The following is a 93,555-nucleotide window of genomic DNA, read 5'->3' on the forward strand; positions in this document are numbered from 1 at the left end:
ATTCCGGTGATGGACGCTGAAAAGTAAGGAGGCGCACCATCACTTTTTTGTTCTACCTAAATGGGCTCGTACATATGTTTATAATAGAGGTCAGTGAAAAAACGAGGGGATCCGGCCGTGAGCAAAGTATTTTTCGAACAGCTTCACATTGATGAAGTAACAAAACAAATGCTGCTTGGAGTGATTGAAAAGAAGCAAAAATGGGAACGTTTGAAGAAACGTGTCCTGTCTTTGCAGATTGTCACTTTAGGTGGATTTGCGGTATTTTTCGTATATGTTTTATTTTATCTGATTTTTCCCAGCGGTACATTGACTGCGTTTATTAAGATGTTTTTAGGAAAAACGGTGCATTTGTATATATTATTATTGTTGTTTACATTGTATTGGGCCATTTTATATTACAAAAAAAAGTGCGATAAAGCAGAAGAAGAATTTCATTCGCTCCGCTGTGAAATCATTCAAAAAAGCGCCGATTTATGGAAAGAAGAGCAACAATGGAAAGAGCGCCATAAATTGTTTGAAATCATGAAAAAGGAGTACGACATTAATTTGTATTTTGAAAATAGCTGAATGGTACTCCATTCAGCTATCTTTCGATTAGAAAAATTTCTTGCGGTCACGCTCTTCTTTTAAAATTTCGACTGCTTCGCGAAAACGCTGGGCATGAATGATTTCACGTTCACGTAAAAAGCGAAGCCCATCGTTTAAATCTGGATCATCGCTCATATTAATAATCCATTGATAAGTTGCCCGCGCTTTTTCTTCGGCAGCGATATCTTCATATAAATCGGTAATTGGGTCTCCTTTCGCTTGAATGTATGTCGCCGTAAATGGAACTCCAGCGGCATTATGATAAAATAAAGCGCGGTCATGATCGACATAGTGTGCGTCAAGACCTGCTTCTTTCAGCTGTTCCAGGGTGGCGTCTTTTGTTAATTTGTATACCATTGTCGCAATCATTTCCAAATGAGCTAATTCTTCGGTTCCAATATCTGTGAGCAAACCGACTACTTTATCAGGGATGGAGTAGCGTTGATTTAAATAACGAAGCGCGGCGGCGAGTTCTCCATCCGCACCTCCATACTGTTCAATTAAATATTTCGCCAATTTTGGGTTGCATGTGCTGACACGAACAGGATATTGCAATTTTTTTTCATAAATCCACATCGTCATTTCCTCCCTTTACAGCGAGTTGTTTTTGCTATACTTGCCAAGGCCAAGGAGAATCATTCCAATTCCACGGATAGTTGGAATAGCTGTTTCCATATTGCTGAAGTGGACCATAACAGGATTCAAACTGTTTTTTCAATTGTTTTCGTTTTTGCGCAAGCTGGTTAAATTGCTGGATGGCTTGGTAGTCAGTAGGATGGGTGTCGAGGTATAACGTTAAGTCGACGAGGGCAAAATCAACCGCTTGGAGTTGTTCTAAAAGTTCGTAGTATTCTTTTGGCAACTGTTTCATTGGTAATCACCTTTAGTTTTCATTTCATAAGGACCATAATATGGATCATAAAAAATTTTCCAAAGGGTTCCTTTTTTTAACGCTTCATGCAATGGGAATTGTGGCAAGTTTGGCGGCTGAAATCCGACATATTGATTTGGAGCGGTGACATAGGTTTTGACGCGAATTGGCGGGCAAGGGTCAAATGGGCTTACATAAGGTTCGTATTGCTTTCGTGTTGTAAACATAAGAAACCTCCTTTTTGGGCAGAACTTCAGTCTATATTTATGACCATTGCGTTTTGTTCATGACTTCCTTTTTCGGTGAATACATGTAAGAAAAAAGGGAGGAAACAGATTGTGTTTTATTTGTTGTATATTGCTGTCGGATTTTTATGTGGGTATCTTATGATTCATTGGATGCCGCCAGTGACTCCGTTTGATTTTACTTATTTTATCACTGAACTTATTTTTAATCCTTTGCGGACGTTTTTGGCAATGATTTGTTTTTTTATTGGTTTTTTAGCCAATGCAGTAGTGATACGCACCGTCATTGAAGGAATGATTTTATGCTTGCAGCGAAAGCAGGTGCGTTGGAAGGAATGGTTTATTTGCTGCGGGGGGATGGGAAGCTTTTATTGGCTATTTCAATGGGAAACGAGGCTCGCTGCTTTATTTTTTATTTTCTCTTTGATTTATGGTATGATATCGGTGGATTTGGATCGTTCTCGTCAATATAATCGAAACTTATAGGAGGAGTTATATTGATTTGGATCATTTTTTTTGCTTTTTTTTGTATATTGGCTTATATGTGGTGGGAAGCGCATCGAAACCGCGTTGTTTACATCGAATTGACCTTTCCCCAGTTTCCAAGTAGTTTTCGGGCGTTTTCCATTTTTTTTATTTCTGACCTTCATCGGCGGGTATTGGCAAAAAGAATTGTGGAGGAGATAAAAGGAAAAGCGGATATTGTTTTAGTTGGCGGGGACCTTACGGAAAAAGGGGTGCCCGTCGCGCGTGTCAAGGAAAATATTCGCCGTTTAAAAATGATTGGACCGGTTTATTTTATTTGGGGGAATAATGATTATGAAACGGAATATGATTTGCACTCGCTTTTAGTGGAGGAAGGAGTGCATATATTGGAAAATAGCGCTGTTATGTTGCAATCCCCGAATGGGGAGAAGCTTGCTCTCATTGGAGTGGAGGATATGAGCAAACGGCGCGCAAGATTGGACCAAGCGCTTCAAGGGGTGGATGAGGATGCATTCCGCATCCTTGCTTCGCATAATCCGAAAATCGTCGGGCGCCTTCGTCCCGAACATCATATTTCGCTTGTGATCAGCGGTCATACGCATGGAGGGCAAATTCGTTTCTTTTCGTTTGGGCTCTATGAAAAAGGCGGTTTAAAAAATGTGAATGGAACAGCCGTTTATGTCAGCAACGGGTATGGGACGACAGCCGTTCCGCTTCGCTTGGGAGCCCCTGCGGAAACGAATTTGATCATCATTCGTTCACGGAAAGAAGATAAAGAAAAAATGCTTGTCTAAATGACTATAAACGATGTAAACTCATTAATAATAACAAACGAACCATTTATGAATTATTTCATACAATAAACATAAGAGATGGCTGTGTAGGTAAGGAGGGGTGTTGATGCGTCTTGAACGCTTAACCCACAATAAAATCAAAATTTTCCTCACGTTTGATGATTTGATGGATCGCGGTTTAACCAAAGAGGATTTATGGAAAGATACGTTTAAAGTTCATCAATTGTTTCGCGATATGATTGAGGAGGCAAGCGAGGAGCTCGGCTTTGAAGTAAACGGGTCAATCGCAGTGGAAGTATACTCTTTACCGGCACAGGGAATGGTTGTTATCGTAACAAGTGAGGGCGAATATGACGACATGGAGGAAGAATTTGCTGACGATTATATTGAAATGCAAGTAACGCTCGATGAGAGCGATGACATATTTTATGAATTTCAGACGTTTGAAGATGTCATTCAGCTCGCTCATCGTCTTTACTCGATCGGTTGTCTAGACGGAACCCTCTACTCCTACCAAAACCGTTTTTACTTGCATGTCGCTGAGGAACCGCCGATCCCAATCGATAACTTTGTTGCTTTATTAGCGGAATTTGCCAGCCCTTCAACGATAACGATACATCGTGTGCAAGAATATGGTAAGAAGCTAATTGAACATCGAGCCATTGAACAACTTGTTCGTTATTTTCCAGTGCGTTAATGCTTTGTCAGACCCCGTCGTATGGACAAGGGGTCTGGCTTTTTATTTTTTCCATATGTTAGATGACAAGGAAAATAAATATATAGTAAGGAAAAAACAGCTTATTGACATAAAAACGATGTAAATGGTTGTAAATAGTCGTAAATCGCTTGGCATTTTATTTTTTTTTCTTTGCATAAATAAAAAGAAAGTGTATACTATGACATGAAAGGTGACAATATCAAATATTATAGCGAATTTATAGGAGGTTTACGTATGGTAGCCGACAAGCATACCAACGAAGAAAATCTGGAAGAAAAATCAGAAAAATATGATGTATTAACAGCAACACAAACTGTTATACATAGAGCATTGGAAAAATTAGGGTATCCAGAAGAAGTATATGAGTTGCTCAAAGAGCCGATTCGCATGCTGACAGTGAGAATTCCTGTGCGCATGGATGACGGTACTGTAAAAATTTTTACCGGCTACCGTGCCCAGCATAATGATGCCGTTGGTCCAACTAAGGGGGGCGTTCGCTTTCATCCGAACGTAACAGAACGTGAAGTGAAAGCGCTGTCTATTTGGATGAGCCTAAAATGTGGCATTGTCGATTTGCCGTATGGCGGTGGAAAAGGCGGAATTGTATGTGATCCGCGTACGATGTCATTCCGTGAATTAGAACGATTAAGCCGTGGTTATGTTCGCGCGATTAGCCAAATCGTTGGTCCGACAAAAGATATTCCTGCACCAGATGTCTTTACGAACTCGCAAATTATGGCATGGATGATGGACGAATATAGCCGCATCGACGAATTTAACTCTCCTGGATTTATTACAGGAAAACCTTTAGTGCTAGGCGGGTCGCACGGGCGCGAAACCGCGACGGCAAAAGGGGTTACGATTTGTATTCGCGAAGCGGCGAAAAAACGCGGTATCGATTTGAAAGGAGCACGCGTGGTCATTCAAGGTTTTGGAAACGCGGGAAGCTATTTAGCAAAATTTATGCATGATGCTGGTGCGAAAGTCATTGGCATTTCCGATGTATATGGAGCTCTTTACGATCCAAATGGTTTAGATATCGATTATTTGCTTGAGCGCCGCGACAGCTTTGGTACGGTAACGAAATTGTTTAAAAATACAATTACAAATAAAGAATTGTTAGAGCTTGATTGCGATATTTTAGTTCCAGCGGCAATTGAAAATCAAATTACGAAAGAAAATGCACCAAATATTAAAGCAAGCATTGTCGTGGAGGCGGCAAACGGTCCAACGACGCTAGAGGCGACGGAAATTTTAACAGAACGCGGCATTTTGCTTGTTCCAGACGTATTAGCTAGTGCCGGCGGTGTAACGGTATCCTATTTTGAATGGGTGCAAAATAACCAAGGATATTATTGGACAGAAGAAGAAGTCGAAGAACGATTAGAAAAAGTGATGGTAAAAGCGTTTAATAACGTATATGAAATGGCGCAAACCCGCCGCGTAGATATGCGATTGGCTGCTTATATGGTTGGCGTTCGAAAAATGGCGGAAGCGTGCCGTTTCCGCGGATGGGTATAAAGAGCAAGCAAAACATATTTGCAACATGCCAAAAAATCCCCTATCATATGATAGGGGATTTTCTGATGTTTAAGGAGTGAACCGGATGAAAGAAGAAAAAATCATTATTGTTGGCGGTGGTCCTTGTGGGCTTGCTGCGGCGATCGCTTTGCAAGATGTCGGTTATCGCCCGTTAGTAATAGAGAAAGGAAATATCGTTAATTCCATTTATCATTTTCCGATTCATCAAACGTTTTTTAGTACGAGTGAGCGTCTTGAAATTGGTGGGGTTCCGTTTATTACGGAAAATCGGAAGCCAAAGCGAAATCAAGCACTCGCTTATTATCGCGAAGTAGTCACGAGAAAACAAGTGCGTGTACAAACGTTTGAAAAAGTCGAGCAAGTGGAAAAACAAGAAGATGGAACATTTCTTGTCCAAACGACAAAAGGACAATATCGCGCTCAATATGTTATTATTGCTACCGGATATTATGATAACCCAAATTATATGAACATACCGGGAGAAGATTTACCGAAAGTAACGCATTATTTTAAAGAAGCGCACCCGTATTACAACACTGATTGTGTTGTCATTGGCGGAAAAAACTCTAGCGTGGACGCAGCGCTAGAACTTGTCAAGGCGGGAGCACGTGTCACAGTACTGTACCGGGGAAGCGGATACTCGCCAAGCATCAAACCTTGGATTTTGCCGGAATTTGATTCTCTCGTCCGCAAAGGAATTATTAAAATGGAGTTTAACGCTCATGTAAAAGAGATTACGGAGGATGCCGTCATTTACGAAGTAGGAGGCGAAATCAAAAAAATTAAAAACGATTTTGTATTTGCGATGACAGGATATCATCCTGATCATGAATTTTTGAAAAAGATGGGGGTCGGGGTCGATCCAGAAACGGGCCGGCCGCTTTATGATCCTGAAACAATGGAAACGAATGTGCGCGGCATTTTTATCGCAGGTGTCATTGCGGCAGGAAATGATGCCAATGAAATTTTTATTGAAAACGGTCGCTTTCACGGTGGGCAAATTGCTGCTTGTATCGCAAAACGGGAAAAGGAGAAAGAGCAATAACAGAAGGAGGCTGGAAAAAAACAGCCTCTTTTTTATCATTCCATAAACATTTCTTGTAGTTTCTGCGGATCGTTTAGACAGTCTATTTTTTTATTTATCGACAACCATTATTTTGTGTTGTAATTCATTTATGCTATTATGTTTCTAAAGAGGTGACATTAATGAAAAAAGTGGCGTTAATTACTACAGGCGGGACAATAGCAAGCAAAAAGACAGAAGAAGGAAAATATGTTTCGGGGGAAATGACGGGAGAAGAATTAGCACAAATTTGCAATTTACCTGATGATATTAAAATTGAAATACATTCTTTATTCCAACTGCCGAGCATGCATATTACATTTGAGCATTTATTAACCTTAAAAAACAAAATCGAAGAAATTTATCAAGATAAAACAATTGATGGCATTGTTGTTACACATGGAACAGACACACTCGAAGAAACCGCATATTTTTTAGATTTAACGATTTCAGATGATCGCCAGATCGTTTTAACAGGCTCACAACGCTCTCCAGAACAACAGGGAAGTGATGCTTATACAAATATTCGCCATGCCGTTTATACGGCTTGCAATGACGATTTAAGAGGTGTAGGAACAGTTGTAGTATTTAATGAACGCATATTTGTAGCTAGACATGTGAAAAAAGTACATGCTTCTAATTTACAAGGCTTTGATGTTTTTGGATATGGGTATTTAGGGATTATCGATAATGATAAAGTATACATATATCAAAAGCCAATTAGAAGGGAAACATACAAAATAAAAAATGAAATACCTGAAGTGGATATAATTAAGTGTTATTTGAATGCTGACGATAAATTTATAAAAGCAGCTATAAATTCCAATGTGAAAGGGATTGTTTTGGAAGGTGTAGGGAGAGGACAAGTATCACCCAAAATGATGGATGCAATAAAAGAAGCTGTATCGAAAGAAATAAAAGTTGTAATTACAACAAGTGCAGAAGAAGGGGAAGTATATACGACTTATGATTATTTAGGCAGCGCTTATGATCTTGTTAAAAATGGAGTTATTTTAGGGAAAGATTTAGACAGTAAAAAGGCGAGAATAAAATTAGCCGTATTGCTTGCAGCTAATGAAGATAATTTAGAAGGGAAATTTAGTATATAAAAATGGGTACAAGGACAGTGTAATTAACACACTGTCCTCTTTATTAAATAGGGAATATCTGGATGAGTTGAGCCGCATCACATTATCCTATATACACTTTATACTCAAATATTCTCTATAAAATCGAACTTTTAATTTATTCATAAAATTATTATCGAATCTCTAGTTTTATGCTTGTCTAATTTTATCTAGCACCACGGGTTAAATATATTTGATAAATCACACGTATGTGTTTTTGCCACGCTTTTAATTGTGTGGATTTCGTCATTGAGTACGATCCCCCCTTTTCCGCGCACTGCTTCGCTTCCGGCTACTTTGACAGATGAAATTAAGTTATATAACCCGTCTGCGTCGATTTCATTGTTTGAATGCATCGCTCCTGTCACAACAATTGGTACGTCCGTCTGTACAGTTAAGTCTAAAAAGTATGCTGTTTCTTCTAGTGTGTCTGTTCCATGTTTAACTTGTTCATTGGCAATTTTTTCTTCAATTTTATTACGTAATTGCAGTATTTCTTGCGGTGTGATATGGGGCCGGCGGCAAGTGAAACAACTCTTCCACGTAGATATCACCAAGACTTGCTAATGACGGTGTGGCATCATAAAGCGGATGTTTTTCATCAGGATGAACAGCGCCCGTTTCTTCATCTTCTTTCATCGAAATAGTACCACCTGTATGAATAATCAGGATTTTTTCATCTGCTATGATGAAATATCGGAAGGTCATTTTCAAATGCCGCTTTCTCATGTTACCATAAAGAAAACGGATGGAAACGGGGATTTGTATGTTAACGTTAATTTCGTCTGGCATTGCCCCAGGTGTTGCGTTGCTTAGCTATTTTTATTTAAAAGATGAATACGAAACCGAACCGCTATCCATTGTGCTGAGAACATTTGTTATTGGGGCGCTTCTTGTGTTTCCTATTATGTTTATTCAATATGTGTTTCATGTGGAAGGAATCGCAACGCCAAAGATAGCTCGCGCCTTTTTTTTGTCGGGATTATTGGAAGAGTTTGTGAAGTGGTTTATCGTCTATTTTTTTATTTATGACCACCGCGAGTTTGATGAGCCGTACGATGGCATCGTATACAGCGCAAGTGTGTCGCTCGGTTTTGCGACGATGGAAAATATTTTGTATTTATTGGCAAACGGTGTAGAGTTTGCCGTAGCAAGGGCGCTTTTACCTGTCTCAAGCCATGCTTTATTTGCGGTCATCATGGGGTTTTATTTTGGAAAAGCAAAATTTACTATAAAGAAGCGGCGCTACTTGTTTCTTTCTTTTTTTCTGCCATTTCTATTGCATGGAACGTATGATTACATTTTGTTATCACAGGAAAAATGGAGTTATTACATGGTTCCGTTCATGCTGTTATTATGGTGGTCAGCTCTTCGAAAAGTAAAACATGCGAAAGGATTACATGATTACGATAGGATCCCTTCAGCAAAAAGCCAAGCATAATACGCTTGGCTTTTTGCTTTTTTTGCATAAAAAGGCAAATTCGAAAGAAAATAGGGATAAAACAACAGAAAGAATACGGGAGGGTTCGCGTATGATGAGGAAGATACAATGGTACTTATGGTTTGCCGTATTGGCTGCTTGTTTGTTTTTCTGCGGAAAACCAGTCGAAGAAGTAAAGGCGTTTTCGAATCAAGTGATTCAGCGTGGGGCGGTTGGAGATGATGTCATCGAATTACAAGCACGATTGCAGTATATCGGATTTTACAAAGGAAAAATTGATGGAGTTTTTGGCTGGAGTACATATTGGGCAGTACGCAACTTTCAATATAAATACGGGCTTCCAGTCGACGGGCTTGTTGGTGAGAGCACAAAAGCAAAACTAGTAAAGGTATCGAAATATCATGAGCAATTTGTGAAGGAGCAAATTCGCAAAGGCAATTCGTTTACCCATTACGGTGGCACGCCGTTAAGCCAGCAAGTAAAGAAAAAGAATAGGGGTAGCAGCGGAAACAGATGGGTAAAAGCGACAGCATCCAATGTGCCAAACGGTTTTTCGCAAAACGATATTCAATTGATGGCAAATGCTGTATATGGAGAAGCGCGTGGAGAACCTTATATCGGCCAAGTCGCCGTGGCAGCCGTCATTTTAAATCGTCTAGAGCATCCTTCGTTTCCAGATACGGTGGCGGGAGTAATTTTTCAGCCTGGGGCATTTACTGCGGTAGCGGATGGCCAAATTTGGCTGACGCCGAATGAAACGGCAAAAAAAGCGGTGCTAGATGCGATTAACGGTTGGGATCCTACCGGTGGAGCCATTTATTATTTCAATCCGTCAACAGCAACGAGTGCATGGATTTGGAATCGGCCGCAAATTAAGCGGATCGGCAAACATATTTTCTGTAAATAATGCAGGAGGTGAACAAAAATGATACGAAATTTATTAATCGCGATACTGTCACTTGGGATTGTCGGGACAGCGTATTGGGGATATCGAGAACACCAAGAAAAAAATGCGATATTAATTCATGCTGAAAATAATTATCAGCGTGCTTTTCACGACTTAACCTATCAAATAGACTTATTGCATGATAAAATTGGCACAACGCTAGCCATGAATTCCCAAACATCACTTTCTCCGGCTTTGGCTGAAGTATGGCGAATCGCCTCAGAAGCCCATACGAGTGTTGGACAATTGCCGCTTTCCTTACTTCCATTTAACAAAACGCAAGAGTTTCTTGCCAAAATTGGGGAGTTCAGTTATCGGACAGCGATTCGCGATTTAGAAAAAGAACCGCTTACGAATGAAGAATATCGCACGTTACAATTCCTATATAAAAATGCGGCAAATATTCAACAAGAACTTCGCAATGTTCAACATTTAGTTTTAAAAAACAACTTGCGTTGGATGGATGTGGAATTAGCGCTTGCTACAAACGACAGCCCTGACGATAACATTATTATTGATGGGTTTAAATCAGTCGAAAAAAATGTAGATACTTTCTCGAGATCATCAGAATTTAGCCCGACATTTATTGGGTTGAAGAATAAAGAAAAAGGTTTTGTCCGTGCGAAAGGAAAACCAATTTCAAAAACAGAAGCGAAACAAATTGCTCGTTCTTTTCTTGGGTTAAAAGGAACAGAAAACATAAAAGTGACAACAAGTGGAAAAGGAGCAGATGAGCGCTTTTACAGTTTGACGATCCGCGATCCAAAAAAGAAAAGCAGTATTTATATGGACATTACAGAAAAAGGCGGTTATCCGATTTGGGTAATCGATAGCCGTCCAATAAAAAAACAGGCGATTAGTTTGCATGAAGCGGCAAATAGAGGGATGAAATTTTTGCAGAAGCACAAGTTTAAGAATTTAGAGCTATATGATAGTTCCCAATATGATAACGTAGCTGTATTAACATTTGTGACAAATGAAAACGGAATTCGCATTTATCCGGAAGCAATTAAAATGAAAGTAGCTCTTGATGATGGAACGATTGTCGGCTTTTCTGCGCGTGATTACTTATCTTCTTCCGTTAAACGCCCACTGTCAAAACCAAAATTGACAGCAGAACAAGCGAGGAAAAAAGTAAATCCAAATTTAAAAGTAATGGAACAGCGCCAAGCAATAATTGTAAACGATATGAACGAGCAAGTGCTCTGCTATGAATTTTTAGGAACACTTGGAGAAGACACATATCAAATTTTTATTAATGCAAACACAGGAATGGAGGAAAAAGTCGAAAAGCTGCAAAGCGTCGAACAAAACTATAGTTAAAGGATATGTTTGTATGGGTGCAAATCCTATCTGTCTCTTTACTAAAGGAAAAGCTTGATGCAAGCTTTTCCTTTTTGTTTTAATAAACATGAGAAGAAAATGAGAGGGAGAGACGATGTTAAAAATAGGGGATACGATAATGTTAGAACCAGCAGGCGGGGAAGAGGAAAAATATAAAAGCAAAGTGGCAGAAATAAGTGACGGTTATATACATATTAACTATCCAATTAATGTAAAAACAGAAAAAACCGTGTTTTTATTAAATGGAATGCAATTTAAAGCAAGTTTTGTTGGGCCGGATCATTGTCTTTATTTATTTGAAACAGAAGTAATTGGAAAAGTGCGGCAGCCGGTGCCAATGGTTGTTCTTTCCTATCCAGGAGTAGATAAGTTAGTGCGCATCCAGCGTCGCCGATATGTAAGAGTGGAAGCGAATACCGATGTGGCGATTCATCCTCTCCATCAAGAATTTATGCCGTTTACAACGATGACCACTGATATTAGCGCCGGCGGAGCAGCGGTCGTATTGCCAGAGCATAAGCAAAAGCAGCTGCTTCCTGGAATGGTGGTAGAGGCATGGTTTGTACTTGCTATGAAATCAGGAGAATATCATTATTTAAAAGTGAAAGCGAAAATCGTTCGTATATTTCAAGCGGAAAACAGTGATATATATAAAGCATCCTTGCAATTTTTGGATGTATCTCCGCAAGATCGCGTACGATTGATTCGATATAGTTTTGAACAGCAGTTAGAGATAAGAAAAAGAGAGGAGAATATCGCGAATAAATGGCGAAAAAGCGTGGAATAATGGCTATATAAAAAACGGAAAGCGGGCTGTTGGTTCCAATGAAACGAGCGGAATCTATTTTACTAAAGCTTGTTATCATTCAGTTTGTTTTTTTAATCATTGCTCAATGGCTCATTTTATATACTCCGCTTAGCCCTTATTTAGAAAAAATTTATGAATATGAAGGCGTTAGCAGACAAGAAAAGACAAAAACAATCGAAACAATCGTCGACCGCTAGCGGTCTATATGGTAAAATGACATCGAAGCACGCAGGAGTTTCCTGCTTTTTTCTTTGATAAAAAATATGTAGATAACGGGTAGGAGGAATAAGCAGTTTGTTAAACATCTATAAAAATATATGAAATCATGTAAATATCTCCTGTTATTGAACGTGGAGAGGCGGATGTTCTCCATCTTTTCCATCATCTCCTGTCTGATGATAAAAAATCTTCCCCCTTCCTCACGTAAAGAGGAGATGAAAAAGATTTAGCGAATATATGTTCCTAAGGATCCAAACAAGGGGGAAGGCAAGGGGATGAAAACGGTTCGGGAGATGAAAATCGTTTCTCATGATGAAACACAACTTTACTCATTAGACGAGTTGATGCGCGTCTTTGGTTCCGCGAAGCTCTATGAAGAAGAGGTATATGGCAGGGAACTTGCCTATGATGAACCGATTCAAGCGGAACGAATCGCTGGGATTGACATCAACATTGACCGCATCGCCGTAAGCATCGTTTCGAAACAAGGAAACTTTCTTAAATCAAAAGTATTTTACTGTCATGAACTTGAATATGTGCGGACGAATAAGCGAAACAACCTCGTTGGAGAAACTGTACGAGATGTGTATGACTGGCTGCTTGAAGAGAATGTTGGGACAGTGGTCATTGAAAACATCCAACTAAGACAGCGGCACGATACGGACAAACGATTCAATCGCCTCACCCATAATTTTAAAAAGAAAAAGCTGACAGAAACGATCATTCGTCGGGGCTTAAGGCTTGGGTTTCACATCAAAAAAGTGAATCTGGCGTACACCAGCGCCATTGGACGGTTCAAGTATATGAAAAAGTATGGGTTATCCGTTCATGAAAGCGCCGCTTTGGTGATTGGCAGGCGGGGATTGGGCATCAGGAACGATTGCCAAAAGAACTCATTGACATCATAAAAACGAAAATGAAACGCCATTTGATTGCGGTGTTAGGGTCGATGGAAGAATCCTACAAGCAATCGAAAAGCGGCAAGAAACAACGCCAATATATCGCAATGATGTTATGCAAAATCGAGAATTTCAAACAAGAACATGAATGGTCATTATGGAACATCTTGCACAAATGTTGTTGGCTGAACCAGTACCAAATTCAACTAAAGGAGGTGTAAACCTGGTTGCTAAAATCATTGTCGTGTACTGACCAATGGAAGGAATGGTGCACGACAGATGCCGTCGCTAACAGCGATCCACGGGTTGTCTTTCACAGCAGGTGAATGACAAGGGGATTCCCTTCCTGATGGAACTCAGGTGTTTCCTGAGCGGCAAGCAGTTTTACTGGTTCCATCGCGATGAATCGATTTTTATAGATTTTAGTAACCAGGAATTATGAGCAAAAAAATCAGCATTGCCATTGATGGACCAGCTGCAGCGGGGAAAAGCACTGTTGCGAAAATTATAGCGAAACGGCTTTCTTATATTTATATTGATACTGGCGCGATGTATCGGGCGCTAACGTACTTGGCGCTGCAACAAAAAGTTGCGCTTGATGACGAACAAGCATTAATTTCTTTATTAAAAAATACATATATTGAATTAAAGTCATCTGAACAAGGACAGCTTGTATTTGTCAATGGAGAAGACGTTACAAACATTATTCGCAGTGAAGAAGTAACCAATGCAGTATCGCTAGTCGCAAAACATCCGTTAGTGCGGGAAGAAATGGTGGAGCGCCAACGCGCTCTCGCAAAAAATGGCGGTGTCGTAATGGATGGCCGCGATATTGGCACATACGTTCTTCCGAATGCAGAAGTAAAAATCTTTTTGAAAGCATCTGTGGAAGAAAGAGCAAAGCGTCGTCATGCGGAAAACATTGCTAGAGGATTTCCATCGGACTTAGAAACGTTGAAAAAGGAAATTGCACGCCGTGATCAAATCGATTCGGAGCGTGAAGTAGCACCGCTTAAGAAAGCGGAAGATGCGATAGAAATTGATACTACGTCACTGTCGATTGAAGAAGTGGTGGATCGCATTATGGAAATTGTAAACGAAAGGATTGGGTGACGGTGGATTTTTATTCGTTTGCCAAGGGAGTTGTGAAAAGCATTTTAACCCCTCTTTACCGCATTAAGGTAATAGGGGCGGAGAAGTTTCCGAAAGAAGGAGGCGTACTTCTTTGCGCAAACCATATTAGCAATCTCGATCCGCCAATCCTTGGAATTACTGCTCCAAGACCGATTCATTTTATGGCGAAAGAAGAATTGTTTCGTGTTCCGATCTTAAAAAACTTAATTACGACTTTGCATGCGTTTCCGGTAAAAAGGGGAATGAGTGATCGCCAAGCATTGCGAACCGGCTTAGAAGTGTTAAAACAAGGGCATGTGTTAGGCATTTTCCCAGAGGGAACGCGAAGCAAAGATGGAAAATTAAAAAAAGGGCTGCCTGGCGTCGGTTTTTTTGCGCTTCGAACAAGTGCCGCTGTTGTTCCATGCGCCATTATTGGTTCATATCGTCCGTTTGTGCCGCTTAAGGTTGTTTACGGATCACCGATTGATATGACGCCACTAAGAGAGAAAAAAGCATCACCGGAAGAAGCGACAGCTTATATTATGCAACATATCCAGGCGTTATTAGATCAGTATCGATAAACATTCAGTTACATGTCTATTGAGAAAATATGGTATACTAAATAGAAAAACGGTCCTATTGTACATCATAGCGGATCATGGCTTAGACTCATATGGCGATGATGTGGGGGCTGCTTCCTTTGAAGAAGCATGGACCGTCAGTTGATTAAGGAGGGTTTAACATGGCAGAGGATATGAATTTAGAAGTGAATGTATATAAGGTAGGTGATATCGTTCGAGGCAAAGTGGTAAAACTAGAAGATAAACAAGTGCTTGTCGATATTGAAGGAAGCAAACAAAGCGGGATTATTCCAATTAGTGAATTATCTAGTTTGCATATTGAAAAAACAAGTGATGCTGTCTCTGTCGGCGATGAAGTGACGGCGAAAGTCAAAAAAGTAGAAGAAGGCGAAAATGAAGAGGATGGATTGTTAATTTTATCAAAAAAAGCGGTAGACGCGGACCGCGCTTGGGAAGAGTTAGAAAGAAAATTTTCTAGCGGAGAAACGTTTGATGTCGTCGTAAAAGACATCGTCAAAGGCGGGCTTGTTGCTGATGTAGGAGTGCGTGGATTTATACCTGCTTCTCTTGTAGAACCTCACTATGTTGAAGATTTTTCTGATTATAAAGGGAAGACGCTTGCGGTAAAAGTGGTGGAGCTTAACCGTGAAAAAAACCGCGTCATTTTATCACATCGTGCTGTTGTGGAAGAAGAGCAAGAACGCAAGAGCAAGGAGGCGCTTAGCCGTTTAGAGCCGGGACAAGTGCTTGAGGGAACCGTACGACGCGTCACCGACTTTGGCGTGTTTGTTGACGTTGGCGGCTTTGATGGTCTTGTACATATTTCGCAACTTTCCCATACACGTGTCGCCCATCCGTCCGAAGTCGTAAAAGAGGGAGAAACCGTAAAAGTAAAAGTGCTTGCGGTTGACGAAGAAAATGGCCGCGTCTCTCTTTCGATCAAAGAAGCAATGCCGGGTCCTTGGGAAGGGATTGCTGAAAAAGTCGCCCCTGGCGATATTGTCACTGGCAGGGTAAAACGGCTTGTGCCGTTTGGCGCGTTCGTTGAAATTTTCCCAGGCGTCGAAGGTCTTGTCCACATTTCACAAATCTCTAATAAGCGCATCGGCACCCCTCATGAAGTGCTAAAAGAAGGCGAAGAAGTAAAAGCGAAAGTGCTTGATGTAAACGAAGCGGAGCGCCGCATTTCGTTAAGTATGCGCGAGCTGATCGAAGAAGAAACAGCATCCGAAGAAGATTATAGCCAATATACAAAGCCATCCAATGAAGTAAGAGGCTTTCAAATTGGCGAAGTCCTCGGGGAACAGCTGAAAAAATTAAAATAACGAGGATGAGGCAATGAGCAGAGCAAAGCGGAAAATCGAACATATTCAGCATGCGCTCTCTACTGCCGATCAAGGTGCAAGCGGATTTGATGACATTACGTTTGTTCATCAAAGTTTACCTGATGTACGCATGAACGATATTCACTTGCATACTGCTTTAGGCGAACTTTCGTTAAGTTCGCCTTTCTTTATCAATGCGATGACCGGCGGCGGAGGAAAACAAACGTTTGAAATTAATAAAGGATTAGCGGAGGCGGCAAAACATTGCCGAATAGCGATGGCCGTTGGTTCGCAAACATCGGCGCTAAGAGACAATAAACAGCGAGGAACGTTTGAGATTGTACGAAAAGTAAATAAAAACGGCATTATTTTTGCGAACATTGGCAGTGAAGCGACGGTGGATGATGCGAAGCGTGCTGTAGATATGATTGAGGCGGACGGTCTGCAAATTCATTTAAATGTGGTGCAAGAACTTGTGATGCCGGAAGGAGATCGTGATTTTACGGGAGTACTGCTTCGCATCGAACAAATTGTTCAAGCCGTTCAAGTCCCTGTTATCGTAAAAGAAGTAGGATTTGGCATGAGCAAGGAAACTGCTTCGCGCTTAGAAGAAGTAGGCGTGAAAATCGTCGATGTTGGAGGCTTGGGCGGTACCAATTTTGCCCGTATTGAAAATAAACGACGTTCTAACATAATAACGTATTTTAATGATTGGGGGATTCCAACGGCGGCATCAATCGTAGAGGTAGCGCAAACCTCTCCTTCCTTAGTCGTGATCGGCAGCGGCGGTGTCCGTACAGCGTTGGATGCTGCGAAAGCGATCGCCCTAGGAGCATCCGCGGTTGGAATGGCGGGACCATTGTTGCGAACGCTTGTTGAACAAGGAGTGGAAGCGTTAGTCGCCTATATCGAGGAGCTTCATCATGATTTAACGTTGATTATGGGAGCGCTGGGAGCAAAGACGATCGATAAGCTGCAGCGTGTGCCGCTTGTCATTCGCGGCGATACGCATCATTGGTTAACGGAAAGAGGTTTTGACACGAAAGTGTATAGTTGTCGATAAATTCACCCTTCATCCCGATGACCAAAATCACGGGACGAAGGGGTTTTTCATTACTCCCTCTGATGTAAAGTGGGGAGATGAATCGCGGTGTTTTTTTATCCTTTAAATCGAACATATATTCTATAAAAAGATCAACAAAATCTATGCTCCATGGACAAAAAAGTTCTTTCGCACGCCAAAAGCTGGTCTCGCTTGGCTATACACCTGCAACCGTGAGTTGGAATAAGTGCCTCCGGCTAGCGAAGGAATGCTTTTTTCATGTTTTAAATAACTTTATTGTCAAAAAAGGGGTTATCGTATTTTAAAAATGGAAAAAATAAAAGTTGAGAACGCCTGCTTGTTAGAAAGAAGGGGAATTGGATGTTTTTTTTTAAAGAAAGGAAGAAAAGAAAACAAATCATAAAGAAACAAGAACAAGACCAAAAACAACAGAACCAAAATCAGCAACAACAGGACTTTCTTTCTACCAACTTAAATAAAAATCTGCAAAAACTGCAAAATATCTATCAAAATTGTATGGATGTCGTTTTTCGCCCATTTCAAATTGGTGGAAAAACAAAGGCTGCCCTTATTTATATCGACGGTTTAGCTGACATCGAAGAAATCGATGCGGGCGTGCTCACCCCTTTGATGAAAGAAAATAATGCCAAGGAGAATACCGATCAGTTCATTCATGTCAATCATATACTAGAACAAAAATTGACCGTTTCTAAGGTAAAGAGAGTACAAACGATAACAGAGTGCATTGAACAGATCTCTGGTGGAAATCCGGTCTTGCTTATCGATCAACAAAGCGAAGGATTCGCTTTAGGTTTGGCAAATTGGGAAAAACGTTCCATCGAAGAACCGGTGGGGGAATCCGTGGTAAGGGGACCGCGGGAGGGCTTCACCGAATCATTAGGGACTAATCTTGCTTTGTTGCGCAGAAAAATAAGAAGTCCGCAGCTAAAAATGAAATCAATGAAAATTGGCAAGTACACCCAGACCGAAGTAGTCATCTCTTATATTGAAGGAATTGCCGAGCAAGACTTAGTCCAAGAAGTAGAGGCACGGCTTAACCGTATCAAGTTAGACGGCATTTTGGAAACGAGCTATATTGAAGAGTTAATTGAGGACAATCCTTACTCCCCGTTTCCTCAAGTCTTGAATACCGAACGGCCTGATGTTGTAGCGGCAAACCTGCTTGAAGGGCGAGTAGCGATTCTTCAAGACGGCACTCCTTTCGTTTTGATTGTGCCGGTTTCTTTTTATTCCTTTCTGCAATCAAGTGAAGATTACTACGAACGATCCTTAATCAGCACGGCAACCCGCTGGCTGCGTTACATATTTCTTTTGATATCTCTTTTACTGCCGTCGTTGTATGTGGCGATCCTTACCTTTCATCAAGAAATGCTTCCTACTACACTTTTGGTAACCATCGCTGCTTCTCGGGAGAGGATTCCCTTTCCGGCACTGGTCGAAGCGTTGCTCATGGAGATTGTATTTGAGGCCCTGCGTGAAGCGGGGTTGAGGCTTCCTAAACAAGCGGGTTCTGCAGTTAGTATCGTTGGTGCGCTGGTGATTGGGCAAGCTGCGGTTCAAGCAGGCCTCGTTTCTGCTCCACTGATCATGGTAGTTGCTTTGACAGGGATTGCTTCTTTTACCATCCCGCGCTTTACGGCTGGAATGGCATTAAGGATGCTGCGCTTTCCCATGATCTTTTTGGCAGGGACGTTAGGGCTTCTCGGGATTATGCTTGGGCTGCTTATGATTGTTACTCATATGGTGACGCTTCGTTCTTTCGGCGTTCCCTACTTATCTCCGATGGCTCCAATACAAGGGGGCGAAATGAAAGACGTGCTGCTGCGCGCGCCTTGGTGGAAGTTCAATACACGCCCTCATTTAACGGGAAAGGATAATAACATTGAGCGGCAAAGTCCGGATCAGAAACCGAATCCTGATTACGGAGATGACGAGACGAGTAAAGGGAAAGGAGGATCATGATATGATCGAAAAAGGAAAAATATCTGCGGCGCAAATGGCGATGATGATGTATCCTACCATTATCGCCACCGCCATTCTTTTAGTTCCCGCGATCACCGCCCGGCACGCAAATCAGGATATGTGGCTCTCTCCTCTTTGGGCTTCTCTCGTTGGTTTTTTGACGGTCCATATTGCCGTTCGGCTGCATCAGCTCTATCCACAGAAAACCATTATCGAGTACAGCGGGGATATTCTCGGCAAATTTTTAGGGAAAGCGGTTGGGTTGATCTTTTTATTGTTCTATTTGCATATAACTGGAATTATTATCCGAGAGTATGGTGAATTTGTTGTAGGCAACTTTCTTATGCATACTCCATTAGTTTTTGTAATGGGAAGTATGATCCTAGTGTGCTCCTTTGCCGTCCGCGGCGGTGTGGAAGTGGTAGGCAGGCTTGCGGAATTGTCCGTACCTGTTGTGGTGATGTTTATATTGATCATTATTATCCTTTTGATTCCGGATATGGAAGCAAAGAATATGTTTCCAATTATGGAAAAGGGAATAATGCCCTCGCTCATGGGTGCGCTGGTCCCGCAAGGCTGGTTCAGTGAGTTTCTTCTCATCGCTTTTCTTCTTCCTTATGTAGCCGATCAAAATAAAGGAAAGAAATGGGGCATGATCTCGGTCACTGCGGTCATGTTGACTTTATCTTTCATCAACATTGCCATCCTTTTCGTTCTAGGAGGAATCACCGACCATTTTGCTTATCCCGTAGCGAGCGCCGTCCGTTACATTAGCATCGCGGATTTTCTTGAACACCTTGAAGCCGTCATAACGGCTCTTTGGGTAGTGGGTGTATTTTTGAAAATTTCTGTTTTTTATTATGCTTTGGTGTTGGGAACGGCGCAATGGTTGAATTTGTCGGATTATCGCCCGATCGTTTTTCCCATGGGATTTTTCATACTGTTATTTGCCGTCTGGTCGGCGCCGAATTTAATGGAATTGACCCGCTTTCTAGGAGGTTCTTCCTTGTTTTACCGGTTTACGATTCAAACGGGACTTCCTCTCCTTCTCCTATTTATCGCAAAATGGCGCAAAAGAACCAATAACCAAAAATTAACAGGATAGCAATGAAACAAGGGGAGAAAGGAGATAAACAAAAATGGGCATCTTGCAAAAAGCAGCAAAACTTCTTTTCGTTTGTGTTCATCTTATTTTGCTAAGCGGCTGTTGGGACAGGAAGGAAGTCAACGATTTAGCGCTAATCGTAGGATTAGGGATTGATCAAACAAAAGATGGGAAAATCATGCTTACAGCGGAACTAATCGTCCCGAAAGCAGTCGGTGGAGGAGGTCAGATGATAGGTGGCGGCGATGGCGGTGGCGGGGCCGAAACGATAGTAAGATCGGGAACGGGCACCACCGTGGCTGATGCGATCTCAAACCTGCAAGAGAAGCTTCCTCGACGTATTTTCTGGGGACACACGGAGGTGATTGTGTTCGGGGAGAAAGCAGCAAAAGCAGGGATTCGCCAGCATCTCGACTTTCTGGGCCGCAATCCAGAAGCTCGCCTTCGTGCCAATGTATTCGTGAGTAAAGGAACCGCGAAAAGTGTGCTTGAATTGTCCCCCCTAATAGAGCAAAGCTCAGCAGAGGTGCTGCGGGAATTGTCAGAATCGCAGCTTTTACTGCGAGTAACGGCAAAAGACGCTCTGCAAATGCTAAGCGGCGATGCCGGCGCAGCGGCTCTTCCCATGGTGAAGATTTTGCCCCCGGAAAAAGGGAAACAAGAGTTGCAGACCATTGCGTTTATCCAACGTACCGCTATTTTTAAGAAGGATAAAATGGTCGGGGATATTAATGATAAATTGACTCGAGGGGTGCTTTGGCTCAGAAATGAGGTCAAACAGGCGGATGTCACGGTTACGCCAAAAGGGGAAAAGGGGAAGATCACGTCCACGCTGATAAGAGCGCATACGGAACTCATTCCTAAATATGAGAAAGGCAAATGGAAGATGATCGTAAAGGCGACCGCAGAAGATGATATCATATTAAACGGAACGAAATGGAACTTAATGAATCCTAAGTATACGAAAATGATCGAAAAAGAATTGGCAAAGGAGACGGATAAGCGCATTAGAGACACATTGAAAAAAGTACAAAAAGAGATGAAGGCCGATATTTTTGGCTTTGCAGAGGTTTTCCATCGAAAATATCCAAGAGAATGGAACCGGGTGAAGGATCGTTGGGAGGAAATTTTCCCTGACGTTGAAGTGGTTGTGAAGACAAAGGCATACGTCCGTAGACCAGGCATAGGCACCACTCCGCAAGGATTGCCTGAACATGAGGTGAAACAATAATGAAGATTGTTTTTATACTGGGCACTCTTGTTTTGGTTGCCCTCATCTTTCTATACGAATGGCCGCGAATCAACCGAACGCAGAAAAAAGAAAAAGTCGTTTTTGTTGTACTTTTAAGTCTAGGAACGATTCTTGCGATAGTGTTAATATGGAATCCCGATCTTCCAGGGCCGACGCAGATGGTCGACTATATTTATAAACCACTCGGGCGAATGATGGAAAAATAAAAGTTCTTGATGTTCTGCTTTTTCAATTTGAAAGCTGACTCCATTTGTAATCATGGAGTCAGCTTTTTTGATGCTATCCTTTTTAATCTTTCTGCACTTGTCGCAGATAAATGCGGTGCGTCTACTTTTTAGTGTTGATTTCGTTCTCTAGCTGCTTCTGGGTCTTCGAGTCTTGTTGCGCCTTTGTGTTCGATAGATTGATCACGGTCCGATTCGACGCGGTGTGATTGTTTTAGCTTTTTTTCTTGCCGGTCTTTACCCACTTTGTTTTCTCTCCTTTCTTTTTCTATGTCATTCTTTACTATAACTATTTTTTATTTTCCTTATGCGCGAATGAATGTTCATAAAAGATGAAATAATGAACATAATAAGGGGGTGGAAGGTATGGAAGGTATTTATTTTTACTCCTTTTTTTGGATAATATGGATGATCGCAACTTTTTTTATGAAAAAAACACGCCAACGGACGATGTTGGCCGCGATCGCATTGATTACCATTATCCTCTCATCTGTTTCGCTGTATATAGGCAGTTTTTGTGTAACGCTTTCTTTTTTATTTCTTTTTTTCTTATCCTGTTATTTCGCGGCAAAGCAAACTCGTCGGAAGCTTCTATATTTAGTGATCGCCGCATTGACGATTGCCTTTGCCTATACATCTTTCCAATTGCTCGTTCTTTTTGACCCAGTATGGATATGGATGGATCGTACATGGATGCTTGCAGGGATGATATTCATAATATGTTTTCTATTTTACGAAAATATTCAATCACGCTTAGTATGCTTGATCATTGGAAGCTGCCAAGGAGAAATATTGTACTCCATCATTTCCAAAAGAGTAGCGTTTTCATATATCATTGGTTCTTTTTCTTTTTTAGACACAATATCCATTAGTGCGTTTTGCTTGCTTATTTGGACGCTATTCGAGCAGATTGCAGTGTATGTCGATGGGAAAAAACAAATAAGGGGGACAAGACAGCCATGAATGAATATACTTTTCCCATTCTATATGGAGTTGTGGTTGGAGTGCTGACACGGTTATATTTATTACGGACAGACTATCGTCAATATCCGACATATTTGCACGGAAAAACCATTCACATCGCTCTTGGTGTGATTGCTGCTGGCCTCGGCACCATTGCTGTTCCGGCCATTATGGAAAAAGAATTTACAGCCATCACTTTTTTAGCGCTTGCTGCGTCGCAGTTTCGTGAAGTACGCAATATGGAACGCAATACATTGAACGAACTTGACCAATACGAACTTGTGCCGCGAGGAAAGACATATATTGAAGGAATTGCCATTGTTTTTGAAGGGCGCAACTATTTAGTTATTTTTACTTCTTTCTTTTCCACACTTGCGTATTTAATATGGAATGTTTGGGCAGCAATGGTTGTCAGTGTGATTTGTTTGTTCATTGCGCACCGGTTAATGACAGGGAATCGCTTAAAAGATATTGCAGACGTGGAATATATAAAGCCGCATTTTGAAGGAGCGGGATTATATGTTGATAACATTTACATTATGAATATCGGGCTGCAAGCACGCCGCGAAGAGATTTTGCGATATGGGATGGGGTTTATTTTAACGCCGAAAAATTTTAATGCGCGCACAACGATTGCAAACCTGGGACAACGGCAGGCGATTTTGCATGACGTATCTTCCGCGCTTGGAGTATATCGCGATTCAGGGACGCCGGCGCTTGTGCCCCTAGCCAAACGGGATTTAAATGATGGGCGTGTGGGTATTTTTATTTTGCCGCAGGTAAATGATATCGAAAAGGCAAAAAAGATTATTGAGAATGCACCGATATTAGAAAATGCTATTCGTATGCCAAAAAAACGGCAGTTCATTCGAAGGGGAGAATAGAAGAATATGACACATGAGAAAATGATCCTAGCTGTCATTACAACGAATGCGCAAAAAGTTGCGGGAGGGGCTCCGATTTTTACATGTGAAACAAAAGAAGAAATGGAGAGGATCGCCGCCAATTTAGAAGCGATTCTTGATGGGATTGCTCATGAGCTGGCAGAAGAATTATTCATCATTGTCAAGCATTAGATTATTGTTGGCGAATGGTGTTTTTGATAAAATAAAACAGCTGTACCCTTCCTTGAAGGGTGCTTTTTTACAGTCGCGATACGTAAAGAAAGGGTGATAGCATGACCAATCCAGTCGTAGCAATTGTTGGACGTCCGAATGTTGGAAAATCAACGATTTTTAACCGAATCGTTGGTGAGCGTATTTCCATTGTGGAGGATGTACCTGGGGTGACTCGCGACAGAATTTACAGCAGCGCGGAATGGTTAAATCATAAATTTTACTTAATTGATACAGGCGGGATCGATATTGGCGATGAGCCGCTTTTAGTGCAAATTCGCCAACAAGCGGAAATCGCAATCGATGAAGCAGACGTTATTATTTTTATGGTAAACGGCCGTGATGGAGTGACAGCGGCTGATGAGGAAGTAGCGAAAATTTTACACCGTTCTAACAAACCTGTTGTCCTTGCGGTGAATAAAATTGATAATCCAGAAATGCGCGATCTCATTTACGATTTTTATGCACTTGGGTTTGGCGATCCATATCCGATTTCCGGTTCGCACGGAACGGGGCTCGGTGATTTATTGGATGCAGTAGCACGTCATTTTCCAAAACGCGGTCAAGAAGAATATGAAGAAGATGTAATTAAGTTTTGTTTAATCGGGCGGCCGAACGTTGGCAAATCATCCCTTGTTAATGCCATTTTAGGAGAAGAGCGCGTCATTGTCAGCGATATTGCCGGCACGACACGGGATGCTGTCGATACGACGTTTGTGAGGGAAGGACAAGAATATGTTATTATTGACACAGCAGGAATGAGAAAAAGAGGAAAAATTTATGAAAGCACCGAAAAATATAGTGTATTGCGCGCGTTAAAAGCGATTGAGCGCTCTGATGTCGTTCTCGTTGTTTTGAACGCCGAAGAGGGGATTATCGAACAAGATAAAAAAATTGCTGGATATGCCCATGAAGCGGGGCGAGGTGTAATCATTGTTGTAAACAAATGGGATGCGATTGAAAAAGATGACAAAACATTGATCGAATTTGAGCGGAAAATTCGCGATCATTTTCCGTTTCTTGATTATGCGCCAATCATCTTTGTTTCTGCAAAAACAAAACAACGCTTACATAAATTATTGCCGCTCGTTCGCATGGTGAGTGAAAATCATGCGATGCGCGTGCAAACAAATGTGTTGAATGAAGTGATTATGGATGCAGTAGCAATGAATCCGACACCAACGCATAACGGACGGCGTTTAAAAATTTATTACATGACGCAAGTGGCTGTAAAACCGCCAACGTTTGTTGTTTTTGTCAACGACCCGGAATTGATGCATTTCTCCTATGAACGTTTTTTAGAAAACCGCATCCGCGATGCGTTTGGCTTCGAAGGCACACCAATAAAAATCATCGCCAGACCAAGGAAATAAGAAAAGCGAAGGGCGCCTGCTCATCGGCGAAACGCGCTGGAGGACCCGCGAGGAGGCTGTCGCCGCCGCAGCGGGGCCGAAGCGACGCGAGCCGATGGCGCCCGGAGCTAGACAATAAGAAAAGCGAAGGCGGCGCGAATAGCTCCCGAAGCGAAATGTTCTCCGCCCGCGGAAGTGCTTGCACTTCAAGGGCGGAGGTTATTTCGCACAAGGGAGCTAGCCGCCGAAGCTAGACAATAAGAAAAGCGAAGGCGCCGCGTTCAGCCTTCGAAGCCAAATGTTCTTCGCCTGCAGGGGGTGCTTGTCACCCCGAGGGCGAAGGTTATTTGGCAGAAGAAGGCTAGGCGCCGAAGCTAGACAATAAGAAAAGCGAAGGCGCCGAAGCTAGACAGTAAGAAAAGCGAAGGGTGCCTGCTTATAGGCGACACCGAAAAGCGGAGGCGGCAAGCAATTTTATAAAAGGAAGTGAGAAACGGTGGAGCAAATTACAGTGCTAGGAGCAGGAAGCTGGGGGACAGCGCTTTCCATTGTTTTAGCAGATAACAAATATCTCGTTCGTCTTTGGGGGCACCGTTCGGAGCAGATTGAGGAAATAAACACAAAACGGACGAATGAAAAATATTTGCCAGGGATTCAGCTGCCTGAAGGAATTGTTGGTTATGATGATCTTTGTCGGGCGCTAGATCATATTCAAACGGTTGTGTTAGCTGTACCGACAAAAGCAATACGAGAAGTATTACGAAAAGTGGGCAATTGTATCCATGAACCAATCACCATTGTAGCAGTGAGTAAAGGAATTGAACCAGACACACATAAGCGTGTTTCTGAAATCATTGAGGAAGAAATGGGAGAGCTTTTGCAAGATGTTGTCGTCTTATCTGGTCCGAGCCATGCCGAGGAAGTAAGCTTGCGCCATCCGACGACCGTAACCGTTTCTTCGAAAAACATGAAAGCGGCGGAGCGCATTCAAGATTTGTTTATGAACCACCAATACTTTCGCGTTTACACCAATCCGGATTTAATTGGGGTTGAACTCGGTGGAGCGTTGAAAAATATTATCGCTTTAGCTGCCGGTATTACGGATGGATTAGGATATGGGGATAATGCAAAAGCGGCCCTTATTACAAGAGGTCTTGCAGAAATTGCCCGCTTAGGCTGCGCGCTTGGTGCCAATCCGCTAACCTTTGCCGGATTAACAGGCGTCGGCGACTTAATTGTCACATGTACAAGTGTTCATTCACGAAATTGGCGCGCTGGTCATATGTTGGGAAAAGGAAAAAAGCTGGATGAAGTGCTTGAAAGCATGGGAATGGTTGTAGAAGGGGTAAGAACAACGAAAGCGGCTTATCAGCTTGCCAAAAAACTCGGAGTAAAAATGCCAATCACGGAAGTGCTTTATGAAGTACTGTTCGACGGAAAAGATCCAAAAGATGCGGTGGATTCGTTAATGTCGCGCGGGAAAACGCAAGAGATGGACGATTTAATGAATATTCTTACGGAATCGCAACAGTAAAAATAAAGAAAATAGGCGTTCGATGATACAAGTTGTTTGTACTTCGCATACAATACTACGAACAACTATAGACTTGAGCTTCCGGAACAAGGGTATTATTGTTAAACTGAAGTAAAGAAAGCCCCGCTTTACTTCAGTTTTTTTTTTTTGCGCCGTGTATTAGGTGATATGCTATAATAAGTGTCGAAAAAAGGAGGAAAAACGATGTCACCGGCGTTGGCGAAAATGTGGATTGCCATTACCTCAATGGTATTCATGTTTATTTCGGTATTTTCAATTTATATTAGCCGTTATAAAGCAAAAAACAAGATTATTCGATTTATTTTGGCATTTATCGCTTATGTTCTTATGATTTTAGCAGGAATTATTATTATTTTTGTCGTATTTAGCGGGCCTACACCAGAATAGACACGGTTAAAGGATGGATTGTAAATGAAATGGATTGTTCGTTGCATGGCATTGTGCTTGATGTTATTCTCTCTCTCAGGCTGTCTGTATCCAGAAGAACGGTTAAAACAAAATCAAATTCCGTACGAAGACCAAGTGGCTGCGGTGCAATCGGCAGTTAATCAATACCGTGAGTCAACGGGAGGGCTTTTGCCGATAAAAACGCGCGATATGAAAACTCCGATTTATCAAAAGTATCCTATTGATTTTAATAAATTAATACCACGTTATATGCAGGAACCACCAGGAAACGCCTATGAAAGCGGCGGGATTTTTCAATACGTCATTGTAGATGCCGAAAACAATCCAACCGTTAAGTTGCTTGACTTGCGCTCAGCCGAACAAATTCGCGAACTGAAATTGCGTTTGAAAATGTATCAAGATCAACATAAATATCCTCCGTTTAAGAAAATGATCGCAAAAGGGGTATTTACACTTGATTATAAAAAACTCGGTTATAAAGAGCCGCCGCATGCTGTCAGTCCATTTTCGGGAAACAATTTGCCATTTGTCATTGACTATAATGGAGAAATTTATATCGATTATCGCATTGATTTATATAATGCGTTAAGAAAAGAAAAACACCATTATCGGCCAGGTGATGATATTCGCGATATATTAGTGAAACATTCGTTGTTTGTGCCGGCTTACTCCCTTCCATATACGATTGATCCCAAAACAAATGAACCAATTTTTTTAACGAATTAAGTCATGAACCCTTCTCTAGGAAAATACATTCTAGAGAAGGGATTTTTTATATTTTAGTCATAAATGAATAGGACAACATCATATTCATATAGTGTCCTACAATACTAGCAAATTCGGTTGTTAACTATAACGACCCAAAGACTGGAGGGGAGTCATTTGGAAAAAGTCGATATTTTCAAAGATATCGCCGAGCGAACTGGTGGCGATATTTATTTAGGAGTAGTCGGAGCGGTCCGGACCGGTAAATCTACTTTTATAAAAAGATTTATGGAACTTGTCGTCATCCCTAACATTAAAAACGAAGCAGATAAAGCGCGTACGCAAGATGAACTGCCGCAAAGCGCCGCTGGAAAAACGATTATGACGACGGAGCCAAAATTTGTACCGAACCAAGCTGTTACCGTAAAAGTCGATGAGGGATTAGAAGTAAATATTCGCCTCGTTGATTGTGTAGGATATGCTGTTCCAGGCGCAAAAGGCTATGAAGATGAAAACGGCCCGCGTATGATTCATACACCATGGTACGAGGAGCCGATTCCGTTTCATGAAGCGGCAGAAATCGGCACACGAAAAGTGATTCAAGAACATTCTACGATCGGTGTGGTCATTACGACCGACGGCACAATCGGCGAGATTCCGCGCCAAGATTATGTGGAAGCAGAAGAGCGCGTCATTAATGAGCTGAAGGAAGTCGGTAAGCCGTTTATTATGATTATTAATACCGTTCGCCCTCATCATCCTGATACAGAAGTTCTTCGTCGCGAGCTTGCGGAAAAATACGATATTCCAGTGTTAGCAATGAGCGTAGAAGGCATGCGAGAAGCGGACGTTTATAACGTGCTTCGTGAAGCATTATATGAGTTTCCGGTATTAGAAGTGAATGTGAACTTACCGAGCTGGGTCATGGTGCTCCGCGAAGATCATTGGCTTCGCGAAAGCTATCAAGAAGCTGTGCGCGATACGGTAAAAGACATTAAACGGCTGCGCGATGTCGACAGAGTTGTGCAGCAATTCAGCGAATATGATTTTATTGAAAGAGCCAGCCTTGCCGGCATTGAAATGGGGCAAGGAATTGCGGAAATTGACTTATATGCACCAGATGAACTGTATGATCAAATTTTAAAAGAAGTCGTTGGTGTAGAAATTCGCGGAAGGGATCATCTATTACAGCTCATGCAAGATTTTGCCCATGCAAAAGCCGAATATGATCAAATTGCTGATGCACTGAAAATGGTTAAACAAACCGGTTACGGTGTTGCAGCGCCGGCGCTTTCCGATATGAGCCTAGAAGAGCCGGAGATTATTCGCCAAGGATCTCGCTTCGGTGTTCGGCTAAAAGCGGTAGCTCCGTCCATTCATATGATTAAAGTGGACGTCGAATCGGAATTTGCGCCAATTATCGGTACGGAAAAACAAAGCGAAGAACTTGTCCGTTATTTAATGCAAGATTTCGAAGATGATCCTCTCTCCATTTGGAATTCGGACATATTTGGCCGTTCGCTTAGCTCGATCGTCCGCGAAGGCATTCAAGCAAAACTTGCCCTGATGCCGGAAAATGCGCGCTACAAGTTAAAAGAAACGCTAGAGCGTATTATTAACGAAGGCTCTGGCGGTTTAATCGCAATTATTTTATAAAAAAAAGGCTCCATGTTTGGAGTCTTTTTTTACTGCCCGCATTACTATGTGAGAAAATGATAGAAACCCTTGAAAACAAGGATTTTATCTTGATAACGTATAGGACATATGATAATCTTTTATCAGAAAAAGTTGCTTTCTTTGGTGAAATGTGCCTAAATTTTATTGATTTGCTGAAAATGTGTTGAATTATAGCGATAAATTGTTTAATATTAGGCATGTCACCGAAATTTATACGTATAGAAATATGAGAAAATGTGAAGAAATGGAATTAGTGGGAAATTTTTTTACAACTCTCTTGGGAGGAGGTGAATGGTATGAATAAAACGGATTTAATCAACGCAGTTGCTGAAACTAGCGGTCTTTCCAAAAAGGACGCAACAAAAGCAGTAGATGCTGTATTTGAATCTATTACGGAAGCGTTAAGAAAAGGTGATAAAGTTCAATTAATTGGATTTGGGAACTTTGAAGTGCGCGAGCGTGCAGCTCGTAAAGGACGCAATCCGCAAACAGGAGAAGAAATGGAAATTCCTGCGAGCAAAGTTCCTGCTTTCAAACCAGGTAAAGCTCTTAAAGATGCTGTAAAGTAAGCTTACATAATAGAGCAATCAAGAGCTTTTAAGGAAGGGTAGCAATATGCTTCCCTTCTTTTTTGCTTTTTTTTCGTTATATATGCTAGAATCGGATTACATTCAGCTTTTATGATGCAGGAGGATGTTGTTTGTATGCCACACGTGAATTATGAACAAATTGAATATGCAGTTCGGCTGATTTTAGAGGCGATTGGGGAAGATCCGAATCGTGAAGGATTGGTCGATACGCCAAAACGAGTTGCGAAGATGTATGCCGAAGTATTTGCGGGATTGCATGAAGATCCAAAGCAGCATTTTCAAACTGTGTTTAATGAAGACCATGAGGAGTTAGTGCTAGTCAAAGATATACCGTTTTACTCTATGTGCGAGCATCATTTAGTTCCGTTTTTTGGAGTCGCTCATGTCGCATATATTCCTCGCGGCGGAAAAGTCACAGGGTTAAGCAAGCTGGCACGAGCGGTGGAAACAGTAGCTCGCCGCCCGCAATTGCAGGAACGCATTACAGCGACAGTGGCTGATTCGATTATGGAAACACTCGATCCATATGGAGTAATGGTAGTGGTCGAAGCAGAACATATGTGCATGACGATGCGCGGCGTGAAAAAACCAGGAGCAAAAACAGTGACAACGGCGGTGAGAGGAGTATTTGAAACGGACCAAGTCGCCCGTGCAGAAGTGCTTTCGCTCATAAAAGGATAAAATATACGAATAACTAAAAAGGAGGAGAGAGTTATGAATATAAACAGCGACTATATCGTTATTAAAGCACTCGAGGATGGTGTGAACGTCATCGGGCTAACAAGAGGAGCGGATACACGTTTTCACCATTCGGAAAAGCTCGATAAAGGCGAAGTGTTGATCGCTCAATTCACTGAACATACATCAGCCATTAAAGTAAGAGGAAAAGCGTATATTCAAACGAGACATGGAGAAATTGAGTCAGAAGGAAAAAAGTAATTTAACGATTTTCTATTGAAACTAGAGCGTTTACAGAAAAATTATGTTATAATTACTCCGTTATATTGTATGCAAATTTTTGGGGGCAAGGGTGATTATATTGAAAAACATCATGATAAAAATCGCATTGTTAAAAGAGCAAATTGAACGATTTCTTCACCATTCTTATTTGCTTCAGCATATACCGTCAAGACAAATCGACGAAGATCGCATTTTGCTATCATTATCCATGTTAGAAGATGCGCAAATTTCCCCAGAGAAAGCTGACCATTATATTATTCCAATGATGCTTGTCCAAATCGCCCTTGATACCCATGACGAAGTAACAAATTCTGTTTCCAACCATGAAGACGATGATTTGAAAACAAGACAACTAGTGGTCCTTGCAGGGGATTTATATAGCGGTTTATATTACGATTATTTAGCAAAGTTGAATGAAATTTCGATGATTCGTCTGTTTGCAGAGGCCATTAAAGAGATTAATGAGCATAAAATTCGATTATATCAAAAAGATATTGAACGAATTGAAACATTATTCGACAGTGTTGGAACGATTGAGTCAGCATTAATTTGCAAAATGGCAGAGCATTTTTCTGCGCCGTTATGGGTAAATTTTTCGTATGATTACTTGCTGTTAAAACGGTTAAACAAGGAAAGAGAGACGTTTATCCATTCCGGTTCTTCCGTTTTGTTTGAGCAAATGGCAAATATCGTATTTCCAAAAACAAAAACGGTGACAAAAGAGCAAAAACATTATTTGCTCCATATTTGTAATCGCTATATTGACCATTGCAAAGAGAAATTGCTAAAAATGAAATTAGAAGTCAATGAGGCGTTGCAAATCCGCATTTCCGAGTTAACTGGCGGTTTTTCAGCCATCGCGAAAAAGACGGTGGAAGAAGGGTAGAAGTATGTATCAATCAAAAGAAGAACGGGTTCATCATGTATTTGAAAAAATTTATAAACATTACGATCGAATGAATTCGGTCATTAGTTTCCGGCGTCATCTCAAATGGCGTGAGGATACGATGAAGCGAATGAATGTACAAAAGGGGAAAAAGGCGCTCGACGTTTGCTGCGGTACTGCCGATTGGACGATTGCGCTTGCTGAAGCGGTCGGGCCAAGCGGTGAAGTATACGGGCTTGATTTCAGCAAAAATATGTTGCAAGTTGGCGAACAAAAAGTAAAAGAACGCCAGTTGACAAACGTAAAACTGATTCACGGCAATGCGATGAACATACCATTTCCTGATAATACGTTTGATTATGTAACGATTGGCTTTGGTTTGCGCAATGTACCTGACTATATGACGGTGCTGAAAGAAATGTATCGCGTCGTAAAGCCAGGCGGCAAAGTCGTTTGCCTTGAAACATCGCAGCCGACGTTAATTGGTTTTCGTCAGTTATACTATTTTTACTTTCGCTTTATTATGCCTCTATTTGGAAAGTTATTTGCAAAGAGTTATGAAGAATATTCGTGGCTTCAGGAATCGGCGCGCGATTTTCCTGGAAGGGATGAGCTTGCACAGATGTTCCGCGACGCCGGCTTCGTCGATATTGAAGTCAAATCGTACACATTTGGAGTTGCTGCGATGCATTTAGGTCATAAACGATAATAGTTAAGGTGAACAGGATGAAGTTAAAAGCAATGTATTCGTTTTTGAATACGGATTTACGTGCAGTTGAAAAAGAATTAGAAAAAACGGTCCAGTCCGATTACTCGCAATTGAGCGAGGCTGCGCTACACTTGTTGCAAGCGGGCGGAAAACGGATCCGTCCCGTTTTTGTATTGCTTGCCGCAAAATTCGGTACATATGATATTGAACGAATTAAACATGTGGCAGTGGCGTTGGAGTTAATCCACATGGCTTCACTCGTTCATGATGATGTGATTGATGATGCGGAGCTAAGGAGAGGAAGAAAAACGATTAAGGCAAAATGGAACAATCGTTTTGCCATGTATACCGGCGACTATATGTTTGCCCGTTCTCTTGAACAGATGGCACGCCTTGAGAATCCGCTTGCTCATCGCATTTTAGCGAATACGATTGTCGAAGTATGCCGTGGTGAAATTGAACAAATTAAAGATAAATATCGTTTCGATCAAAACCTTCGTTGTTACTTGCGGCGCATCAAACGAAAAACAGCGCTATTGATTGCGGCAAGCTGCCAGCTCGGAGCGATTGCCGCAAACGCTGCAAAAGACGTGGCAGAGCGTCTTTACTTATTTGGCTATTATGTTGGCATGTCATTTCAAATTACGGATGACATTCTTGATTTTACCGGCACGGAAGCAAAGCTCGGCAAGCCGGCGGGAAGCGATCTATTGCAAGGAAATGTAACGCTTCCTGCGTTATTCGCGATGGAGGATAAACATGCAAGAGAGAGAATTACAGCTGTTCATCCGAAAACAACGCCAAACGAAATGAAAGAAATTATTACGTTGATTAAACAAACCGGTGCGATCGAAAAATCGTATGCGCTTAGCGACCGCTATCTGCAAAAAGCGTTTCGTGTATTAGAAACGCTGCCAAACAATAAGGCGCGTTCCACATTATATGACATAGCAAAATATATCGGAAAAAGGGATTTCTAGCGCTTTCAAGGACATTATTGCTAATGCGCGAAAACAATGGTACTATTTTGTTGGGAATCCGATTTCCTAGTACATATCACAGTAGGGGTGGAGAATTGATGATGCAAAGAACGTTTATCATGGTCAAACCTGACGGGGTTCAGCGCAACTTAATCGGCGAGATTGTTGCTCGCTTTGAGAAAAAGGGCTTCCAGCTTGTCGGTGCAAAGTTAATGCAAGTATCCCGAGAGTTAGCAGAACAGCATTATGCGGAACATAAAGAACGTCCGTTTTTCGGAGAGCTAGTAGACTTTATTACATCAGGCCCTGTATTTGCAATGGTATGGGAAGGCGAAAACGTTATTGCGGCGGCTAGACAAATGATGGGAAAAACAAACCCGCAGGAAGCAGCGCCTGGCACGATTCGCGGTGATTATGGTCTGACTGTCGGGAAAAACGTCATTCACGGTTCCGATTCCCCGGAAAGCGCTGAACGGGAAATTCGCTTATTTTTCAAAGAAGAAGAGCTTGTCAATTATTCAAAATTAATGAACGAATGGGTATATTAGAAAGAAGACCGGTCAGTGACATGGCCGGTTTTTTATTTCTAATTTTCTGTTCTCTTTTTAGCTGGTTTTACGATATACTAGGGCATAGGCGCACTCGTTTGGAAATGAGAAAAGAGAGGAAAAACGAGAATGAACGACTACCAGTGGTTTATTGAGAACATCAAGCGAAAAACAGGCATTGACCTTGCTCAGTATAAAGAAGCGCAAATGAAAAGACGCTTAACGTCGCTCTATGAAAAAAGAGGATTAAAAAATTTTCAAGAATTTTTTCAAGCAATGGAAAAAGACGAGGCATTGTTTCATGAATTTCTTGACCGAATGACGATTAACGTGTCGGAATTTTATCGAAATGCGAAACGGTGGGAAGTGCTTGAAAAAAAGATTTTGCCGAAACTCTTCGAACAAAACCGCCGCTTAAAAATATGGAGCGCTGCTTGTTCTACCGGAGAAGAACCTTATACGGTAGCGATGATTTTATCGAAATACATACCGCTAGCCCATGTCTCCATTTTAGCAACAGATATCGATGAAAACGCGATTGCCCGCGCGAAAATAGGGCTGTATACGGAACGGTCATTGCAAGAAATTCCGGAAGAAATGAAAAAAAAGTTTTTTAAGAAAGAAGGAATGTATTATCAAATCGACGAAAAGATAAAAAGAGCGGTGACGTTTAAAAAGCATAACTTGCTTGCCGATCCATTCGGCCGTCAATTTGATTTAATTGTATGCCGCAATGTGCTTATTTATTTTACAGAGGAGGCAAAACAACAACTCTACTATAAATTTAATCAAGCGTTGCGGCCAGGCGGAATACTGTTTGTCGGCAGCACGGAACAAATTTTTAACCCAGCCTTATACGGTTTTGAAATAGAAGACACGTTTTTTTATCGCAAAATAAAATAGTTTGTGAAAGAGTTCATCGGCAAGATGAATTCTTTTTTTATCAGAAACTATTTTCATTTTTTTAATTTATGATATATTGTTACTTAACCGCGTTAAAGAGTTGAAGGGAGAGAACAGGATGAGATATTTAACAGCGGGAGAATCACACGGACCACAGTTAACGACCATTTTAGAAGGAGTGCCGGCTGGGCTGACGTTGCTTGCTGAACATATTAATAAAGAGCTGGCAAGAAGACAAAAAGGGTACGGCCGTGGTCGGCGGATGCAAATTGAAAAAGATGAAGTGAAAATTTTCAGCGGTGTGCGCCACGGGAAAACGTTAGGCTCGCCAATCACGCTTGTCGTAGAAAACCGTGATTGGAAACATTGGCAAAACATTATGTCAATTGAGCCGATCGATCCAGCAGAAGAAGTAAAACGGAAGGTGACGCGTCCGCGTCCTGGGCATGCCGATTTAAATGGTGCATTAAAATACGGGCATCGTGATATGCGCAATGTATTAGAACGATCGTCAGCCCGGGAAACGACGGTGCGAGTTGCGGCGGGAGCGGTGGCAAAGCGGATTTTAGAAGAGCTTGGCATTCGCGTCGCCGGACATGTGATAGAAATTGGCGGAGTTCGTGCGGAGCGAATGGATTATCGTTCGCTTGAGGAATTGCAGCAAGTGACAGAAGAGTCGCCGGTGCGCTGTTTTGATGAAAAAGCGGCAGTCAAAATGATGGAAGCGATCGATGAAGCGAAGAAAAACGGCGACTCGATCGGCGGCATTGTGGAGGTCATTGTCGAAGGCGTCCCTGCAGGGGTCGGCAGCCACGTTCATTACGACCGGAAGCTTGATGCGAAAATTGCCGCGGCGATTGTGAGCATTAACGCATTTAAAGGCGTTGAATTTGGCATCGGCTTTGAAGCGGCGCGACGCCCGGGAAGCGAAGTACATGATGAAATTATTTGGAGCAAAGAAAAAGGATTTACGCGCCGGACAAACCGCGCCGGTGGATTTGAAGGCGGGATGACAACCGGGATGCCAATTGTCGTACGCGGGGTAATGAAGCCGATTCCAACGCTTTACAAGCCATTGCAAAGCGTGGATATTGAAACGAAAGAGCCGTTTACAGCAAGCATCGAGCGTTCGGACAGCTGTGCGGTACCAGCGGCAAGCGTTGTCGCCGAAGCAGTAGTCGCTTGGGAAGTTGCTTCGGCAATCGTCGATCAGTTCGGTCAAGACCGAATGGATCTCATTAAAGAAAACGTAGAAAAAATGCGCCGTTATGCAAGGGAGTTTTAACGATGGAACAAATCCTTATTGAAACGAAAACAAAACAGTACCCGTTATTTCTCGGTGAAGGAATCATTGAGTCTCTTCCGGACATTCTCCGGCAATTGTCTTTTTCCAAAGGGACGAAATTGCTTATTATCACCGATAAAACGTTGGAACAATTGTATTTATCGAAACTTCGCGCATTGCTTGCCAATGATTATGATGTGTACACATATGTCATACCGAGCGGGGAAGAGGCGAAATCATTTGAGCAATACTATGCATGTCAAACCGCTGCGCTTCAATACGGGCTTGACCGCAAATCACTTATTCTTGCCTTTGGCGGCGGCGTTGTCGGCGATTTAGCTGGATTTGTCGCTGCCACTTATATGCGCGGCATCCCATACATTCAAATCCCGACGACGCTTCTTGCACATGACAGCGCCGTTGGCGGAAAGGTGGCGATCAATCATCCGCTTGGAAAAAACATGATCGGAGCGTTTTACCAGCCGGAAGCGGTCGTTTATGATATTGCTTTTTTGCGTTCCTTGCCGGAAAAAGAATTGCGCTCCGGTTTTGCCGAAGTAATTAAGCACGCGCTTATTCGCGACCGCGATTTTTATCAATGGCTGCGTCAAGAAATCCGCGAGCTTGCGGACTTAAAAGGGGAGCGATTGCAATATTGCATTAAAAAAGGAATTGAAGTAAAGGCAAGCGTCGTGCGGGAAGATGAAAAAGAAACTGGCGTTCGCGCGCATTTAAATTTTGGGCATACGCTTGGGCATGCGCTTGAGAATGAACTTGGCTATGGAGCGATGACGCATGGCGATGCGGTGGCGCTTGGGATGCTCTTTGCGATTTTTGTAAGCGAGCGGGTGTATAACATATCGCTGGATTACGATCGTTTTTCTTCTTGGTTTCGTACATATGGATTCCCCGTTTCCATTCCGAAACAACTAAATATAAACCGTCTCCTTGAAAAAATGAAAGGGGATAAAAAAGCAAGAGCAGGAACGGTCCGCATGGTGCTTTTGAAAGACATTGGCATGGCAGAAATAAAACCGCTCGACGATGAAACGCTGCTGGCATTGCTTCGCAAATTTCAGCGGGAGGAGGGAGAGAATGATCCGCGCAATTCGAGGTGCCATTACTGTTGAACGCAATGAAGCGGAGGAAATTGTCGATGCCACAGAAACATTGCTGAAAGAAATGATTCGCGCCAATGACGTAACCGCAAGCGACGTATCGTTCGTTCTTATATCTGTTACCGAAGATATTACGGCGGCGTTTCCAGCACAAGCGCTGCGCCGCATAGAAGGATGGACGTACGTTCCGGTTATGTGTATGAGAGAAATTCCGGTTCCCAACTCATTGCCGCGTTGCATACGTGTGATGATGACTGTTGAGACAACGAAGAAACAAGAGGAAATTTCCCACATTTATTTACGAGATGCCGTCACATTGCGCCCAGATTTGTCATTGACAAAAAAACCAGAAATGTAATATCATAGAAAACAAAAGTAATAAGCAGAGTAAGAGCAGAGCTTAGGGTAGATGAGAATGAGTGAGTTTAGTTGAGGTGAGTTTTTTGTACGTGTGATGAGAAATCTACCCAAAGACATCTGTCTTTGGGTTTTTTATTCCCCTTTTTCGCCTCATAAACCCTCATTCTCCATCCGAATGAACGGAGGAGAGATAATGAAAAACTGCACGATCACCACTTTTTTGGAAGACGCGGTTCATTTCCAAACCATTCCGATTGTACGCCGCTTTTTTGCAGATGTGTTTGAACCAGTGAAAATATTTGAAAATTTAAAAAGTGAAGCGGTGTTTTTGCTAGAAAGCAAAGATGATCAATCGCCATGGGCCCGCTATTCCTTTATCGGTTTATCGCCGTTTTTAACGATTGAGAGTGAAACCGGCCATACGTTTTCTGTGATGGATGAGCGCGGCGAAGAAATGATGAAAGCTTCTTCGTTAAAAGAAGCATTTCTGTTCATTGAACAGAAGCTGCGCGTCAAGCAGCTTGCAAGCGAGATACCATTTACCGGCGGCGCGGTCGGTTTTTTAGGATATGATTTCATTTCCGCAATCGAAAAAGTCCCAATTCATTCCAATCGCGATATTTCCTTGAAGACGGGTTATTTTACGTTTTGTGAATCGTTGATCGTGTTTGATCATCATAAGCGTGAGATTGTGTTTATTCATTATGTCCGCTTATCCGACAAGGACACAGAAGAAACGAAGAGGAGAAAGTACGGGGAAGGGTTAAAGCGGATCGAAACATTGATGAAAAAAGCAGCAAGCGGAAGGGAAGATCCATTGTTATTGCTTCATCACGATGACGAAGAAACGCGTGTTTCCTTTCAAGGTGTCATATCCAATTATGACAAAGCATCATTTATGAGGGATGTAGAAACCATTAAAAGCTATATCGCCAACGGAGATGTTTTTCAAGCGGTATTGTCCCAGCGATTTACCGTTCCGATTCAAGTGAGCGGGTTTCACATTTATCGAATGCTGCGTCATATTAATCCGTCGCCATATATGTTTTATTTTCAGCTAGACGGTATCGAAATTGTCGGAAGCTCTCCGGAAAAGTTAATTCAAGTGCATAACCGTCATATGGAAATCCACCCGATCGCCGGGACTAGAAGAAGAGGACGGTCGGCAGAAGAAGATGAGCATCTTCAAAGGGAGCTTTACAATGACCCGAAAGAGAGAGCCGAACATTACATGTTAGTGGATTTAGCCCGCAACGATATCGGAAAAGTAGCGAAATATGGTACAGTCGAGACGCCAGTGTTAATGGAAATTGGAAAGTTTTCCTATGTAATGCATCTGATTTCGAAAGTAACGGGTGTGTTAAAGGAAGGAATTCACCCGATTGACGCGCTGTTAGCGGCATTTCCAGCCGGAACGGTAAGCGGGGCGCCGAAAGTAAGGGCGATGCAAATTTTACAGGAGCTAGAACCGACGGCAAGAAATTTATATGCTGGAACGATTGCCTACATCGGTTTTGACGGCAATATTGATTCATGTATCGCGATTCGCACCGCAATTGTAAAAGACGGTTATGCTTACGTGCAAGCAGGCGCAGGAATTGTCGCGGATTCCGTTCCAGAATTGGAGTGGAAAGAAACACGCAATAAAGCGAGCGCCTTAATCAAAGCGATGGAACGTGCCGAACGATTGTTTGTGAAAGGAGAGAATATATATGTTTAAGCAACTTCTTGCCAAATGTATTGACGGGTATACGTTGACAGAAGAAGAAGCGTATGAGGCGATGATGATGATAATGTCTGGAGAAGCCTCTGCCAGCCAGATTGCCAGTTTCTTATCCATTTTGCGGTTGCGCGGGGAAACGGTCGACGAATTGACAGGATTGGTGAAAGCGATGCGCAGCCGAATGATGACGCTCGATTATGAAGAAGAAGTCATTGATACGTGCGGAACAGGGGGAGACGGGGCATCGACATTCAATATTTCCACTGCGGCAGCGATTGTCGTATCATCGCTTGGTGTCAAAGTGGCCAAACATGGCAACCGAGCAGTTTCCTCAAAAAGCGGAAGCGCGGACGTATTAGAAGCGCTTCATATTGATATTCAAGCAACCCCGGAGGAAGCGAAACGAGCGCTAAAAACGAAAGGATTGGCTTTTTTGTTCGCGCCGCTATATCATTCCGCCATGAAATATGCTGCATTGCCGCGTAAAGAAATCGGGTTTCGCACTGTATTCAATTTAATTGGACCACTTTCGAATCCAGCACGGTGCAAGCGGCAAGTAATCGGTGTTTATTCGACACAATACGCGGAAAAACTTGCGGAAACTCTTCACCGACTTGGCTCGGAACACGTTTTATTGGTAACCGGAAAAGACGGACTTGATGAATGCAGCATTTCGGCGGAAACAGATGTAGTCGAGATGAAACATGGTGAAATTCGCCGTTTCACGATCGCGCCGGAACAATATGGGCTCGCGCGTGGAAAGTTAGAACACGTTCAAGTTCGTACGGTTCAACAAAGTGCTGAACTATTAAAGGCAGTAGTGGAAGGAAGAGCAAACGAAAGCGCGATCAATATCGTCATTCTTAATGCTGGCGTCGCGTTATATGCAGCGGGGAAAGCAGCGACGATTCGCGAAGGGGTCGAAATGGCAAAAGAAACGATGATGACAAAGAAAGCCTATGAACAATTTGAGCGGCTGCGCATGAAAGAGGTAGAAAAGTATGCTTGAACAAATTATTGCAACGAAAAAGAAAGAAATAGAGACACTCACATTGCCAAAGCCTTTGCAAAACGTACAGCGTCGTTCGTTATCGGCGGCGCTGAAAAAACCAAACCGTTCTATCGGTCTTATTGCGGAAGTGAAAAAGGCTTCCCCGTCAAAAGGGTTAATTCGACCGGATTTTCATCCTGTGGCGATCGCAAAAGCGTATGAAAAAGCGGGGGCGGATGCGATCAGCGTATTGACGGATGAACGATATTTCCAAGGACACCGCGGCTATTTAAGCGATATAAAACAAGCGGTACAGCTTCCGATTTTGCGCAAAGATTTTATTATTGATCGCATTCAAATCGAAGAGAGCGTACGAATTGGAGCTGACGCGATTTTATTAATCGGCGAAGCGCTGCCGGCAAAAACGTTGTATGAGCTATATCAGGAAGCATACGACAAAGGATTGGAATGTTTGGTCGAAGTGCATGAGCGTAAAACGCTGGAAAATATTTTAGATATTTTTATTCCAGAAATCATTGGGATTAACAACCGCGATTTGCATACGTTTGTCACCTCTTTGGAAACGACAAGCAAGGTCATTCCGTTTGTACCAACCGCAAGCATCATTGTCAGCGAGAGCGGCATTGGCACTTCTCTTGATTTAAAAACGGTGCAAACATACGGTGCAGACGCCGTGCTCGTCGGAGAATCGCTGATGAGAAAAGACGACGTGGAAGCAGCGATTTACGAATTATTTCGGGAGGTTGAATCCATTGCCGGTCCTTAAATATTGCGGCAACCGCACCGCGTCTGATTTACAAAAAAGCGTTCGAAGCAGAGCAAATTATGTTGGGCTGATTTTTGCGGAAAGCAAACGAAAAGTGGAAGTGGAAATGGTAAAACAATGGCTCCAATATATATCGCTTGGCGGCAAACAGCTTGTCGGCGTGTTTGTCAACGCGCCAATCGATCAAATCATCCACGCGGCGTCACAACTTCCGCTTGCGGTGATCCAATGCCACGGCCATGAAACAGTCGAACACATTGCAAAAATAAAAGAAGTGACAGATCTTTCCGTTTGGAAGGCGATTCATCACGATGAAAAGGCGCTCGCGAAGATGAAGCAATATGCCGGTGTTGCGGACGGATATGTAGTAGATAGTCGTGTAAACGGAGCGTGGGGCGGAACAGGAATGACATTCGATTGGGAAAATGTTCCGTTTTATTTAGAGGAAGCTGCGCGGCAAGCAGTTCCTTGTTTCATTGCCGGCGGAATCACCCCGGAAAATATTGAAAAGCTGCTTTCGTACCGTCCTTACGGCATCGACATCAGCAGCGGCATCGAAGAAAACGGAGAAAAAAGCATAAAAAAAATGAAAGAAATTGAAGAGAAGGTGGCGAATTATGTATAACGTTCCAAACGAGAATGGCAGATTTGGCGATTTTGGCGGAAAATTCGTTCCGGAAACATTAATGCGACCGCTTGAGGAAATAGAAGAAGAGCTTGCCAAGGCACTTGCCGATGAGGAGTTTAAAGCAGAATACGTCCGAATTTTACAAGAGTATTCTGGACGTCCAACACCGCTTACTTTTGCGTCTAATTTAACGAAAAAACTAAACGGTGCAAAAATTTACTTAAAACGAGAAGATTTAAACCATACAGGCGCCCATAAAATCAATAACGCGATTGGGCAAGCATTGCTTGCAAAACGAATGGGAAAGAAAAAGATTATTGCGGAAACGGGAGCAGGTCAGCACGGTGTTGCCGCGGCTACGGTAGCGGCTCATTTCGGGATGGAATGCATCGTATTTATGGGGGAAGAAGATATAAAACGTCAGGAATTAAACGTATTCCGGATGAAATTATTAGGTGCCAAAGTCGTTCCTGCATATAGTGGAAATCGTACCTTAAAAGACGCGACAAACGAGGCGATCCGCTATTGGGTGCAACATTGCGACGATCATTTCTATATGATCGGTTCGGTCGTCGGCCCGCATCCATATCCGAAAATGGTGCGCGAATTTCAGCGTATTATCGGTGATGAGGCGAAACAGCAATTCCTCGAACGGGAAGGAAAACTTCCGGATGTGATTGTGGCGTGTGTGGGCGGCGGAAGCAACGCAATTGGCATGTTTTATCCGTTTTTAGAAGATAACGTGACGCTTGTTGGTGTAGAAGCGGCGGGAAAAGGAATCGATACGCCGCACCATGCTGCAACGATCACAAAAGGGACAAAAGGAGTCATTCATGGGTCGCTGACGTATTTATTGCAAGATGAGCATGGGCAAATTATTGAGCCATATTCTATTTCCGCAGGCCTCGATTATCCAGGTGTTGGACCGGAACACGCTTATTTAGCCAGCATCGGCCGCGTTCGTTACGAAAGTGTTACGGATGAGGAAGCGATTTGGGCATTTCAATTGTTATCTCGGGAAGAAGGGATCATTCCGGCGATCGAGTCAGCGCATGCTTTAGCGAAGGCGGTTCAACTTGCGAAAACGCTTCGAAGCGATCAAACGGTGCTCGTATGTTTATCTGGCCGCGGTGATAAGGATGTGCAGACAATGATGAATGTTGCAAAAGGAGGAAACGGCATTGCAGTTGCTAACCGTAACTAAACCGATGTTTATTCCGTTTATTGTCGCCGGAGATCCCCGGCCGGATATAACGATCGAGCTCGCATTGGCGCTTCAGGAAGCAGGAGCTGACATTCTTGAACTAGGCGTTCCGTATTCCGATCCGTTAGCGGACGGACCGATTATTCAACGGGCGGCAAAAAGAGCGCTTCGCCAGCAAATGACATTAAAAAAAGCAATTGAATTAGTTCCGGAAATGCGAAAAAAAGGAGTAAAAATTCCGATTATTCTCTTTACGTATTACAATCCTGTGTTACAATTAGGAGAAGAATCCTTTTTTGCTTTAGCGCGAAAAAATGAAGTGAACGGCATTTTAATTCCAGATCTGCCGTTTGAAGAAAGTGAGCTGATTCGTAAACTCGGCGAAGCGACGGGAATTCCGCTTATTTCTCTCGTAGCACCGACGTCGAAAAAACGAATTGAAATGATTGCCTCCAATGCGCAAGGATTTTTATATTGCGTTTCATCGCTCGGTGTGACCGGCGTGCGTGATACATTGCCGGAAACATTAAACGACTTTTTAACCGAAGTAAAGCGGCATAGCCGCGTTCCTGTCGTTGTTGGATTTGGCATTTCGACAAGCGAACAAGTTAGCATGCTAAAAAACTATTGTGACGGGGTCGTCATTGGCAGCGCGCTTGTTCAAAAAATTGAACAGCTTAATGACCTTTTGCAAACGGAAGAGAAAAAAGAGGAGGCGCTTGCCGAGTTTCGCCGTTACGCTCGCTCGCTAATAGCACCGTTGCGATAAATACGGCATGCAATAACTGAAGGATAGGGAGTGTCATCATGGAAATTAAAACACAGTTGCGGGGGCTTCCCCCTTATCAGCCGGGAAAATCTATTGAAGAAGTAAAACGAGAGTACGGGCTTACCGATATTATTAAACTAGCATCCAATGAAAATCCATATGGTTGTTCACCTGCTGTGAAAGAGGCGGTGATGAAACAATTAGATCATCTTGCCATTTATCCCGATGGATACGCACGTCTGTTGCGCGAAAAAGTTGCCACACATTTAGGGATCAACGAAACGCAGCTTATTTTCGGCAACGGGTCAGATGAAGTCGTGCAAATTATTTGCCGCGCGTTTTTATCTCCGAATACGAATACGGTGATGGCTGCGCCGACGTTTCCACAATATCGTCATAACGCGGTGATTGAAGGAGCAGAAATTCGTGAAATTCCGCTTGTGGATGGGCGACACGATCTAGAAGCAATGCTGAAGGTGATTGATGAACAAACGCGCGTCGTTTGGATATGCAATCCGAACAACCCGACAGGGACGTATGTGAACGAGCAGGAATTAACATCTTTCCTTGAGCGAGTTCCTAGCCATGTCCTTGCCGTTTTGGATGAGGCGTATTATGAATACGCAACGGCGAATGATTATCCGCAAACCGTTCCACTTCTCCGCCAATATGATAATTTAATGATTTTGCGTACGTTTTCAAAAGCATACGGTTTAGCAGCGCTGCGGGTTGGATACGGTATTGCCAGCGAAACGCTCATTCGTGAGATCGAACCGGCGCGCGAGCCATTTAATACATCAAGCGTCGCGCAGGCAGCTGCCATTGCTGCTTTAGATGATCAAGCATTCATTCGCGAATGTGTCGAAAAAAATAAACAAGGGTTAGAGACGTTTTATCGTTTTTGTGAGGAAAACGGGCTGCGCTATTATCCGTCACAAGCGAACTTTATTTTAATTGATTTTGGTATCGAGGGAAACGAAGTGTTTCAATATTTGCTTGAGCGGGGCATCATCGTTCGCTCCGGCAATGCGCTCGGTTTTCCGACATCGGTGCGCATTACGGTTGGTTCCAAAGAGCAAAACGAACGAATCATTCATGCATTAACGCAAATGTTGAAAGAAAAGCAGCTTATATAAGGCCGTCCCGTTGCTTTTAAGCAACGGGAGCATTTTTACACAAGAAGGTGAAGCAGTTGGAAGGAAACGTCTTTGTTGTTGGACTTGGTTTAATCGGTGGTTCGATGGCGCTAGCGATAAAAAAAGCGCATCCGAACGCCGTCATTATCGGATATGATGTAAATGAGAATGAGCTGAAACTTGCTCGTTCATTAAAAGTGATTGATGAAATTGCTTCTTCCCTTGAACAAGGGATGAGACAGGCTGATCTAATCATTTTAGCCACTCCTGTTATGCAAACGGAAAAAATCTTGACAGAGATGCCTTTCAGTGTATTAAAAGAAAATGTAATTGTCACGGATGTTGGAAGCACAAAGCAACGAATTGTCAAACATGCAAAACAGTTAGGAAAGCAAGGAATAACGTTTATCGGCGGCCATCCGATGGCAGGTTCGCATAAAAGCGGCGTTGCTGCATCAAGGGCGCATTTGTTTGAAAACGCCTTTTACGTTTTGACGCCGACGAATGATGTAGCGGCAAGGGATGTGGAACGGCTAAAAGAGTGGCTAAAGGGAACGAAAGCGCAGTTTGTTGTGCTGTCGCCAGAAGAACATGATCGCATTACTGGAGTGATTAGCCATTTTCCGCATATTATCGCGGCAAGTCTTGTCCATCAAGCACAACAGTATGAAAAAGAAAATCCGCTTGTCAGCCGTCTTGCCGCAGGGGGGTTTCGCGATATTACGCGCATCGCTTCAAGCAACCCGGAAATGTGGCGCGATATTTTTATACATAATAAAGATGAGCTGTTGGCGCTATTTGATGGCTGGATTTCAGAGATGCAAAAGCTACGTTCCATTGTGGAAGAGGAAAATAGCGAAGCGATTTACAGGTATTTTTTACAAGCAAAACAATTTCGCGACGGGCTTCCAGCGCGAACGAAAGGGGCAATTCCATCTTTTTACGATCTATATGTCGATGTTCCTGATTATCCTGGGGTTATTTCTGAAATTACCGGCTATCTTGCAAAAGAACAAATTAGCATAACAAATATTCGTATTATTGAGACAAGGGAAGAAATTTACGGTGTGCTCCGCCTTAGCTTTCAAAGCGAGGAAGATCGGGCGAAGGCGAAAGCCTGTATTCAAAGACATACGAATTACGAAACATATGAAGTGTAAACGGAGGGGGAAGATGTGCAACCGTTGCGAACCAATATTTCATCATTACGAGGAACCATCAATGTTCCAGGGGATAAATCGATTTCCCATCGCGCTGTGATGCTTGGAGCAATTGCTAATGGAACAACGACCATCGCGAATTTTTTACAGGGAGAAGATTGTTTAAGTACGATCGATTGTTTTCGAAAATTGGGAGTGTCGATTGAGCAAAACGGAAGCGATGTTGTTGTCGAAGGAAAGGGATTAAAAGGTCTTAAGGAGCCATCTGACATTTTAAATGTTGGCAATTCCGGGACAACGGCAAGATTATTGCTCGGGATTCTAGCGGGATGTCCGTTCCATTCTTGCTTAATTGGCGATGAATCGATCGCCAAGCGGCCGATGGGTAGAGTGACAAAGCCGCTAAAAATGATGGGTGCGCACATTGACGGCCGCGAGCATGGGAACTATACCCCGTTATCCATTCGCGGCGGCGAACTTCAGCCTATTCATTACGAGTCTCCTGTCGCGAGCGCACAAGTGAAGTCGGCGATTTTATTGGCGGGATTGACAACAAATGGAACTACGACAGTAACGGAACCTCATCGTTCTCGCGATCATACCGAACGAATGATTCGGTTGTTCGGTGGAAGCGTAACAGTGGACGACCTTACAGTTTCCATTACCGGACCGCAGCAGCTAATAGGCGCAAATATATACGTTCCGGGAGATATTTCGTCGGCAGCCTTTTTCTTAGCAGCTGGCGCAATTGTACCAAACAGCGAAATTACGTTAAAAAATGTCGGGCTCAATCCGACAAGAACGGGAATTATCGATGTGCTGCAAAAAATGGGTGCGGAAATGACGATCGAAAACATTCGTAACGAGCAAACAGAACCGCTTGGCGATATTACCATTCGCACCTCCAATTTAACAGCGACGGAAATCAGCGGCGCTCTTATTCCGCGATTAATCGACGAAATCCCGATCATTGCCTTGCTTGCAACACAGGCGGAAGGTACGACCGTTATTAAAGATGCGAGCGAATTGAAAGTGAAGGAAACGAATCGAATTGATACGGTTGTGACAGAGCTGCGAAAACTTGGCGCGGATATTAAAGCGACAGCTGATGGCATGGTCATTCATGGAAAATCAGCGTTAAAGGCAAAGGACGTTGTCGTTGATAGCTACGGTGATCACCGTATTGGCATGATGCTAGCGATCGCTGCCTGCATTACGCAAGGAACTGTCTGTTTAAAACGTCCAGAAGCGGTGGCAGTCTCTTATCCATCGTTTTTTGATCATCTTCATTCCTTAATGTAGAAGCAAGAAACCAAATACAGGTTTCTTGCTTTTTTATTCATATGTCTTTTCATTCCTTCATAGCTTGTCGTAAAGGGGGAATGAAGACATGCCATATGTGATTGAAGGAGCGTACGTCATTCGCCAAGAACAGCTGCAACGCTGCTCTCTCGTGATTGATAGTAATCGCATTGATTATATAAGCGAGCAGGCGGATCGGTATACATGGATGCGAATGGAAATAGGGGAGATGATCGTAACACCCGGTCATGTCATGCTCGATTTTTCGTTTCAACAGCCGCGGACGTTTTTGCAATTTAAACAATATGTTCAACAGCAATTAATCGCACAAGGATGCACTACACTGCTCGCTGTTTGCGATGTTTCTTTTGAAAGCCAGCTTGCTCCCGCGTTGCAACGCTTGCGTCAGCATTTATTAAATAGCCCCATTGATTATTTCATCGGTGTGAAAGTTCCGCTTCGTACGCTTACTCCGTCATTAATGATCGCTTGCAGACGATGGAAAGTTCCTGTCATTTTTGTCGAAATGCAAGAAAATGATATGTTGCATTCCGTCCCATGGCATTGGATCGCAGAGGTGTTAAAAACATATCGGCTTCCATTTGTGCCATATTGGCCAAATGGAAGCCGAACGAAAAAACAAGAAACGATATGGCGAAAACTGCTTGTTGCTCATCATATTCCATTTATCCCATTTCCATTACAGGAACGAACGCCGCTTTCGCTTGATGTGTTAAAGAAAATTGGGATTTATCCGCAAAAAGGAGATCTTCGTATCGGTGGAGAAGTAGATTATAATTTATATAAAAAAGAATCAGTGAGCCGTTTAGTTGCCGAAACGCCTATTGTCGATTATGATAATCATGTTCCTGTTATTACGGTTCATAAAGGAAGATTGCTTAAAGCAGGAAATCAAATATACTTTTATCCCGGATTTGGCATGGAGCGGGTGATCCGTGCACCGGGGATGTTTGTTGCACATCTTCAGTAGGAAAGGGTTTATGCATATGAAACGAATCGAGGAAATCGTTCGTCTTGTGGAAAACGGAGAAGTAGACAAAGCATTAGCACTTGTGCCTGACATCAAAAAAAATGGCAGTGATGAAGAAAAATACGAGCTTGCGGATTATTTATATTCATGGGGAATGTTAGAAGAAGCGAAAGAATTGCTTGAGGAGCTATCGCTTCGTTATCCTGATGAAGGAGAAGTGCGGCTATTTTTAGCTGAAGTATACACAGAGCTGGAAGAGGAAGAAAAAGCGCTTGAAATTTTAGAACAAATCGATGAAGATGATCCCCTTTTTGCCCGTGCGTGTCTGATTGCCGCTGACTTGTATCAAATGCAAGGGCTCGAGGAAGTAAGTGAACGAAAGCTCCAACAAGCATATGAAAAAATGCCGGATGAGCCGATTATTCAGTTTGCGTTAGCAGAGCTATATTTTTCGACGGGACAATATCCAAAAAGCATACCGTTTTATGAAAAAGTATTAAAAAAAGAAAAGACGATTGCCGGTACTCACATTCCGGAACGGCTCGCCGAAGCGCTCAGTTTATGCGGGGAATTTGAGCAGGCATTGCCATATTACGACGAAGCGCTGCAAGAAAAAATCGACAGCCGGACATTATTCGGTTATGGATTTACGGCGTTTCAAGCGGAGTATTACCGAACCGCAATCGAAAAGTTAAGCGAGCTAAAAGAGCTTGACCCTGAATATGTGCCGCTTTATCTATATTTAGCCAAAGCATATGAGCAAGAAGGACAGCTTGAGAAAAGCTATGAAATTGCAAAAGAAGGGATTCACGTTGATGAGTGGAATAAAGAATTATTGTTATATGCCGGAAAAGTCGCATTAAAACTAAAAAAACCGGATGAAGCAGAGTCGTGGCTGCGCAAAGCCATCGAGATTGACCAAGGATATATCGAGGCGCTGACTACGTTATGTGCGTTGCTATTGCATCAAGAGCGATATGAAGAAGTCGTTTCCTGCTTGGAAGAAGTGATGGCACAAGGGGAGTATGATCCTCAGTTTGAATGGGATTTAGCGCGCGCAAAACATAAGCTTGAGATGTATTCTGATGCATTAAACCATTATCAAGAGGCATATACTTTCTTTAAGGATAATGTTGATTTTCTTGAAGAATATGGCTATTTTCTGATCGAAGAAGGAAATAGAGAGAGAGCGAAAGAAATATTTCAACAAATCGTACGTCTCGATCCTGGGCACATAGAGGCAGCAGACATATTGCTTCAATTGGAGGAGTAGGGGATTGCGGTGAATATCACCTCTTTCTTGGAAAACGATTGAGGGGGAAAGCGCATAATGACGCATGTATCCGTGAATGAGAAAAAAGAGTTTATTCGTTGGTTTTTAAATCATTACCAGTTAAAACGCCGGGAATGTGTCTGGATTTTAAACTATCTAATGAGCCATGATCAGCTGATGCAAAAGGTTCATTTTGTGGAAAATGCCCAATATTGTCCGCGTGGCATCATCATGTCAACCCATTGTGTCGATGATGTTCCGTTCCGTTTTTATAAAGGCAATGTCATGACGACAGATGCGGAAAAATCGTTTCATGACATTCGTTTAAATCGGGATGAAGATATTTATATCCAGTTGAATTTCCGTGCTTCTTTCCATTCGCCGCAATATGTCGCAGTATTAGAAGAAAACCCATATGCTCCAAAACAAGTGCAAGTAAATGAAAACGATCGGCGGTTGGCTGAGCAATTTTTAGAAAAATCGCTTTATGAATTTCAACGAGAACGGTTAATGAAACTCATTGACGACGCGCTAGATCGTCAAGACGAAGAGGCATTTCGCCGCCTTACTGATCAGTTGAAACAGTTGTGAAACCTTGCGGAACGCAAGGTTTTTCTTTTTGCAAAAAATATGGTATGGTGATAAAGAAAATGACGTTGAAAAGAAGGGGAATGTGCATGAAGTGGGTAGCAGCAGATGTGGAGATATATGTGAAAGAAAAAGATTATATTGACACAGCTTTAATTCCGCTTATTCCGATTACGATTGCCGATGGCGCCAAAGCGGCTGCATCCGGAGGAGAGTTTGTGCAGCTAATTGTTCATGAGGCGGAACGTCAACTAAAGGGGAGGTTGTTTTTATTTCCGCCATTTACGTATTTTATGAGCGAACAGCGTGAAGAACTCATTCGGCGGCTTGGGGATTGGACAAGACAGCTGATGGAACATGGGATGAAGCATGTTTTTTATGTGACATGTGACCGTACATGGAAAGAATATGAAAATCAGCTTTCTGGCAGGCTGTGGATGGTGCCGGCGATTCCACTGCAGGATATGGATGAATCATATAAGCAAGAAATCATTCGCGAACAAACATCTCAGTTGCTGAACTTTTTCATTTCGCAATGGTCATGAAGCAGCGTGATGAAGAAGTTGAAAGGTTAAAGCGATGACGATATTGACCTTGTACGCTGAATGAGCTATCATTAGAATGTCCTAGTTTTATATTGTGTTATACAAATACCGTCCGGTTGGACTTCATTTTGTATAGAGGGGGGAAGACGATGAGTGAAAAAAACCGCGTAACAAGACGTCAATTTTTAAACTACACGTTAACTGGTGTAGGCGGCTTTATGGCTGCTGGCATGCTAATGCCGATGGTCCGTTTTGCTGTTGATCCAATTTTAAAGGATGAAGCGGGAACGGACATGGTAGCGGTAGCAGATGTAAAGGACATTACGACTGAACCAAAGCGTTTTGATTTCAAAGTGAAAATAAAAGACGCTTGGTATGAGTCGGAAGAGCCGCGATCCGCATGGGTGTATAAAGACGAAAAAGGAGAAATCGTAGCGCTGTCTCCGATTTGTAAACACCTTGGCTGTACGGTAGACTGGAATACGGACAAGGAACATCCGAACCAATTTTTCTGTCCTTGCCATTACGGGCGTTACACTAAAGACGGTACAAATGTTCCTGGAACGCCGCCGATTCATCCGCTAGACCGTTACGAGTACAAAGTGAAAGACGGCAAATTATACTTAGGTAAAGCGAAACCACGAGGGGAGGCGTAATACGTGTTAAATAAGCTTTATGACTGGGTTGACGAGCGTTTAGATATTACGCCTTTGTGGCGGGATATCGCTGACCATGAAGTTCCGGAACATGTTAACCCGGCCCATCACTTTTCCGCATTTGTTTATTGTTTTGGCGGATTAACATTTTTTGTTACTGTTATCCAAATTTTATCTGGAATGTTTTTAACAATGTATTACGTTCCGGATATTAAAAACGCTTGGGAATCGGTTTATTATTTACAAAATGAAGTGGCGTTCGGACAAATCGTCCGCGGTATGCATCACTGGGGGGCGAGCCTTGTTATTGTCATGATGTTTTTACATACGTTGCGCGTCTTTTTCCAAGGTGCATACAAAAAGCCACGCGAATTAAACTGGATCGTTGGTGTACTTATCTTCATGGTCATGATGGGGCTTGGTTTTACCGGCTACTTATTGCCATGGGATATGAAAGCGCTATTTGCGACAAAAGTAGGCTTGCAAATCGCTGAAGCAACGCCGATTATTGGCCCGGCCATTAAAACGTTGCTCGCAGGAGACCCGGAAATTGTCGGTGCGCAAACGCTAACAAGATTCTTTGCGATTCACGTTTTCTTCTTGCCTGCTGCATTGCTCGGCTTAATGGCTGCGCACTTCTTAATGATTCGCAGACAAGGTATTTCTGGTCCACTGTGATTCGCATAAACGCTGTTTAGTGAGAAGAAAAAGGAGGGAAACATGCAATGCATCGCGGAAAAGGAATGAAATTTGTCGGCGATTCCCGCGTGCCCGCAGTGAGAAAGCCGAATATTCCAAAAGATTATTCGGAATATCCCGGGAAAACGGAAGCGTTTTGGCCGAACTTCCTATTAAAAGAATGGATGGTTGGCTCCGTCTTTTTGATCGGTTTTTTATGTTTGACGGTCGCCCATCCATCTCCATTAGAGCGTATCGCTGATCCGACGGACACGGCATATATTCCGCTTCCGGACTGGTATTTCTTGTTCTTATATCAATTGCTTAAATATTCGTATGCATCAGGTCCTTATACAGTGGTCGGGGCAATTATTATACCAGGGTTGGCATTTGGTGCGTTATTGTTAGCGCCGTTTTTGGATCGCGGTCCGGAACGTCGTCCATGGAAGCGTCCGGTTGCTACCGGAATGATGCTTTTAACGCTTGCGTCAATGGTATATTTAACTTGGGAAGCCGTTGTTACGCACGACTGGAAAAAAGCTGCTGAACAAGGGAAAATCCGGGCGGAAGTGGAAATCGATAAAAACGCAGAAGGATATAAAATTGCCCAAGCTAACACGTGTACGTCCTGCCATGGTGAAAACTTATCCGGCGGTGCGGCTGCGCCATCGCTTATTGGCACAGGCTTGAAACCGGAAGAAATCGCGAAAATCGCGAAAGAAGGTAAAGGCGGCATGCCTGCTGGTATCTTCAAAGGCACGGACGAAGAGTTGAAAAAGCTCGCTGAATTCATTGCAGGATTAAAAGAGAAATAAACGGTTCATCGAGAAAAAAGCTGGCTATGATTAGTCAGCTTTTTTCATTCAGGAAAAGCAGAGAGCAGGTGTGTATTCATGAAATGTTTTTTTCCATTGCTTGCCCATCGTTCCGTGTTATGGCTTTTGCTTATAGTCAACGTGATCGGGACGATTTACGGATATATATGGTATCGTTATCAATTAGCGGAGACGCCGCCAATTTTTTTGCCGTTTGTTCCAGATAGCCCAACCGCTAGTTTATTTTTTGTGCTAGTTCTGACTGCGTTTTTGTTCGGCCGTCATTTTCCGCTGCTCGAAGCGCTGGCAATCGTGACATTAGTGAAGTATGGCGTTTGGGCGGTCGTGATGAACTTGTTAGTATGGAAAGTGACGGGAACGCTTGATGTCGCAGGATGGATGTTAATCATTTCTCACGGTGCCATGGCGGTCGAGGGAATATTATATGCTCCGTTTTATCGGTTTCGCTTGCCTCATTTAGCGTTCGCCGCGGTTTGGACGTTACATAATGACATCATCGATTATGTTTTTGGAATGATGCCGCGTTACAGCGTTTTAAATCAATATATGCCGCCAATCGGTTATTTTACGTTTTGGCTTAGCATCATTTCGATCACGATTAGTTATATGTTATGTGTACGAAAAGGGAGACTTTTTCTTTCATTAAATTAATGGTCTACTCTTGTCCACTCCTTCATACATTGTAAATAGTTAATGGAGGAGGGACAAGAATGAAGCGAATATGGCTATTTGCTTTTATCACGCTCATTTGTTTATTTCCATTGCATAATTACGCCGCCGAAAATGATGGTTGTTGGAAAAAACTGGATCAAATTTCTGATCAAGCGTTACAGTTGGCGAAAAATGGACGTTTCGAAGAAGCAAAGGAAGTATTGACGTATTTTTCTGATCAGTTTTTTCAAATGAACGCTCGGGACCGGCTTAAAACAGCAGATGAACTTCGCGCGATCACGATTACTCACGAAAATGCATTGAAAACGGTAACAGCATCCTCATTGCCGGAGGAGGAAAGAATTGATAAAGTAACACAGTTTCGCCTTGTCGTTGATGCGATTCATTCGACACATCAACCTCTTTGGTCAGAGATGGAAACAACAGTGATGGGGTCGTTTGATCAGCTTGAGAAAGCGGTAGAACAAGGAAAAGAGGAAGCATTTGCCGCCTCTCTACGTCAATTTTTAAACCATTATGAGCTGATTGAGCCAAGCGTCAAAATTGATGTGCAGCCTGAGGAAGCGAAAAAAATAGATAAAGAGATTGAAATGTTGCAAACACCGGCATTTCAACAATTAAGCCAAGAAGATCAGCAAAAACATTTAAAAAATATGCGCGCAGACTTACAGACGTTATTTGACGGCGTCAAAAAAGACGAAGCCGATCCATCTTTAATATGGGTGATCATTTCTACCGGAGGAATGATTGTATTGACACTATCTTATGTTGGATGGCGGAAATATCGCGGGGAGAAAGAAAAAAACCGCACCCATGAAAACGAATAGGGAAAAGGGGGCGAGGGGCGCCCCTTTTTATTGTTCTAGCGGCTGCTTCCGTTCATCGAGTGTGAAACCTTCACCAAGCACATCATGGACGTCGGTGACAGCGACAAACGCATGGGGATCAACAGAAATAATGACGTTTTTTAAACGAGGCAGTTCGTTTTTCGCCACCACGCAATATAATATATCCCGATCGCGTTTCGTATAAGAGCCCCGCCCTTTTAAAATCGTTACGCCGCGATCCATTTCCGTTAAAATTTTGCTGGCAATTTCCTCGCTTTTTTCTGAAATAATCGTTGCTCCCTTCGCCGCATATCCGCCTTCCTGCATAAAGTCGATGACGCGGGCGGCGATAAACACCGCAACGAGCGTATACATTGCCTCGCGGTAAGAAAGGTAAAGCAATGAAAGAGTAATAACGACAGCATCAAACGTAAACATCGTTTTTCCCATGCTAATCCCTTTATATTTATGGACAAGTCGCGCGATAATGTCGACACCGCCTGTGGTTCCGCCGTAACGGAAGATAATGCCCAGACCGACGCCGATAAATACACCAGCAAATAACGCCGCTAGCGTCATATCATGCTTTAGCGGCATATGAATGGCGTAACGTTGAAAAATCCAGAGGAAAAGAGAAAGGCCTACTGTTCCGATAATCGTATATAAAAACGAATTGCGCCCAAGCAATTTCCAACCGATAAAGAAGAGGGGAACGTTTAACGCTAAGTTTGTAATGGATGGATCAATGTCAAATAAAAAGTAAAGAAGCAACGTAATTCCTGTAAAGCCGCCTTCTGCTAAATTATTTTGCATGTTGAAATGGACAAGTCCAAACGCAAAAATGGCAGCACCAAGTAAAATGAAAATAATATTTTTTATTTTTAGCCCGAAAATCATATGGCTACCTCCGTTTTCATAGTAGTCAGCGTCCTTAATTATAGATGAAGTTGTTTGTATAAGCAATGTGCGCGCGTTAGGCGCAAAAATATTTGTCAAAAACGTTGCTTTTAGCTAACATGAAAACATGAGAGGTGACGTTTATGCAAGAAAAGACGATGAAGCAGCTGCAACAAGAGGTAGACGAATATATTAGCCAATTTAAAGAAGGGTATTTCAGCCCGCTCGCCATGCTTGCGAGACTTACCGAAGAGCTTGGCGAATTGGCGAGGGAAGTGAATCATTATTATGGTGAAAAGCCGAAAAAACAGACGGAAAAGGAAAAAACCATTGAAGAAGAGATAGGGGATTTGTTATTTGTCCTTATCTGTTTTGCCAACTCTCTCCATATCGATTTGCAACAAGCACATGATATGGTGATGGAAAAGTTTCGTACGCGTGATAAAAACCGCTGGACGCGAAAAGAAGAGGAGGAAGCATAATGGAGACAATCCGTATCGTCATTGCCGGTCCGCGTGGCCGAATGGGGCGCGAAGCAGTTTCCCTTGTACAAAAGACCGATCATTTTCAGCTTGCTGCCGTCATTGACCGTAAAAATGACGGGGGAAATTTAGCAGATGTCGAAGGATTTTCCGGCATTCACGCCCCGATATATACCGATGCTGCCCGCTGCTTTGAAGAAATTAAACCGGATGTGCTCATCGATTTAACGACACCGGAAGCAGGAAAAAAACATGCTGAAATCGCGCTTCGCTACGGAGTCCGTCCTGTCGTTGGCACAACCGGTTTTACGGATGAAGATATTCAACGTCTTACCACGTTAGCGGAAGAAAAAGGAATTGGAGCGATCATTGCGCCTAACTTTGCGATTGGGGCCATTTTAATGATGAAATTTGCGCAAATGGCGGCGAAATATTTTCCTGATGTTGAAATTATCGAATTACATCACGACCAAAAACTCGATGCTCCATCCGGAACCGCAGTGAAAACGGCACAGCTTATTTCGATGGTACGCCCGACAAAAAAACAAGGCCATCCGGATGAGAAGGAGACGCTTGCCGGAGCGCGCGGCGCAACATATGACGGCATACCGATTCATAGTGTTCGCCTCCCGGGGCTTATCGCTCATCAAGAAGTGATTTTCGGCGGAAATGGACAAGCGTTAACGATTCGCCATGATTCGTTCAACCGCGCTTCGTTCATGTCTGGAGTAAAATTGTCAGTAGAAACAGTCATGAAATTGCATACGCTCGTATACGGTTTGGAACACATTATCGAGTAAAACGGCCACTAAGCGGGGGTGCTATCGTGAAGATCGCGTTAATCGCGCATGATAAAAAGAAAGCGGATATGATTGAGTTTGTTACTGCCTATCAGCCGATTTTAGAACAGCATGAATTGTATGCGACCGGGACAACAGGTCTTCGCATTCAAGAGGCGACAGGACTGAAAGTGCATCGCTTTCAATCAGGACCATATGGTGGAGATCAAGAAATTGGCGCAATGATTGCCCGCAATGAAATGGATATGGTGATATTTTTCCGTGATCCGCTAACCGCGCAACCGCATGAGCCGGATGTCAGCGCATTAATTCGTTTGTGCGATGTATATTCGGTGCCGCTTGCGACAAATATGGGGACGGCGGAAATTTTAATTAAAGGGTTAGAGCGCGGCGATTTTGCATGGAGAAACATTGTTCGTGGAAGAAAAGGTGAAATAAATGGATTATGAGCAATTACATATGTTAGCGTTCGGCGCCCATCCGGATGATGTCGAAATCGGGATGGGTGGAACGATTGCCAAATATGCCGAAAAAGGATATCGCATTGGCATTTGCGATTTAACATTAGCCGAATTATCGTCAAACGGAACGGTGGAATTGCGGCAAAAAGAAGCAAGGGAGGCTGCGGATATATTAGGAGTGGCTACAAGAATAAATCTTGGCCTTCCGGACCGCGGCTTATATGTGACAGAAGAAGCGGTTAAAAGCATTGTTTCGGTGATTCGCCGATACCGCCCGCGCGTTGTGTTTGCCCCTTATTGGGTGGACCGGCATCCGGATCATGGCCGCTGCGCACATCTTGTGGAAGAGGCGGTGTTTTCCGCTGGCATCCGCCGCTATAAAACAGAGCCGGACTTGCCGGCACATCGCGTTCATTCCGTCTATTACTATATGATTAACGCGTGGGAACGCCCGCATTTTGTCATCGATATTAGTGATACGATTGACAAAAAATTAGCCAGTTTGCGCTCCTATGAAAGCCAATTTACAAAAGCGGCTGGATCTGTCGATACACCGCTTACAGACGGTTATATTGAAATGGTGGAAAGCCGTGAGCGGTTATTAGGAAAAGAAGTCGGAGTGGCGTTTGCCGAAGGGTTTTTTACGAAAAAACCAATAAAGATTTTCAATGATTTATTAGGAGTGTGAAAATGAAGCTAAAAATAGGGATTGTTTGTTATCCAACAGTAGGCGGCTCTGGTGTCGTAGCGACCGAATTGGGAAAATTACTGGCAGAAAAAGGACATGAAATTCATTTTATTTCTTCGAGCATGCCGTTTCGTCTCAATAAAGTGTATGGCAACATTTATTATCATGAAGTGGGTGTCAATCAATATTCTGTATTTCAATATCCGCCATATGATTTAGCTCTGGCAAGCAAAATCGCTGAAGTGGCGAAGCGGGAGCGGCTCGATGTGTTGCATGCCCACTATGCCGTTCCGCATGCGGTTTGCGCTGTATTGGCGAGGCAAATGGTAGGCGGGAAATTAAAAATTGTTACGACATTGCACGGAACGGATATTACGGTGCTTGGATATGATCCATCGTTGAGCGATATGATTAAATTTGGAATTGAGCAATCAGATGTTGTCACCGCCGTTTCGAACGCGCTTGTCAAGCAGACGTATGAGCTTCTTGACGTGCAAAAACCGATCCAAACCGTCTATAACTTTGTGGACGAGCGTGTATATCACAAAAAAAATGCCAATCATTTAAAGAAAGAATATGGGATTGATGAGAACGAAAAAGTCATCATTCATGTATCCAACTTTCGAAAGGTCAAGCGGGTTCCCGATGTTGTGCGCGCTTTTTCTCTCATTCGCAAGCATCTGCCTGCGAAACTGCTGCTTGTCGGCGATGGGCCGGAAATGACTGTCGTCAGCCGCCTTGTGACAGAGCTTGGACTTAGTGATGATGTACGCTTTTTAGGAAAACAAGACAAGCTCGATGAATTATATTCGATTAGCGATGTGAAAATGCTATTATCAGAAAAAGAAAGCTTTGGTCTTGTGCTATTAGAAGCGATGGCCTGCGGCGTTCCTTGCATTGGTACGACGATCGGCGGCATTCCTGAAGTAATTGAAGACGGTAAAACAGGGTTTTTATGTGAGCTTGGAAATGTGGAAGAAGTGGCAAATAAAGCGCTTCGCATTTTAACAGACAAACATCTTCACATGTATATGGCCAAGCAAGCGGTTCAAACGGTATATCAAAAATTTTACTCGGAACAAATTGTGGAACAATATGAAGATATTTATTTTTCACTGGCAAAGGGGTGAGGTGATGAAAGAACCATTTCAAAAAGCGCTCGGCATTATTCAAACATTGCAGCAACACGGATATGAAGCGTATTTTGTAGGCGGTGCGGTGCGCGATCTTTTATTAAATCGAGAAATTGGCGATATTGATATTGCTACATCCGCGCTGCCAGATGAAGTGATGCAATTATTTCCGAAAACGATTGATATTGGTTCGCAACACGGAACGGTAGTGGTTGTCCATAACGGAGTTTCCTACGAAGTGACAACGTTTCGAACAGAAAGTGAATATGAAGATTATCGTCGGCCGGGATCGGTTACGTTTGTCCGATCTCTTTATGAAGATTTACAGCGCCGTGATTTTACGATGAATGCGATCGCGATGGATGCAGAAGGAAAGTTGATCGATCCATTTGGCGGGCAAGAGGCGATTGCAAATCGTATCATATGCACGGTCGGTGATCCAAAAGCACGTTTTTCAGAAGATGCGTTAAGGATGATGCGCGCGATCCGGTTTGTTAGTCAGTTAGGATTTTCCCTTGATGAAGAAACAAAGCAGGCGATTATGGAAAACGCTGCGCTTCTTGCCCATATTTCGGTGGAACGGATGACGATGGAGTTTGAAAAGCTGCTTGAGGGTCCGTTTGCCAGCCGAGCTTTGTCTTTACTAGTAGAAACAGGATTGTTTTTATATTTACCGATGCTGCGTGGAAAAGAGAATGAATTGCAGGCAGCTGCCCGCTATGATTGGAGGCTGCTTGATTCACGCGGGCAGCGGTGGGGATTTTTATGCTATATCCTTTGCATCGATTCGGCCGCTGACTTTTTACGAGCGTGGAAGCTGCCGAATCGGCTGATCAAAGAAGTGGAGATGGCGTTACAGATTTTAAAAACGATTCCTTCAAGCAGTGATTGGACGAAAGAGCGATTATTTGAATTCGGACTTGAGCATGCGATTGCCGCGGAAACGATTCGTTCAGTGGCAAGCGGCGAAAATGTGGAGGAAAATCGAAAAAAACTAAACGAATTGTTTATGTCTCTTCCGATTAAAACAAAGAAAGAATTAGCAGTAAGCGGCAACGACATCATGAAATGGTTTGGCAAACCGGGAGGGCCTTGGGTAAAAGAGATATTGACACTCATTGAACGAGCGGTTATTCATGGAGAAGTAGATAATCATAAGGAGCGGATTCACGAATGGCTCATTCATCGCAATCTGATACGCGGAGAAAATTGTTAGAGCTATTTTCAGAGGCGAATGGAGATTTTATTTCTGGACAAAAAATTAGCGAAGTGCTAGGTTGTTCACGTACAGCTGTTTGGAAACATATCGAAGAATTGCGGAAAGAAGGGTTTGAATTAGAAGCGGTGCGCCGTCTCGGCTACCGCATTGTAAAAACTCCTGATAAAGTGACAGCAAATGAAATTCAACTTGGTTTAAAGACGGAAACGTTCGGCCGCTATATTCATTTTGAAGAGGAAGTAACATCTACGCAAAAGATCGCTTTGCACCTTGCGTATGAAGGAGCAAAAGAAGGGACGCTTGTGATCGCGGAACAGCAAACAGCGGGACGCGGACGGATGGACCGCAAATGGTTTTCTCCAAAAGGAACGGGGATATGGATGAGTCTCATTTTACGTCCGCCAATTCCGCCGCAAAAAGCGCCGCAGCTTACTTTGTTAACGGCTGTTGCGATTGCGCAAGCGATCCAAGAAAAAGCGAACATCATCCCGGACATTAAATGGCCCAACGATATTTTAATCAATGGAAAAAAGTGTGTCGGTATTTTAACGGAACTGCAAGCAGACCCTGATCGGATTCATTCGGTGATTATCGGCATGGGCATTAATGTCAACCAAACATTGGATCAATTTCCAGAAGAAATTCGCACGATTGCCACATCGCTCGCCATTGAAAAAGGGGAGCGCATTCAACGTGCACAGCTGGTCCAAGAAATTCTGCTGCGGCTTGAAAGATTATATCAACAGTATTTACAATATGGCTTCCGTCCCATTAAACTATTATGGGAAGGATATGCGACAAGCATCGGAAAAGAAATTACCGCCCGAACGTTAAACGGGACGATCAAAGGAATTGCACTGGGCATTACCGATGAAGGTGTGCTCATGCTTGAAGATGAAGAAAAACATATCCATTATATTCACTCTGCCGATATTCAATTATAAACATTCATCTAGAAAAAATGTAATAATTTTGTTAAAATACGAACTAACAAGGAAATGGGCAGTATCTTTTGCAAAAGAACTGCACCGGGCAAGAAGGAACAATCAAATAAAAAACGATCTGCCTTGATCCTTAGAAGGACTTGGACAGAGGGATGAACTCAGCCGATTGCTGCGATAAGCGTCCTTCTTTCTCAAGGTAGAGAAAGAAGGTTTTTTTGTTCGGTGATTCATCTCCTCTGCGACAAAAGAGGAGGGAATAGATAATGAAAACGAAAACCGATTTTTTCAAAATGAAGCAAGAAAATGAACCAATTGTCATGCTGACTGCTTACGATTTCCCGTCGGCGAAACTGGCGGAGGCGGCGGGTGTTGACATGATTTTAGTCGGCGATTCGCTCGGAATGGTCGTTTTAGGGTATGATTCAACGATACCTGTTACCGTCGAAGATATGATTCATCATACGAAAGCGGTTCGTCGCGGAGCGCCAAATACGTTTATCGTAACCGATATGCCGTTTATGTCTTATCATTTATCTTTGGAAGAAGCGCTCCGCAATGCTCAACGCATAATGCAAGAATCAGGAGCGAACGCAGTGAAAGTGGAAGGCGCCGATGACGTCGTAAACGTTATTCGCGCCTTTACAAAAGCAGGGGTTCCAGTTGTTGCCCATCTTGGCCTTACTCCGCAGTCCGTTGGAGTGCTTGGCGGTTATAAAGTGCAGGGGAAAGATGCGGAAAGCGCACGAAAATTAATAGAAGACGCTAAGTTATGCGAGGAAGCCGGCGCAATCGCCCTCGTTTTGGAATGTGTGCCGAAACAAATTGCCGCGGAAATAACGAAACGGTTGACGATTCCAACGATCGGTATCGGCGCTGGCGACGAAGTGGATGGCCAAGTGCTAGTATACCATGATGTTCTTGGATATGGGGTAGATCGTGTTCCGAAATTTGTAAAAAAATACGCTAATATTCAAGAAACCATTTCTTACGCGCTCGCAAATTACGTCGCTGATGTGAAATTACGGCAGTTTCCAGAAGCCGCTCATATGTTTACGATGAAAGAAGAAGAATGGATTGCGCTATATGGAGGAAAACGATCATGATTGTGACAACGAAAATACAGGATATGCAAACAATGATGCAGCAATATCGCCTTGAAGGAAAAACGATCGGTTTTGTACCGACGATGGGGTATTTGCATGAGGGGCATATTGCTCTGTTAAAAAAAGCGCGCGAAGAAAATGATATCGTTGCATTAAGCGTTTTTGTGAATCCGCTTCAGTTCGGTCCAAATGAAGACTTTTCGCGATACCCGCGCGATATAGAACGTGATGAGCGCATTGCAAAAGAAAACGGTGTAGACGTTTTCTTCTGCCCTAGTGTAGAGGAAATGTATCCGCGCCCATTGAGCGTACAAGTGACCGTGAAAGAACGCGTCGATGTGCTTTGCGGGAAATCAAGACCTGGTCATTTCGACGGAGTAGCTACCGTTTTAACGAAATTATTTCATATTGTCATGCCGACCCGTGCTTATTTTGGAATGAAGGATGCACAGCAAGTTGCTGTTGTGGATGGACTTATTCGGGATTTTCATTTTCCGATCGAATTAGTGGCTGTGCCGACCGTTCGCGAAGAAGACGGCCTTGCGAAAAGCTCTCGTAATGTTTACTTATCGCCGGAAGAACGGAAGGAAGCGCCGGCGTTATATCAAGCGCTGCAGCAGGCAAAAATAGCGATTGAGAACGGGGAGCGCAATCCAGAGACGATTTGTGCATTAGTGAAAGATTATATTCAAACACATACACATGCAGAGATCGATTATGTAGAAGTTTATTCTTATCCAGATTTAAAACCGCTTGAAAAGCTGCATGGAAAAGTGATTATCGCGGTTGCGGTTCGCTTTGCAAGTGCTCGTCTCATCGATAATATTACACTAGACATTGTGTAATTATGATTTAGCTATTTGCTTTCCTTAGGAGGGGATTTCTTCATGTTTCGTACATTAATGAACGCGAAAATTCATCGCGCGCGTGTAACAGAAGCAAATTTGAATTACGTTGGCAGCATTACGATCGATGCCGATATTTTAGATGCGGTCGGCATGGTGCCTAATGAAAAAGTGCAAATTGTCAACAATAATAACGGCGCGCGATTTGAAACATATATTATTCCTGGTGAACGCGGCAGCGGAGTATTTTGTTTAAATGGCGCAGCTGCTCGTCTTGTGCAAAAGGGTGATATCATTATTGTTATTTCTTATGCGATCGTTCCTGAGGAAAAAATTTCCCAACATCGCCCAAAAATTGCCATTATGGATGAGAACAATCGCATTCAGCAGCTGATTGTGCAAGAACCGGCGCATACCGTTTTATAAAAGGAGAGGGGGCTGTTTTGATAGCGAAAGGGAGCCCCCTTTCGTTACGTTTTTATTTTGAGGTGACAACATGAAAGACCGTTTTGTCATTATTGATTTAGAAACAACGGGGAATGCTCTGAAAAAAGGCGACCGCATCATTCAGCTTGGCATGGTGGTCATTGAGAACGGGCAAATTGTTGATCGTTTCTCCAGTTTTTTTAATCCAGAACGAGACATTCCTCCATTTGTCCAGCAATTAACGAATATTACTGAACAAATGGTTGCTTGCGCACCTAGTTTTGCTGAAGAAGCTGCGAAAGTGGCTGAGATGTTGCAACAGTCTTATTTTGTTGCCCATAACGTCTCTTTTGATTTGCAGTTTTTGCAGGAAGAATTGCATATGGCAGGATTGCCTCCGTTTTCAGGACCAACGATTGATACGGTCGAGCTTGCTCGCATTGTCTTTCCGACTGCCGAAAGCTATAAATTAGGAGATTTAGCAAAACAGCTGCATATTAACCATAACCAGCCGCATCAAGCCGATAGCGATGCGGAAGTGACAGCTAAATTGTTCATTGCATTACTGAACCGTTTGCGTCAACTGCCGCTTATAACGTTGCAGCATCTAAAGAGGTTGTCTCCTTATCTTAAAAGTGATTTATATTCATTGTTAGACAATATCATTATGGAAAAGATGGCGTCTTTAGCGGATGAAAAGTCGTATATATCTTACCGCGGCATTGCGCTAAAAAAACCTGTTTCGATGCAGAAAAAAGAGGAAGATCATCATAAAGACGCCTCATTTGCCGCGTTTTGGGCCGGCCCGCATACGCTTCCGCTTGATCATTATGAAAGACGAGATGGGCAATGGGAAATGATGAAGCTTGTTTATGAAGCGCTCGAAACGTCACAGCACGCTTTAATTGAAGCGGGGACAGGAATTGGCAAATCGCTGGCGTATTTAATTTCAAGCGCTTTTTTTGCATATGAACAGCAAAAACGTGTTGTGATTAGTACACATACTCTTCAGTTGCAACAGCAGCTTCTTGAACGGGATATTCCTTTTTTAAAAGAGGTCGTTCCGTTTCCACTTCGCGTAGCGGTGCTGAAAGGAAAACGCAATTATCTTTCATTGGACAAGTTCATCGCTTTTTTGCAGGAACATCATCAAAATTACGATGTTGTGTTATTAAAATGTCAACTTCTTGTTTGGCTAACGCAAACGGAAACGGGAGATATGGATGAATTGAATGCATCGTCCGGCGCGCGTTTATTTTGGCCGCTGTTGTTTATGGATGAGGAAGATAACGGCGGCAAATATAACTTCTTTTGGAGAGCGAAGCAACGTGCGGAAGAAGCTCATATTGTGATCACGAATCATGCTTTTTTATTGCATGATGTTACTGCTTCTACTCCGCTTCTGCCTGATTATGAGCATATGGTTATTGATGAAGCGCATCATTTAGAAGAGGTAGCGTCCCATTATTTTGGGCAGCAAGTGGATTATGTTTCAATTCGTTTAATACTAACAAGAATTGGAAAAGTGAATGAAAATGGTTCGCTCGCAAAATTAATGAAGTTATTTGCCGAGCGCCGTTGGAATGCGGATGATCATTTTTTTCGCTGCGGGCAGCTTGTAGAAGAGCTTCAGTTTGAATGCGATGAACTGTTTCGCATGATACGCCGTTATGCATTAGAAAGGAAATCAGCGGAATCTGGACGCTGCCGCTACCGATTCGAACCACAAAAAGAAAGCGGCCGTCAATGGAGCGCAATGAAAGAATTGCTTTGGCGCATCCGCGGCCATGTTGCCAACCTTGTCGATGAAACAAGACAGTTGCAAACGTTTTTTGCAGAAAACAACATGGAATCGTCCATATCTGTTCAGACATATTCCTATTTTTCCGACGTTTCATCCTTGAATCAAATCATTGATACATTATACGATTTAATCGAAAGTGATGACCCAATGGTGGTCCGGTGGATTGAAGCGGAAGAAAAAGGAGCTGCTAATGCAACAGCTGTTTACTCACAGCCCATTCAGTTAGATGAATTTTTTGCCGAACGGTTGTTTATGCCTAAAAAAAGTATTGTGCTCACCTCGGCGACATTAACGATGAATGACAGCTTTTCATATATAATATCCCGTCTTGGATTAAGCGATTTTTATCCGATTTGCCAAACGATTCCGTCTCCGTTTTCGTATAAAGAACAGGCAATGTTAATGATTCCAAGCGATTTTCCGCCGATTTCTTCTGTATCTTTGGAAGAATATGCTGCCGTAGTTGCTGAAGGGGTAGCACAAATTGCCGAGCGAATTAAAGGAAAAATGCTTGTTCTCTTTACGTCATATGAATTGCTCAAATTGACGGCAGCTGCGATGAAGATGGAGGAACGAAATGAAGACTATGTATTGATTGCTCAAGGGGTGCAAAGCGGGAGTGCGACAAAACTGACAAGAGCGTTTCAACAGTTTGATCAAGCCATTTTGTTTGGAACAAGCAATTTTTGGGAAGGTGTAGATTTGCCTGGTGACGGGTTGTCGGTAGTAGTGATCGTCCGCTTGCCATTTGCACCTCCAGATGACCCGTTGATCGAAGCAAAAAGCGAGTATATTCGCGCTAAAGGCGGAAATCCTTTTTACGAGTTGTCTCTTCCGGAGGCTGTGCTTCGTTTTAAACAAGGATTTGGAAGACTAATTCGAACGAAAAAGGATAAAGGGGCGGTATTTGTTTTTGATCGCCGTCTTACATCTGCTTCATATGGAAAATACTTTTTAAACTCGTTACCGTCGCTTACGATTTATGAAGCATCGCTTGATCAACTTTTGCAAAAACTTGAAAAATGGCTATGATAAATGAGCGGAAAATGGCGCAATCTATAGCTAGGCTATCTTGATCCAATTGCTGAAAAAAGCGCCTTGCCGCATGCGTATAGATGCAAAAGCAAGGCGCCTGCTGTTAAAATAAGATGTGGTGTAGGTGGGCAATTTTTTATGAAATAAACAGGCAAACCTGTTATAATTAGTGAAGAAATACAACATGTCAAATTGTTGTTGTATTTGTATTGTTGCCGTTGTACCTTATTCATATAAGTAACAAAATTTGTGTCACACAGGAGGAAACGACGTAAATGGAAAGTAAAATTGAAGTGCTCGCTACCGTAAAAATCCAACATTCCGAGGACTTGTATAAAATTGTTGATTGTCTGAACCGAACATTGAAACGAGACAATCTTATGTTTGGACTAGCTTTGGATGAAAATGATAAAAAGCAGGCTATTTTTACTATTTATCGTACGTAAGATGTGATGGAAATGAAAAAATGGGGCGTTTTACTTTTCATTTTTTTATGCCTTGGAGTTTGGCAGGCGCTGTCCGTTTATCAAGATGCTTTGATGACGAAACAGTCATTGGAGGAAAAAGCGTTAGAACGCGCGAAAGAAAAAATTGCTTTCACGCAGATTGAGCGCACTTATACATACTATGGCGAAAAAACTTATATTGTGTTTATCGGCAAGAATAAGCAAGGGAAAAAATATATTGTTTGGGTTCCAGAAAAGAAAGGGAAAATTGTTATAAAACGAGCGAAAAGCGGTATTACGGAATCGGAAGCGATCGCGAAATTAAAAGCGGAGCGTCATCCGAAAAAGCTCATTTCCGCTAAGCTTGGTATGGAAAAGGGCGTACCTCTTTGGGAGTTGACATATATTGATCAATATGATCGCTATTCGTTTTACTACTTAAGTTTTACTGACGGAACATTTTTAAAGAGGTACAGCTTTCAACAATGACGCAATTAGGGGGAAGAAACGATGAAACTTTCAAAAAGGGTTGCTTCACTCACACCATCCGCAACATTAGCAATTACGGCAAAGGCAAAAGAACTAAAAGCAGCAGGCTATGACGTGATCGGCTTAGGCGCGGGCGAGCCGGATTTTAACACGCCGCAGCATATTATTGATGCGGCCGTAAAAGCGATGAATGAAGGACATACGAAATATACGCCATCAGGTGGTCTGCCAGCTCTAAAGGAAGAAATTATTAAGAAATTCGAAAAAGATCAGCAGCTTCGTTATGAGCCGTCAGAAATTATTGTTTGTGTTGGAGCAAAATACGCGTTGTATACATTGTTTCAAGTTATTTTAGACGAAGGGGATGAAGTGATCATCCCGACTCCATATTGGGTTAGCTATCCAGAGCAAGTGAAGCTTGCCGGCGGTGTGCCAGTTTATGTCGAGGGGCTGGAAGAAAATCAATTTAAAATCACACCAGAACAGTTAAAAGCGGCGATTACGGAGCGGACAAAAGCCGTGATTATCAATTCGCCAAGCAATCCGACGGGAATGATTTATACGGAAGAGGAGTTAAGAGCGCTTGGCGAAGTTTGCTTAGAGCATGACATTTTGATCGTTTCCGATGAAATTTATGAGAAATTGGTGTACGGAAACGCCAGACACGTATCGATCGCGCAATTGTCGCCGGAGTTAAAAGCGCAAACCGTCATCATTAATGGCTTCTCCAAATCGCATTCGATGACGGGATGGCGGATTGGCTATGCGGCGGGAAATAAAGAAATTATCAAGGCGATGACCAATCTTGCCAGCCATAGCACATCCAACCCGACCTCGATTGCGCAATATGCGGCCATTGCCGCATACAGCGGCCCACAAGAGCCGATGGAAGAAATGCGCAAAGCGTTTGAAGAACGATTAAATATTATTTACGAAAAACTGATTCAAATTCCAGGGTTTACTTGTGTGAAACCACAAGGGGCGTTTTATTTGTTCCCGAACGCTCGTGAAGCGGCGCAAATGGCTGGTTATGATACAGTGGACCAATTGGTTGAAGCACTGTTGGAAGAGGCGAACGTTGCGCTTGTACCAGGCTCTGGATTTGGCGCGCCAGACAATGTTCGTTTGTCTTATGCCACTTCGCTCGATGTATTGGAAAAAGCAGTGGAACGCATCAAACAATTTATGGAACAAAAACTTCAGCGCTCATGATCAAAAAGCGGCTTTGCTTATTGGCAGAGCCGCTTTCCTAATGAGGCGGAGTTCCTTTTCTATTGCTTCTCTTTTTGTCGAAATGTATAATATTGAATGATTGTACATACATTGTGTTGGAACAGATGTTGGAGGGAAAATGTACGTGAAAACAACGATTGCAGAGGTAAAAAATTACGTAGGACAAGAAGTAACCATTGGCGCTTGGCTTGCCAACAAGCGTTCTAGCGGAAAAATAGCCTTTTTGCAACTACGTGATGGGACAGGCTTTATTCAGGGAGTTGTCGAAAAATCAAAAGTAGCGGAAGAAGTTTTTAAGATTGCCAAATCCATCACGCAAGAAACATCGTTATACGTCACCGGAACGGTGCGTGTCGATGAACGTTCTCCATTCGGTTATGAACTTTCCGTAACAAACTTAGAAATTATCCATGAAGCGGTTGATTATCCAATTACTCCGAAAGAACACGGCGTAGAGTTTTTAATGGACCATCGCCATCTTTGGCTTCGGTCGCGCCGTCAGCACGCGATTATGAAAATTCGTAATGAAGTGATTCGCGCAACATATGAATTTTTCAACAATCATGGCTTTGTGAAAGTCGATCCGCCAATTTTGACTGGCAGCGCGCCGGAAGGAACGACGGAATTATTTCATACGAAATATTTTGATGAGGACGCCTATTTGTCACAAAGCGGCCAACTATACATGGAAGCAGCGGCAATGGCGCTCGGTAAAGTATTTTCGTTCGGCCCGACATTTCGTGCCGAAAAATCCAAAACGCGTCGCCATTTAATTGAATTTTGGATGATTGAACCAGAAATGGCATTTTACGAATTCGAAGATAACTTAAAACTTCAAGAGGAATACGTTTCGCATATCGTTCAATCTGTATTGAAAAATTGCCAACTAGAGTTAAAAACATTAGGACGTGACACGACGAAGCTCGAGCTTGTAAAACCGCCATTTCCGCGCATTACATACGATGAGGCGATCCAGCTTTTGCATGATAAGGGGTTTAACGATATTCAGTGGGGTGACGATTTTGGCGCACCTCATGAAACAGCGATTGCCGAAAGCTTTGATAAACCTGTATTTATTACGCATTATCCAACCACATTAAAACCATTTTATATGCAGCCGGACCCAAATCGTCCGGAAGTCGTGTTGTGTGCGGATTTAATTGCGCCAGAAGGCTACGGTGAAATTATTGGCGGCTCAGAGCGCATTCATGACTATGAATTATTAAAGCAACGCTTAGAAGAACATCATTTGCCGCTTGATGCGTATAAATGGTACTTAGAATTACGGCAATACGGTTCCGTGCCGCACTCTGGATTTGGACTTGGTCTAGAGCGTACCATTGCTTGGATTTGCGGCGTCGATCACGTTCGCGAAACGATTCCGTTTCCACGTTTGCTCAATCGTCTTTATCCGTAAGGAAATCCCCCGAAAAAGGGGGTTTTTTTATCCCGTTATGTTATACTATAGTTGAGGTGCATCCGTATGGATAAAAAGAAAATGGCCGAATGGCTGTCGCAAGGAAGTTTTGCCATTCCAAAATTATTGTTGAATCACTATAAACATCTCGGTTTGTCTGAAACAGAATTCGTGCTATTATTACATATGCATTCCTTTATCGAAGAAGGAATTTTATTTCCTACTCCAGCTGAGTTAGCCGAAAAAATGACGGTCACTCCTTCCGAGTGCATGGAAATGCTTCGTAAATTGCTGCAAAAAGGGTTTATTTCGATTGAAGAGCATATGGATGAGCGAGAGATTCGCAGTGAAAAATATTCGTTGCAGCCGCTTTGGGAAAAGCTTGTTCATTATTTATACTCCGAGTCGCTTAAAGAAGAAAAACAAGAGCGGCAAGAGGAAGAGGAAAGTTTGTATACGGTGTTTGAACAAGAATTTGGCCGTCCTCTCTCTCCGTTTGAATGTGAAACATTATCGATGTGGATTGACCAGGACGGGCATAGTCCGCTCATCATTAAAGCGGCGCTTCGTGAAGCGGTGTTATCAGGAAAATTGAATTTCCGCTATATTGATCGTATTTTATTTGAATGGAAAAAGAACGGAATTCGCACGATCGAGCAGGCGCAAAATTACGGAAGAAAATTCCGAAAACACCAGCAATCAACGAAGTCGATTCGTCCTGTGCAAAATGAATATAAACAAACGATCCCATTTTTTAATTGGCTGGACTCATAGGCGAGAGCATTGTCTCTCGTTTTTCTTTGCAAGGAGAAAGGAGAAGGTTTGATGCTTACGAAACAACAAATTCGCTATTGCTTGGATAAAATGGGAGAAATGTTTCCCGACGCACATTGTGAGTTAGTGCACCGCAATCCGTTTGAGTTATTAATTGCTGTCGTCTTATCCGCCCAATGTACGGACGCATTAGTCAATAAAGTAACAAAACATTTATTTGAAAAATACAAAACCCCAGAAGACTATGTATCTGTCCCTCTTGAAGAATTGGAGCAAGATATTCGCTCGATTGGTCTTTATCGCAACAAAGCGAAAAATATTCAAAAATTATGCGCGATATTAATGGAAAAATATAATGGAGAAGTGCCGAAAGATCGCGATGAGCTAATGAAATTACCGGGAGTTGGACGGAAAACGGCGAATGTGGTTGTTTCTGTCGCCTTTGGCATACCAGCCATTGCCGTGGATACGCATGTTGAACGCGTCAGCAAACGGCTCGGTTTTTGCCGGTGGAATGATTCTGTGTTAGAAGTCGAGAAAACATTAATGAAAAAAGTCCCAAAAGAAGAATGGTCCATTACACATCATCGCATGATTTTTTTTGGCCGTTATCATTGTAAAGCACAGTCTCCGCAATGTCATGTTTGTCCGCTTCTTGATTTATGCCGGGAAGGAAAAAAGCGAATGCGCAAAAGGGGGACAAATGATGCGCATACCAAATGAGTTTGTGCATCCATTGTTTTTTCGTGAAGGAGAAGTCATGGAAATAAAAGATGAGAAGCCTTTCCCGCATATGATGAAAATCGTTTATTTTTATTATGATATGATCGAACGCGAACCGTTTCCTTGGAGCAATATCGAACAATCGATTCCTGCAGTGCTTCAGTTGTGGAATGAGGAGAAAGAAATGTTAGAGGGCTGTTTTGCCAAACGCGATCGGCGTTCTGCTCGCGCCCCAATGATTCGCGGGCTTTCTTATTTGCTTTCTTGTTTATTTTGGCTAAATGGAAGGCGAGTAAAGAACGTGCGTCATTGGCAAGAAGAAATACGTGCGTTGCCGCTGAAGCCGGTAAATTGTCCGGAACGACTTCAATTTGTTTTTGACCGTTGCGATATATATCATTCGTTTATTCAGTTGAGCGAATTATTTGAGGAAACGGCAAAATTAGCATACAAACAAATGGCAATAAACAAAAGGATGTCTCGATAGGCGAGACATCCTTTTGTTTATTGTTTTTTAATTTTCACTTTCTTGTTTTATGACACCGGAACGATGAGGATTGGTTCCAATAGCGTTGTTATGCTGGGTATTATGAGTATTACCATTATTTGCCCCATTAGGAGGGGTATTGCCGTTATTTCCCCCGTTGTTAGGCGGGGTATTTCCATTGTTTCCCCCGCCATTGTTGTTATTATTTTGCGGCGGAGGAGTTGTCGGATTGGTAGATGGCGGCGTCGGGGAAGTAGTGCCATCAGAATTGCCATTATTATTGCTATTATCTTCATTATTGTTATTGCTGTCCTCGTTAGTTCCATTATTATTATTTTCATTTGGTTGTTGTTTGATATTTTCATCTTGATTTGTTTGATCAGAAGGAGAAGTTTGATCTTGATTTTCCTCTCCTTGTTGGTTTTGTTCTTCCCCTGGCACTCGTACGCTAGTCAATGCTGGTCTGCTTTGGATTTCTCCATCTTTTGCGTAGACGGCGAATGTGTAAGTGCCTGGTGTTGGATTATTGACAGTAATCGCTTTTTCTCTTGTCGTAACGACATTTCGCTCGCCTTTGTCATTTTTTATACGAACTTCAAAGACGGCGTTGTCGTTGCTATAGTTCCATGAAACAGAAATGGAGTTTGTTTCCGCGTTATACAATGCTTGCAAATTCGTTACTGATGGCAATGTTTCCGGTTCATCTTTCGCCGTTTCTGTCGGTTCGGTTCCTCTGACGAAACATTCGTAACTAATTTCGCTTTCTGGCGTATATTTGCTTGCTAGTTTTGGCGGATTAGTACCTTTTTTAATCGGCAGTTTTACAACGCTATTCGGCATTTTAAAATCGCTGCCGCCATCATCTACGTAAGAAATGACATGTTTAAACAAGAGGCGCGAAATCCGCTGCTCATATTGTGATAAATCAGCGGTGCTGCTGCGTTTGCTAAATCCGGTCCAAACCGCTGCCGTATAGTTTGGTGTATAGCCGACAAACCAGCTGTCCGGTACGGCGCGTTCAGATAGGCCGTATTTTCTCGCCACTTCGCTAGGATAGTTCGTCGTTCCCGTTTTGCCGGCAACATGAAGCCCTGGAACGTTCGCAAGCGTACCCGTTCCGTATTGGACAACCGATTTTAACATATCTGTAATCATGTACGCTGTATAATCTTTCATCACTTTTTTCGGTTTTGGTTTTAAGTTCATCTCTGTGCCGTCCGGAAAGACGATTTTCGTGACAGCGTGCGGCTTAATATATACCCCATTATTGCCAAAAGCGCTATAAGCTCCAGCCATTTGCAATGGAGAAACACGGTTTTCCAATCCGCCGATCGCATACGCTTCATGCACTTCGTCCAATCCCATGCCGAGTCTGTTAGCAAATTCTTTTGCACGCTCTTTTCCAACAGCTTGAAGCGCTTTTAACGCTGGAATGTTGCGGGATTTTGCCAAAGCATAGCGTATGGTCATCGGACCTAAATATCTTCTATCAGCATTTCGTATCGGTTTTCCGTTAGAGTAAGAGTATGGTTCATCGACGATTTGATGGGCAGTCGACCATTTTAAGTATTCAATTGCCGGACCGTAATCTAAAATTGGTTTAATGGATGATCCAGGCTGACCGACTGGTTGAATCGCATAGTTAAACCCAAACGTTACTTTTTCGCGATGGCGTCCGCCGCCAAGCGCGCGAATTTCGCCTGTTTTTGTATCAACTAGCGCGATTGCCGACTGCAAGTCTTTTTTATCTGTAAACAACGTATCGGAATTTAATAAATCCTCCACATGTTTTTGCGCATCTTGGTCTAGCGTCGTATAAATTTTTAATCCGTCTTCAAACACGTTAACATTCGCTTGATCGGTAACTTCTTTAACAACTTCATCGATAAACGAGTCATACGGAATAGAGCTATCATGTTTTTTTCGTTCAACCAGCATCGATTTGATCGGTACTTGCTTTGCTTTTTCCGCTTCCTCTTTTGTGATAAAGCCATGTTTTGCCATTAGCGATAACACAAGATCCCGACGCTTTTTCGCAGCTTCCGGATGGTCATATGGGTTGTAGTTGTTTGGGCTTTGCGGCATTCCCGCAAGTAAAGCCGCTTCAGGAAGCGTCAAGTCTTTTAAATCCGTCTTTCCAAAATAATATTCCGCGGCTCTAGCCACGCCATAAATGCTGTCTGAGTAATAAACTTTATTTAAATACATTTCTAAAATTTCCTGTTTCGAATACTTTTGTTCCAAACGAAGGGAAAGCCATAATTCTTGCGCTTTTCGTTTTAACGTTTTTTCTTGTGATAAGAAAGTAAGCTTGGCGACTTGCTGAGTGATCGTGCTTCCGCCTTCGGCACCGAACCCTTCTTTTACGTTAGCAACAACAGCGCCGGCAAGCCGGATAAAATCCACGCCGTGATGCTCGTAAAAGCGAACGTCTTCTGTCGCCAAAACAGCGTTTTCTAACACTTTTGGAATATCTTTATAAGAAATATAGGTTCGTTTGTAACCGCCGAGCTCCGCCACTTTATGACCATTCATGTCATAAACAGTGGACGATAAAGGGTCTTTAATTTTTGCTTCATCAAACGGCGGCGCATCTTTAATGAAATAGGCAAATGTGGCAATCCCCCCCACCATTCCTATCATCATGAACAACAAAACAGCAACCATTAATTTTTTAAAGAGCGATGTACCTTTTTGTTTTTTCGCTTTCTTTTGCTTTGCTCGCTTGGATGCTTGTTTTCGTTCCACACGAGAACGATATTCACCAGACATAAGCGAATCCTGCCTTTCTTATGAAATTTACATCTGTTAATGAGAAAAGTAGACTTTTTCTACTACACTAATATAATCAATTCTCGGTTGGTAGCCAAGTGCAATGTAGTGGCCGTACCGTTCGATTTCTCGTTTCGGGATGGATTTTCTTCCTCCTGATCGTTGTTGTTCCCAAAACATAATCAAATGGTTCGCGTCAAGAAGATAAACTTCATTCAGTGTAGTAAAACGCAAAATGACAAAACAAATTCCCCCATGCCGCAATACTTGTTGCATATGATGAATTTGGTGTTCATGGAAATTTTTTAATGGAAACGATGTTTTATTTTTCGTTTCTTTTGCTTCGAAATCAATGTATTTCCCACGATATACACCGTTGTAGTCAGTGGTGGATGCTTGTTTAAAATATGCTTCTTTAATGACTGCGGCACTTCGTTTTGGGTAGTCGACACGGACGATTTGCACCGGCGTCGGTTTTTTATAAATGACGGCAATCCCGTGTTCGCGGTAATATTCGTTTGTTGCATTCAAATCTTCTTCTAGCGTCATTCCCCGATTTCCGTAGTTTGTCTGAAATGGATGAATCGGCTTGTTTATTTGTTTTGTTTCATACGTTTTGCCTCCAGGATATTTAAACATAATCTTCATCTCCTTTGAATGCTTTTTATTATACCATAGGAAATCGAGAAACGGGTGCAATAAGCATCTCAACTCATCCTTTCACATACATGATTACGCGGACAATTTTTTTTCTTGACCGTATTTTACATATGTCGAAATTGTTCGAAGTAATGATTGCGGACACTTTCTTTGCCGAAATAGTTCTAGTTTTGTCATATAGGAAGGGAGACAAGGTTTTATCGCGAATTGATTATCATCATGAAGATGGGAGGAGATAACAGTGGATCAGCGGTGGGCCAAAAAAGAGGAAGTGGAAAAACAACTATATGAAATTTTCCAATTAATACAGCAAGTAGACGCCAAAATGGAAAAAGTGATCGAAGATATCATTGAGGAGCGTTATGAACAAAACCAAACACAGTTTGAGCGATTAGAGCAACAATTGGCAAATGTCGAAGAGCAATTAGATGATTTTGCGGAAGGAGAGGATCCATCACTTCCATTTGCTTCGAAGCTTTACTTTGTTTAAGTTTTTCCCTTCAGCGTAAAAGGTGTGGTATAGTAAAAAAGGACGCTTGGAGGGAAATCGCCATGGAAAAACAGTTAAAAGTGTTGACAGAAAAGTTATTGGACTACAATAAGCAATTGCTATACATTTCTCAGCAAGCTCAAGAGCAACAAAAGGAACCGGATTTTTTTGAAGAGGTAAAGCCGTTTGCTGATCAAGTAAAACAAGTAGTAGACGAATGGAAAAAAATAGCTCTTTTATGGGTGAAAAAAGTACGACCAAAGCATATTTACGAAGTACAAATTGAAACGGCAGGAGAAAATATCGAAAAAATATGTGTGGAAGCATTTTATCCATCGGTCCCACATCGGCGCATCAAGCAATTTTGCCGATCAATTGAATATACGTTGTTGCTTATCGAAGAACGCTTAGAAGAGAGCGTTCAGCAATGATAGACGGAAGCTGTCTTCGATGTAAAAGAAGACAGCTTTTTTATTATAAATCTTTTTTCACCTTTACAGAAACAGGACCGCTGTTTTCTGTTGCGACGGTTCCAATTTCATATTCGACGCGCTCTGTCGCTTTTGGCGAAACATTGTTTCCATGCTTCGGTTTCTCATGGTCATGGCCTTTTAGCTTATGTTGAAAATGGACGCCTCTACCCATTGCAAACACCCCCTTGTTATTACTTTGGCAAAAAAAAAAGAGAAGTATACAAAAAAAGAAAGGGAAAGCAACCCTCTCAGGATTTATAAGCCGATATATTCGTTTTTATTATCTGGTTTATAAGCACCAGCAAGTTCCAATTCACGAACAAGATCGCGGTACTGTGCAATCGTGATCTCTCCGCGCAAATACATTTGGCGCGTAAAACAAAGCAACTCATTCATATCAGTCGGTTCATAGTCTTTTACTGCGATAAATTTGTTTTTTAATTCCGCCATGTTCATCCTGCTTTCCCCCTTCCCCCTTTTATAAATAATAGTACCATAAGAAGATGGGATTTTTTTAAATTCGGAAAATTAAAACTTCCGACAATTCATGACATGTCCATCCTCACGTTCATCTGTTTTTGCACATATACTATGGCAGCCTAGAAATTGGGGGGAGTAGATGTATGTATCGATATCCACGTCCTTTATCCACGCCATTTCCTCCTTATGCGCCATATCACCATGCGTGGCATCCATACCAATATGCCCCGCCGTTTCCTAGCTATTTGCCGATCGGGCATCAACAACATACCGCTGTGTCTCCGTACCCTACGCCATACCCAAAACCTGGTCCTTTGTTAACACCGCCATCACCTGGTATTCAGTCGTTAATGGCACAGTTTAAAAAATCCGATGGCACATATGATATTAATAAAATGATGAACACCATGGGGCAAATGATTAATACCGTTAATCAAGTAAACGGGGTGCTTAAAGGATTAATTAACACATTTAAAAAGTAAACTCCTCCGCGGACGTTCGTGGAGGAGTTTGCTTTTTAAATGAGCAGCTCATACACTTCATTTAATTGATATACTCGCTCAAAATCGCGCTCATCCATCGCGTAGCGAATTTCATGAGGCAAAATGCGGTCTAAAAAAGCGGCTTCTTTTTGCGACAGGTCGCGGACGAATTCGCTTTCACTTTTGTATGGTTTGCTGAGCAGTTTTTTATAAATGCGGCGTGGGGTGTCATCATGGTATTCTGTATAGTTCGATAAAATTTCCCGCAAATAAGCAAGCGTCTTTTCCATTACGTTTCCTCCCCTTTAAAAAACGTTTCAAATGTTTTGCTGACGGTTTGTTTTCCATGTGTGTACGGGTTTTCTTCGGTAACTTGCTTCGGATCCAGATTCGTTTTTATGACTACCATCGGTTCATCAGATGGTTCATTAATGAGCCGGTCGGTTAATCGATCAAAATCAGGCAATGACTTTTCCATCATCCGCACCTCCTATAAGTAGAGTGAGTTAACCGTGACAAAAGTATGTATGATGCATAGCGGTTAATAAAATAGAAAACAGCATAAACTAACGAAGACAGATCCGTTTTTATGGAGGTGACTGGATGTGACAAATCGCAATGACAATCGCGAACGAAAAAACAAATATCCAAACAATCGTGAAAAAATCGCGAAAGAATGGGATATTCAAAAAGACCCGACTCCTGAAATCAATAATAAATACGGAAGTAAATCACATAAAAATTCATAATATAAGAAAGGGCTGCCCATGTTTTGGACATGCCCTTTTTCTTATTCGATATCGATATATTTTCGCTTTTGCGGCAGCCGGATGATCAGTTTGCCGTTTTTCCATGACGCCTTTACTTCTTTTTCACTTACTGCGTAAGGCAATGGGATTACGCGAGCAATATGTTGATGCATTCGTCGTCGTTGATAAAAATGACTTTGTTCGTCTATTGATTCGATCATTTCATTATTTTGGATGATAAGCTGTAAATGATTATCGATAAATTCCAGCTGAATCTGGTTTCGTTTTACATTAGGAAGATGAGCGATAATCGTATATTCGTCTTTCGTTTCGCGAACATCAATTGGAATATAGGAGTGAGAAAGCGTTTTCTGGAAGTATTCATCGAGCGTTTCCATCATTTTTTTTAACGGTCGTTCATCAAAAAATTGGTCGACCATTTCCCATAAATGTTGGAACGGGTTATTATTTCCCTCTTTTTTCATCGGCGGCTGAAAATGATCGCTCATTCCCCCATAGCCCTCCTTTCGCATGGCATTCCTTAGTTTAAATGTATGTGCAGTAATGAAAAAAAGTCACTCTTATTTTTTAAGGGATTTTAATGTGTTTTTAACGTTTATGGAATATGATGAAATGACGATAATGCTATGCATGGAGAAAGTGTTTGCCTGTTTTGCCTGTGGTACTAACATAAGGAACTGATAGCAACCCAAAGGGGGAGGGCATCACAATGCATATTTTTGATTGGCTAGTTACTGTATTTTTTTCTGGAACAGCTGTATCGCTCCTTTCTTACCAAGCAATCGAAATCGTCGAAGCGTTTATTGATTATTTAGTTGATCGCCATTCGTAATGGTGTTGCAGATTGGGGATAATATTGATCAAGGAAACGAGTATGATGATTGTTGATGCTAATCGCATACGGCGATTGGCTTTTCTTTTTGATATGATTATGATAAGGAAAAATAAACGAACAGGAATAAATTGGAAATTAAAGTGAGGGAAGAAAGATGAGTCATCGCATTTTAATCATTGAAGATGAGGCAAATTTAGCGCGGTTTATTGAGTTGGATTTGACCCATGAAGGATATGAGGTGCGTGTAAGTCATGATGGCAGGGAAGGTCTTGAGTTGGCTCTATCGGAAGAATGGGGGCTTATTTTATTAGATGTGATGCTTCCAAGTCTAAACGGGATGGAAGTATGTCGTCGTATACGTGCGGTAAAACAAACACCTATCATTATGATTACGGCAAGAGACAGTGTGTTTGACCGTGTGATGGGGTTAGATAATGGTGCCGATGATTATATCGTTAAACCGTTTGCGATCGAAGAATTGCTTGCTCGAATTCGTGCTCTATTCCGCCGCGTTCATTCTCCTTCTGAAGAACATTTGTTAACGTTTAAAGATTTAACGGTTGACTTGAACGCTCGTACCGTGAAAAAAGGCGATCAATTCATTGAATTAACAAAACGGGAATACGATTTATTAGTGACATTTTTGCAAAATACAAATATTGTTTTAACCCGTGATACTTTACTAAATAAAGTATGGGGATTTGATACGGAAGTAGAAACAAACGTCGTTGATGTATATGTCCGTTATTTACGTCATAAACTTGATGAAACCGACAAAGAACGTTATATCCAAACAGTACGAGGCGCTGGATATGTGATGCGGTCATGAAACTTTTTCGATCGGAAAACGTCTCATTAAAATGGAAGCTTACTTTTCTTTCTGCAATTGCCATTTTTATTACTTATTTTGTTTTCACGTTTTTGCAATATCATGTGGTGAAGCAATGGTTGTTAAACGAAGAAGAAAAAGCGATGAAAAAAACGGTTGAAGAAATTGAAACTTATTATGCGGAAAAACGTAATCTATCATGGAAGGATATTCGTCAAAGCAAACAGCTGCTCGAAGAATTAAACGAAAAATACCAATTGATTCGGGTGCTTGATCGTAAAGGAAACGTTGTTGTCTCTGTTTCTAACGGCGCTTCCATTTCCTTATCGCCAAGCGGTGCTCCAAAAGAGTTGCAAATGGATTATCATTTTGTAAACGATGAACGTTTCATTATTTTACGGGAGCCTTTACATACTTCGACCTTGAATGGAACGATTGAAATTGCACGCCGTCTTGTGAAATTTCAACGAATGATGAATATGCTGTTTTTCATCATGACTGTCATTGGGGTCGTGGCAATGATCATGAGCGCTTTCATCGGCAGGCTTGTTGCCCAAAATTTTGTTGGACGTCTAAAAACGTTAACAAAAACAATGATGGATATTAAAAATAAAGGGATGAAAAAGCGCATCGACGTTCCAGCTTCTAATGATGAAATGTCGGAACTAATGATGATGTTCAATAAGATGATGGATGAGATCGAGCGATTGTTTGATCAACAAAAACAATTTGTGGAAGATGCCTCCCATGAATTGCGGACGCCAATCGCTATTTTAGAAGGCCATCTTTCCCTATTGCAACGATGGGGAAAACATAATCCCGATATTTTAGAGGAATCGCTGAAAGCGGCAACTCAAGAAGTGGAGCGCTTAAAAAAATTAGTGTTTGAGCTTTTAGATTTATCGCGTGCAGAAACCATTAAGGTTCCAAACGATATCGTGCCGATTGACCCGAAACCAACGATTGAACAAGTAGTGAAAAACTTCCATGTTCTATATCCAAATTTTCAATTTGTGATCAATGATTTATCGAGTAAAGCGGCGCGAATTCGGATGACGAAATATCATTTTGAACAATTGTTGTTAATTGTATTAGATAATGCGGTAAAATATTCGCAACAAGCAAAACAAGTGACCATTTCGATCAAAGAAGAAGAGCGGTTTGTTACGGTTGCGGTAAGAGACTACGGGATCGGAATACCACGGGATCAATTAGAAAAAGTATTTTTGCGGTTCTACCGTGTGGATAAAGCGAGAAGCCGCGAAAAGGGCGGCGTTGGTCTTGGATTAGCCATCGCAAAAGAAATGATCGATAAATACGATGGGCAAATTACGATTGATAGTGAGGTCGGCAAAGGAACAACCGTTGAGTTATCGATTCCTAGAGGAAAGTAAAGAAAGGTGAGATCAAATGGAACATCTTCACGAAAGTACGATGATGCAGAAAAAAAATATCCAGCACGTCGTAGAAAAATTTCGCAAACGAGGAGTAAAAATTGCGACTTGCAAACCGCGGACAATGATGTCATTATCTTGCATGGAAGAAATCGAGGCGGAAAAAAATAGAGCATGAAAAAGGTGGAAAACGATGGATATTCGTTGTCAGAAGATCATCCCTGCGATGAAAACGATGAAAGATTTTGAGAAATTTTTAAATAGCCGCTATATTTATGGAGTGTTATTAGAAGTGCATATTTCTCAACTGAAAAGCGTGTTTCATTACGCGCGGCAGCATGGAAAAAAACTGATCATTCATACGGATTTAGTTCAAGGGTTGAGCCACGATGAGCATGCGGCGGAATATTTATGCCAAGAATTTCATCCGTACGGGCTTATTTCTACGAGGGGAAATGTAATCACCAAGGCAAGACAAAAAAAGGTGCTTGCCATTCAGCGCATTTTCTTGCTCGATTCACATGCGCTTGAAAAAAGCTATCAATTGATTGAAAAAACAGAACCTGATTGCATTGAGGTGATCCCTGGGGCAATGCCTCATATTATTCGGGAAGTAAAGGAACGAACAGGCAAACCGATTTATGCCGGCGGCCTTATTCGTACCGTGGACGACGTTGAGCGCGCGTTAGAAGCAGGGGCGGTTTCCGTAACCACTTCGAATAAAGATTTATGGAAACACTATGAGTGTTTTTTGTAAGAAACAGGAAAACAGCCATTTCAAAAAGATACCATATTTCACTAGCCAAACAAGCTGTTTTTCGCTATAATAAAAGTAAGTTAATAATAAGTCAGGAGATTAGGAGAGACCATGCATGCATGGTAAGCGGAAGCTTATCGTGTTTGCAATGGTCTCTTTTTGTCTTTTAACAATAAAGGAGGAGTTTTTTCATGACAGCGGCATTGTTTTCAAGCAAACAACGTCGTCAACGTTTGGAAGAAATGAGCAAAGAATATTACGATGTATTAGTGATAGGAGGCGGCATTACCGGCTGTGGTATTGCGTTAGACGCAGTCACGCGCGGCATGAAAACAGCGCTTGTGGAAATGCAAGATTTCGCGGCAGGTACTTCCAGCCGTTCGACCAAGCTCGTACACGGCGGACTTCGTTATTTGAAACAATTCGAAGTAAAAATGGTTGCCGAAGTGGGAAAAGAGCGGGCGATCGTTTATGAAAACGGTCCGCATGTCACTACGCCAGAGTGGATGCTTTTGCCGATTCATAAAGGGGGAACGTTTGGCAAATGGAGCACATCTGTCGGCCTATGGGTATATGATCATTTAGCCGGGGTGAAAAAAAGCGAACGACGAATCATGTTAAATGCCCAACAAACATTGCAAAAAGAGCCGTTGATTAAACAGGAAGGCCTTCTAGGAGGCGGCTACTACGTCGAATATCGTACGGATGATGCCCGTTTGACGATAGAAGTCATGAAAAAAGCGGCGGAATTCGGCGCTCATGCCGTAAACTATACGAAGGTGGAAGAATTTCTTTACAATGAAAGCGGCAAGGTGATCGGTGCGCGATGCCGCGATCAGCTAAGCGGCCGCACTTACGAAATACGCGCGAAAAAAGTGATCAACGCTGCCGGGCCATGGGTAGATACGCTGCGGGAAAAAGACCATTCAAAAACGGGGAAAATGCTGCAGCTGACAAAAGGAGTTCATATTGTCATCGATCAAAAACGATTTCCGTTAAAACAAGCGATTTATTTTGATACGCCGGACGGCCGCATGGTATTCGCGATTCCACGCGATGGAAAAACGTATGTCGGCACGACCGATACGTTTTACAACGGAGATATTGCCAACCCGACAATGACAAAAGAAGACCGCGATTATTTACTGCGTGCGATTCGCTATATGTTCCCATCCGTAAACATTACAGCGGATGATATTGAATCAAGCTGGGCGGGTGTTCGGCCGCTTATATATGAAGAAGGAAAAGACCCATCGGAAATTTCACGCAAGGACGAAATTTGGCAATCTCCAACAGGGCTGATTACGATTGCTGGCGGAAAACTAACCGGTTATCGGAAAATGGCAGAAACGGTCGTCGATTTAGTTGCGAAACTGTTGGAAAAAGAAGAAGGACGAACATTCCGTCCATGCCAAACAAAACATTTACCGATTTCCGGCGGAGATGTTGGCGGCTCACAGCAATTGCCAGCCTTTATCGCGAAAAAAGCCGAAGAAGCGGTGCGCTATGGTTTTACGAAAGAAGAAGGGGAACGATTAGCGAAAATATACGGCACCAACGTCGATCAATTATTTGAACTAAGTGAACAATACGATGATTCATGCGGTCTTTCCCGCGAGCAGTTTGTTCGCCTTGTATATGCCATTGACTATGAAATGACCGCAAAACCGATTGATTATTTCATCCGTCGTACTGGCGCGCTATTGTTTGATATCGCTTCTGTTCGCCGCTGGAAAGACCGCGTCACTGCCTTTATGGCCAACTATTTGCAATGGACGGAAGAACAAACGGCTGCCTATGCAGAAGAACTGGAAAAAGCGTTGCATCAAGCGGTTGTTCCGAGTGAACATGATTAATAAGATAAGTAAAAGCGTTTCGGGAAGCAACGATGTCTCACTAAAATCCTTTGAAAGAATGGTGCTCAATTCTAACTCTCTTGAGCACCATTTTTTTATATATTTTTTTATATATTATTCCTTACTCCTTAATAAATATTAATAGTAGCATGAAATTTTGTTATACTGAATTTTTACTTAAAAATATGACAAGTTATTGTTAAGCTGACTAAAAGGGGTATATAAGGATGGGAATTACATATCAGCCAATGACTAAAATGTTTCATCTTCAAGCGAACGATATGAGTTACATGATGCAAATTGTCGGTTGCGGATATTTAGCTCATCTTTATTGGGGTAAAAAGACTAGAAATGGAGGAAGATCGAGAAAGCTTCGGCTTGTGCATCGCCCGTTTTCCCCTAATCCGGATTTATCTAATCGTCGTTTTTCGTTAGATACATTGCCGCAGGAATATCCAGCGTACGGAAATACTGATTTTCGCGCGCCGGCGTATCAGGTTTATCTCGAAAATGGATCAACCATTTCAGATTTGCGCTACAAAACGCATCGCATTTATAAAGGAAAGCCAAAGTTAAAAGAGCTGCCTGCCACCTATGTCGAACACGAAGATGAGGCGGAAACGTTAGAAATTGTGCTGGAAGACCGCGTGATCGGATTACACGTTACGCTGCTTTATACGGTGTATGAGCGGTGGAATGTGATGACGCGTTCCGTTCGTTTTGACAATAATGGTTTTGAGAGCATTAAGTTGTTGCGGGCGTTAAGCATGAACGTAGATTTTCCTCATGCCGAATGCGAATGGCTGCATTTGCCGGGAGCGTGGGCAAGGGAACGAGCGGTGGAAAGACAGCCGCTTATTAACGGAACACAATCAGTGGAAAGCCGACGCGGCGCCAGCAGCCATCAACATAATCCATTCATCGCCTTGCTTCAAAAAGGAGCAAACGAGGATTATGGGGAAGTATACGGTTTTAGTCTTGTATATAGCGGTAATTTTCTCGCGCAAATAGAAGTCGACCAGTTTCGTACAACGCGCGTAGCAATGGGAATAAATCCGTTGATTTTACTTGGCTGTTAGAGCCAGGTGAGTCATTTCAAACACCTGAAGTTGTCATGGTGTACTCAGATAAAGGGTTAAACGGGATGTCGCAAACATTCCATCAGCTATATCGAACTCGTTTGGCGCGCGGAGTATATCGGGATCGTCAGAGACCAATTCTTATTAATAATTGGGAAGCGACGTATTTTAATTTTAATGAAGAAAAAATTTTGCGTCTTGCGAAAACAGCGGCGGAATTAGGGATTGAGCTATTTGTGCTAGACGATGGCTGGTTTGGCAAACGCGATAATGACCGCAGTTCATTAGGAGATTGGTTCGTCGATAAAAGAAAGCTTCCAAACGGATTGGCGGGATTGGCGGCAAATATCAATAACATGGGAATGCGGTTTGGGTTATGGTTGGAACCGGAAATGGTTTCGGTGGACAGCGAGCTGTATCGGAAGCATCCAGACTGGTGCCTTCATGTGCCGAGTCGTCCGCGGTCGGAAGGACGAAATCAGCTTGTGTTGGACTATTCCCGCAAAGAAGTGTGCGACTATATCATTCAAGCCATTTCCAACGTGTTAGCGAGCGCGCCGATTTCGTATGTGAAATGGGATATGAACCGCCATATGACAGAGATCGGCTCTGCCGCCCTGCCTCCGGAACGGCAGCGCGAAACCGCCCACCGTTACATTTTAGGGTTATATCGCGTGATGGAGGAAATCACTTCACGTTTTCCGCATATCTTATTTGAAAGTTGTTCCGGCGGTGGAGGACGGTTTGACCCAGGGATGTTATATTACATGCCGCAAACATGGACGAGCGACAATACCGACGCCGTTGCCCGCTTGAAAATTCAGTATGGCACTAGTCTTGTATATCCAATCAGTGCGATGGGCGCTCATGTGTCAGCAGTTCCGAATCATCAAGTTCATCGCATCACCTCACTGGAAATGCGCGGGCATGTGGCGATGTCTGGGAACTTTGGATATGAACTGGATTTGACAAAGTTAAGCGAAGAAGAAAAAGCCATTGTCAAGCAGCAAGTCGCATTTTATAAAGACATTCGCCGTCTTGTGCAGTTTGGAACGTTTTACCGAATATTAAGCCCATTTGAAGGAAATGAAACGGCATGGATGTTTGTTTCCGAAGACAAATCGGAGGCGTTTGTCGCCTATTTTCGCGTGCTGGCGGAAGCGAATGCTCCGCTGTCGTTTTTGCGGCTTAAAGGGTTGGATCCAAATAAAGATTACGAAATCATCGGCAGCGGAGAAATGTACGGCGGCGATGAGCTTATGTATGCAGGACTGAACGTGCCGAGGCGTCGCGGTGATTTTATTAGTGTCATCTGGCGTTTAAAAGAATCTCGTTTATCAAAGACCGGTGTCTAGAATGCGGCTAGACACCGGTTTCTAGTTGAGAGAGTCTTTCTAAAATCCGCCGCTTCCGATACAATATTTTCCCTGTTTCAGCGATATCTTTAATAAAAGCTCTATTAAACACCGCGCCAAAAATAATGCCGACAATTGGAACAAATTGAAACAGCTTTTTCCAGCCGTATTGGTCACGGAATGTCATCATCACTTCGCGCCATCCTTGGATTTGGGAAAAAACTTGCCGATGCTCGTTGGAAAATGACGTAAGCTCGTCCAAAATCGCTTTTTTGCCGACAATATCAGCGGAAGTAAATTGTAAACATTTTACAATAAAAATACGTTCTTTTTTCTCTTTCGGGTTATAACCGTAAATAATGGCGATTTCCTGTAATGTTTTTAACGCAAGACCGAGCAATGCAGGAATGTCAATGGCAAGTGTCAGTATTCCGCCGACGCCTGTCGTTGCCCCCTGGTATTGCGCGAATGTTACCCGCGATTGAATCAACTCATCACAAACGCGGTCCATTGTCGCAAGCGGCAGATGTGCGGCTTGTTGCACCGTTGTGACGTGGAGTTTCTCTAATATTTTTTCTTCATTGACAAGATATTGCCCGCCTGTTTGTATATAACTTCCCAATTCGTCAAGCAATTGCCCGAGTTTTTTATGTACGATGCTCGGTGTCAGTTGATCAAGTACTTTAAACGGCAAGCGCCCAAGTTTTTCCCAAAACCATAAATCTTTTTGCTCTTGTTCCCAGCGGTGGATTGATTGCAGTTCTTGTTCTAATACTTGTTTTGTTTCCATTGGATAACCCCCTTATATATAAGATGATGGAATAAGCTACTTCTTATACGTTTTCCAAAAAGAAAATGTTTCTTTTTTATTGATCCATAATAAAAATTTTACTAAAATATTTACTAAAGGTATATTTAGGGGGTATCATTCATGATCACCAATTTAATAAAAACGTTTACTGAATTATTAGGAGGCAGAAATGAAGAAATTCGTATTTTCTTCGCGCCAGGCCGCGTGAATTTAATTGGCGAGCATACGGACTATAACGGCGGGCATGTGCTGCCGTGCGCTTTAGAAATTGGGACGTATGCGCTTGTGCGAAAAACGGCACATCCGTTTATTCGCTTTTACTCAAAAAATTTTCCGGAAACAGGGATCATTACCGTATCTTATGACGACCTATCCTACCAAGACAAGCACGGATGGGCAAATTATCCAAAGGGAGTTATTGCTGCGTTTCAATCGTTTTATCCGATCGAGACGGGACTTGATATTTTGTATTATGGAACGATCCCGAACGGCGCCGGGTTATCGTCTTCCGCTTCGATTGAATTAGTTACGGCGGTGATGATGAATGAGTTATTCGAGCAGCATATCGATATGCTCGAGCTTGTGAAAATGAGCCAAAAAGTAGAAAATGAATATGTTGGCGTCAACTGTGGCATTATGGATCAATTTGCCGTCGGAATGGGAAAGCGAAATCATGCGATTCTCTTAAATTGCCAAACGCTGGCATACCGCTATATTCCTGTGGCGTTTAATCATTGTTCGATTGTCATCGCAAATACGAATAAAAAGCGTGGTTTGGCCGATTCAGCGTATAACGAACGAAGATCGACGTGTGAAGCTGCTTTGTTGAAATTAAAAGCGCAGCTAAATATCGAGTCGCTTGGCGAGCTGACAAGCGAGCAATTAGAACAGTATGATCACCTTCTTTCCCCAATCGAACGAAAACGCACGCGCCATGCCGTGACGGAAAATGAACGGACGATAGAGGCGGCTACTGCGTTGGAAAAAGGAGATTTGGCGCGCTTTGGCGAGTTAATGAAACAATCCCACATTTCGCTGCGCGATGATTATGAAGTGACAGGCTTAGAGCTTGATACGCTTGTTGAAGCGGCGTGGAACCACGAAGGGACGATCGGCGCCCGCATGACTGGAGCCGGTTTTGGCGGCTGTACCGTAAATATTGTAAAAGATGAGTTCATTCCTTCTTTTATTGAGCAAGTAGGGAATGAATATGCGAAAAAAATTGGCTATGAAGCTAGTTTTTATGTTGTGAAAATTGGTGATGGAGCGAAAGAAATAACGGGAGAAAAGGAGATGAGCGTATGATTCTTGTCTGCGGCGGCGCAGGCTATATCGGCAGCCATGCGGTATATCGCTTAATCGAAAAGGGAGAAAAGGTCATTGTTGTTGATAATTTGCAAACAGGGCATCGGGAGGCCGTCCATCCGGAAGCGATCTTTTACGAAGGCGATATTCGCGACCGCGCGTTTTTGCGCGAAGTGTTTCGAAAGCATGATATTGATACGGTCATCCACTTTGCCGCTAATTCCCTTGTCGGCGAAAGCATGCAAGAGCCGCTCAAATATTACGACAATAACGTTTATGGGACGCAAGTATTGTTAGAAGTGATGAACGAGTTTGGTGTGAAACAAATCGTCTTTTCCTCGACGGCCGCAGTATACGGTGAACCGAAACAAATTCCGATTGTGGAAACGGATCCAACGCTGCCAACCAACACATATGGAGAAACGAAATTGGCGATGGAAAAAATGATGAAATGGGTGGATCGTGCTTACGGAATTCGTTACATCTCTCTTCGTTATTTTAATGTCGCGGGGGCATACGGGACGATCATCGGCGAAGACCATAATCCGGAAACGCACTTAATCCCGTTAATTTTAAAAGTGCCGCTTGGGCAGCGGGAAGAGATTCATATTTTTGGAGATGATTACGATACGCCTGACGGTACATGCATCCGCGATTATATTCATGTTCTTGATTTAGTCGACGCCCATATTTTAGCTGTTGAAAAATTGCGAAGCGGTGCGGAAAGCAACGTTTATAATTTAGGAAACGGCAGCGGATTTACCGTAAAAGAAGTCATCGAAGCAGCTAGAAAAGTAACAGGCCATCCGATTCCGGCACGCGTCGTGGCGCGGCGTCCGGGAGACCCGGCGAAGCTCGTCGCATCCTCGGAAAAAGCAAAACGAGAGCTCGGCTGGGAGCCGAAATATACATCGATTATTGATATTGTTGCTTCCGCATGGGAGTGGCATCAAGCGAAACCGAACGGATATCGAGGTGTGTGACGGTGGCAGACATTTTTGAAGCGTTAGAACAGCTTATCCAATACGGGATCGCAAACGGACTGATTCATCGTGAAGATATCGTTTACGCTCGCAATCGCCTGTTGGCGGCGCTGCAGTTAGAGGAGTGGAAACCAGTGGAGGTAAAGGATGTGTCCTTTGCCTCTCCTTCACCGATATTAGAGGCCATTTTAGATTGGGCGTACGAAAATGGCCGCATCAAGACGAATACGACGACAGAGCGGGATATATGGGATGCTAAGCTGATGAACTGTTTAATGCCGCGTCCATCCGAAGTGATCCGTGAATTTTATGCCAAATATCAGAAAGAACCGAAACTAGCAACAGACTGGTTTTATGCTCTTAGCAAAGCTTCCAATTACATTCAAACAGCGCGGATTGCGAAAAATAAACAATGGAAAACGAAAACCGAATACGGAGAGATTGATATTACGATCAATTTATCCAAACCAGAGAAAGACCCGAAAGAAATCGCCAAATTAAAAGACGAGCCGGCATCTTCGTACCCAAAGTGCGTGCTATGCAAAGAAAATGAAGGATATGAAGGAACGTGGCATCATCCGGCGCGCTCTAATCATCGCGTCATTCCTCTTGTGTTATTAGACGAGAAATGGTATTTCCAATATTCCCCATATGTATATTACAATGAACATTGTATTGTGTTCCACGCCGAGCATGTGCCGATGAAAATGGAACGAAAAACGTTCGCGCGCTTGCTCGATTTCATCGAAAAATTTCCGCACTATTTCATCGGTTCGAACGCTGATTTACCGATTGTCGGCGGCTCGATTTTAGCGCATGATCATTTTCAAGGTGGAAACTACACGTTTGCGATGGAAAAAGCTGAAATCGAAGAATATGTTTCTTTTTCTGCTTTTCCGTCACTCGCGGCAGGAATCGTCCGCTGGCCGATGTCAGTCATTCGTCTCCGCGGCAAAAAAGAGGAAGTGCTTGAAGCGGCTGATGTCATTTACCGAACGTGGCAAACGTATAGTGATCCGAGTGTCGATATTTATGCCAAAAGCGGTACTACTCCGCACAACACCGTCACGCCAATCGCGAGACGGCGCGCCGGTTTGTTTGAAATGGATATCGTTTTGCGCAATAATCGGACATCACGTGAACATCCATACGGGATTTTTCATCCTCATGAAGAATTGCATCATATTAAAAAGGAGAATATCGGTTTAATTGAAGTGATGGGGCTTGCCGTTTTACCTGGAAGACTTGCGAAAGAATTGGACATATTAGCACAATATCTTATTCAACATACGAAAAAAGAGGATTGGGACCCAGCGTTGTTAAAACATTGGGACTGGTATGAAGAAATTCGCAGCAGATATACAGACATTACGAAAGAAACCGTGTTGGATATTTTACAGCATGAGGTAGGGCAGCGATTTATTACCGTATTAGAACACGCTGGTGTTTTTAAACGAACCGAGAGAGGAAAACAAGCATTTCGTACTTTTTTACGGAAAGTGCAGGAGAAGTTGTCATGATTCGGGAAGGAACGTTCAAAGGACTAAAAAGCATCATTTTGGAAAACAATTATATAAGAGCCGTGTTTTTGCCGGAGTACGGCAGTAAACTCGCTTCGTTAATCGATAAAGAAACGAATAAAGAATGGTTGTTTCAAGCAAAAAGCGATACGCTCACCATACCGAGTTACGGCGCTGTTTTTAGCGACTATGATTCTAGTGGATTCGATGAAGTATTTCCAAGCATCGATGCTTGTTTTGATCCTGTAACGGGAAAGCCGATTCCTGATCACGGAGAAGTATGGGCGCTTCCGTGGGAATATCGTTTGGAAGGGGAGACGGTTGTTTTTACTGTCAAAAGTCCTGTTTTCCCGTATACAATGACAAAGCGAGTTTGGTTAGAAATGAATCGACTTTGTTTTGATTATGCGGTCACCAATGATGGCGACACACGATTTTACTTTATTTGGACCCCTCATGCGCTTTTGCGATGTGACGAATATACAAAAATCGTCGTTCCTGACAGTTTGACCAGCGTAATGACCGTCGAACATCAGACGGAACATCTTGGCGAATGGGGAACAATTCATCCGTATCCCGTTACGATTTCGCGAAAAACCGGGAAACCGTTGGATTTATCAAAAATGGAGCCGCCATCTGCGAACAACTGTGAGAAATTTTATTTTACCGAGCGCGTCCCGAAAGGAATGTGCGGAATCGTTCAAGAAAATACAGGACGCAAACTAATGTACCACTATCCAGCGGAAAAAATTCCGTATTTAGGAGTTTGGAAAACGCAAGGTGGCTATCGCGGCGACTATAATTTGGCGCTCGAACCGTGCACGGGAGTGTACGATCATTTGTCTGTCGCTTATGCCATTCGGAAAGTTTCATTTGTGGAACCAAAGGGCGTATTTACATGGTGGTTTCAAATAGAAATAGGGGCAGAATGATATGATCTAGAACATTGCAAAGAAAATTTATTGTAAAAAAACATATAGAGGAAGGGATCTATTTCACCAATGGCGACGTTAAAAGAAATTGCGGAAAAAGTCGGCGTATCTGTTGCCACTGTATCGCGCGTTCTTAATTATGATACAACCTTATCGGTATCGGATGAAACGAGAAAACGCATTTTCGAAGTAGCTCAACAATTGAATTATAAAACATTGCGGGAACGCAGCCAACAAACGAAAGAACGATTTCGATTTGGGCTTGTTCATTGGTATTCGGAACGGCAGGAACTTGATGATCCGTATTACATGGCGATTCGTTTAGGGGTAGAAAAAGAATGTTTTGAACGACAAATCGAGTTAGTAAAGTTGTTTAAACAAAACGGCTCCTATTCAGAGGAACGGATGGAAAATTTAGATGGAATTATTGCGGTTGGAAAGTTTGGGCCGAAAGATGTCAGTGCGTTTGCGGCAAGCACTGAGCATATCGTGTTTGTAGATTGTTCGCCAGATGAGCAAAAATTTGACTCCGTTGTCATTGATTTAAGGAAATCAACGATTACCGTGTTAGACTATCTTCTTCGACTCGGCCACAAAAAAATCGGCTATATTGGCGGACGTGAATATGTAGACGGACAAACGCTTCTTCATGATGAGCGCGAAGCGACGTTTTACGAATATTTGTACTTGAAAGGAATATATGATTCTCGATATGTATGGACAGGAAGTTTTACCGCTGAAGACGGCTATCGATTAATGAAACAAGCAATCTCTGCAAAAGACATTCCAACCGCTTTTTTTATCGCCAGTGATTCGATGGCGATTGGGGCGCTGCGCGCGCTTCATGAAGCGCAAATTCCAGTTCCTGATGATATATCTATCGTCGGATTTAATGATATTCCGACCGCGAAATTTATCCACCCGCCATTAACAACGGTAAAAGTGTATACAGAGTTTATGGGAGAGACGGCGGTAGAATTGTTAGTAGAGAGACTAACGACGAAGCGAACCATTTGCAAAAAAGTGGTTGTGCCAACAAAACTCATTGTTCGAGAAAGCAGTCAAGTTTGTTCAAAAGGGAGCTGTTCAATGTAGCAGCTCCCTTTACTTCATTAGTGAAATTCGATATCAACGCGCTTTTTCGGACTAGATGTTGTTTTTGGAATATGGATATCGAGCACACCATTTTTATATGTTGCTTTAATGTTATCTGTTGCTGCATCCGATGGCAGCGTAATGGAACGTTGAAAACGGCCGAAAAAGCGTTCGCGGCGATGCATTTGTTCTTCTTTAATGTTTTGGTCTCGCTGGATGGTGCCGCTAATCGTTAAAATATTGTTGTGTACGTCGATGTGCACGTCTTCTTTTTTCTCTAGACCAGGGAGATCGCACGATACGACATATTCGTTTTCCGTTTCATGCATATCCATGCGCGGCATCCCGATATGGTCATCCATATGGGTGAAAAGAGAAGGGAAATCGGTTGAAAAAAATCGGCTAAGGTCTCTGCGCATTGTTTCTAAATGGCGAAATGGATCATAAGGGATTAAAGACATAAACAGCGCCCTCCTTTGGATCGTTAATATATTTGTCATCAAATAGTTTGTTTTAGGAAGCGCTGTTTTATACAAAGATTTTGTGAAAGGTTATTGTATAAAGAATGGGACTCCCAAATACGGAAGCCCCTTTACGCTTTTTATATAACCGACTCGCCCATTCGTTTTATTAGGACTAATCGAATAA

The 93,555-nt window shown here is 42.6% G+C and carries 108 protein-coding genes and 1 pseudogene (1 of these 109 only partly in view); 93 read left to right on the forward strand and 16 right to left on the reverse strand.

Features of this window, described 5'->3' with window-relative positions:
* Together QSJ37_RS15365 and QSJ37_RS15370 are read left to right on the forward strand one after the other, a co-directional pair.
* Window positions 1-27: the 3' end of a LysM peptidoglycan-binding domain-containing protein gene (locus QSJ37_RS15365; protein WP_285755989.1), read on the forward strand. The gene continues 549 nt to the left of window position 1, outside the view; 27 of the gene's 576 nt are visible here — the last part of the coding sequence; the start codon falls outside the window, past its left edge; its stop codon occupies window positions 25-27.
* A gap of 90 nt (window positions 28-117) precedes the next feature.
* Window positions 118-570 (forward strand): YpbF family protein, encoded by a 453-nt coding sequence (locus QSJ37_RS15370; RefSeq protein ID WP_285755990.1) that lies wholly within the window; start codon window positions 118-120, stop codon window positions 568-570.
* A gap of 27 nt (window positions 571-597) precedes the next feature.
* Here the strand turns inward: QSJ37_RS15370 and QSJ37_RS15375 are convergent, their stop codons facing one another.
* From QSJ37_RS15375 to QSJ37_RS15385, 3 genes are read right to left on the reverse strand one after another with little or no spacing between them, the layout of a single operon-like run.
* Window positions 598-1,167, reverse strand: a complete 570-nt coding sequence (locus QSJ37_RS15375) for a manganese catalase family protein (RefSeq protein ID WP_285755991.1) — start codon at window positions 1,165-1,167, stop codon at window positions 598-600.
* A 34-nt stretch (window positions 1,168-1,201) separates the two neighbouring features.
* The gene (locus QSJ37_RS15380; RefSeq protein WP_015864319.1) at window positions 1,202-1,462 is read right to left on the reverse strand and encodes a spore coat protein CotJB; all 261 of its coding nucleotides are present in this window, start codon (window positions 1,460-1,462) and stop codon (window positions 1,202-1,204) included.
* On the reverse strand, window positions 1,459-1,689 hold the full coding sequence (locus QSJ37_RS15385; protein WP_015864318.1) for a spore coat associated protein CotJA: 231 nt from the start codon (window positions 1,687-1,689) through the stop codon (window positions 1,459-1,461). The genes QSJ37_RS15380 and QSJ37_RS15385 overlap by 4 nt, the downstream gene beginning before the upstream one ends.
* Before the next feature lie 111 nt (window positions 1,690-1,800).
* On the opposite strand from QSJ37_RS15385, the gene QSJ37_RS15390 reads away from it, so the two are divergent.
* From QSJ37_RS15390 to QSJ37_RS15415, 6 genes are all read left to right on the forward strand, one after another.
* Window positions 1,801-2,193, forward strand: a complete 393-nt coding sequence (locus QSJ37_RS15390; protein WP_285755993.1) for a hypothetical protein — start codon at window positions 1,801-1,803, stop codon at window positions 2,191-2,193.
* A gap of 8 nt (window positions 2,194-2,201) precedes the next feature.
* Window positions 2,202-2,987, forward strand: coding sequence for a metallophosphoesterase (locus tag QSJ37_RS15395; RefSeq protein WP_285756161.1), 786 nt, complete (start codon window positions 2,202-2,204; stop codon window positions 2,985-2,987).
* A 106-nt stretch (window positions 2,988-3,093) separates the two neighbouring features.
* Window positions 3,094-3,684 (forward strand): genetic competence negative regulator, encoded by a 591-nt coding sequence (locus QSJ37_RS15400; protein ID WP_015864315.1) that lies wholly within the window; start codon window positions 3,094-3,096, stop codon window positions 3,682-3,684.
* A gap of 255 nt (window positions 3,685-3,939) precedes the next feature.
* On the forward strand, window positions 3,940-5,226 hold the full coding sequence (locus QSJ37_RS15405; RefSeq protein WP_285755994.1) for a Glu/Leu/Phe/Val family dehydrogenase: 1,287 nt from the start codon (window positions 3,940-3,942) through the stop codon (window positions 5,224-5,226).
* A gap of 85 nt (window positions 5,227-5,311) precedes the next feature.
* Window positions 5,312-6,292 carry a YpdA family putative bacillithiol disulfide reductase gene (locus QSJ37_RS15410; protein WP_285755995.1) on the forward strand — a complete coding sequence of 327 codons (981 nt, stop codon included), beginning with the start codon at window positions 5,312-5,314 and terminating at the stop codon, window positions 6,290-6,292.
* Between the two features lie 161 nt (window positions 6,293-6,453).
* Window positions 6,454-7,419 (forward strand): asparaginase, encoded by a 966-nt coding sequence (locus tag QSJ37_RS15415; protein ID WP_285755996.1) that lies wholly within the window; start codon window positions 6,454-6,456, stop codon window positions 7,417-7,419.
* 188 nt (window positions 7,420-7,607) lie between these two features.
* Here the strand turns inward: QSJ37_RS15415 and QSJ37_RS17975 are convergent, their stop codons facing one another.
* Complete coding sequence (locus QSJ37_RS17975) at window positions 7,608-7,991, reverse strand: asparaginase domain-containing protein (protein WP_352177294.1); 384 nt, start codon at window positions 7,989-7,991, stop codon at window positions 7,608-7,610.
* Window positions 7,915-8,145 carry an asparaginase domain-containing protein gene (locus QSJ37_RS17980; RefSeq protein WP_352177348.1) on the reverse strand — a complete coding sequence of 77 codons (231 nt, stop codon included), beginning with the start codon at window positions 8,143-8,145 and terminating at the stop codon, window positions 7,915-7,917. The genes QSJ37_RS17975 and QSJ37_RS17980 overlap by 77 nt, the downstream gene beginning before the upstream one ends.
* Before the next feature lie 58 nt (window positions 8,146-8,203).
* Between QSJ37_RS17980 and prsW the strand changes: the two genes are divergently transcribed.
* The 14 genes from prsW (at window position 8,204) to QSJ37_RS15490 (ending at window position 21,725) form a co-directional block, all read left to right on the forward strand.
* Entirely contained in the window at window positions 8,204-8,878 is a 675-nt protein-coding gene (gene prsW / locus QSJ37_RS15425; protein ID WP_285755998.1) for a glutamic-type intramembrane protease PrsW, read from the forward strand.
* Between the two features lie 91 nt (window positions 8,879-8,969).
* Window positions 8,970-9,785, forward strand: a complete 816-nt coding sequence (sleB, locus tag QSJ37_RS15430; RefSeq protein ID WP_285755999.1) for a spore cortex-lytic enzyme — start codon at window positions 8,970-8,972, stop codon at window positions 9,783-9,785.
* A gap of 18 nt (window positions 9,786-9,803) precedes the next feature.
* Window positions 9,804-11,147 (forward strand): germination protein YpeB, encoded by a 1,344-nt coding sequence (gene ypeB, locus QSJ37_RS15435; RefSeq protein WP_285756000.1) that lies wholly within the window; start codon window positions 9,804-9,806, stop codon window positions 11,145-11,147.
* A 115-nt stretch (window positions 11,148-11,262) separates the two neighbouring features.
* Window positions 11,263-11,955 carry a flagellar brake protein gene (locus QSJ37_RS15440; RefSeq protein ID WP_285756001.1) on the forward strand — a complete coding sequence of 231 codons (693 nt, stop codon included), beginning with the start codon at window positions 11,263-11,265 and terminating at the stop codon, window positions 11,953-11,955.
* A gap of 38 nt (window positions 11,956-11,993) precedes the next feature.
* A complete protein-coding gene (locus tag QSJ37_RS15445) occupies window positions 11,994-12,173 on the forward strand; it encodes a YpfB family protein (protein ID WP_285756002.1) in 180 nt (59 codons plus the stop codon).
* Window positions 12,174-12,470: 297 nt separating this feature from the next.
* Entirely contained in the window at window positions 12,471-13,103 is a 633-nt protein-coding gene (locus tag QSJ37_RS15450) for an IS200/IS605 family accessory protein TnpB-related protein (protein WP_285756003.1), read from the forward strand.
* 429 nt (window positions 13,104-13,532) lie between these two features.
* A complete protein-coding gene (gene cmk / locus QSJ37_RS15455) occupies window positions 13,533-14,207 on the forward strand; it encodes a (d)CMP kinase (RefSeq protein WP_285756004.1) in 675 nt (224 codons plus the stop codon).
* Window positions 14,204-14,791: a lysophospholipid acyltransferase family protein gene (locus QSJ37_RS15460; protein WP_285756005.1), complete on the forward strand. Its 588-nt coding sequence runs from the start codon at window positions 14,204-14,206 to the stop codon at window positions 14,789-14,791. The genes cmk and QSJ37_RS15460 overlap by 4 nt, the downstream gene beginning before the upstream one ends.
* A gap of 161 nt (window positions 14,792-14,952) precedes the next feature.
* Window positions 14,953-16,116 carry a 30S ribosomal protein S1 gene (gene rpsA, locus QSJ37_RS15465; protein WP_285756007.1) on the forward strand — a complete coding sequence of 388 codons (1,164 nt, stop codon included), beginning with the start codon at window positions 14,953-14,955 and terminating at the stop codon, window positions 16,114-16,116.
* A 13-nt stretch (window positions 16,117-16,129) separates the two neighbouring features.
* On the forward strand, window positions 16,130-17,179 hold the full coding sequence (gene fni / locus QSJ37_RS15470; RefSeq protein ID WP_081189600.1) for a type 2 isopentenyl-diphosphate Delta-isomerase: 1,050 nt from the start codon (window positions 16,130-16,132) through the stop codon (window positions 17,177-17,179).
* Window positions 17,180-17,539: 360 nt separating this feature from the next.
* Window positions 17,540-19,162: a spore germination protein gene (locus QSJ37_RS15475; protein ID WP_285756008.1), complete on the forward strand. Its 1,623-nt coding sequence runs from the start codon at window positions 17,540-17,542 to the stop codon at window positions 19,160-19,162.
* A 1-nt stretch (window position 19,163) separates the two neighbouring features.
* Window positions 19,164-20,267: a GerAB/ArcD/ProY family transporter gene (locus QSJ37_RS15480; RefSeq protein ID WP_285756009.1), complete on the forward strand. Its 1,104-nt coding sequence runs from the start codon at window positions 19,164-19,166 to the stop codon at window positions 20,265-20,267.
* 34 nt (window positions 20,268-20,301) lie between these two features.
* Window positions 20,302-21,498, forward strand: a complete 1,197-nt coding sequence (locus QSJ37_RS15485) for a Ger(x)C family spore germination protein (protein ID WP_285756010.1) — start codon at window positions 20,302-20,304, stop codon at window positions 21,496-21,498.
* Complete coding sequence (locus QSJ37_RS15490; RefSeq protein WP_285756011.1) at window positions 21,498-21,725, forward strand: hypothetical protein; 228 nt, start codon at window positions 21,498-21,500, stop codon at window positions 21,723-21,725. The genes QSJ37_RS15485 and QSJ37_RS15490 overlap by 1 nt, the downstream gene beginning before the upstream one ends.
* A gap of 128 nt (window positions 21,726-21,853) precedes the next feature.
* Here the strand turns inward: QSJ37_RS15490 and QSJ37_RS15495 are convergent, their stop codons facing one another.
* On the reverse strand, window positions 21,854-21,988 hold the full coding sequence (locus QSJ37_RS15495) for a YpzI family protein (protein ID WP_015864298.1): 135 nt from the start codon (window positions 21,986-21,988) through the stop codon (window positions 21,854-21,856).
* A 121-nt stretch (window positions 21,989-22,109) separates the two neighbouring features.
* Here QSJ37_RS15495 and QSJ37_RS15500 point away from each other — a divergent pair, with 121 nt between their 5' ends.
* The 37 genes from QSJ37_RS15500 to ypjB all read left to right on the forward strand — a co-directional run bounded on the left by QSJ37_RS15500 (window position 22,110) and on the right by ypjB (window position 54,623).
* The gene (locus tag QSJ37_RS15500) at window positions 22,110-22,706 is read left to right on the forward strand and encodes a YphA family membrane protein (protein ID WP_285756013.1); all 597 of its coding nucleotides are present in this window, start codon (window positions 22,110-22,112) and stop codon (window positions 22,704-22,706) included.
* Window positions 22,703-23,590, forward strand: a complete 888-nt coding sequence (locus tag QSJ37_RS15505) for a YIEGIA family protein (protein ID WP_285756014.1) — start codon at window positions 22,703-22,705, stop codon at window positions 23,588-23,590. Before QSJ37_RS15500 ends, QSJ37_RS15505 begins: the two co-directional genes overlap by 4 nt.
* A 6-nt stretch (window positions 23,591-23,596) precedes the next feature.
* On the forward strand, window positions 23,597-23,782 hold the full coding sequence (locus QSJ37_RS15510) for a capping complex subunit for YIEGIA (protein WP_015864295.1): 186 nt from the start codon (window positions 23,597-23,599) through the stop codon (window positions 23,780-23,782).
* A 101-nt stretch (window positions 23,783-23,883) separates the two neighbouring features.
* A complete protein-coding gene (gene der / locus QSJ37_RS15515; RefSeq protein ID WP_015864294.1) occupies window positions 23,884-25,194 on the forward strand; it encodes a ribosome biogenesis GTPase Der in 1,311 nt (436 codons plus the stop codon).
* 475 nt (window positions 25,195-25,669) lie between these two features.
* Window positions 25,670-26,707: an NAD(P)H-dependent glycerol-3-phosphate dehydrogenase gene (locus QSJ37_RS15520; protein WP_041269699.1), complete on the forward strand. Its 1,038-nt coding sequence runs from the start codon at window positions 25,670-25,672 to the stop codon at window positions 26,705-26,707.
* Window positions 26,708-26,911: 204 nt separating this feature from the next.
* The gene (locus QSJ37_RS15525) at window positions 26,912-27,115 is read left to right on the forward strand and encodes a DUF2768 domain-containing protein (protein WP_015864292.1); all 204 of its coding nucleotides are present in this window, start codon (window positions 26,912-26,914) and stop codon (window positions 27,113-27,115) included.
* Between the two features lie 24 nt (window positions 27,116-27,139).
* Window positions 27,140-27,862 carry a hypothetical protein gene (locus QSJ37_RS15530; protein WP_285756016.1) on the forward strand — a complete coding sequence of 241 codons (723 nt, stop codon included), beginning with the start codon at window positions 27,140-27,142 and terminating at the stop codon, window positions 27,860-27,862.
* Window positions 27,863-28,018: 156 nt separating this feature from the next.
* Window positions 28,019-29,497 (forward strand): stage IV sporulation protein A, encoded by a 1,479-nt coding sequence (spoIVA, locus tag QSJ37_RS15535; protein WP_015864290.1) that lies wholly within the window; start codon window positions 28,019-28,021, stop codon window positions 29,495-29,497.
* A 317-nt stretch (window positions 29,498-29,814) separates the two neighbouring features.
* The gene (locus QSJ37_RS15540) at window positions 29,815-30,087 is read left to right on the forward strand and encodes an HU family DNA-binding protein (protein WP_015864289.1); all 273 of its coding nucleotides are present in this window, start codon (window positions 29,815-29,817) and stop codon (window positions 30,085-30,087) included.
* A 135-nt stretch (window positions 30,088-30,222) separates the two neighbouring features.
* The gene (gene folE, locus QSJ37_RS15545; protein ID WP_285756018.1) at window positions 30,223-30,789 is read left to right on the forward strand and encodes a GTP cyclohydrolase I FolE; all 567 of its coding nucleotides are present in this window, start codon (window positions 30,223-30,225) and stop codon (window positions 30,787-30,789) included.
* Window positions 30,790-30,822: 33 nt separating this feature from the next.
* Window positions 30,823-31,047 (forward strand): trp RNA-binding attenuation protein MtrB, encoded by a 225-nt coding sequence (gene mtrB, locus QSJ37_RS15550; protein WP_015864287.1) that lies wholly within the window; start codon window positions 30,823-30,825, stop codon window positions 31,045-31,047.
* 112 nt (window positions 31,048-31,159) lie between these two features.
* Window positions 31,160-31,954, forward strand: a complete 795-nt coding sequence (locus QSJ37_RS15555; protein WP_483313617.1) for a heptaprenyl diphosphate synthase component 1 — start codon at window positions 31,160-31,162, stop codon at window positions 31,952-31,954.
* Between the two features lie 4 nt (window positions 31,955-31,958).
* Window positions 31,959-32,663: a demethylmenaquinone methyltransferase gene (gene menG / locus QSJ37_RS15560; RefSeq protein WP_285756021.1), complete on the forward strand. Its 705-nt coding sequence runs from the start codon at window positions 31,959-31,961 to the stop codon at window positions 32,661-32,663.
* A gap of 17 nt (window positions 32,664-32,680) precedes the next feature.
* Window positions 32,681-33,643, forward strand: coding sequence for a heptaprenyl diphosphate synthase component II (gene hepT, locus QSJ37_RS15565; RefSeq protein WP_015864284.1), 963 nt, complete (start codon window positions 32,681-32,683; stop codon window positions 33,641-33,643).
* 101 nt (window positions 33,644-33,744) lie between these two features.
* On the forward strand, window positions 33,745-34,191 hold the full coding sequence (gene ndk, locus QSJ37_RS15570) for a nucleoside-diphosphate kinase (protein ID WP_062677611.1): 447 nt from the start codon (window positions 33,745-33,747) through the stop codon (window positions 34,189-34,191).
* Between the two features lie 129 nt (window positions 34,192-34,320).
* Window positions 34,321-35,094, forward strand: a complete 774-nt coding sequence (locus QSJ37_RS15575; RefSeq protein WP_089097850.1) for a CheR family methyltransferase — start codon at window positions 34,321-34,323, stop codon at window positions 35,092-35,094.
* 118 nt (window positions 35,095-35,212) lie between these two features.
* Complete coding sequence (gene aroC / locus QSJ37_RS15580; protein WP_285756022.1) at window positions 35,213-36,379, forward strand: chorismate synthase; 1,167 nt, start codon at window positions 35,213-35,215, stop codon at window positions 36,377-36,379.
* Between the two features lie 2 nt (window positions 36,380-36,381).
* Window positions 36,382-37,509, forward strand: coding sequence for a 3-dehydroquinate synthase (aroB, locus tag QSJ37_RS15585; protein ID WP_285756023.1), 1,128 nt, complete (start codon window positions 36,382-36,384; stop codon window positions 37,507-37,509).
* Window positions 37,475-37,855, forward strand: coding sequence for a chorismate mutase (gene aroH / locus QSJ37_RS15590; protein WP_285756024.1), 381 nt, complete (start codon window positions 37,475-37,477; stop codon window positions 37,853-37,855). The genes aroB and aroH overlap by 35 nt, the downstream gene beginning before the upstream one ends.
* 195 nt (window positions 37,856-38,050) lie before the next feature.
* Window positions 38,051-39,577 (forward strand): anthranilate synthase component I, encoded by a 1,527-nt coding sequence (gene trpE, locus QSJ37_RS15595; protein ID WP_285756025.1) that lies wholly within the window; start codon window positions 38,051-38,053, stop codon window positions 39,575-39,577.
* Window positions 39,570-40,589, forward strand: a complete 1,020-nt coding sequence (trpD, locus tag QSJ37_RS15600; protein ID WP_285756026.1) for an anthranilate phosphoribosyltransferase — start codon at window positions 39,570-39,572, stop codon at window positions 40,587-40,589. Before trpE ends, trpD begins: the two co-directional genes overlap by 8 nt.
* Window positions 40,582-41,358, forward strand: coding sequence for an indole-3-glycerol phosphate synthase TrpC (gene trpC / locus QSJ37_RS15605; RefSeq protein ID WP_062752719.1), 777 nt, complete (start codon window positions 40,582-40,584; stop codon window positions 41,356-41,358). The genes trpD and trpC overlap by 8 nt, the downstream gene beginning before the upstream one ends.
* On the forward strand, window positions 41,345-41,983 hold the full coding sequence (locus QSJ37_RS15610; RefSeq protein ID WP_285756027.1) for a phosphoribosylanthranilate isomerase: 639 nt from the start codon (window positions 41,345-41,347) through the stop codon (window positions 41,981-41,983). The genes trpC and QSJ37_RS15610 overlap by 14 nt, the downstream gene beginning before the upstream one ends.
* A complete protein-coding gene (gene trpB, locus QSJ37_RS15615; RefSeq protein ID WP_062677570.1) occupies window positions 41,976-43,190 on the forward strand; it encodes a tryptophan synthase subunit beta in 1,215 nt (404 codons plus the stop codon). The genes QSJ37_RS15610 and trpB overlap by 8 nt, the downstream gene beginning before the upstream one ends.
* Window positions 43,144-43,959, forward strand: coding sequence for a tryptophan synthase subunit alpha (gene trpA / locus QSJ37_RS15620; protein WP_285756028.1), 816 nt, complete (start codon window positions 43,144-43,146; stop codon window positions 43,957-43,959). Before trpB ends, trpA begins: the two co-directional genes overlap by 47 nt.
* Before the next feature lie 38 nt (window positions 43,960-43,997).
* Window positions 43,998-45,095, forward strand: coding sequence for a histidinol-phosphate transaminase (gene hisC, locus QSJ37_RS15625; RefSeq protein ID WP_285756030.1), 1,098 nt, complete (start codon window positions 43,998-44,000; stop codon window positions 45,093-45,095).
* 56 nt (window positions 45,096-45,151) lie between these two features.
* Window positions 45,152-46,255 carry a prephenate dehydrogenase gene (locus tag QSJ37_RS15630; protein ID WP_285756031.1) on the forward strand — a complete coding sequence of 368 codons (1,104 nt, stop codon included), beginning with the start codon at window positions 45,152-45,154 and terminating at the stop codon, window positions 46,253-46,255.
* A gap of 15 nt (window positions 46,256-46,270) precedes the next feature.
* Window positions 46,271-47,557 (forward strand): 3-phosphoshikimate 1-carboxyvinyltransferase, encoded by a 1,287-nt coding sequence (gene aroA / locus QSJ37_RS15635; RefSeq protein WP_285756033.1) that lies wholly within the window; start codon window positions 46,271-46,273, stop codon window positions 47,555-47,557.
* A gap of 88 nt (window positions 47,558-47,645) precedes the next feature.
* Window positions 47,646-48,548 (forward strand): hypothetical protein, encoded by a 903-nt coding sequence (locus tag QSJ37_RS15640; RefSeq protein WP_285756034.1) that lies wholly within the window; start codon window positions 47,646-47,648, stop codon window positions 48,546-48,548.
* Window positions 48,549-48,564: 16 nt separating this feature from the next.
* A complete protein-coding gene (locus QSJ37_RS15645) occupies window positions 48,565-49,821 on the forward strand; it encodes a tetratricopeptide repeat protein (protein ID WP_285756035.1) in 1,257 nt (418 codons plus the stop codon).
* Window positions 49,822-49,878: 57 nt separating this feature from the next.
* Window positions 49,879-50,412, forward strand: coding sequence for a ReoY family proteolytic degradation factor (locus tag QSJ37_RS15650; protein ID WP_285756037.1), 534 nt, complete (start codon window positions 49,879-49,881; stop codon window positions 50,410-50,412).
* A gap of 86 nt (window positions 50,413-50,498) precedes the next feature.
* Window positions 50,499-50,954, forward strand: coding sequence for a YpiF family protein (locus QSJ37_RS15655; protein ID WP_285756038.1), 456 nt, complete (start codon window positions 50,499-50,501; stop codon window positions 50,952-50,954).
* 149 nt (window positions 50,955-51,103) lie between these two features.
* Complete coding sequence (locus tag QSJ37_RS15660) at window positions 51,104-51,610, forward strand: QcrA and Rieske domain-containing protein (RefSeq protein WP_285756040.1); 507 nt, start codon at window positions 51,104-51,106, stop codon at window positions 51,608-51,610.
* A 3-nt stretch (window positions 51,611-51,613) separates the two neighbouring features.
* Window positions 51,614-52,288 carry a menaquinol-cytochrome c reductase cytochrome b subunit gene (gene qcrB / locus QSJ37_RS15665; protein ID WP_015864265.1) on the forward strand — a complete coding sequence of 225 codons (675 nt, stop codon included), beginning with the start codon at window positions 51,614-51,616 and terminating at the stop codon, window positions 52,286-52,288.
* A 47-nt stretch (window positions 52,289-52,335) separates the two neighbouring features.
* Window positions 52,336-53,103, forward strand: coding sequence for a menaquinol-cytochrome c reductase cytochrome b/c subunit (locus QSJ37_RS15670; RefSeq protein WP_285756042.1), 768 nt, complete (start codon window positions 52,336-52,338; stop codon window positions 53,101-53,103).
* A gap of 78 nt (window positions 53,104-53,181) precedes the next feature.
* Complete coding sequence (gene lhaT / locus QSJ37_RS15675; protein ID WP_062678519.1) at window positions 53,182-53,775, forward strand: lipoprotein heptaprenylglyceryl N-acetyltransferase LhaT; 594 nt, start codon at window positions 53,182-53,184, stop codon at window positions 53,773-53,775.
* A 59-nt stretch (window positions 53,776-53,834) separates the two neighbouring features.
* On the forward strand, window positions 53,835-54,623 hold the full coding sequence (gene ypjB / locus QSJ37_RS15680; protein ID WP_285756044.1) for a sporulation protein YpjB: 789 nt from the start codon (window positions 53,835-53,837) through the stop codon (window positions 54,621-54,623).
* 27 nt (window positions 54,624-54,650) lie between these two features.
* Here the strand turns inward: ypjB and QSJ37_RS15685 are convergent, their stop codons facing one another.
* On the reverse strand, window positions 54,651-55,520 hold the full coding sequence (locus QSJ37_RS15685; RefSeq protein WP_285756045.1) for a YitT family protein: 870 nt from the start codon (window positions 55,518-55,520) through the stop codon (window positions 54,651-54,653).
* A gap of 143 nt (window positions 55,521-55,663) precedes the next feature.
* On the opposite strand from QSJ37_RS15685, the gene QSJ37_RS15690 reads away from it, so the two are divergent.
* The 18 genes from QSJ37_RS15690 to QSJ37_RS15775 all read left to right on the forward strand — a co-directional run bounded on the left by QSJ37_RS15690 (window position 55,664) and on the right by QSJ37_RS15775 (window position 72,029).
* The gene (locus tag QSJ37_RS15690) at window positions 55,664-56,002 is read left to right on the forward strand and encodes a nucleotide pyrophosphohydrolase (protein ID WP_285756046.1); all 339 of its coding nucleotides are present in this window, start codon (window positions 55,664-55,666) and stop codon (window positions 56,000-56,002) included.
* Window positions 56,002-56,802 carry a 4-hydroxy-tetrahydrodipicolinate reductase gene (gene dapB / locus QSJ37_RS15695; protein ID WP_015864259.1) on the forward strand — a complete coding sequence of 267 codons (801 nt, stop codon included), beginning with the start codon at window positions 56,002-56,004 and terminating at the stop codon, window positions 56,800-56,802. Before QSJ37_RS15690 ends, dapB begins: the two co-directional genes overlap by 1 nt.
* A 26-nt stretch (window positions 56,803-56,828) precedes the next feature.
* Entirely contained in the window at window positions 56,829-57,251 is a 423-nt protein-coding gene (gene mgsA, locus QSJ37_RS15700; RefSeq protein ID WP_015864258.1) for a methylglyoxal synthase, read from the forward strand.
* Window positions 57,241-57,951 carry a bacillithiol biosynthesis deacetylase BshB1 gene (gene bshB1, locus QSJ37_RS15705; protein WP_285756048.1) on the forward strand — a complete coding sequence of 237 codons (711 nt, stop codon included), beginning with the start codon at window positions 57,241-57,243 and terminating at the stop codon, window positions 57,949-57,951. The genes mgsA and bshB1 overlap by 11 nt, the downstream gene beginning before the upstream one ends.
* Before the next feature lie 2 nt (window positions 57,952-57,953).
* Entirely contained in the window at window positions 57,954-59,081 is a 1,128-nt protein-coding gene (gene bshA / locus QSJ37_RS15710) for an N-acetyl-alpha-D-glucosaminyl L-malate synthase BshA (RefSeq protein WP_285756049.1), read from the forward strand.
* 4 nt (window positions 59,082-59,085) lie between these two features.
* On the forward strand, window positions 59,086-60,300 hold the full coding sequence (locus QSJ37_RS15715; RefSeq protein ID WP_285756051.1) for a CCA tRNA nucleotidyltransferase: 1,215 nt from the start codon (window positions 59,086-59,088) through the stop codon (window positions 60,298-60,300).
* Window positions 60,258-61,247, forward strand: coding sequence for a biotin--[acetyl-CoA-carboxylase] ligase (locus tag QSJ37_RS15720; RefSeq protein ID WP_285756052.1), 990 nt, complete (start codon window positions 60,258-60,260; stop codon window positions 61,245-61,247). Before QSJ37_RS15715 ends, QSJ37_RS15720 begins: the two co-directional genes overlap by 43 nt.
* Window positions 61,248-61,510: 263 nt before the next feature.
* On the forward strand, window positions 61,511-62,350 hold the full coding sequence (gene panB / locus QSJ37_RS15725) for a 3-methyl-2-oxobutanoate hydroxymethyltransferase (protein ID WP_285756053.1): 840 nt from the start codon (window positions 61,511-61,513) through the stop codon (window positions 62,348-62,350).
* A complete protein-coding gene (gene panC, locus QSJ37_RS15730; RefSeq protein ID WP_285756055.1) occupies window positions 62,347-63,195 on the forward strand; it encodes a pantoate--beta-alanine ligase in 849 nt (282 codons plus the stop codon). Before panB ends, panC begins: the two co-directional genes overlap by 4 nt.
* 42 nt (window positions 63,196-63,237) lie before the next feature.
* Window positions 63,238-63,621, forward strand: coding sequence for an aspartate 1-decarboxylase (gene panD / locus QSJ37_RS15735; RefSeq protein ID WP_285756056.1), 384 nt, complete (start codon window positions 63,238-63,240; stop codon window positions 63,619-63,621).
* A gap of 70 nt (window positions 63,622-63,691) precedes the next feature.
* Window positions 63,692-66,457, forward strand: coding sequence for an ATP-dependent DNA helicase DinG (gene dinG, locus QSJ37_RS15740; RefSeq protein ID WP_285756057.1), 2,766 nt, complete (start codon window positions 63,692-63,694; stop codon window positions 66,455-66,457).
* A 278-nt stretch (window positions 66,458-66,735) separates the two neighbouring features.
* Window positions 66,736-66,906, forward strand: a complete 171-nt coding sequence (locus QSJ37_RS15745) for a YpmA family protein (protein WP_073967870.1) — start codon at window positions 66,736-66,738, stop codon at window positions 66,904-66,906.
* Window positions 66,907-66,918: 12 nt separating this feature from the next.
* The gene (locus QSJ37_RS15750; RefSeq protein ID WP_285756058.1) at window positions 66,919-67,395 is read left to right on the forward strand and encodes a cell wall elongation regulator TseB-like domain-containing protein; all 477 of its coding nucleotides are present in this window, start codon (window positions 66,919-66,921) and stop codon (window positions 67,393-67,395) included.
* Window positions 67,396-67,416: 21 nt separating this feature from the next.
* Window positions 67,417-68,607 (forward strand): pyridoxal phosphate-dependent aminotransferase, encoded by a 1,191-nt coding sequence (locus tag QSJ37_RS15755; RefSeq protein ID WP_285756059.1) that lies wholly within the window; start codon window positions 67,417-67,419, stop codon window positions 68,605-68,607.
* Between the two features lie 145 nt (window positions 68,608-68,752).
* On the forward strand, window positions 68,753-70,045 hold the full coding sequence (asnS, locus tag QSJ37_RS15760) for an asparagine--tRNA ligase (protein ID WP_285756162.1): 1,293 nt from the start codon (window positions 68,753-68,755) through the stop codon (window positions 70,043-70,045).
* Window positions 70,046-70,111: 66 nt separating this feature from the next.
* Entirely contained in the window at window positions 70,112-70,819 is a 708-nt protein-coding gene (locus QSJ37_RS15765) for a DnaD domain-containing protein (RefSeq protein WP_285756060.1), read from the forward strand.
* 51 nt (window positions 70,820-70,870) lie between these two features.
* On the forward strand, window positions 70,871-71,542 hold the full coding sequence (gene nth / locus QSJ37_RS15770; protein ID WP_285756061.1) for an endonuclease III: 672 nt from the start codon (window positions 70,871-70,873) through the stop codon (window positions 71,540-71,542).
* Complete coding sequence (locus tag QSJ37_RS15775) at window positions 71,523-72,029, forward strand: YpoC family protein (protein ID WP_352177308.1); 507 nt, start codon at window positions 71,523-71,525, stop codon at window positions 72,027-72,029. Before nth ends, QSJ37_RS15775 begins: the two co-directional genes overlap by 20 nt.
* Before the next feature lie 27 nt (window positions 72,030-72,056).
* Here the strand turns inward: QSJ37_RS15775 and QSJ37_RS15780 are convergent, their stop codons facing one another.
* Together QSJ37_RS15780 and recU are read right to left on the reverse strand one after the other, a co-directional pair.
* The gene (locus tag QSJ37_RS15780) at window positions 72,057-74,801 is read right to left on the reverse strand and encodes a penicillin-binding protein 1A (protein ID WP_285756062.1); all 2,745 of its coding nucleotides are present in this window, start codon (window positions 74,799-74,801) and stop codon (window positions 72,057-72,059) included.
* Window positions 74,802-74,837: 36 nt separating this feature from the next.
* Window positions 74,838-75,443 (reverse strand): Holliday junction resolvase RecU, encoded by a 606-nt coding sequence (gene recU, locus QSJ37_RS15785; protein ID WP_081189457.1) that lies wholly within the window; start codon window positions 75,441-75,443, stop codon window positions 74,838-74,840.
* A 259-nt stretch (window positions 75,444-75,702) separates the two neighbouring features.
* Here recU and QSJ37_RS15790 point away from each other — a divergent pair, with 259 nt between their 5' ends.
* Together QSJ37_RS15790 and QSJ37_RS15795 are read left to right on the forward strand one after the other, a co-directional pair.
* Window positions 75,703-75,951, forward strand: coding sequence for a hypothetical protein (locus tag QSJ37_RS15790; protein ID WP_015864240.1), 249 nt, complete (start codon window positions 75,703-75,705; stop codon window positions 75,949-75,951).
* Between the two features lie 62 nt (window positions 75,952-76,013).
* Window positions 76,014-76,382, forward strand: a complete 369-nt coding sequence (locus QSJ37_RS15795; RefSeq protein ID WP_285756064.1) for a YppE family protein — start codon at window positions 76,014-76,016, stop codon at window positions 76,380-76,382.
* A 43-nt stretch (window positions 76,383-76,425) separates the two neighbouring features.
* Here the strand turns inward: QSJ37_RS15795 and QSJ37_RS15800 are convergent, their stop codons facing one another.
* On the reverse strand, window positions 76,426-76,596 hold the full coding sequence (locus QSJ37_RS15800; RefSeq protein WP_162839696.1) for a hypothetical protein: 171 nt from the start codon (window positions 76,594-76,596) through the stop codon (window positions 76,426-76,428).
* Window positions 76,597-76,679: 83 nt separating this feature from the next.
* Window positions 76,680-76,880, reverse strand: a complete 201-nt coding sequence (locus tag QSJ37_RS15805) for a YppF family protein (protein ID WP_015864237.1) — start codon at window positions 76,878-76,880, stop codon at window positions 76,680-76,682.
* Window positions 76,881-77,047: 167 nt separating this feature from the next.
* Here QSJ37_RS15805 and QSJ37_RS15810 point away from each other — a divergent pair, with 167 nt between their 5' ends.
* Window positions 77,048-77,386 (forward strand): YppG family protein, encoded by a 339-nt coding sequence (locus QSJ37_RS15810; protein WP_285756067.1) that lies wholly within the window; start codon window positions 77,048-77,050, stop codon window positions 77,384-77,386.
* A 35-nt stretch (window positions 77,387-77,421) separates the two neighbouring features.
* On the opposite strand, the gene QSJ37_RS15815 is transcribed toward QSJ37_RS15810, so the two are convergent.
* Window positions 77,422-77,676, reverse strand: coding sequence for a sigma-G-dependent sporulation-specific acid-soluble spore protein CsgA (locus QSJ37_RS15815; RefSeq protein ID WP_062678504.1), 255 nt, complete (start codon window positions 77,674-77,676; stop codon window positions 77,422-77,424).
* Window positions 77,676-77,864, reverse strand: a complete 189-nt coding sequence (locus QSJ37_RS15820; RefSeq protein WP_285756164.1) for a hypothetical protein — start codon at window positions 77,862-77,864, stop codon at window positions 77,676-77,678. Before QSJ37_RS15820 ends, QSJ37_RS15815 begins: the two co-directional genes overlap by 1 nt.
* 127 nt (window positions 77,865-77,991) lie before the next feature.
* Here QSJ37_RS15820 and QSJ37_RS15825 point away from each other — a divergent pair, with 127 nt between their 5' ends.
* Window positions 77,992-78,135: a hypothetical protein gene (locus tag QSJ37_RS15825; protein ID WP_162839695.1), complete on the forward strand. Its 144-nt coding sequence runs from the start codon at window positions 77,992-77,994 to the stop codon at window positions 78,133-78,135.
* Between the two features lie 41 nt (window positions 78,136-78,176).
* Here QSJ37_RS15825 and QSJ37_RS15830 read toward each other — a convergent pair whose 3' ends face one another.
* Window positions 78,177-78,644 carry an Hsp20/alpha crystallin family protein gene (locus QSJ37_RS15830; RefSeq protein ID WP_285756069.1) on the reverse strand — a complete coding sequence of 156 codons (468 nt, stop codon included), beginning with the start codon at window positions 78,642-78,644 and terminating at the stop codon, window positions 78,177-78,179.
* 221 nt (window positions 78,645-78,865) lie between these two features.
* Between QSJ37_RS15830 and QSJ37_RS15835 the strand changes: the two genes are divergently transcribed.
* The 7 genes and pseudogenes from QSJ37_RS15835 to QSJ37_RS15865 all read left to right on the forward strand — a co-directional run bounded on the left by QSJ37_RS15835 (window position 78,866) and on the right by QSJ37_RS15865 (window position 86,261).
* On the forward strand, window positions 78,866-78,988 hold the full coding sequence (locus QSJ37_RS15835; protein WP_285756071.1) for a hypothetical protein: 123 nt from the start codon (window positions 78,866-78,868) through the stop codon (window positions 78,986-78,988).
* A gap of 157 nt (window positions 78,989-79,145) precedes the next feature.
* A complete protein-coding gene (locus tag QSJ37_RS15840; protein WP_285756073.1) occupies window positions 79,146-79,820 on the forward strand; it encodes a response regulator transcription factor in 675 nt (224 codons plus the stop codon).
* Window positions 79,817-81,214, forward strand: a complete 1,398-nt coding sequence (locus QSJ37_RS15845; protein ID WP_285756074.1) for a HAMP domain-containing sensor histidine kinase — start codon at window positions 79,817-79,819, stop codon at window positions 81,212-81,214. Before QSJ37_RS15840 ends, QSJ37_RS15845 begins: the two co-directional genes overlap by 4 nt.
* Before the next feature lie 16 nt (window positions 81,215-81,230).
* Window positions 81,231-81,392, forward strand: coding sequence for a hypothetical protein (locus tag QSJ37_RS15850; RefSeq protein ID WP_162839694.1), 162 nt, complete (start codon window positions 81,231-81,233; stop codon window positions 81,390-81,392).
* Between the two features lie 15 nt (window positions 81,393-81,407).
* Complete coding sequence (locus QSJ37_RS15855; RefSeq protein WP_081189453.1) at window positions 81,408-81,971, forward strand: glycerol-3-phosphate responsive antiterminator; 564 nt, start codon at window positions 81,408-81,410, stop codon at window positions 81,969-81,971.
* A gap of 191 nt (window positions 81,972-82,162) precedes the next feature.
* Window positions 82,163-83,827 carry a glycerol-3-phosphate dehydrogenase/oxidase gene (locus tag QSJ37_RS15860; RefSeq protein WP_285756077.1) on the forward strand — a complete coding sequence of 555 codons (1,665 nt, stop codon included), beginning with the start codon at window positions 82,163-82,165 and terminating at the stop codon, window positions 83,825-83,827.
* Between the two features lie 227 nt (window positions 83,828-84,054).
* A pseudogene (locus QSJ37_RS15865) lies at window positions 84,055-86,261 on the forward strand (alpha-galactosidase).
* A 7-nt stretch (window positions 86,262-86,268) separates the two neighbouring features.
* Here the strand turns inward: QSJ37_RS15865 and QSJ37_RS15870 are convergent.
* A complete protein-coding gene (locus tag QSJ37_RS15870) occupies window positions 86,269-87,051 on the reverse strand; it encodes an EcsC family protein (RefSeq protein ID WP_285756078.1) in 783 nt (260 codons plus the stop codon).
* A 141-nt stretch (window positions 87,052-87,192) separates the two neighbouring features.
* Here QSJ37_RS15870 and QSJ37_RS15875 point away from each other — a divergent pair, with 141 nt between their 5' ends.
* The 5 genes from QSJ37_RS15875 to QSJ37_RS15895 all read left to right on the forward strand — a co-directional run bounded on the left by QSJ37_RS15875 (window position 87,193) and on the right by QSJ37_RS15895 (window position 92,907).
* Entirely contained in the window at window positions 87,193-88,377 is a 1,185-nt protein-coding gene (locus QSJ37_RS15875; RefSeq protein WP_285756079.1) for a galactokinase, read from the forward strand.
* The gene (gene galE / locus QSJ37_RS15880) at window positions 88,374-89,360 is read left to right on the forward strand and encodes a UDP-glucose 4-epimerase GalE (protein ID WP_285756080.1); all 987 of its coding nucleotides are present in this window, start codon (window positions 88,374-88,376) and stop codon (window positions 89,358-89,360) included. Before QSJ37_RS15875 ends, galE begins: the two co-directional genes overlap by 4 nt.
* 2 nt (window positions 89,361-89,362) lie before the next feature.
* Complete coding sequence (gene galT, locus QSJ37_RS15885) at window positions 89,363-90,880, forward strand: UDP-glucose--hexose-1-phosphate uridylyltransferase (RefSeq protein ID WP_285756081.1); 1,518 nt, start codon at window positions 89,363-89,365, stop codon at window positions 90,878-90,880.
* Window positions 90,877-91,812, forward strand: a complete 936-nt coding sequence (locus tag QSJ37_RS15890) for an aldose epimerase family protein (RefSeq protein ID WP_285756082.1) — start codon at window positions 90,877-90,879, stop codon at window positions 91,810-91,812. Before galT ends, QSJ37_RS15890 begins: the two co-directional genes overlap by 4 nt.
* 69 nt (window positions 91,813-91,881) lie before the next feature.
* Window positions 91,882-92,907, forward strand: a complete 1,026-nt coding sequence (locus QSJ37_RS15895; RefSeq protein WP_285756083.1) for a LacI family DNA-binding transcriptional regulator — start codon at window positions 91,882-91,884, stop codon at window positions 92,905-92,907.
* A 17-nt stretch (window positions 92,908-92,924) separates the two neighbouring features.
* On the opposite strand, the gene QSJ37_RS15900 is transcribed toward QSJ37_RS15895, so the two are convergent.
* Window positions 92,925-93,368, reverse strand: coding sequence for an Hsp20/alpha crystallin family protein (locus QSJ37_RS15900; protein ID WP_285756084.1), 444 nt, complete (start codon window positions 93,366-93,368; stop codon window positions 92,925-92,927).
* Window positions 93,369-93,555: the final 187 nt, after the last annotated feature.

The organism is Parageobacillus sp. G301 (genome assembly GCF_030268025.1).
Taxonomy (GTDB): domain Bacteria; phylum Bacillota; class Bacilli; order Bacillales; family Anoxybacillaceae; genus Parageobacillus_B; species Parageobacillus_B toebii.

Coding starts and splice junctions, on each gene's coding strand:
- bshA (WP_285756049.1), top strand. CDS start 57,954: ATGAAGCTAAAAATAGGGATTGTTTGTTATCCAACAGTAGGCGGCTCT.
- ndk (WP_062677611.1), top strand. CDS start 33,745: ATGCAAAGAACGTTTATCATGGTCAAACCTGACGGGGTTCAGCGCAAC.
- QSJ37_RS15750 (WP_285756058.1), top strand. CDS start 66,919: ATGAAAAAATGGGGCGTTTTACTTTTCATTTTTTTATGCCTTGGAGTT.
- ypjB (WP_285756044.1), top strand. CDS start 53,835: ATGAAGCGAATATGGCTATTTGCTTTTATCACGCTCATTTGTTTATTT.
- rpsA (WP_285756007.1), top strand. CDS start 14,953: ATGGCAGAGGATATGAATTTAGAAGTGAATGTATATAAGGTAGGTGAT.
- QSJ37_RS15510 (WP_015864295.1), top strand. CDS start 23,597: ATGACACATGAGAAAATGATCCTAGCTGTCATTACAACGAATGCGCAA.
- QSJ37_RS15645 (WP_285756035.1), top strand. CDS start 48,565: ATGAAACGAATCGAGGAAATCGTTCGTCTTGTGGAAAACGGAGAAGTA.
- aroC (WP_285756022.1), top strand. CDS start 35,213: ATGAGATATTTAACAGCGGGAGAATCACACGGACCACAGTTAACGACC.
- galE (WP_285756080.1), top strand. CDS start 88,374: ATGATTCTTGTCTGCGGCGGCGCAGGCTATATCGGCAGCCATGCGGTA.
- trpE (WP_285756025.1), top strand. CDS start 38,051: ATGAAAAACTGCACGATCACCACTTTTTTGGAAGACGCGGTTCATTTC.
- dapB (WP_015864259.1), top strand. CDS start 56,002: ATGGAGACAATCCGTATCGTCATTGCCGGTCCGCGTGGCCGAATGGGG.
- QSJ37_RS15895 (WP_285756083.1), top strand. CDS start 91,882: ATGGCGACGTTAAAAGAAATTGCGGAAAAAGTCGGCGTATCTGTTGCC.
- QSJ37_RS15715 (WP_285756051.1), top strand. CDS start 59,086: ATGAAAGAACCATTTCAAAAAGCGCTCGGCATTATTCAAACATTGCAG.
- QSJ37_RS15530 (WP_285756016.1), top strand. CDS start 27,140: ATGAAATGGATTGTTCGTTGCATGGCATTGTGCTTGATGTTATTCTCT.
- nth (WP_285756061.1), top strand. CDS start 70,871: ATGCTTACGAAACAACAAATTCGCTATTGCTTGGATAAAATGGGAGAA.
- prsW (WP_285755998.1), top strand. CDS start 8,204: ATGTTAACGTTAATTTCGTCTGGCATTGCCCCAGGTGTTGCGTTGCTT.
- QSJ37_RS15845 (WP_285756074.1), top strand. CDS start 79,817: ATGAAACTTTTTCGATCGGAAAACGTCTCATTAAAATGGAAGCTTACT.
- QSJ37_RS15410 (WP_285755995.1), top strand. CDS start 5,312: ATGAAAGAAGAAAAAATCATTATTGTTGGCGGTGGTCCTTGTGGGCTT.
- trpC (WP_062752719.1), top strand. CDS start 40,582: ATGCTTGAACAAATTATTGCAACGAAAAAGAAAGAAATAGAGACACTC.
- panD (WP_285756056.1), top strand. CDS start 63,238: ATGTTTCGTACATTAATGAACGCGAAAATTCATCGCGCGCGTGTAACA.
- QSJ37_RS17980 (WP_352177348.1), bottom strand. CDS start 8,145: ATGACCTTCCGATATTTCATCATAGCAGATGAAAAAATCCTGATTATT.
- trpB (WP_062677570.1), top strand. CDS start 41,976: ATGTATAACGTTCCAAACGAGAATGGCAGATTTGGCGATTTTGGCGGA.
- QSJ37_RS15690 (WP_285756046.1), top strand. CDS start 55,664: ATGCAAGAAAAGACGATGAAGCAGCTGCAACAAGAGGTAGACGAATAT.
- sleB (WP_285755999.1), top strand. CDS start 8,970: ATGATGAGGAAGATACAATGGTACTTATGGTTTGCCGTATTGGCTGCT.
- QSJ37_RS15660 (WP_285756040.1), top strand. CDS start 51,104: ATGAGTGAAAAAAACCGCGTAACAAGACGTCAATTTTTAAACTACACG.
- QSJ37_RS15475 (WP_285756008.1), top strand. CDS start 17,540: ATGTTTTTTTTTAAAGAAAGGAAGAAAAGAAAACAAATCATAAAGAAA.
- QSJ37_RS15415 (WP_285755996.1), top strand. CDS start 6,454: ATGAAAAAAGTGGCGTTAATTACTACAGGCGGGACAATAGCAAGCAAA.
- QSJ37_RS15575 (WP_089097850.1), top strand. CDS start 34,321: ATGAACGACTACCAGTGGTTTATTGAGAACATCAAGCGAAAAACAGGC.
- QSJ37_RS15800 (WP_162839696.1), bottom strand. CDS start 76,596: ATGGGTAGAGGCGTCCATTTTCAACATAAGCTAAAAGGCCATGACCAT.
- QSJ37_RS15775 (WP_352177308.1), top strand. CDS start 71,523: ATGATGCGCATACCAAATGAGTTTGTGCATCCATTGTTTTTTCGTGAA.
- QSJ37_RS15870 (WP_285756078.1), bottom strand. CDS start 87,051: ATGGAAACAAAACAAGTATTAGAACAAGAACTGCAATCAATCCACCGC.
- dinG (WP_285756057.1), top strand. CDS start 63,692: ATGAAAGACCGTTTTGTCATTATTGATTTAGAAACAACGGGGAATGCT.
- QSJ37_RS15655 (WP_285756038.1), top strand. CDS start 50,499: ATGAAGTGGGTAGCAGCAGATGTGGAGATATATGTGAAAGAAAAAGAT.
- QSJ37_RS15850 (WP_162839694.1), top strand. CDS start 81,231: ATGGAACATCTTCACGAAAGTACGATGATGCAGAAAAAAAATATCCAG.
- folE (WP_285756018.1), top strand. CDS start 30,223: ATGCCACACGTGAATTATGAACAAATTGAATATGCAGTTCGGCTGATT.
- panC (WP_285756055.1), top strand. CDS start 62,347: ATGATTGTGACAACGAAAATACAGGATATGCAAACAATGATGCAGCAA.
- QSJ37_RS15650 (WP_285756037.1), top strand. CDS start 49,879: ATGACGCATGTATCCGTGAATGAGAAAAAAGAGTTTATTCGTTGGTTT.
- panB (WP_285756053.1), top strand. CDS start 61,511: ATGAAAACGAAAACCGATTTTTTCAAAATGAAGCAAGAAAATGAACCA.
- QSJ37_RS15525 (WP_015864292.1), top strand. CDS start 26,912: ATGTCACCGGCGTTGGCGAAAATGTGGATTGCCATTACCTCAATGGTA.
- QSJ37_RS15445 (WP_285756002.1), top strand. CDS start 11,994: ATGAAACGAGCGGAATCTATTTTACTAAAGCTTGTTATCATTCAGTTT.
- hisC (WP_285756030.1), top strand. CDS start 43,998: ATGGAAATTAAAACACAGTTGCGGGGGCTTCCCCCTTATCAGCCGGGA.
- menG (WP_285756021.1), top strand. CDS start 31,959: ATGTATCAATCAAAAGAAGAACGGGTTCATCATGTATTTGAAAAAATT.
- QSJ37_RS15810 (WP_285756067.1), top strand. CDS start 77,048: ATGTATCGATATCCACGTCCTTTATCCACGCCATTTCCTCCTTATGCG.
- QSJ37_RS15835 (WP_285756071.1), top strand. CDS start 78,866: ATGCATATTTTTGATTGGCTAGTTACTGTATTTTTTTCTGGAACAGCT.
- QSJ37_RS15440 (WP_285756001.1), top strand. CDS start 11,263: ATGTTAAAAATAGGGGATACGATAATGTTAGAACCAGCAGGCGGGGAA.
- QSJ37_RS15780 (WP_285756062.1), bottom strand. CDS start 74,801: ATGTCTGGTGAATATCGTTCTCGTGTGGAACGAAAACAAGCATCCAAG.
- QSJ37_RS15840 (WP_285756073.1), top strand. CDS start 79,146: ATGAGTCATCGCATTTTAATCATTGAAGATGAGGCAAATTTAGCGCGG.
- QSJ37_RS15855 (WP_081189453.1), top strand. CDS start 81,408: ATGGATATTCGTTGTCAGAAGATCATCCCTGCGATGAAAACGATGAAA.
- QSJ37_RS15485 (WP_285756010.1), top strand. CDS start 20,302: ATGGGCATCTTGCAAAAAGCAGCAAAACTTCTTTTCGTTTGTGTTCAT.
- bshB1 (WP_285756048.1), top strand. CDS start 57,241: ATGGATTATGAGCAATTACATATGTTAGCGTTCGGCGCCCATCCGGAT.
- QSJ37_RS15540 (WP_015864289.1), top strand. CDS start 29,815: ATGAATAAAACGGATTTAATCAACGCAGTTGCTGAAACTAGCGGTCTT.
- QSJ37_RS15890 (WP_285756082.1), top strand. CDS start 90,877: ATGATTCGGGAAGGAACGTTCAAAGGACTAAAAAGCATCATTTTGGAA.
- QSJ37_RS15670 (WP_285756042.1), top strand. CDS start 52,336: ATGCATCGCGGAAAAGGAATGAAATTTGTCGGCGATTCCCGCGTGCCC.
- cmk (WP_285756004.1), top strand. CDS start 13,533: ATGAGCAAAAAAATCAGCATTGCCATTGATGGACCAGCTGCAGCGGGG.
- trpA (WP_285756028.1), top strand. CDS start 43,144: ATGTTGCAAAAGGAGGAAACGGCATTGCAGTTGCTAACCGTAACTAAA.
- der (WP_015864294.1), top strand. CDS start 23,884: ATGACCAATCCAGTCGTAGCAATTGTTGGACGTCCGAATGTTGGAAAA.
- fni (WP_081189600.1), top strand. CDS start 16,130: ATGAGCAGAGCAAAGCGGAAAATCGAACATATTCAGCATGCGCTCTCT.
- QSJ37_RS15555 (WP_483313617.1), top strand. CDS start 31,160: ATGATAAAAATCGCATTGTTAAAAGAGCAAATTGAACGATTTCTTCAC.
- QSJ37_RS15685 (WP_285756045.1), bottom strand. CDS start 55,520: ATGATTTTCGGGCTAAAAATAAAAAATATTATTTTCATTTTACTTGGT.
- QSJ37_RS15505 (WP_285756014.1), top strand. CDS start 22,703: ATGAATGAATATACTTTTCCCATTCTATATGGAGTTGTGGTTGGAGTG.
- mtrB (WP_015864287.1), top strand. CDS start 30,823: ATGAATATAAACAGCGACTATATCGTTATTAAAGCACTCGAGGATGGT.
- aroB (WP_285756023.1), top strand. CDS start 36,382: ATGGAACAAATCCTTATTGAAACGAAAACAAAACAGTACCCGTTATTT.
- QSJ37_RS15900 (WP_285756084.1), bottom strand. CDS start 93,368: ATGTCTTTAATCCCTTATGATCCATTTCGCCATTTAGAAACAATGCGC.
- QSJ37_RS15400 (WP_015864315.1), top strand. CDS start 3,094: ATGCGTCTTGAACGCTTAACCCACAATAAAATCAAAATTTTCCTCACG.
- QSJ37_RS15765 (WP_285756060.1), top strand. CDS start 70,112: ATGGATAAAAAGAAAATGGCCGAATGGCTGTCGCAAGGAAGTTTTGCC.
- QSJ37_RS15380 (WP_015864319.1), bottom strand. CDS start 1,462: ATGAAACAGTTGCCAAAAGAATACTACGAACTTTTAGAACAACTCCAA.
- QSJ37_RS15490 (WP_285756011.1), top strand. CDS start 21,498: ATGAAGATTGTTTTTATACTGGGCACTCTTGTTTTGGTTGCCCTCATC.
- QSJ37_RS15450 (WP_285756003.1), top strand. CDS start 12,471: ATGAAAACGGTTCGGGAGATGAAAATCGTTTCTCATGATGAAACACAA.
- QSJ37_RS15875 (WP_285756079.1), top strand. CDS start 87,193: ATGATCACCAATTTAATAAAAACGTTTACTGAATTATTAGGAGGCAGA.
- QSJ37_RS15500 (WP_285756013.1), top strand. CDS start 22,110: ATGGAAGGTATTTATTTTTACTCCTTTTTTTGGATAATATGGATGATC.
- QSJ37_RS15640 (WP_285756034.1), top strand. CDS start 47,646: ATGCCATATGTGATTGAAGGAGCGTACGTCATTCGCCAAGAACAGCTG.
- QSJ37_RS15385 (WP_015864318.1), bottom strand. CDS start 1,689: ATGTTTACAACACGAAAGCAATACGAACCTTATGTAAGCCCATTTGAC.
- QSJ37_RS15480 (WP_285756009.1), top strand. CDS start 19,164: ATGATCGAAAAAGGAAAAATATCTGCGGCGCAAATGGCGATGATGATG.
- aroH (WP_285756024.1), top strand. CDS start 37,475: ATGATCCGCGCAATTCGAGGTGCCATTACTGTTGAACGCAATGAAGCG.
- QSJ37_RS15815 (WP_062678504.1), bottom strand. CDS start 77,676: ATGGAAAAGACGCTTGCTTATTTGCGGGAAATTTTATCGAACTATACA.
- hepT (WP_015864284.1), top strand. CDS start 32,681: ATGAAGTTAAAAGCAATGTATTCGTTTTTGAATACGGATTTACGTGCA.
- lhaT (WP_062678519.1), top strand. CDS start 53,182: ATGAAATGTTTTTTTCCATTGCTTGCCCATCGTTCCGTGTTATGGCTT.
- QSJ37_RS15375 (WP_285755991.1), bottom strand. CDS start 1,167: ATGTGGATTTATGAAAAAAAATTGCAATATCCTGTTCGTGTCAGCACA.
- QSJ37_RS15745 (WP_073967870.1), top strand. CDS start 66,736: ATGGAAAGTAAAATTGAAGTGCTCGCTACCGTAAAAATCCAACATTCC.
- QSJ37_RS15795 (WP_285756064.1), top strand. CDS start 76,014: ATGGAAAAACAGTTAAAAGTGTTGACAGAAAAGTTATTGGACTACAAT.
- QSJ37_RS15830 (WP_285756069.1), bottom strand. CDS start 78,644: ATGAGCGATCATTTTCAGCCGCCGATGAAAAAAGAGGGAAATAATAAC.
- QSJ37_RS15755 (WP_285756059.1), top strand. CDS start 67,417: ATGAAACTTTCAAAAAGGGTTGCTTCACTCACACCATCCGCAACATTA.
- ypeB (WP_285756000.1), top strand. CDS start 9,804: ATGATACGAAATTTATTAATCGCGATACTGTCACTTGGGATTGTCGGG.
- QSJ37_RS15805 (WP_015864237.1), bottom strand. CDS start 76,880: ATGAACATGGCGGAATTAAAAAACAAATTTATCGCAGTAAAAGACTAT.
- trpD (WP_285756026.1), top strand. CDS start 39,570: ATGTTTAAGCAACTTCTTGCCAAATGTATTGACGGGTATACGTTGACA.
- QSJ37_RS15405 (WP_285755994.1), top strand. CDS start 3,940: ATGGTAGCCGACAAGCATACCAACGAAGAAAATCTGGAAGAAAAATCA.
- QSJ37_RS15720 (WP_285756052.1), top strand. CDS start 60,258: ATGGCTCATTCATCGCAATCTGATACGCGGAGAAAATTGTTAGAGCTA.
- QSJ37_RS15820 (WP_285756164.1), bottom strand. CDS start 77,864: ATGGAAAAGTCATTGCCTGATTTTGATCGATTAACCGACCGGCTCATT.
- QSJ37_RS15860 (WP_285756077.1), top strand. CDS start 82,163: ATGACAGCGGCATTGTTTTCAAGCAAACAACGTCGTCAACGTTTGGAA.